102 protein-coding genes, 2 tRNA genes, 3 pseudogenes and 1 riboswitch (1 of these 108 running past the window's edge) are annotated in these 113,942 nt (G+C 64.6%); of the genes and pseudogenes, 48 read left to right on the forward strand and 59 right to left on the reverse strand.

Annotated elements, in window-relative coordinates; all coding sequences use genetic code 11:
* Positions 1 to 159 precede the first annotated feature (159 nt).
* The 5 genes from phnE (P0645_RS10220) to psrA all read right to left on the reverse strand — a co-directional run bounded on the left by phnE (P0645_RS10220) (position 160) and on the right by psrA (position 4,743).
* On the reverse strand, positions 160 to 1,005 hold the full coding sequence (gene phnE, locus P0645_RS10220; protein WP_284164479.1) for a phosphonate ABC transporter, permease protein PhnE: 846 nt from the start codon (positions 1,003 to 1,005) through the stop codon (positions 160 to 162).
* Between the two features lie 11 nt (positions 1,006 to 1,016).
* Positions 1,017 to 1,838, reverse strand: coding sequence for a phosphonate ABC transporter, permease protein PhnE (phnE, locus tag P0645_RS10225; RefSeq protein ID WP_284164480.1), 822 nt, complete (start codon positions 1,836 to 1,838; stop codon positions 1,017 to 1,019).
* Between the two features lies 1 nt (position 1,839).
* The gene (phnC, locus tag P0645_RS10230) at positions 1,840 to 2,592 is read right to left on the reverse strand and encodes a phosphonate ABC transporter ATP-binding protein (protein ID WP_284164481.1); all 753 of its coding nucleotides are present in this window, start codon (positions 2,590 to 2,592) and stop codon (positions 1,840 to 1,842) included.
* Between the two features lie 64 nt (positions 2,593 to 2,656).
* Entirely contained in the window at positions 2,657 to 3,553 is an 897-nt protein-coding gene (locus P0645_RS10235) for a phosphate/phosphite/phosphonate ABC transporter substrate-binding protein (protein WP_284164482.1), read from the reverse strand.
* Positions 3,554 to 3,633: 80 nt separating this feature from the next.
* Positions 3,634 to 4,743, reverse strand: a complete 1,110-nt coding sequence (gene psrA / locus P0645_RS10240; protein ID WP_284164483.1) for an iron-containing alcohol dehydrogenase PsrA — start codon at positions 4,741 to 4,743, stop codon at positions 3,634 to 3,636.
* Positions 4,744 to 4,849: 106 nt separating this feature from the next.
* Here psrA and P0645_RS10245 point away from each other — a divergent pair, with 106 nt between their 5' ends.
* Complete coding sequence (locus P0645_RS10245) at positions 4,850 to 5,728, forward strand: LysR substrate-binding domain-containing protein (RefSeq protein ID WP_284164484.1); 879 nt, start codon at positions 4,850 to 4,852, stop codon at positions 5,726 to 5,728.
* A gap of 121 nt (positions 5,729 to 5,849) precedes the next feature.
* On the opposite strand, the gene mtnA is transcribed toward P0645_RS10245, so the two are convergent.
* The 3 genes from mtnA to P0645_RS10260 are packed head-to-tail and all read right to left on the reverse strand — an operon-like array spanning position 5,850 to position 9,037.
* On the reverse strand, positions 5,850 to 6,866 hold the full coding sequence (gene mtnA / locus P0645_RS10250; RefSeq protein ID WP_284164485.1) for an S-methyl-5-thioribose-1-phosphate isomerase: 1,017 nt from the start codon (positions 6,864 to 6,866) through the stop codon (positions 5,850 to 5,852).
* 6 nt (positions 6,867 to 6,872) lie between these two features.
* Positions 6,873 to 8,198, reverse strand: coding sequence for an amidohydrolase family protein (locus tag P0645_RS10255; protein WP_284164486.1), 1,326 nt, complete (start codon positions 8,196 to 8,198; stop codon positions 6,873 to 6,875).
* Positions 8,195 to 9,037, reverse strand: coding sequence for a purine-nucleoside phosphorylase (locus tag P0645_RS10260; RefSeq protein ID WP_349775079.1), 843 nt, complete (start codon positions 9,035 to 9,037; stop codon positions 8,195 to 8,197). Before P0645_RS10260 ends, P0645_RS10255 begins: the two co-directional genes overlap by 4 nt.
* Before the next feature lie 103 nt (positions 9,038 to 9,140).
* On the opposite strand from P0645_RS10260, the gene P0645_RS10265 reads away from it, so the two are divergent.
* Complete coding sequence (locus P0645_RS10265; RefSeq protein WP_284164488.1) at positions 9,141 to 10,094, forward strand: sugar-binding transcriptional regulator; 954 nt, start codon at positions 9,141 to 9,143, stop codon at positions 10,092 to 10,094.
* 73 nt (positions 10,095 to 10,167) lie between these two features.
* Here the strand turns inward: P0645_RS10265 and P0645_RS10270 are convergent, their stop codons facing one another.
* The 7 genes and pseudogenes from P0645_RS10270 to P0645_RS10300 all read right to left on the reverse strand — a co-directional run bounded on the left by P0645_RS10270 (position 10,168) and on the right by P0645_RS10300 (position 18,303).
* The gene (locus P0645_RS10270) at positions 10,168 to 11,307 is read right to left on the reverse strand and encodes a RuBisCO large subunit C-terminal-like domain-containing protein (protein WP_284164489.1); all 1,140 of its coding nucleotides are present in this window, start codon (positions 11,305 to 11,307) and stop codon (positions 10,168 to 10,170) included.
* Positions 11,307 to 12,311: a transketolase family protein gene (locus P0645_RS10275; RefSeq protein ID WP_284164490.1), complete on the reverse strand. Its 1,005-nt coding sequence runs from the start codon at positions 12,309 to 12,311 to the stop codon at positions 11,307 to 11,309. The genes P0645_RS10270 and P0645_RS10275 overlap by 1 nt, the downstream gene beginning before the upstream one ends.
* A 12-nt stretch (positions 12,312 to 12,323) precedes the next feature.
* Positions 12,324 to 13,253 (reverse strand): transketolase, encoded by a 930-nt coding sequence (locus tag P0645_RS10280; protein WP_284164491.1) that lies wholly within the window; start codon positions 13,251 to 13,253, stop codon positions 12,324 to 12,326.
* 49 nt (positions 13,254 to 13,302) lie between these two features.
* Positions 13,303 to 13,551: pseudogene (locus tag P0645_RS10285) on the reverse strand (peptide ABC transporter ATP-binding protein); the annotation flags it as partial.
* Positions 13,552 to 13,968: 417 nt separating this feature from the next.
* Entirely contained in the window at positions 13,969 to 15,036 is a 1,068-nt protein-coding gene (locus P0645_RS10290; RefSeq protein ID WP_284164492.1) for an ABC transporter ATP-binding protein, read from the reverse strand.
* Positions 15,037 to 15,052: 16 nt separating this feature from the next.
* Entirely contained in the window at positions 15,053 to 17,209 is a 2,157-nt protein-coding gene (locus P0645_RS10295) for an ABC transporter permease (RefSeq protein ID WP_284164493.1), read from the reverse strand.
* 65 nt (positions 17,210 to 17,274) lie between these two features.
* Positions 17,275 to 18,303: an ABC transporter substrate-binding protein gene (locus tag P0645_RS10300; RefSeq protein WP_284164494.1), complete on the reverse strand. Its 1,029-nt coding sequence runs from the start codon at positions 18,301 to 18,303 to the stop codon at positions 17,275 to 17,277.
* A 249-nt stretch (positions 18,304 to 18,552) separates the two neighbouring features.
* On the opposite strand from P0645_RS10300, the gene P0645_RS10305 reads away from it, so the two are divergent.
* The 4 genes and pseudogenes from P0645_RS10305 to P0645_RS10320 form a co-directional block, all read left to right on the forward strand.
* Complete coding sequence (locus P0645_RS10305; RefSeq protein WP_284164495.1) at positions 18,553 to 19,278, forward strand: response regulator; 726 nt, start codon at positions 18,553 to 18,555, stop codon at positions 19,276 to 19,278.
* Positions 19,275 to 21,770 (forward strand): ATP-binding protein, encoded by a 2,496-nt coding sequence (locus P0645_RS10310; RefSeq protein ID WP_284164496.1) that lies wholly within the window; start codon positions 19,275 to 19,277, stop codon positions 21,768 to 21,770. Before P0645_RS10305 ends, P0645_RS10310 begins: the two co-directional genes overlap by 4 nt.
* Entirely contained in the window at positions 21,767 to 22,132 is a 366-nt protein-coding gene (locus P0645_RS10315) for a phosphomannose isomerase type II C-terminal cupin domain (protein ID WP_284164497.1), read from the forward strand. Before P0645_RS10310 ends, P0645_RS10315 begins: the two co-directional genes overlap by 4 nt.
* A gap of 49 nt (positions 22,133 to 22,181) precedes the next feature.
* Positions 22,182 to 22,611, forward strand: a pseudogene (locus P0645_RS10320) (transposase family protein); the annotation flags it as partial.
* Here P0645_RS10320 and P0645_RS10325 read toward each other — a convergent pair.
* The 3 genes from P0645_RS10325 to P0645_RS10335 form a co-directional block, all read right to left on the reverse strand.
* The gene (locus tag P0645_RS10325) at positions 22,606 to 24,192 is read right to left on the reverse strand and encodes a sulfotransferase (protein ID WP_284164498.1); all 1,587 of its coding nucleotides are present in this window, start codon (positions 24,190 to 24,192) and stop codon (positions 22,606 to 22,608) included. The pseudogene P0645_RS10320 and the gene P0645_RS10325 sit on opposite strands and share 6 nt — an antisense overlap.
* Positions 24,193 to 24,267: 75 nt before the next feature.
* Entirely contained in the window at positions 24,268 to 25,302 is a 1,035-nt protein-coding gene (locus P0645_RS10330; RefSeq protein ID WP_284164499.1) for a glycosyltransferase family protein, read from the reverse strand.
* The gene (locus P0645_RS10335; RefSeq protein WP_284164500.1) at positions 25,299 to 28,007 is read right to left on the reverse strand and encodes an FkbM family methyltransferase; all 2,709 of its coding nucleotides are present in this window, start codon (positions 28,005 to 28,007) and stop codon (positions 25,299 to 25,301) included. Before P0645_RS10335 ends, P0645_RS10330 begins: the two co-directional genes overlap by 4 nt.
* Positions 28,008 to 28,554: 547 nt before the next feature.
* On the opposite strand from P0645_RS10335, the gene P0645_RS10340 reads away from it, so the two are divergent.
* Positions 28,555 to 31,326, forward strand: a complete 2,772-nt coding sequence (locus P0645_RS10340; RefSeq protein WP_284164501.1) for a beta strand repeat-containing protein — start codon at positions 28,555 to 28,557, stop codon at positions 31,324 to 31,326.
* A 46-nt stretch (positions 31,327 to 31,372) separates the two neighbouring features.
* Here the strand turns inward: P0645_RS10340 and P0645_RS10345 are convergent, their stop codons facing one another.
* Positions 31,373 to 31,567 carry a hypothetical protein gene (locus tag P0645_RS10345; RefSeq protein WP_284164502.1) on the reverse strand — a complete coding sequence of 65 codons (195 nt, stop codon included), beginning with the start codon at positions 31,565 to 31,567 and terminating at the stop codon, positions 31,373 to 31,375.
* A 224-nt stretch (positions 31,568 to 31,791) separates the two neighbouring features.
* Here P0645_RS10345 and P0645_RS10350 point away from each other — a divergent pair, with 224 nt between their 5' ends.
* Positions 31,792 to 32,823, forward strand: coding sequence for an LLM class flavin-dependent oxidoreductase (locus P0645_RS10350; RefSeq protein WP_284164503.1), 1,032 nt, complete (start codon positions 31,792 to 31,794; stop codon positions 32,821 to 32,823).
* Positions 32,824 to 32,901: 78 nt separating this feature from the next.
* Entirely contained in the window at positions 32,902 to 34,014 is a 1,113-nt protein-coding gene (locus P0645_RS10355; RefSeq protein ID WP_284164504.1) for an alcohol dehydrogenase family protein, read from the forward strand.
* On the opposite strand, the gene zapE is transcribed toward P0645_RS10355, so the two are convergent.
* The 11 genes and pseudogenes from zapE to P0645_RS10410 form a co-directional block, all read right to left on the reverse strand.
* Positions 34,005 to 35,099 carry a cell division protein ZapE gene (gene zapE, locus P0645_RS10360; protein ID WP_284164505.1) on the reverse strand — a complete coding sequence of 365 codons (1,095 nt, stop codon included), beginning with the start codon at positions 35,097 to 35,099 and terminating at the stop codon, positions 34,005 to 34,007. The genes P0645_RS10355 and zapE overlap by 10 nt on opposite strands.
* Positions 35,100 to 35,470: 371 nt before the next feature.
* A complete protein-coding gene (locus tag P0645_RS10365) occupies positions 35,471 to 36,109 on the reverse strand; it encodes an imm11 family protein (RefSeq protein WP_284164506.1) in 639 nt (212 codons plus the stop codon).
* Positions 36,110 to 36,232: 123 nt separating this feature from the next.
* The gene (locus tag P0645_RS10370; RefSeq protein WP_284164507.1) at positions 36,233 to 36,493 is read right to left on the reverse strand and encodes a hypothetical protein; all 261 of its coding nucleotides are present in this window, start codon (positions 36,491 to 36,493) and stop codon (positions 36,233 to 36,235) included.
* Complete coding sequence (locus tag P0645_RS10375) at positions 36,483 to 36,920, reverse strand: hypothetical protein (protein ID WP_284164508.1); 438 nt, start codon at positions 36,918 to 36,920, stop codon at positions 36,483 to 36,485. Before P0645_RS10375 ends, P0645_RS10370 begins: the two co-directional genes overlap by 11 nt.
* A 2-nt stretch (positions 36,921 to 36,922) precedes the next feature.
* Entirely contained in the window at positions 36,923 to 37,525 is a 603-nt protein-coding gene (locus P0645_RS10380; RefSeq protein ID WP_284164509.1) for a hypothetical protein, read from the reverse strand.
* A 2-nt stretch (positions 37,526 to 37,527) separates the two neighbouring features.
* Positions 37,528 to 37,782, reverse strand: coding sequence for a hypothetical protein (locus tag P0645_RS10385; protein WP_284164510.1), 255 nt, complete (start codon positions 37,780 to 37,782; stop codon positions 37,528 to 37,530).
* A 118-nt stretch (positions 37,783 to 37,900) separates the two neighbouring features.
* Positions 37,901 to 38,251 carry a YbaB/EbfC family nucleoid-associated protein gene (locus P0645_RS10390; RefSeq protein ID WP_284164511.1) on the reverse strand — a complete coding sequence of 117 codons (351 nt, stop codon included), beginning with the start codon at positions 38,249 to 38,251 and terminating at the stop codon, positions 37,901 to 37,903.
* 8 nt (positions 38,252 to 38,259) lie between these two features.
* Entirely contained in the window at positions 38,260 to 40,002 is a 1,743-nt protein-coding gene (locus P0645_RS10395; RefSeq protein WP_284164512.1) for a DNA polymerase III subunit gamma/tau, read from the reverse strand.
* Between the two features lie 118 nt (positions 40,003 to 40,120).
* Positions 40,121 to 40,428 (reverse strand): annotated as a pseudogene (locus P0645_RS10400) (MerR family transcriptional regulator).
* A complete protein-coding gene (locus P0645_RS10405) occupies positions 40,425 to 42,893 on the reverse strand; it encodes a heavy metal translocating P-type ATPase (RefSeq protein WP_284164513.1) in 2,469 nt (822 codons plus the stop codon). The pseudogene P0645_RS10400 and the gene P0645_RS10405 overlap by 4 nt, the downstream one beginning before the upstream one ends.
* 111 nt (positions 42,894 to 43,004) lie before the next feature.
* Positions 43,005 to 43,092: transfer RNA gene (locus P0645_RS10410), tRNA-Ser, on the reverse strand.
* A gap of 311 nt (positions 43,093 to 43,403) precedes the next feature.
* On the opposite strand from P0645_RS10410, the gene P0645_RS10415 reads away from it, so the two are divergent.
* The 8 genes from P0645_RS10415 (at position 43,404) to P0645_RS10450 (ending at position 51,125) form a co-directional block, all read left to right on the forward strand.
* Positions 43,404 to 44,402, forward strand: coding sequence for an SPOR domain-containing protein (locus P0645_RS10415; protein ID WP_284164514.1), 999 nt, complete (start codon positions 43,404 to 43,406; stop codon positions 44,400 to 44,402).
* A 13-nt stretch (positions 44,403 to 44,415) separates the two neighbouring features.
* A complete protein-coding gene (locus P0645_RS10420; RefSeq protein ID WP_284164515.1) occupies positions 44,416 to 45,576 on the forward strand; it encodes a D-alanyl-D-alanine carboxypeptidase family protein in 1,161 nt (386 codons plus the stop codon).
* Between the two features lie 7 nt (positions 45,577 to 45,583).
* Positions 45,584 to 46,210 (forward strand): dTMP kinase, encoded by a 627-nt coding sequence (gene tmk / locus P0645_RS10425; RefSeq protein WP_284164516.1) that lies wholly within the window; start codon positions 45,584 to 45,586, stop codon positions 46,208 to 46,210.
* Complete coding sequence (locus tag P0645_RS10430; protein WP_284164517.1) at positions 46,203 to 47,333, forward strand: DNA polymerase III subunit delta'; 1,131 nt, start codon at positions 46,203 to 46,205, stop codon at positions 47,331 to 47,333. Before tmk ends, P0645_RS10430 begins: the two co-directional genes overlap by 8 nt.
* 6 nt (positions 47,334 to 47,339) lie before the next feature.
* Entirely contained in the window at positions 47,340 to 48,152 is an 813-nt protein-coding gene (locus P0645_RS10435) for a TatD family hydrolase (protein ID WP_284164518.1), read from the forward strand.
* Between the two features lies 1 nt (position 48,153).
* Positions 48,154 to 48,951 (forward strand): MBL fold metallo-hydrolase, encoded by a 798-nt coding sequence (locus tag P0645_RS10440; RefSeq protein WP_284164519.1) that lies wholly within the window; start codon positions 48,154 to 48,156, stop codon positions 48,949 to 48,951.
* The gene (locus P0645_RS10445; protein ID WP_284164520.1) at positions 48,951 to 49,889 is read left to right on the forward strand and encodes an AEC family transporter; all 939 of its coding nucleotides are present in this window, start codon (positions 48,951 to 48,953) and stop codon (positions 49,887 to 49,889) included. The genes P0645_RS10440 and P0645_RS10445 overlap by 1 nt, the downstream gene beginning before the upstream one ends.
* Positions 49,890 to 49,961: 72 nt before the next feature.
* Entirely contained in the window at positions 49,962 to 51,125 is a 1,164-nt protein-coding gene (locus tag P0645_RS10450; RefSeq protein ID WP_284164521.1) for an MFS transporter, read from the forward strand.
* Here the strand turns inward: P0645_RS10450 and P0645_RS10455 are convergent.
* Positions 51,116 to 52,279, reverse strand: a complete 1,164-nt coding sequence (locus P0645_RS10455) for an alpha-hydroxy acid oxidase (protein WP_284164522.1) — start codon at positions 52,277 to 52,279, stop codon at positions 51,116 to 51,118. The two genes, P0645_RS10450 and P0645_RS10455, sit on opposite strands and share 10 nt — an antisense overlap.
* Positions 52,280 to 52,484: 205 nt before the next feature.
* Positions 52,485 to 53,276 carry a tryptophan synthase subunit alpha gene (gene trpA, locus P0645_RS10460; protein ID WP_284164523.1) on the reverse strand — a complete coding sequence of 264 codons (792 nt, stop codon included), beginning with the start codon at positions 53,274 to 53,276 and terminating at the stop codon, positions 52,485 to 52,487.
* A gap of 289 nt (positions 53,277 to 53,565) precedes the next feature.
* Here trpA and rsgA point away from each other — a divergent pair, with 289 nt between their 5' ends.
* Together rsgA and ychF are read left to right on the forward strand one after the other, a co-directional pair.
* The gene (rsgA, locus tag P0645_RS10465; RefSeq protein ID WP_284164524.1) at positions 53,566 to 54,612 is read left to right on the forward strand and encodes a ribosome small subunit-dependent GTPase A; all 1,047 of its coding nucleotides are present in this window, start codon (positions 53,566 to 53,568) and stop codon (positions 54,610 to 54,612) included.
* Positions 54,613 to 54,698: 86 nt separating this feature from the next.
* Positions 54,699 to 55,796, forward strand: a complete 1,098-nt coding sequence (gene ychF / locus P0645_RS10470; RefSeq protein WP_284164525.1) for a redox-regulated ATPase YchF — start codon at positions 54,699 to 54,701, stop codon at positions 55,794 to 55,796.
* Between the two features lie 90 nt (positions 55,797 to 55,886).
* On the opposite strand, the gene P0645_RS10475 is transcribed toward ychF, so the two are convergent.
* From P0645_RS10475 to P0645_RS10495, 5 genes are all read right to left on the reverse strand, one after another.
* Positions 55,887 to 56,900, reverse strand: a complete 1,014-nt coding sequence (locus P0645_RS10475) for an oligopeptide/dipeptide ABC transporter ATP-binding protein (RefSeq protein ID WP_284164526.1) — start codon at positions 56,898 to 56,900, stop codon at positions 55,887 to 55,889.
* On the reverse strand, positions 56,897 to 57,865 hold the full coding sequence (locus P0645_RS10480; RefSeq protein ID WP_284164527.1) for an oligopeptide/dipeptide ABC transporter ATP-binding protein: 969 nt from the start codon (positions 57,863 to 57,865) through the stop codon (positions 56,897 to 56,899). Before P0645_RS10480 ends, P0645_RS10475 begins: the two co-directional genes overlap by 4 nt.
* A 1-nt stretch (position 57,866) precedes the next feature.
* A complete protein-coding gene (locus P0645_RS10485) occupies positions 57,867 to 58,772 on the reverse strand; it encodes an ABC transporter permease subunit (RefSeq protein ID WP_284164528.1) in 906 nt (301 codons plus the stop codon).
* A gap of 24 nt (positions 58,773 to 58,796) precedes the next feature.
* Entirely contained in the window at positions 58,797 to 59,720 is a 924-nt protein-coding gene (oppB, locus tag P0645_RS10490; RefSeq protein ID WP_284164529.1) for an oligopeptide ABC transporter permease OppB, read from the reverse strand.
* A gap of 80 nt (positions 59,721 to 59,800) precedes the next feature.
* Entirely contained in the window at positions 59,801 to 61,417 is a 1,617-nt protein-coding gene (locus P0645_RS10495; RefSeq protein ID WP_284164530.1) for a peptide ABC transporter substrate-binding protein, read from the reverse strand.
* Between the two features lie 326 nt (positions 61,418 to 61,743).
* Here P0645_RS10495 and P0645_RS10500 point away from each other — a divergent pair, with 326 nt between their 5' ends.
* A complete protein-coding gene (locus P0645_RS10500; protein WP_284164531.1) occupies positions 61,744 to 61,908 on the forward strand; it encodes a hypothetical protein in 165 nt (54 codons plus the stop codon).
* A 21-nt stretch (positions 61,909 to 61,929) separates the two neighbouring features.
* Here the strand turns inward: P0645_RS10500 and P0645_RS10505 are convergent, their stop codons facing one another.
* Both P0645_RS10505 and P0645_RS10510 read right to left on the reverse strand, forming a co-directional pair.
* Positions 61,930 to 62,739, reverse strand: coding sequence for a division plane positioning ATPase MipZ (locus P0645_RS10505; protein ID WP_284164532.1), 810 nt, complete (start codon positions 62,737 to 62,739; stop codon positions 61,930 to 61,932).
* A 118-nt stretch (positions 62,740 to 62,857) separates the two neighbouring features.
* The gene (locus tag P0645_RS10510; protein WP_284164533.1) at positions 62,858 to 63,430 is read right to left on the reverse strand and encodes a TlpA family protein disulfide reductase; all 573 of its coding nucleotides are present in this window, start codon (positions 63,428 to 63,430) and stop codon (positions 62,858 to 62,860) included.
* Between the two features lie 22 nt (positions 63,431 to 63,452).
* On the opposite strand from P0645_RS10510, the gene argH reads away from it, so the two are divergent.
* Genes argH through P0645_RS10525 form a run of 3 tightly spaced genes read left to right on the forward strand, consistent with a single transcriptional unit; the run spans position 63,453 to position 65,163 of the window.
* Complete coding sequence (argH, locus tag P0645_RS10515; RefSeq protein WP_284164534.1) at positions 63,453 to 64,856, forward strand: argininosuccinate lyase; 1,404 nt, start codon at positions 63,453 to 63,455, stop codon at positions 64,854 to 64,856.
* Positions 64,853 to 65,023: a hypothetical protein gene (locus P0645_RS10520; protein ID WP_267635021.1), complete on the forward strand. Its 171-nt coding sequence runs from the start codon at positions 64,853 to 64,855 to the stop codon at positions 65,021 to 65,023. The genes argH and P0645_RS10520 overlap by 4 nt, the downstream gene beginning before the upstream one ends.
* A complete protein-coding gene (locus tag P0645_RS10525) occupies positions 65,020 to 65,163 on the forward strand; it encodes a hypothetical protein (RefSeq protein WP_284164535.1) in 144 nt (47 codons plus the stop codon). Before P0645_RS10520 ends, P0645_RS10525 begins: the two co-directional genes overlap by 4 nt.
* 4 nt (positions 65,164 to 65,167) lie before the next feature.
* Here P0645_RS10525 and P0645_RS10530 read toward each other — a convergent pair whose 3' ends face one another.
* The 9 genes from P0645_RS10530 to P0645_RS10570 all read right to left on the reverse strand — a co-directional run bounded on the left by P0645_RS10530 (position 65,168) and on the right by P0645_RS10570 (position 76,860).
* Positions 65,168 to 66,334, reverse strand: coding sequence for a DNA recombination protein RmuC (locus P0645_RS10530; protein ID WP_284164536.1), 1,167 nt, complete (start codon positions 66,332 to 66,334; stop codon positions 65,168 to 65,170).
* A complete protein-coding gene (mutL, locus tag P0645_RS10535; RefSeq protein ID WP_284164537.1) occupies positions 66,331 to 68,184 on the reverse strand; it encodes a DNA mismatch repair endonuclease MutL in 1,854 nt (617 codons plus the stop codon). The genes P0645_RS10530 and mutL overlap by 4 nt, the downstream gene beginning before the upstream one ends.
* A gap of 63 nt (positions 68,185 to 68,247) precedes the next feature.
* Positions 68,248 to 69,558 carry a M16 family metallopeptidase gene (locus tag P0645_RS10540; RefSeq protein WP_284164538.1) on the reverse strand — a complete coding sequence of 437 codons (1,311 nt, stop codon included), beginning with the start codon at positions 69,556 to 69,558 and terminating at the stop codon, positions 68,248 to 68,250.
* Complete coding sequence (locus tag P0645_RS10545) at positions 69,555 to 70,910, reverse strand: M16 family metallopeptidase (RefSeq protein ID WP_284164539.1); 1,356 nt, start codon at positions 70,908 to 70,910, stop codon at positions 69,555 to 69,557. The genes P0645_RS10540 and P0645_RS10545 overlap by 4 nt, the downstream gene beginning before the upstream one ends.
* A gap of 101 nt (positions 70,911 to 71,011) precedes the next feature.
* A complete protein-coding gene (locus P0645_RS10550; RefSeq protein WP_284164540.1) occupies positions 71,012 to 71,557 on the reverse strand; it encodes a DUF3035 domain-containing protein in 546 nt (181 codons plus the stop codon).
* 51 nt (positions 71,558 to 71,608) lie between these two features.
* Positions 71,609 to 72,079: a signal peptidase II gene (gene lspA / locus P0645_RS10555; RefSeq protein WP_284164541.1), complete on the reverse strand. Its 471-nt coding sequence runs from the start codon at positions 72,077 to 72,079 to the stop codon at positions 71,609 to 71,611.
* A 3-nt stretch (positions 72,080 to 72,082) separates the two neighbouring features.
* Complete coding sequence (gene purH / locus P0645_RS10560) at positions 72,083 to 73,696, reverse strand: bifunctional phosphoribosylaminoimidazolecarboxamide formyltransferase/IMP cyclohydrolase (RefSeq protein ID WP_284164542.1); 1,614 nt, start codon at positions 73,694 to 73,696, stop codon at positions 72,083 to 72,085.
* Positions 73,693 to 75,411, reverse strand: coding sequence for a heparinase II/III family protein (locus P0645_RS10565; protein ID WP_284164821.1), 1,719 nt, complete (start codon positions 75,409 to 75,411; stop codon positions 73,693 to 73,695). Before P0645_RS10565 ends, purH begins: the two co-directional genes overlap by 4 nt.
* Positions 75,412 to 75,564: 153 nt before the next feature.
* Positions 75,565 to 76,860, reverse strand: coding sequence for an RsmB/NOP family class I SAM-dependent RNA methyltransferase (locus tag P0645_RS10570; RefSeq protein ID WP_284164543.1), 1,296 nt, complete (start codon positions 76,858 to 76,860; stop codon positions 75,565 to 75,567).
* Between the two features lie 71 nt (positions 76,861 to 76,931).
* On the opposite strand from P0645_RS10570, the gene P0645_RS10575 reads away from it, so the two are divergent.
* Complete coding sequence (locus P0645_RS10575) at positions 76,932 to 77,105, forward strand: DUF1674 domain-containing protein (protein WP_284164544.1); 174 nt, start codon at positions 76,932 to 76,934, stop codon at positions 77,103 to 77,105.
* A gap of 261 nt (positions 77,106 to 77,366) precedes the next feature.
* Here P0645_RS10575 and P0645_RS10580 read toward each other — a convergent pair whose 3' ends face one another.
* Genes P0645_RS10580 through P0645_RS10590 form a run of 3 tightly spaced genes read right to left on the reverse strand, consistent with a single transcriptional unit; the run spans position 77,367 to position 79,167 of the window.
* Positions 77,367 to 78,077 (reverse strand): DUF1287 domain-containing protein, encoded by a 711-nt coding sequence (locus P0645_RS10580; protein WP_284164545.1) that lies wholly within the window; start codon positions 78,075 to 78,077, stop codon positions 77,367 to 77,369.
* On the reverse strand, positions 78,074 to 78,772 hold the full coding sequence (locus P0645_RS10585) for a DUF1194 domain-containing protein (protein ID WP_284164822.1): 699 nt from the start codon (positions 78,770 to 78,772) through the stop codon (positions 78,074 to 78,076). The genes P0645_RS10580 and P0645_RS10585 overlap by 4 nt, the downstream gene beginning before the upstream one ends.
* A complete protein-coding gene (locus P0645_RS10590; protein ID WP_284164546.1) occupies positions 78,739 to 79,167 on the reverse strand; it encodes a VOC family protein in 429 nt (142 codons plus the stop codon). The genes P0645_RS10585 and P0645_RS10590 overlap by 34 nt, the downstream gene beginning before the upstream one ends.
* A 142-nt stretch (positions 79,168 to 79,309) precedes the next feature.
* Between P0645_RS10590 and thyX the strand changes: the two genes are divergently transcribed.
* Together thyX and P0645_RS10600 are read left to right on the forward strand one after the other, a co-directional pair.
* Complete coding sequence (gene thyX / locus P0645_RS10595; protein ID WP_284164547.1) at positions 79,310 to 80,215, forward strand: FAD-dependent thymidylate synthase; 906 nt, start codon at positions 79,310 to 79,312, stop codon at positions 80,213 to 80,215.
* 98 nt (positions 80,216 to 80,313) lie between these two features.
* A complete protein-coding gene (locus P0645_RS10600) occupies positions 80,314 to 81,006 on the forward strand; it encodes a hypothetical protein (protein ID WP_284164548.1) in 693 nt (230 codons plus the stop codon).
* Positions 81,007 to 81,260: 254 nt separating this feature from the next.
* On the opposite strand, the gene P0645_RS10605 is transcribed toward P0645_RS10600, so the two are convergent.
* A tRNA-Lys gene (locus P0645_RS10605) sits at positions 81,261 to 81,336 on the reverse strand.
* A gap of 95 nt (positions 81,337 to 81,431) precedes the next feature.
* On the opposite strand from P0645_RS10605, the gene dapF reads away from it, so the two are divergent.
* From dapF to P0645_RS10640, 7 genes are all read left to right on the forward strand, one after another.
* Entirely contained in the window at positions 81,432 to 82,271 is an 840-nt protein-coding gene (dapF, locus tag P0645_RS10610; RefSeq protein ID WP_284164549.1) for a diaminopimelate epimerase, read from the forward strand.
* The gene (mtaB, locus tag P0645_RS10615) at positions 82,268 to 83,536 is read left to right on the forward strand and encodes a tRNA (N(6)-L-threonylcarbamoyladenosine(37)-C(2))-methylthiotransferase MtaB (RefSeq protein WP_284164550.1); all 1,269 of its coding nucleotides are present in this window, start codon (positions 82,268 to 82,270) and stop codon (positions 83,534 to 83,536) included. The genes dapF and mtaB overlap by 4 nt, the downstream gene beginning before the upstream one ends.
* A 91-nt stretch (positions 83,537 to 83,627) precedes the next feature.
* Entirely contained in the window at positions 83,628 to 84,248 is a 621-nt protein-coding gene (locus tag P0645_RS10620) for an FMN-binding negative transcriptional regulator (protein WP_284164551.1), read from the forward strand.
* 22 nt (positions 84,249 to 84,270) lie between these two features.
* Positions 84,271 to 84,879, forward strand: a complete 609-nt coding sequence (locus P0645_RS10625; protein WP_284164552.1) for a glutathione S-transferase — start codon at positions 84,271 to 84,273, stop codon at positions 84,877 to 84,879.
* A gap of 191 nt (positions 84,880 to 85,070) precedes the next feature.
* Positions 85,071 to 85,634 carry a ubiquinol-cytochrome c reductase iron-sulfur subunit gene (gene petA / locus P0645_RS10630; RefSeq protein WP_267635551.1) on the forward strand — a complete coding sequence of 188 codons (564 nt, stop codon included), beginning with the start codon at positions 85,071 to 85,073 and terminating at the stop codon, positions 85,632 to 85,634.
* 11 nt (positions 85,635 to 85,645) lie between these two features.
* Entirely contained in the window at positions 85,646 to 86,968 is a 1,323-nt protein-coding gene (petB, locus tag P0645_RS10635) for a cytochrome b (RefSeq protein WP_284164553.1), read from the forward strand.
* Between the two features lie 18 nt (positions 86,969 to 86,986).
* The gene (locus P0645_RS10640; protein WP_284164554.1) at positions 86,987 to 87,898 is read left to right on the forward strand and encodes a cytochrome c1; all 912 of its coding nucleotides are present in this window, start codon (positions 86,987 to 86,989) and stop codon (positions 87,896 to 87,898) included.
* Positions 87,899 to 87,976: 78 nt separating this feature from the next.
* Here P0645_RS10640 and P0645_RS10645 read toward each other — a convergent pair whose 3' ends face one another.
* From P0645_RS10645 to thiB, 3 genes are read right to left on the reverse strand one after another with little or no spacing between them, the layout of a single operon-like run.
* On the reverse strand, positions 87,977 to 88,672 hold the full coding sequence (locus P0645_RS10645) for a thiamine ABC transporter ATP-binding protein (protein WP_284164555.1): 696 nt from the start codon (positions 88,670 to 88,672) through the stop codon (positions 87,977 to 87,979).
* On the reverse strand, positions 88,659 to 90,227 hold the full coding sequence (locus tag P0645_RS10650; protein ID WP_284164556.1) for an ABC transporter permease subunit: 1,569 nt from the start codon (positions 90,225 to 90,227) through the stop codon (positions 88,659 to 88,661). The genes P0645_RS10645 and P0645_RS10650 overlap by 14 nt, the downstream gene beginning before the upstream one ends.
* Entirely contained in the window at positions 90,203 to 91,204 is a 1,002-nt protein-coding gene (gene thiB / locus P0645_RS10655) for a thiamine ABC transporter substrate binding subunit (protein WP_284164557.1), read from the reverse strand. The genes P0645_RS10650 and thiB overlap by 25 nt, the downstream gene beginning before the upstream one ends.
* A gap of 42 nt (positions 91,205 to 91,246) precedes the next feature.
* A riboswitch (TPP riboswitch) is annotated at positions 91,247 to 91,355 on the reverse strand.
* Positions 91,356 to 91,466: 111 nt separating this feature from the next.
* On the opposite strand from thiB, the gene P0645_RS10660 reads away from it, so the two are divergent.
* The 15 genes from P0645_RS10660 to P0645_RS10730 all read left to right on the forward strand — a co-directional run bounded on the left by P0645_RS10660 (position 91,467) and on the right by P0645_RS10730 (position 109,262).
* Complete coding sequence (locus tag P0645_RS10660; RefSeq protein WP_284164558.1) at positions 91,467 to 91,919, forward strand: GNAT family N-acetyltransferase; 453 nt, start codon at positions 91,467 to 91,469, stop codon at positions 91,917 to 91,919.
* Between the two features lie 150 nt (positions 91,920 to 92,069).
* Complete coding sequence (gene aroC, locus P0645_RS10665) at positions 92,070 to 93,170, forward strand: chorismate synthase (RefSeq protein WP_284164559.1); 1,101 nt, start codon at positions 92,070 to 92,072, stop codon at positions 93,168 to 93,170.
* An 85-nt stretch (positions 93,171 to 93,255) separates the two neighbouring features.
* On the forward strand, positions 93,256 to 94,605 hold the full coding sequence (aroA, locus tag P0645_RS10670; RefSeq protein ID WP_284164560.1) for a 3-phosphoshikimate 1-carboxyvinyltransferase: 1,350 nt from the start codon (positions 93,256 to 93,258) through the stop codon (positions 94,603 to 94,605).
* Positions 94,602 to 95,120 (forward strand): hypothetical protein, encoded by a 519-nt coding sequence (locus P0645_RS10675; protein ID WP_284164561.1) that lies wholly within the window; start codon positions 94,602 to 94,604, stop codon positions 95,118 to 95,120. The genes aroA and P0645_RS10675 overlap by 4 nt, the downstream gene beginning before the upstream one ends.
* Positions 95,117 to 95,707, forward strand: coding sequence for a (d)CMP kinase (locus P0645_RS10680; RefSeq protein ID WP_284164562.1), 591 nt, complete (start codon positions 95,117 to 95,119; stop codon positions 95,705 to 95,707). The genes P0645_RS10675 and P0645_RS10680 overlap by 4 nt, the downstream gene beginning before the upstream one ends.
* Positions 95,708 to 96,131: 424 nt before the next feature.
* Positions 96,132 to 98,159, forward strand: coding sequence for a dynamin family protein (locus P0645_RS10685; RefSeq protein WP_284164563.1), 2,028 nt, complete (start codon positions 96,132 to 96,134; stop codon positions 98,157 to 98,159).
* 13 nt (positions 98,160 to 98,172) lie between these two features.
* A complete protein-coding gene (locus P0645_RS10690; RefSeq protein WP_284164564.1) occupies positions 98,173 to 99,756 on the forward strand; it encodes a dynamin family protein in 1,584 nt (527 codons plus the stop codon).
* A gap of 63 nt (positions 99,757 to 99,819) precedes the next feature.
* Positions 99,820 to 100,215 carry a hypothetical protein gene (locus tag P0645_RS10695; protein WP_284164565.1) on the forward strand — a complete coding sequence of 132 codons (396 nt, stop codon included), beginning with the start codon at positions 99,820 to 99,822 and terminating at the stop codon, positions 100,213 to 100,215.
* 28 nt (positions 100,216 to 100,243) lie between these two features.
* On the forward strand, positions 100,244 to 101,065 hold the full coding sequence (locus P0645_RS10700; protein WP_284164566.1) for a hypothetical protein: 822 nt from the start codon (positions 100,244 to 100,246) through the stop codon (positions 101,063 to 101,065).
* Entirely contained in the window at positions 101,062 to 102,390 is a 1,329-nt protein-coding gene (locus P0645_RS10705; RefSeq protein WP_284164567.1) for a dynamin family protein, read from the forward strand. The genes P0645_RS10700 and P0645_RS10705 overlap by 4 nt, the downstream gene beginning before the upstream one ends.
* Positions 102,391 to 102,748: 358 nt before the next feature.
* Positions 102,749 to 104,860 (forward strand): serine/threonine-protein kinase, encoded by a 2,112-nt coding sequence (locus P0645_RS10710; protein ID WP_284164568.1) that lies wholly within the window; start codon positions 102,749 to 102,751, stop codon positions 104,858 to 104,860.
* Positions 104,861 to 104,952: 92 nt separating this feature from the next.
* On the forward strand, positions 104,953 to 105,966 hold the full coding sequence (locus P0645_RS10715; protein WP_284164569.1) for an FHA domain-containing protein: 1,014 nt from the start codon (positions 104,953 to 104,955) through the stop codon (positions 105,964 to 105,966).
* A 16-nt stretch (positions 105,967 to 105,982) separates the two neighbouring features.
* Positions 105,983 to 106,750 (forward strand): PP2C family protein-serine/threonine phosphatase, encoded by a 768-nt coding sequence (locus P0645_RS10720; protein WP_284164823.1) that lies wholly within the window; start codon positions 105,983 to 105,985, stop codon positions 106,748 to 106,750.
* Between the two features lie 110 nt (positions 106,751 to 106,860).
* Positions 106,861 to 108,027: a transporter substrate-binding domain-containing protein gene (locus P0645_RS10725; protein WP_284164570.1), complete on the forward strand. Its 1,167-nt coding sequence runs from the start codon at positions 106,861 to 106,863 to the stop codon at positions 108,025 to 108,027.
* Between the two features lie 137 nt (positions 108,028 to 108,164).
* Positions 108,165 to 109,262 carry a transporter substrate-binding domain-containing protein gene (locus P0645_RS10730; RefSeq protein WP_284164571.1) on the forward strand — a complete coding sequence of 366 codons (1,098 nt, stop codon included), beginning with the start codon at positions 108,165 to 108,167 and terminating at the stop codon, positions 109,260 to 109,262.
* 136 nt (positions 109,263 to 109,398) lie between these two features.
* Here the strand turns inward: P0645_RS10730 and P0645_RS10735 are convergent, their stop codons facing one another.
* The 4 genes in view from P0645_RS10735 to P0645_RS10750 are tightly spaced (each overlapping or abutting the next) and all read right to left on the reverse strand, a layout consistent with a single transcriptional unit that may run on beyond the window.
* Entirely contained in the window at positions 109,399 to 110,622 is a 1,224-nt protein-coding gene (locus P0645_RS10735; protein ID WP_284164572.1) for a glycosyltransferase, read from the reverse strand.
* A complete protein-coding gene (locus tag P0645_RS10740) occupies positions 110,619 to 112,220 on the reverse strand; it encodes an ABC transporter ATP-binding protein (RefSeq protein WP_284164573.1) in 1,602 nt (533 codons plus the stop codon). Before P0645_RS10740 ends, P0645_RS10735 begins: the two co-directional genes overlap by 4 nt.
* Positions 112,217 to 113,320 carry an ABC transporter permease gene (locus P0645_RS10745; protein WP_284164824.1) on the reverse strand — a complete coding sequence of 368 codons (1,104 nt, stop codon included), beginning with the start codon at positions 113,318 to 113,320 and terminating at the stop codon, positions 112,217 to 112,219. The genes P0645_RS10740 and P0645_RS10745 overlap by 4 nt, the downstream gene beginning before the upstream one ends.
* Positions 113,320 to 113,942: the 3' portion of a microcin C ABC transporter permease YejB gene (locus P0645_RS10750; protein WP_284164574.1), read on the reverse strand. 460 nt of this gene lie beyond the right edge of the window; the window shows 623 of its 1,083 coding nt (coding positions 461–1,083); its start codon lies beyond the right edge, outside the window — the gene reads right to left on this strand; the stop codon is at positions 113,320 to 113,322. Before P0645_RS10750 ends, P0645_RS10745 begins: the two co-directional genes overlap by 1 nt.

Genomic DNA, 113,942 nt, shown 5'->3' on the forward strand with positions numbered 1-113,942 from the left:
GCACCCGTCCAGACAGATCGCCACGGCGGGGACCTTCGGCCAGGGATAGGCGCGGTCATTCGCCATAACAGGCCCGCGGTTCTGCATGTTCATTCTCAGTCCTTCCTTGTTCGGTCCGGCCGCTGCCGGAACCGCATGACAGTCAACCGGGATCGCCGGTCATTTCGCCCTGTTCACCCGCGCCCGGACCCAGCCCGAGAAGACCTCGGCGATCAGAACCATCGCGATGATCGACAGGATGATCGCGGAGACCTTGGTGTTTTCCAGCTGCTGGATGTTGCGCTTGAGATACCAGCCCATGCCGCCGCCGCCGAAGAAGCCCACGACCGTGGCCGCGCGGAAGGCGACGTCCCAGGTGTAGATCGCGATGCCGGTGAAGGCGACGCGAACCTGCGGCACCACCGCCCAGACAAACACCTGAAGATCACTGGCGCCGGCCGACCGCATCGCCTCGACCGGGCCCATGTCGACCGCCTCGATCTCGTCTGCAAAAAGCTTTCCGGCAAACCCGATGCAGAACATCGTCAGCGCGCTTACCCCGGCCAGCATACCGAACCCGAGGATGGAGACGAAGAGGATGGTCCAGATCGTCTCATGGATTGCACGGCTGGAGATGACGCCGAGACGCCCGAGCGGAAAAAGGATGCGGCGGCTTGGCGTGACGTTCCACGCAGAAAACCAGGCCAACGGAATGGCGCAGACGACGCCGATGAAACCGCCGAGGAACGACATCTGCAACGTGTCGAGGATCGCCCCCAGATAGCCCGCATTGGCGACATAGGCGATTTCAGGCGGGTAGTAACGGTCGGACACGACCCGCCACACCCCCGAGAAGGTGCCGAGAAGCCGCGAGAGATCGACATTCAGGAAGTGGAGCGAGTAGCCGAGGAAGACGAGGACGGCCAGAAGCGTGGCATGGCGTGTGGCGGCACCCGTCGCACCGTAGCGCGACCAGGTTTGCCCGCTATCGGGCGCCGGTCCGGGATTGGTTTCTGTCATGGTCATTCCCTTGCTCCTCAGATCACGGCCTTGCGCAGGAAGTGCGACAGGACCTCGCCGAGAACGATCAGCAGGAGGATGGCAAGGATCACCATCGTCACGCCGCCGTAGTTGAAGCTGTTCATCTGCCGGAAGAAGGTCAGGCCCAGCCCGCCCGCGCCCACCAGCCCCATCACGGCCGAACGGCGGATGTTGATGTCCCATTCGAAGATCACCGTGGCCAGCACCACGGGATAGATCTGCGGCAGGATGCCGTAATACATCACCTGGAAGTCGTTGCCGCCGACCGCGCGGATCGCCTCGACCGGCTTCTTGTCGATGTTCTCGATGGCCTCGGCCGTGATCTTGGAGATGAAGCCGACCGACCGCATCGCGATGGCAAGTATACCGGGCAGGGCGCCAAGGCCGACGGCGCTGACGAAGATCAGCGCCCAGATGATCTCATGGACCGAGCGGCTGAGCACCATCAAGAAGCGGCCGGCCGGATAGAAGAAAAAGCGGTTCGGCGTCACGTTCGCGGCGCCGAACCAGGCCACCGGGAGGGAGAAGAAGCAGCCGAGGACCGTACCGACGCAGGCGACCATGAAGGTCTCGATCGTCGGGATGACAAGCTCGGGCAGAAGGCTGAAATCGAGCGCGAGGAAGCGGCCAAGGGAACCGAGGACACCATTCGCGCCGCCGATCCGGCTCCAGTCTGTGTCCTGGATGATGGTGCCGTGAAAGCACCAGGCGAGGAAGGCGAACACCACCGCCCAGATCGCCGCCATCTTCAGGTGGCGCTGACGCACGAGCGCGCGCTGGCCTTCGACCCGGCCAATGTCGATGTCGAGGCTGGCCATGTCAGAGGACCTCCATCGCATAGATTTCCTCAAGGTCGCGGTCACGCAGGGTGCCCGTCTCGCCGTCGAATTTCTTGTAGCCGTCCTGAAGGCCGATGATCCGGTTGCAGGATTCCTTGGCAAGCTGGACATCGTGGATGTTGCACAGCGCGGGCACCCGCAATTCGCTTGCGATTTCGCGGATCAGCCCCATCACTTCGCGTGAGATCTTGGGGTCGAGCGCCGAGGTCGGTTCATCCAGAAGCAGGAGCTTCGGCTGCTGCATCAGCGCGCGGGCGATGCCGACACGCTGGCGCTGGCCGCCCGACAATTCATCGGCGCGCTTGTTCACATGGTCCGACAGGCCGACCCGGTCGAGAAGCGCCAGCGCGCGGCTGATGTCGGACTGCGGGAAGGCGCGGAAGAGGCTGCGGAGGTTACCGGTATAGCCGAGGCGGCCCGAGAGGACATTGTCCATCACCGACATGCGGTTGATCAGGTTGAATTCCTGAAAGATCATGCCGACGTTCCGGCGCAATTGCCGCAGCGCGGTTCCCTTCAGCGCCAGCACATCCTGACCGAAGAGCTCGATCGATCCGGAAGTCGGTTCCACAAGCCGGTTGATGCAGCGGATCAGCGTGGACTTGCCCGCGCCGCTCGGCCCGATGATCGCCATGAAGTCGCTGTCCTCGACATCGAAGCTGATGCCTTTGAGGATCTCGGGCTGGTTGTCCGCATAGCGGATGCGAAGATCGCGGACCTTCAGGACCGTCATGTTGCATTCCTCCCCTTGCCTGCCCCCGAACCCTCGGGGGCAGGTGTTGTCATCGGTCCGGTCGTTACTTCCCGTCCAGTTTGCGGATCACATCGTAATCGGCATCGGTCATGGCGACGAACTTCAATGCGTTCACGTTTTCCAGATACTGGCGGCCTTCCTCGGTCTGGTCGAGTGTCAGGAAGGCGCTCTTGATCTTCTCCTGAAGTTCGGGGCAGAGGCTCGTGGACAGCGCGAAGGGATCAAGCGGCACCAGCGGCGAGGTCCAGAGAACCTGGTAGTCCTCCACTTTCGCCAGCCCGCGGTCGATGACATTGTCCAGCCGGTGTGTCGCGACGAAGGCGCTATCCACCTGCTTTTCTATGACTGCCACGGCGGAAAGGTCATGGCCGCCGGTATAGACGACGCGGGAGAAGTATCCTTCCAGTTCCCCCCCGCCGATCTCGTCGACGAACAGCACGCGCGGCAGAAGGTTGCCCGAGGTGCTGGCCGGGTCGGTCAGGCCAACAACGGTTCCCTTGAGGTCGGGAATGCCGCCATAGCCGGTATCGGCGCGGGCGACCAGAACCGCCTGATAGCCGGGGCCTTCGACCTGGAAATGCCCCTTCTTCTTGGCATAGGTCGCAAAGACCTCGATCGTCGGCTCCTTTTCATGCGCGATGACGTAGGATTCCGGCCCGAACATGCCGATATCGACCCAGCCGCTCAGCATCGCCTCGATCACCGAGGCATAGGATGTGGGCAGGTAGAATTCGACATTCTTGCCGGTCGTCGCCTGAAGCTGATGGACAAGCGGCTGGTAGAGCGACAGTTCCTGCGTCGTCTCTTCGGTCGGGATCATCGAGAAGCGCAGCGCCTCGGGGTCCTTGCAGTCCTGCGCGGCGGCCGGGCCGGCGGCCGCGAGCGCGGCAACAAGGGCATAGCAGATGCCGGAACAGGTGGTCTTGAGTTTGTTGATCATCGTCTCCTCCACTGGTTTGCATTCGCGGATTCCGGCCGGTTGGCCTGCACCGTTCTCGTTATTGTCTGTGTGTTTCATGTTCATGTCGCCAGCGCGTCCTGCGTCGCCATGAAGCGGTCGAGCGTGCCGATGAAATTCCGCCCGCGTTCGCCCGCGAAAGCGTCGCGGATGATGCCGGGCCAGCGATGGGCCGGAATGCCGTGATCGTGAAAGCGGGTACCGACCCCGACCGCGTTCAGGAAGCGGTCCAGATCGTCTGCCCCCCGGCCGAGGTCCTCGCCGAAAATCTCTTTCAGCGCCTCTTCGCGGAAGCCGCCCAGCCCGATCACCGACCGCAGCACCGAGGGCAAGGTAAAGGAACAGGCGATGCCGTGCTGCACCCCCCAGCCCAGCGTGATCGGGTAGGAAATGTTGTGGGCGATCGCGGTCTTGGTGTTGGAAAATGCCATCCCGGCCATCAGCGAGGCTTCGGCCATCGACGCCCTGAGGTCGAGGTTCTGCAAGTCGCCCAGAAGGCTGGGCAGGTCGCGCAGGATCCGCTTGGCGGATGCGACGGCGAAGCGGGCCGAGATGGGATTGGCGTTCACGTTCCAGATGCTTTCCAGCGCGTGGGACAGCGTGTCGAGGCCGGTCGAAAGCGTCAGCCCGTAAGGCTTGCCCAGCATCAGCGCCGGATCGACGATGGCCGCTTCGGGATACAAATCTCTGTGCGCCAGCGAGAACTTCTTCCCCCGCGCCTCGTCCCAGACCGTGGCCCAGCACGTCACCTCGCTGCCGGTGCCGGCGGTTGTCGGCACCGCAATGATCGGCGTGTTGACGAAGGCATCGGCGCCCTGTCCGGTTTCCAGGTAGCGGGCGACGTTTGAAAAGCTGCCCCCTGCCGCGGCAAAGACCTTGGCGGAATCTATGACCGACCCGCCGCCAAGTGCCACGATCACGTCGGGCTGGGTTTCCAGCTCGGCGAAGCGTACGCATTGCGGCAGCAGATGCTTATAGTCAGGATTGGGTGCGACGTCGTCCACGATCAGCGCGGCGGGTCCGCTCCGTTCGGCAATGGACGCTGAAAGCTCGGCGAAGTAGGGCTCGGGATAGGTGACAATTGCGTAGCGGCGCCCCTTGATCTGATCGGCGAGGCTGTCCATGGCACCGGCACCGAAACGGACCTGCACCGGGTTGTTATAGGCCCACATTGGCTGCCCCCTGAAATCTGGTATCCGAAGTTCCTTGGAAGAACTCTGGTGTTTCTTGTGAAATTCAACAAATATATAGTTTGTATGTCATTGATCGGAATTATCTATGATTGGAACGCAGATCCGATCCTTCCACGCCGTCGCCCTGCACGGTGGCTACACGGCCGCGGCAAAGGCGGAGAACGTCAGCCAGCCCACGCTGTCGGCGCAGGTCAAGGACCTCGAGGAGCGATATGGCCTCGAACTCTTTCACCGTGTCGGGCGGGGGGTCAAACTGTCCCTCGCGGGGCAGGAGCTTTTCGCGCTGACCAGCAAGCTTCAGCACCAGATGGACGAAATCGACGCGCTGCTCAGCGCCTTTGTCGGGCTGCAGAAGGGAAGCCTGCGGATCGCGGCCGTCGGCCCCTTCCATGCCACCGACCTGATCGCCGCCTTCAAGACCCGCTATCCGATGGTCGACGTGTCGGTCGCCTTCGGCAACTCCCAGCTCAGCTTCGAACGCCTCATTGCCTATGAGGCGGATGTGGGACTGATCGCCGAGGTCAACGACGACCCGCGCGTCACCACTCTTCCCTATCGGCAACACGAGGTCGTGGTCTTCGTCAACGAAACCCACCCGTTCTACCATCGCGAAAGCATTTCGTTGACGGAGCTGGCAGGACAGCGCGTCATCCGGCGGGAAAAGGGGTCGACCACCCGCATGGCGGTCGAGAAGGTTCTGCTTGAACGCGGGATCGAGATCGATGTCGTGCTTGACATCGGCAGCCGCGAGGGCGTTTGGAAAGCAGTGGAGCAGGGGCTGGGTATGGGTTTCGTCGCGGATTTCGAATACATCCCGCATCCCAGGATGAAAGTGGTCCATATTGATGACGCCACGATCCGCACCAGGTATTTCATTGCCTTTCTGAGCGAGAGAAAGGATGCGCGCCTGATAAAGGCATTCTCAGAGATTTCGCTTGGCACCTTGCAGCAGGGCACGCGCTAGCCGCGTTTCGGGATCCGTTCCTTGCGACTTCCACTTCCTGACGTTTGCTCGCCATCTTGGCCTGAGAAGATGTGGAACTCGTATCGCCGACGCGATTGTCACAGCAAGTGGGTGTTTCGTCTTACCGCTTCAATAGCCTCGCGAGTCCGTCCGCGAACGGCGCCCGCACGATGCCCCGTTCGGTGATGATGCCGGTTATCAGACGCGCCGGGGTGACATCGAAGGCGGGGTTGAAGACCGGCGCATTTTCCGGAGCGCTCCGTGTGTTGCCAATCTCGACAACCTCCGCTGCGGACCGTTCCTCAATCTCGATATCGTCGCCGGTTTGCGTCGACAGGTCGATGGTTGAGGTGGGGGCCGCGACGTAGAAGGGCACGCCGTTATCCGCCGCGGCGAGGGCAAGGTTGTAAGTGCCGATCTTGTTCGCGGTATCGCCGTTGGCCGCCACCCGGTCGCACCCGACCACCACCATGTCCACCTTGCGGGTCCGCATCACATGCGCCGAGGCGCCATCGACGACGATCGCATGCGGCACGCCGTATTGCATCAGTTCGAAGGAAGAAAGTTTGGACCCTTGCAGCCTTGGCCTTGTCTCGTCGAGATAGGCGAAAGTCCTGCGCCCGCTCTCATGCGCGGTGCGGATGATGCCAAGCGCGGTGCCCAGGCCGACAGTGGCGAGCGAGCCGGTATTGCAATGGTGATAGAAGGTGACCTCGCCTTCGGGAACCACCGTCATCGCATGGCGCGAAATGGCGCGGTTGACCTCGATATCCTCCGCCTCGATGGCCCGCGCCTCGGCCAGAAGTCTGTCGGCCATATTGGGCGCGGTTGCGGCTGCGGCCCAGACAGTCTTCATCCGGTCGAGTGCCCAGAAGAGGTTCACAGCCGTCGGGCGGGAGGCGCGCAGGACCCTGTCCGACACGGCAAGATCGAGACCCTTCAGGGCCGCCGTCACCATGCCGAAAGCGGCGGCCACACCGATGGCGGGTGCGCCGCGAACGGTCATATCCTCGATCGCCGCGGCAATCTCTGCGGGTGTGGCATGGTCGAGATAACGGATCTCGGTCGGCAACGCCTTCTGGTCGATCAGGCGCAGGCAGGCATCATCGTCGATCCACTCGATGGCGCGAAAGCTCATGGTTTCTCAGGCTTTCTCTTTTATCTTCTCCGCAAACCGGCGGGTTTCAGCGATCTCAGCCGCGATATCGGTGCAAAGCCGGTGATTGCGCACGACCGGTCTGCCCCGCGCAATGACGTCACGCACGTCGTTTCGCCCCGCCGAGTAGGCCAGCGCCGAATAGGGGTCGAAGACCGGCACCATATGCGGGGCGTCAAGGCTGATCACCGCAATGTCGGCGCGTTTGCCAGTTTCCAGCGACCCGGTCTCGGACCCGAGCCGCAAGGCCCTCGCCCCGCCGCACGTGGCCATTTCGACGAGCCTTCGCGCAGGCAGCGCCGCCGGATTGCCGGTGGCGAGCGCCTGCAGGAAACCGGCAAGCCGCATCGCCTTCCAAAGATCGAGGTCATTGCCGCTCGATGCGCCGTCCGTGCCCAGCGACAGGGGAATGCCCGCGCGGATCATGTCGGCAACCCGCGCCGTGCCCGAGGCGAGCTTGGCGTTCGACAGGGGGTTGTGGCTGATGGCCGCGCCGGTCGCGGCGATCCGCGCGATCTCTGCATCGTCGAGATGCACGCCGTGCGCGATGAGCGGCGCGTGCTCCAGAAGGCCAGCCCGGTCGAAGACGCCGATCGGGCGGGCGCCATCGTGCTGGCTGGCCACCAGCGCCATTTCAGAGGGGCTTTCAGCGCCGTGGATATGGATGGGGCAGCCGTGACGGTCGGCCAGCGCCACCACTTCCGCCAGCTTGCCCGCATCGAGCGTGTAACAGGAATGCGGCATCGCCATAAGCTGGAGGTCGGGCGCGTCCCTATGACGGGCCAGGAAGTCGTCCGCCGCCTTTAGTCGCTTCGGCCAGGGCAGGCCGTCGATCCCGTCGAAGCCGATGAAGACCGGCCCGGTGGTCAGCGACAGGCCGATCCGCCTTGCCGCCGCAATTGTCGCGTCGGGGTGCCAGTACATGTCAGTGAAATGGGTGATGCCGCCAAGCGCCATCTCGGCCGCGCCGATCGTCGCGCCCAGCTCGACGGTTTCAGGCGTGATGAAAGCCGCCTCGGCAGCCCAGACCCGTTGCAGGAACCCGTCGAGGTCGCGGTCGTCGGCCAGCCCTCGGAACAGGGTCATCGCGGCGTGGCAATGGGTGTTGATCAGGCCGGGCATGACGATCGTGCCCTGCGCGTCGATCTCGGTCGCCGCCGATGCCCCGGCGGCTTCGACCGATGGTCCCACGGCGACGATCCGGCCATCGGTGACCGCGATGGCGCCGTCGGGATGGTCGGAGAATGTGGCGTCCATGGTCAGCACATGGCCGCCGCGAATGATCAGGTCGGCCTTTTCGGGAAATCCGGTCATGTCATGTCCTTCGGCAACGCCGGGATCAGCCGTTCCATCAACGAAAGAAGCCTGGGCTGGGCGATCTTTACCGCCTCCCAAACCTCGTCTTCGTTCGTGACATGCGCGTCCGACACGTCCGCAACCGCGATGTTCGTCACGGCCGAAAGCGCCAATACCCTCTGGCCCGCCTGCCGCGCGGCGATCACTTCGGGCACGGTCGACATGCCGACAAGGCCGCAGCCCATCGCCGCGAAGAACCGGATCAGTGCCGGGGGCTCGAAGCTCGGCCCGACATTGTGGGCATAGACCGCCCGCTTCAGCCCGGGTTCCAGCCGCTCGGCCAGCGCCAGAAGCTCCGGGTCATAGGCCTTGTTGAGCGAGGTGAAGCGCGGCCCCGGCGCGTCGTCCTGCGGACCCCGCGTCGGGTCCATCCCGGCGGCCATGGCCAGCGACAGGTGATCCTCGATCAGCACCAGTTCACCCACAGAATACCCGGCGCCGATGCCGCCCGCCGCATTGGTAAAGACCGCCGTCCGCGCCCCGAGCGCCGCCATCACCCGTGTCGGGAACACCACCTCGGCCGGGGAGTAGCCCTCATACATATGGACGCGGCCCTGCATGGCGACCACCGTGCGCCCGAAAAGCTGCCCCAGACACAGACGCCCCGCATGGCCCGGCGCGGTCGAGACCGGAAAGCCCGGGATATCGCCGTAAGGAATGCGCGGCCCCTCAATGCGGTCCGCAAGCGGACCGAGACCTGACCCAAGCACAAGCGCAATTTCAGGCCGGGCCGGGAAAACGCCTCGAATATGGTCGACTGCCCTGTCCAAAGCGTTCCGTTGCATCTTCGCCCGCATTTGTGACTAATGTTATTGTTAATAACAAATGTTGCATTTGATGCAAGCACATTGATGTTGTCCCGCATCGCCGACATAACGGAACAAACAGGCGAGGTTGTCCATGCGTGCACCCCAGGAACATGTCATCCATAAAGCGGCATGGTTCTATCATATCCAGGGCATGCGGCAGGAGGACATTGCCGAAGCGCTAGGGCTGTCCCGCGCGACCGTCATCAATTACCTCAAGCGCGCCCGCGATATCGGTGCGGTGACGATCCGCGTTCCGGCTGGTTTGTTCCGGGATGACGTGCTCGCACGGCGGCTGGAAGACGGGCTTGGCCTCAAGATGGTCTGGGTCGTCCCGGACGGAAGCGATGGGCCCGAGGTGAATTTTTCCCAGGCCGCCGGCATGGTCCTTCTCGACCTCGTCCAGCCCGACAGCCTGATGGGGCTGGCCTGGGGCGAAACCGTGTTCGCCATGGTCGATGCCCTGCCGATGACCGAAGTCCCCGGCCTGTCGATCGTCCAGATGTGCGGCAACCTCGGCACCTCGTTCCAGTACCGGCCCGACTATTGCACGCTTGAAATGGCGCGCCGCCTTTGGGCCTTTGGCGAGAACCTCTATGCGCCTCTGGTGCTGTCCTCGGAGGAGCTTGCAACCGCGATCAGGCAGGAAGATACGGTCAGGCATCAGCTGGAACGGCTTCGCGACTGCGATCTGGCCCTGTTTTCGGTCGGAAGCTGCGGACCCGAAAGCCACGTCGTGAAAAGCGGCGCGGTGTCGCCCGAAGAACTCTTGCTGCTGATGTCGCGAGGCGCCGTCGCGCAGGTCAATGCCCGCATGATCGGCGCTGACGGCGCTGAAATCGACTGTTCGTACAATCGTCGGCTCGTGGCGATGGAGCTGGACGATTTCCGCCGGATCGAGAAACGGCTTTGCCTTGTTTCGGCTAGAGACAAGGTGCCTGCACTGAAAGCGGCGATTGCCGGGGGTCATGTCAGCCATCTGGTCGTGACCACTTCGGTCGCGGCCGATCTCGGCCGCGACCTCATGGACCCTGATCAGGCGAGCTGATGGCCCGCAACCTTCGGCATGACTGCGGCGCAGATCGCGAAAACTGCGGTGCTGTCGGGCGGCATGGCGTTCTTCAGGCGCCGGTATCAAGGGCGGCGCGCATGTCGCGGATGGCGTCGCCGATCCTGTCGCCATAGCGCAGGAGCGAGCCGCCGAGGAGGTAGACGCAATCGGGCCCGTAAAGCCGCATCATGTCGGGCAAACGGTCCATGCTCATCCCGCCGCCGGGGCTGGGCAGGATCGGGCGGCCGGGGCCATTCCCGTCACGGCAATCCGCGACGATCCCGGCACATTCGGCTTCGGAAAAACCGAAGCGGCCTCCGTGATTGGGAAAGACGGAGATATCGGCCCCGGCGATCCGCATCATCGTGCCAAACATCATCCCGTGGCTGTAACCGGTATCGGGCGACAACACATAGGGACCAAGATGCGCCGGGTGGGCCATGATCGGCAGGCCGAAGCCTTCGTCCTGCGCAAGCCGGTTCATCGTGTCGAAGCCAAGGATGCCGGGGATGATCAGGACCCCGTCGGCGCCGGCCTCCTTGGCGAAGAACGCGTCCTCCCGCACCCGGTCGCCGTGGCCGAGAATGGAGGGAAAATAGAGCGCGCGCGTCGTGTCGCCCCTGGCCTGGCGCTCGGCATTGGCGCGCGCCACCGCGTCGGCGCAGGCCGGGATACGGTCGCGGAAAGGGGCGGCGGGCTGGTTGGCAAGGCCGTGATCCTCTTTCACGATATCCGCGCCTGCGCGCGCCGTTGCATGGCAGAGCCGGGCGAAATGCGCCGTGTCAGAGCCCTGCGGCTTGATCACCGGGCAGACGAAACCGCCCGACTGCCGCCCGGTCAGGGCCCGGATGCCCGACGCGCCGAACCGCGCACCGGGAAAGCGGCGCTCCATCTCCGCCCCCGGCTCGATCCCCACCACCTTGATGCCCTTCTGGATCGAGGAATTGCCGAAGATCACGTTGATATATTGTGTCAGCTCATTCCCGACCGCGTCAGACGAATAGCTGATCCGCGCAAGCCAGGTGGCGCCATCGGGCTCTGCCTCAAGCCCGGTCACACGTCCAAGGATCTCATCCTCGACATAGCCGGGGGAAACGACGTCGCGCGGGACCTCTACGGTCTGTTCAAGAGCGATGCCCTCCGCGCGCGCCCGGGCGTCTTCGCGGGAGCGGGCGAAGAGCCGGTAGGTGACTGTGAAGCGCGCTCCCATCAAAGCGCCTCGGCCTTGACGAGGGAATGGACATCCTCCACGCGGGCGGCGTCTAGATGCTCTTCGGCAATTCCGAAATCCTGCCCCACAAGCCCCTCGATCCCCCGCACCAGCGCCAAAGCGTCAAGGTCGTAGTAGCGCATCAGATAGGGGCGGGAACCGCCATGGGCGTAGGTGTCCTTCAGCCCCAGCCGGATCAGGCGCTTTCCCACCCCGGCATCGGCCATCGTCTCGGCGACCAGGCTGCCGATGCCGCCTTCGGTCACATGGTTTTCCAGTGTCACGACGCCGTGGCGGACCGACCCGATGTGATCGAGAAGCTGGGCCGCGTCGAACGGCTTGATCGTGTGCAGGTGCAGATGGCGGATCGAAAGACCCGCGCGCGACAGCGCCACACGGGCACGCAAGGCCTCTTCGGTGGTGATGCCGGACGTCACGACAAGGATGTCGCTGCCTTCCGACAGGACCCGCATCTCGCCCACCCGGATCGGCGTGTCGAACAGCCGCGGCACCGAGCCGCGCAGGATGCGGCACCAGACCGGGCCGTCGATGCTGTCGGCGGCCTCGCAGATGCTTTCGACCTCGGTCGCGTCGCCGGTTTCAAGGATCGACATATTGGGGATCGAGCGCATCACCGCGATATCCTCGATGGCCTGATGGGTCATGCCGCCGGGCGTCGTGATGCCGGGCAGAAAGCCCATCAGGCGCACCTTGCGGCGCGGATAGGCGACCGAGGCCATGAGCTGGTCATAGGGCCTGCGATACATGAAGACGCCAAACGTGTGAATGAAGGGCCTGAACCCCGCCAGCGCCAGCCCGCCCGCGAAACTCATCATGTTCTGCTCGGCCATGCCCATCGACAGGAACTGATCGGGGTGCCGGTCGCGAAACCCGTCCACCTCGCAGGACGAGGTCAGGTCAGCCGACAGGCAGAGGATATCGGGGTTGCCCGCCGCATAGGCTTCGAACGCGCGGGCGTAGGGCCGGTTTACCATTTCAACCATGCTCAGACCCTCTCAGTGCCGGTCGTCGATCGGATCGACGCCAAGCTCGGCGGCGATGGACAGGTTCATGCGGGCTCGTTCCTCCTCGGACTTGAACCGCACATAATGCAGGCGCGGGAACCGTTCCTGTAGGGCGCTCATCGCATGGAAGGGCGAGGTGCGGGCGAGGATGATCAGCGGGCGGCCTTCATGCGGTTCGCGTACCGCATCGCGCATCGCGGTCAGGTCGTGGCCGTCGATCTCGGCGCAGGCGGCACCGAAGCAGCGGAACTTGGCGGCGATATCGCCGACCTCCATCACCGAGGACATTGCGCCATCGCATTGCTGATCGTTGACGTCCATGATCGCGAGAAGATTGTCGATCCCGTGATGAACGGCGGCCTGAACCGCCTCCCAGGTCTGGCCTTCCTGCACCTCGCCGTCGGACATGAAAACCCAGGTCCGCCCCGGCTCGGCCCGGCGCTTGCGGCCCCAGGCCAGCCCCGCGCCGGTCGAAAGCCCGATGCCAAGCGTGCCGTTATGCACCTCCATGCCCGGGCTGTGTTCCGCCCCGATCATCTCGACCGACGAGCCGTCCTGATTGAACATCTCCAGCCCCTCGGGCGCCATACGGCCAACCTCGATCAGGGTCGCATAGGCGACCAGAGCATAATGGGCAGGGGCAATGAACAACCGGTCGAACTCCGGAGCCGCGGGGCCGTTATAGCCAGCCCCGGTGTGGTAATCGGAGTTGGACGCCGACGGCACACCGGCGAAGGGCCTGGGGATCATCGGCAAGGTCGGCGCACCAAGCTTCAGTTCCTCGTTATAGAGCCAGGCCAGCTGCTCGGCCGCCGAGCAGGCCTGTGAAAGATAACCGCCATTGTTGCGGATCGTATGTTCGAAGACCCGGCGCCGGATCCCCAGCGCCACGTCCTCGGTCGTTCGGGCGTTCGTCAGCAAACGATGTCCTCCCTGGTCATCTATCAGGATTGTCAAACTCTACCGGGGTTCAAGGAGCGCGGCGCAGGAATTGTTTGGTTCTGCCATGCGCGGGTGCCGAAAAGATCGCCTCTGGCGGACCCGCTTCGACGATCGTTCCCTTGTCGAGGAAGCAGATCTTGTCGGCCGCCTCCCGGGTAAAGCCCATTTCATGGGTGGCCATGACCATCGTCATGCCTGCGGACTTCAGCTCGCGCACCGCATCGAGCACCTCGCCCGCCAGTTCGGGTTCCAGCGCCAATGTGATTTCGTCAAACAGCCCTCACCTTGATCTTGATAACGCTCTCCCGCTTCGCGATCGCATTGACAAATGTTTTAGTAATTACCAAAAGTACATCAACTCCGGCGAGTCAAGCGTAATCTTGCCAAACAAGCACGGAAAGCGCGGCTGCCCATGCGACCGAACTCAGGTACCAGTACCCTTCTCAGCCATGTCGCAGAGCATGATGACCGTCACTTTTCGCACACGATGCCGATCTGTCAGACATCGACATTCGGCCTTGTCGATGCGGCGGATGCGGGCAACCTGCCGGCCTCGAAAACCCGCGACCGTTCTCGACCCCACTGTCACAGGCGCCTATCACGCGCGCGCGGCCTGGCCCGAGGGGAGGTTTCTCGATGCCTGCAGTTGTGCGAGGGCGCGAGTACGACCAATCCCTTCTGAGCCGATGGTCCGCTAGGCTGTTACAAGTCCCGCCTTCGCAGCCGGGACAACGACAAATACGCTGTCGCCCGTGCGAAACGGTTCGGCGTGTGGTGGCAGGACGGCGAAGACCTCTCCCAGCTCGCTCGCGAGCGTGTACTGGATCTGGTTTCCCAGATAGGCGGCATAGCTGACCTCTGCGGCAAAGCTGCCGGGTTCGGGCGTGCGTGAAATGCGCACCTGATGGGGCCGCAGAACCAGCGACGCCATTCCGATCGGCGCCGTCGCGGCTGGAAGCGTCACGATCTCTTCGCCCAATCGGATGATCGTTCCACCGTCGCTGTGCTCTGTCACCTCGCAGGGCAAGAGGTTCGCGTCGCCGATGAAGTCGGCGATGAACGCGCTTGCCGGGCGTTCGTAGAGGTCGCGCGGTGTGCCTTCCTGAGCGATCTCGGCATTCTTCATCACGATGATCCGGTCGGAGACCGCCATCGCCTCTTCCTGGTCATGGGTGACATAGACCGCCGTCAGGCCCAGCCGCTGCTGGATCTGGCGGATTTCCTCGCGCACATGGCGGCGGAGTTTCGCGTCGAGGTTCGACAGGGGTTCGTCCAGCAGCAGCACCTCGGGTTCCAGCACGATGGCGCGGGCGACGGCCACGCGCTGCTGCTGACCGCCAGAGAGTTCCGATGGCAGGCGTTTACCGAAACCGGCAAGGCCGACCATCTCCAGCCCCTCTTCGGCGCGGGCATGGGCCTCGGCCTTTGGCATCCGCTTGACGGTCAGGCCGTAGGCCACGTTTTCGATCACCGTCATATGGGGAAAGAGCGCATAGGACTGAAACACCATCGAGACCTTGCGATAGGTCGCCGACAGATGTGTCACATCATGCCCGCCGATCAGGATGCGGCCCTCGGTCGCGCTTTCCAGCCCCGCGATCAGCCTGAGCGTCGTGGTCTTGCCGCAGCCCGAAGGCCCGAGAAGGGTGACCAGAGTGCCGGGGGCAATGTCGAGGTTGAGCGGTTTCAGCGCCGTCACCTCGCCGAAGCGTTTCACCACGTCTTCGAAACGGACGGAGCCTTTTTGGGTCTTGTTCAGCATCTGGGGTCTCCGATGATCAGGCTTCGACACGATCCGCCCGGCGCAGGCGGCGTTTGCCGATGAGAAGTTGAAGGATGAGGATTGCGGCGAGCATCGTCAGGATCAGCACCGCCGAATAGGCGATGGCAAAGCCGAATTCGCCGTTTTCGACGCGGCCGACGATGAAGGATGTCGCCATGTTGTGCCGCGCCGAGACAAGGAAGATGACGGCCGAAACCGAGGTGATGGCGCGGACAAAACTGTAGGTCAGCGCGGCCAGGATCGCGGGGCCCAGAAGCGGCGCGATGACCCGGCGGGCGGTGGTGAAGCTGTTCGCGCCCAGCATGAGCGAGGCCTCGTCGAGGCTGCGATCCAGCTGCGACATGGCGGCGATGCCGCCCCGCACGCCGACCGGCATGTTGCGGAAGACGAAGACGAGGATGAGGATGACCGAGGTTCCCGTCAGCTCGATCGGCGGGAAGTTGAAGGCCATGACATAGGCGACGCCGATCACCGTGCCGGGGATCGCGAAAGAGAGCATGGTCGAGAACTCAAACGCCTCTTTGCCCGCGAATTTCTGGCGCACGAGAAGATAGGCCGTGGCAAGGCCGACGAATGCCGTCAGCGGGGCCGAAATGCCGGCGATGGTCAGCGTGGTGAAATAGCTGTCCCAGGCCGAGCCGGTAAAGCGGACGCCGTTGGCGAACGAGACCGAAAAGGCGCGGATGTAATGCTCCAGCGTGAAAGAATGGTCATAGCCCCAGAGCTTCACGAAGGACCCGAAGACGATCATCGAATAGATCGCGGCGGTGAAGGCGGCCCAGGGCAGCGCGGTCAGGTAGCAGGCCCAGCGGAGCGCCGGGTTGAGCGCGGCATGGCGCCCGGAATCCGCCTTGCCGGTGACGGTCGCGTAGGACTTCTTGCCGACCCAGCGGCGCTGGATCAGGAAGGCGCCAAGCGTCATGACCAGAAGTGCGATCGACAGGATGGCAGCTTTGGCAGGGTCGGCGACCGCGCCGACGATGGCAAAATAAATCTCGGTCGACAGCACGTTGAAATTGCCGCCCAGCACCAGCGGGTTGCCGAAATCGGCAAGGCTTTCGATGAAGCCAAGAAGGAAGGCATTGGCCAGCCCCGGCCGCATCAATGGCAGCGAGACATAGCGGAAGGTCTGCCAGCGGTCTGCGTCGAGCGTCTGGCTCGCCTCCTCCATCGAGGGGCTGACGCCTTCGACCACGCCGATCAGGACGAGAAAGGCGATGGGGGTGAAGGACAGCATCTGCGCGAGGTAGATGCCGCCGAAGCCGTAAAGCCAGCGGGTCTTTTCCCAGCCAAAGGCGTCGGCGAAGAATTCGGTGACCGTGCCCGCGCGACCGAAGAGAAGGATCAGGGCAAGGCCGATGACGAAGGGCGGCGTGATGATCGGGATGATGGTCAGGACCCGCAAGAGCGGCTTGGCCCGGAACCCGGTCCGGGTGAAGATCAGCGCGAAGGCAAGGCCGAGCGCGGTCGTCCCCGCCCCGGTCATCACAGCCAGGATCAGCGAATTGATGGCCGGGCCGCATTCGGCGCCGGTCAGGCAGCCAAGCCCCCAGAGGTCGGCAGAAAAGAAACGGCCGAAGAATTCCGAGATGCCATACCCCGCGCCGCCTTTCATCTCGAAGGCGCGGATCAGGACATGGGCGACGGGGTAGAATACGAAGGTCGCGACCAGTGCCACGATCAGGCCGATCAGGCCGGTCACGAACGCGTCGCCCCGCCCCCGGCCAAGGCCGGAAATACCGGTGGTCAGGATCATGAGGAGCCCGAGCGCGGTGACGAAAGCCCCGGCCCCCATGCCGGGCTGACCCTCGCCCGCGATCCAGCCGAACCGTGCAGCCGTACCGGGGATCAGGAGCGCCTCGGCAATCAAAAATCCGAGCCCCGCCGCCGCCGCGATGATGAGCCCGCGTGCCATGGCTGTCTGCCCATGCACAAGCGCAAGCACCAGCGCGGCGGCGGCGAAGGCCGGAAGCGGACCGGACAGCCACCATTTACCATGGAGAACGACCTGCAAAAGGGCGGGAGCAGCCCCCGTACCGGTCATTTCGTTCATCCAGCCGAGGCTGAAAACCCCGCCCGACACCATATACCAGGGCAGGAGCGCATAGCCCGCAAGCCCGATCAGGAGCCAGAGCCCCGCCGTCCGCTTCATCGTTCGCTATCCTTGATTGTCCCGCACCGGGAAAGGCGGGCCGCCGATGCGACCCGCTTCCGCGCTTACTCTTCGACCGCCCCGCCAGCGCCCTTCACCTCGGCTTCCCAGCGCGCCAGAAGCCGCTCGCGGGTGTCCGATGCGCCATAGGTGGCGAAATCGTAGTCGATCAGCTTGATCGAGGAGAGGTCGGGCGAATCCGGGTCAAGCGACGCGCCGGAATTCGAGGGGACATTGTAGACGCCGACCTGAAGACCGGCCTGCTGCGCCTCGGCAGTAAGGACGAAATCGACCCATTTCTTCGCGGCCTCGGGGTTCTTGGCCCCCTTGATCACGGAAACACCACCAACCTCGTAACCGGTCCCCTCGCAGGGGGCGACGATCTCCAGCGGGAAACCCGCCTTCCGCAGGTTCACCATGTCATGCATGAAACCGATGGAAATCGTGGTCTCGCCGCGCGCCGCCGCCTTGGACGGGGCTGAACCCGACTTGGTGTACTGGTTCACATTGGCCCCGATCTCGGCCAGAAGCTTGAAAGCCTCATCCTCGCCGAAAAGCTGGGTGAGGGTCGCGAGTTCGGTATAGGCCGTGCCCGATGAATTCGGATTGGCGACCTGAATCTCGCCCTTGTAGGCGGGATCGGCCAGATCCTTCCAGCAGGCCGGAGCCTTCAGGCCCTTTTCGGCGAGAATGTCGGCGTTATAGGCAATCCCCAGCGCCCCGGCATGGATGCCGATGGTCTTGCCGCCGGAGATCTCGGCGATGTTCACCGCCCAGGGCAAAAGCGCCGACGTGTCGGCACCCGACGCCTCGGTCAGATCCTCAGCCGCAGCGATCAGATGCGGATCGCCCGTGCCTCCCCACCAGACGTCGATCTTTGGATTGCCCGCCTCTGCACGCACCTGCGCCAGTGTTTCACCCGTCGATTTGCGGACCATGGCGACGTCGATACCGGTCGCCGCCTCGAAATTCGAGGCCATCAGATCGCACCAATCCTGTTCGTTCGAACAGACGACGTTCAGTTCATCGGCAAAGGCGGGGGCGGCCAGAACGGCCAGCACAGCCGCAAGGCTGATCGAAGAGAATTTGTTCACATGTTCCTCCCTTGGGTTCGCACCGCAAGTCTCCTCTGGACGGGTCTGCGGCCGGTGCGGTCATGATGCGAAACAGACGCTCCGGTAGGCGAGCAGGGCTTGGTAAACAGTGCTAACACGAGGCGGCGAAACGGTTAACAATGTTACAGGCTGCGCGTTTGCCACTTAACAAAGCAAACCAAAAACCGAAGGTAGGGTCGGCAAAACCGTGCCATAGTCCTGTAAAACCGGACAAGACCCGTAACGCCGATGGCCGAGACCGACAGCCAGACCCCTGTGATTGCCGTCATCGACGATGACGCCAACATGCGTGAAACCGTTGCGGCGCTTCTGACCGAGAACGGGTTCGAGGCGCACGCGTTCGAAGGGATCGCCGCCTTCGGGGCACATGGGGCGGATGGGCTGGACATGGCGCTGATCGACCTCAAGCTTAACGGCGAAAGCGGTCTGTCGCTGGCGATGGACCTGCGCGCGAGGGGAAATCTGCCGATCATCATGCTGACCGGGCGGGGCGACGAGATCGACAAGATCATCGGGTTGGAGGTCGGCGCGGACGATTATGTGATGAAGCCCTTCAACCCGCGCGAACTGATTGCCCGTATCCGCGCCGTACTTCGCCGCACTGGCCGCATGACGGCACCGAGGCCTGTTTCAGACGCCGCCATCCGTTTCGGAGATTTGCGCCTTGACCTGCAGAAACGCGAGCTCCTTGACGCTGAAGGCGATGAGATCGCGCTGACAAACGGCGAATACCGCCTTCTGGAATACTTCCTGCGCCATCCAGACCGGGTGATCCCGCGCACAGAGCTTCTGCAAGAGTTGGGCAGCGATCTGTCGAGCTATGTCGACCGCACGATCGACGTGCTGATCCTGAGGCTCAGGCGCAAGATCGAACCTGTTCCGTCAAAACCCGTCCATCTGCAGACGCGGCGCGGGCAGGGCTATCTTTTCGCCCTTGGTTCGGAGGAAGGATGAGGGCCGCGGCGCCTCGTTGGAGCGTGCGTGGCAGGCTCTGGACTGCGCTTGCTGCACTGGCGGCATCGACCCTGATCGTCGGCATTGTCGCGATGATCGCGCTGGCGCGGGCCGAGGCGCGGCTTGAGGCCCTGCACCGCGATACGCTGACCGAAGTCGCCAATGCGCTGGAGCTGTCGCGTCGTTCCGCGGGTCTGGCAGCCTCGGCCCCTTATCTTCTCAATCTCCCCTCGCTGATCCGTGTCCGGCAAGAGGCCGAGGCGATCAGCCGGACGATTGCGGAAATACGCAGTATGTCGGGCGGAAAAGGCGACGTATCGGGCGCGGTTGCCGCAATGGACATCGCTGTCGGGGATCTCGTGGCGGCGACCGGCCGGATGACCGAAGCGCGCGAACAGGGCCTCAGGCAGGTGGCTGCACTGTCGCTGCTGGAGCGCAGGGTGGCCCTTGCGACCGCCGATCCAGGAGCGCCGCTTGCGGTCCGGCGCGGCTGGCTGCAACTGCAAAGGCTTGCAAGTGCCGTCATCGGTGCGGGCCGGGCCGAAAGCCTGATCGCCGCCGGCGAGTTCCAGCGCGAATACCATCAGCAGATGGCCGCAGTGAAGCCGGATCTGCTTGATCCGGCCCAGCAAGACGCACTCAGTCTTGTCATCAGCCTCGTATCCGGCCCCGAGGGACTGTTCACGACAAGACGCCTCGAGCTTAGCGAGCGTCTCGCCGGGCAGAATGCGCTTTTCCGCATCCGTCGCGCAACTGAAGCGCTGAGCGAAACAAGTGCCGATGTCGTCGCGGCGGCAGAGGCAAAGCTGTCGCAGGAACGAAACGCCACGTCGTCGACAATTGCCGTGGCGCGTCTTGCCGTGATCGGCGCGGCCCTGACCAGCGTCGCGATTGCCGTGGTGGCGGCGCTTTTCGTTTCAGGCTACGTCACGGGCAATCTTGCCGCGATTTCAGATGCGATGATGCGGCTCGCCTCTGGGGACCGTACCAGCCGTCTGCCGCGCGGAGAGGGGTCCGGCGACGAAATCGGCAAGCTCTTCCACGCCTTCCGCACCTTCCGCGCCAATGCCCTGCGGCTCGACCGCTCCAACCGTCAGCTTGCCCGGAAGAATGCGCTTTTCGAACGGGTGTTCGGCAATATCAGCGACGGCGTCGCCATCATGGGCGAGGACGGCCGGTTGCTGGTCGCCAACCCGAGCCTGCCGCGCGTGCTGCGCATTGATCCCGCCATCCTTTCCCGGCGCCCGGTGATTGACGAACTGCGTGTGGCCTCGTCCCTCGAAGGGGCGGGCGATGGCGATTGGCAAAGCGCCGACGGATTCGTCGTCGAGGCGCGGCGCAACTCGCTTCCCGCTGGCGGATCGGTCTGGCTTTTCGCGGATGCGACCGAAAAGCGCCGGATCGATGAGCGCCTCGCCCAGATCCAGCGCATCGAGAGCCTTGGCAAGGTAACAGGCGAGGTGGCGCATGATTTCGGCAATATCCTGTCGACCATAGCCGGGTCGCTCCAGCTCTGGAAACCGGACCCGAGTGGCGAAGGCGATGCTGTTCGCAACCGGATCCGCGATGCCGTGGACATTGGCATCGCGCTGACCCAGCGGCTTCTGGTCTTCGCCCGCAAGCAGCATCTGGAGCCCGAGATCGTCGAGCTGAACGGTTTGATGGAAGGGCTGACAGATCTGATCGGCTTTGCCATGCGCGACGAGGTGACGCTGACGGTTCACCCGGCCAAGGCACCGCTTCACGTCCGCGTCGACCCCGGGCAGCTGGAAAGTGCCATCCTGAACCTCTGCCTGAATGCCAACCAGGCGATCCAAGGTCAGGGGCAGGTCTGCGTCAGCCTGAGCGAAACCGACAGCGCTTGCGCCCGGATCACTGTGCGGGATGACGGACCAGGCATGGCGCCCGAGGTTCTGCGCCATGCGATGGAGCCGTTCTACACGGCGCGTGCCGATGGCACCGGCACCGGGCTCGGCCTGTCGACGGTCTACGGTTTCATCCGCCAGTCGGACGGAGATATCCAGATCACCTCGGCGCCGGGCGAAGGCACCTCGGTCGCGCTCTATCTGCCGATCGTTGCGGGGGAGGCGCCCGTGCCGATGGTGGGGAGGAACCGGCTGTGTCTTGCCGTCGACGACGAACCTGCCGCACTGAAGGCAACAGCGCGCGCGATGACGTCGCTTGGCTGCCAGACCGAAATGGCGTCGAGCTACCGTCAAGCGCTCGACCTGCTCGAGGCTGGCGAAACACCGGACCTTCTTGTCACCGACCTCAATCTCGAGGCGGGACACTCCGGTTGGGAACTGGCCGAAACGTTCCTCAAGCGCTCGTCCAGTGCGCAGGCCATCGTCGTTTCCGGGCATGTGCCCCCGGATCATCCGCTGCTCCACCGGTTTGGTGCGCGGATCGCGATGGTACCCAAACCGGCGACCGCGGCTGCTCTGGCACCAATCGTTGCGACCCGCATACATGAACAGGAGACCCATGAATGACCGAGATAACCTACCGCGCCGGACAGGCCGAAATCCGCCCGTGGGGCCGCTGGCAGGTGGTGCAGACCGATCCCGGCTATGTCGTGAAGCGGATCGACGTCAATCCGGGCGCGCGCCTGTCGCTGCAGTATCACAACCACCGGTCCGAGCATTGGGTCGTGGTCGCAGGCCGTGGCAAGGTCACCATCGGCGGGGACACGATCCGGGTGGATCGCGGCAGCCACATCTACATTCCGAAAGAGATCAAACACAGAATCGCCAATGACGGCGACGCGCCACTGGTCTTCGTCGAAGTGCAATTCGGCACCGAACTCCGCGAGGACGATATCGTCCGGATCGATGACGATTTCGCGCGGAAGTAGCGGACAAACCCCGACCCACCGCACCACTGGTTCAAGCGCACCAGCGAAGGTGGGCCGCGCCCAACATCAGCCAGCGTCCGCAAAAGGGGAACTCCGCGCCAGGGGCGCAGACCCGCCCAGGAGACCAGAGATCGCGCCGCGACAGGCAGCAGACTGTCCTTGTATCGATCTGGTCATGGTCAACAGCCTGCCCGCGCCTTCCGTCCTGTTCGCCGACCGGGCCCATAAGGCTGACAACGGCCGCAACACCATGGCGACGCGCACTGTCGTGCCGGTCATCCGGATGCGAAAGACCAGCAGGCGGCGCGTGGCCGTCGATCGCGCCCTCTACCGGCCGCGGATCTTGGTCGGGCGCTGATGCAACAAGCTGAAGAATGCCCGCCGCGTCCCCGCCCCGCTACGACAAGACCGCCGAAAGCCCACTCGGCTGCATCAGTATGGCGTCGATCCGCCTCTGGCGCCGCCGGTCGTCATCATGACGTCGGGCCGGAACCGGTGGGAAGAACCTTCGACAAGGCTGGAAATGCCTTGTACTCGGTAAAGAATCGTTCGGCCATAATATGCAAGACGACGTCCGGCTTCTCCCGTTCTATTATGTCTTCGTAGACTTGCCCCTTGTGCCAAATAAAAACGCTTCGCGAAAAGTGCTCCGCCAAGAGCGGCACAATGAAATCCGATGTCGAATCACGGAAGATCACCGCTCTGGGCAAATTCGCGTTATCGTTCTCGAATACAAAAAGCGGCCTTTCGCCGAGATTGTTCTCATACTCCACATCACCGGCAACCCTCCGAGCGCTGCGTAGGTCATCCGGAAGCTCGTAACAAACTGTGTACTCGAAGGGCTTCCCGGGAGATATCGGCTTCCATGTCGTCTTAACGATGCGCGCCTGATCCTCAGGCATTTGGCTGGCAATATCCCCCTCATATCCGGCGAGTTTAGGCGTCAACTGCGACAAGCTTATCGGAGTCTTCTTCTTTCCGTCAGCCAGACTCGCATTCAGATGCTCGGCAATATGCAGATATGCCAAGAAAGCGCCGAGCCAGTTCGTGTGACTGTCGCCCTTGAAGTAAAGGAATCCAAGCGATTTAGCATCGCGAAATACATCCGCAAGGTAGCTGTAGCCCGGCACCCCTGCGTCCATGACTCTCTGTGCAGGTCGCCCTTCATCAATTTGCATTCCGCGGAAAATCTTTGGTAGGTATTCCGGATAAACAGCCGACTTCTCCGGTATCACGAACTTTAGGTACTGTCGGCCGCTCTGATTCAACGCTGTGCGCCGAGCTTTCAGTGTCTCGATCGCGCGCCCCAATTGCTCTTCAGTCCACTTTTTCTTGCCATACAAGTATTCCAAGAAATCAGAACTATCATTGACCAGAAAAACCCAGCCATACTCGCTCAACATCCCCTTGTGAGGCGCGCAGCATCTTTCGGCATAGGTGATGACATCGCCATCAGTCATGTCGAACATTGTGGATCTGGACGACCACAGGCGCAAATCATAGGATTTACTGGCATTCTCGCGCCCCAATTGAATGGTCTCCTCGAGGCCCAGGAACTTGGAGAGAATGAGTGAATTCTCTCGGCTGCTGTTGTCGATATTGATTTCAAGGAACCGCACCCCTTTGGCGGAAGCCAGTCGTCGAATTCTCTCGTTCAGTGAAACATGGATTTCTGACAGCCTCGGAATATCGAGCTTAAAGCCGAACTTTGTCATGAACTCCGTCATGCTGCGTTGCCAGACATTAAGACTTTCACGGCTTGAAAGTATAAAGAAGGCATCGGGGTAGGTTTCTATCAATTCCTTGTAATAGCTTCTCGTCGGGTAGTCGGAGAACGCATCATAATCAGACGTGTCAATGAAGTCCCTCAGACGCTGCCAGTTTTCAGCCATGCCGATCTCGATCGGTTGCTCGGCGCCCGGATTCTGACTTACGCCACTTTCTTTAAAGTAATAGTGGATGGACCGGTAGCCCGCCGCGAGAAGAAACTTATGTATGGACGTGGTCCCGGTTCTGGAGTCACCCAGCACGAAGACCTTTTTGGGCGTGTCATTGTTCATGAGATTCCCTTCACGAATTCATTCCACTCTTCTCGATGAGTCCTCCTCGAGGGAAGGCGTCTCCCACATACTTTTTCAGGCAAGGGTCATCAGATCGGTATGTTTGACGAGCCATCTCCGGAAGTCCGTCTCGTAAGGATTCGGGAAGGCCTCTTGTAGATCCAGCCTTTGCCTGAATAATTCGCGCGCTGCCTTGGGTATCGCCGTTCCATCCCTGAAGACGCCATAATACCACCAACCCGACGGAATCCTCGGGTCGGTGAAACGTTCTACCTCGCGCCGGTACCAGGCCCAGATCTCATAGACCTCAAAGTTGTCTTTCGCATAGCGTTCGGTCATCGTGTCGCCGATCGGGCCGAGCTTGGTAAAATGGTAGAATCGCAATGGCGCGCCATTGACCAGAATAGAACCGTCCAAGGGTATCGAAATCTTCCGATGACTGAGGTTCCAGCTGGCAACATTATAGCCCGGGTCTCGCAAGACTTTTACACTATCGAAATAGCACGGGATGAGATTGCACCATTTCTGATCAACAAATACGCCGATATCCAGTCGATCGACACACCAGGAATCCAGTCGCGCGGTCCACCACTCGGCAAAGGCCCTTGCTTCTCCATCGTTGCGCAAGGCCAGGAAGCCGAGGTTATACGTTCCATAGTGCAACGACGTGATCTCGTTGTCGCGGATCGCTATTTCCTCTGTTTCGGGTGTGGTCTGATGCGGGGTCAGTACAATAGACCAATCGTCCAGAAGATCTATTACCGGTTTCATCGAGCCAAAAACCGCAATGTCCGGATCGAAATAGACGACCTTTTCCGCGTCCGGTTGATCCATGATATGCATGATCGCCCGGCCCTTGACGGCAGTGCAAGCCTCCACGATGTCGTAACGGAAGAGCCAGGGTTCGACGGCCTCACCAAGCAATTGCTCGGCGGTAATGACCCTGTCGAATTCCTCGTTCGAGATATCGAAATTGAACCCCTCGGGTGGGTGGTCCGTGATGACGGCCCAGATAATCCAGTCAGGGTGCTGGCGGCGCAGGCTGCTGGCCAATACGCGGGCGCGGTTCAGGTAGCTGTAGGAAAAACTGGTGAAGGCGTGGACGGTCATGGAAGATACAAACCTGTGAGCGCGGGGATTGCCATTTCGCTGTAATGCACGTCCAGCACTTCGCTACGCCGCCGCTCTCGGGCCTGCAGGACCAGATCACGGCAGTCTGCCGAGTAGAGCCAAGAGGCCAGCGCCTCTTCGGATTCCAGGACCGCGCCCCTTCCGGTGGACTGTACCAATGCGGCGACATTGCCAGACTGCGACTGCGTAACAACGTAGGCCTGGCTCGCCAGCGCCTCGGCCGTGGTCAAGGAAAACGTCTCGGGCCAGCGGGCAAAATGCAGAACCAGGTCAATTCCCGCTGCTTCCAACGCGCGGGTCATCGCGTCCGGCTGTGCCGCAGAGACCTCGACATGGTGCTTTATGACATCCAAGTCAGCTGTATAGCTGCCAAAATAGTGGAACTCGAGAAGCTTGGATCGAGCGTGATCAGTCACCAGTCTTTCGAACTCATTCCAACCTTTATGCGCGACGGGCGCCCCAAGATAGGCAACCTTGATCGGTGCATCATCGGCCCCACCAAGCACAGGCAATGGCTTCGCGCGTTCGGTCGCTTCAAGGACCATATGCGGTTGTACGATCAAATCGTGCAGCCGGTATCCGCAGGTCCTGGTCCAAATGTCCGCCGCAACCTGCGAGGGTGCAAGCGCCGTGACTGCAATCCGGTCAAAGAAGTGCCGCAGACGCTCGGTATGCCTTGGGCGAGCCTGACCGAACACACATACGCCACACGCCGGAGATGCCAGATCTGGCCCGCCACAATAGCTAATGGCGTTGCGCATCAGAGTATAGCTTTGGCAGGCACTAAAGAAATCATGCAGCCAGTAGCAGCAGCGGTTGTCGCCGCTGGCCTCGATCAGCTGAGCAACCGCTTCAGGAGAGTGGCCCATCAGGTGATGGACCACAAAACGGAATTTCTGTCCCGTGGCAGCGCGGCTCTCGATCGCGGCGATCATGTCTGCGTAGCGCGCTGTTCCCAGCACTTCACCATTCAGAACCAAACGATATGTCGAGGTGTTGACCTCGGCTTCAGGGAGCAGTGCGTTGCAGGTGCGAACCGGGTGTATGTTAAGATAGTCCATTCCAGCGGGCGCTGCGCGACTGGCTTCGATCCGGATGCAGACCTGGGTGCCGCCCATGACATCCAGGTAATTGTCGTGAGACAAGCTCACGATCACTCGTTCACGGCCGCGCGCCAGAATATCGGCAATTGCATTATCCTTGAGCACAGTTTCATGGATATCGGGTGGCGGCGCCAAGACGGCCAGGCCAATGCTGGACGTAATCGTGCGGATCCTGGCAGCGCGATCGTTCTGCGTGAGTGACGTCGCCGACACAGGTATTGCATCGGCTCGCCCGAGCGCTGCATTAAAAATATGGCGCAACTGCGACAGGCTCTTCTGCGCCATGTCAGGCATATTAACGGATCGAAGCAGATTGCGGGTAGAGCGTCGATAGCGGCGACTGACGCGGAAGAACAAGGAGAACGGCAATTTCCGAACTTTCCGTGCGAGCTTGATCGCCGCGGCATGTTGTTCGCGCCATTGCTCGTATAGTCCGTGTAGCTCGTCCAGCTCTGTTCGTGCCATACCCAAACGCCGAGCGTAGTCGCTATTGACCGACTGAAACTCTGCTCTGCTGTCAGCAAGCTGCTGGGTCAAGGTCTTCGCCTCGGCTGCGCGTGCATCCAGTGCGGCCCTGCTGTCAGCAAGCTGCTGGGTCAAGGTCTTCGCCTCGTCTGCGCGGGCATCCAAAACGGTCCGGATTTCGGCCAGCTCCGCGTTGGCCCGCATCGCGTCAATCGGTGCCAGCGGCATCGGCAACCGACGTGCGGCGCTCTCCCGAGGCAGTCTCTCTCGGCTATATTGGGGCTGTTGCAGCATCAACAGCGCAAGATCGTCAACTGTTTCGATCAGGGGCAGCGCAAGGGCTTCAATCCTATCGCGGTACTTGTCAGCAGCTTCCGAAGGCAGGAACAGCAGGCCGCACTCCGTCCCGTCAAAGAAGATGTCCCGCGCCGATCCGTTGAAATTTGACGGGTTGAAGGCCGGGGAGTGGATCCCGCAACAGAAATAGCCGTGCCCCTGCATGAAGCGCAACAGATCGCTGCCGCCGTGAATCCCCAGCACTTCGCAGAAGACGACTGGCCTGTCCTCTGCCAGGATACGGGTTGCACCCTTCAGCGCCGCCAGTTCCGCACCTTCCAGATCAAGTTTGACAAACTGTACAGATTTGGGCCCTGCATCATCAAGCCGAACCAGAACCACCGGCCCTTCATGCGCCTCGGACTCCAAATGCGTGCCACCAGCATTTCCATCAGGAGCCTCGATCAGCCGCCCATACCCTGCCTGCTCGCCCAGGGCTTCGGACCGGATCTTGATATTGTGAATCGCGGCGGCCGCAACGTTCTTTTCCAGGACCGACCGGTTCGCGGGCGAAGGCTCGAAGCAGATCACTTCCCCGCGCACGCCAACTTTCTGCGAAAACGCCCGCGCATGCGTCCCGAAGCAGGCCCCGCCGTCTATCAGGATATCCCCGTCCGCGATGAACTGGCACAGCATATCCAGTTCGATCTGCGCCCATTCCCCGTATTCACGCAAAGAATTCGCGATAATGTCTGAATTGTCAGGGACATAGAACATCCCATACCGCGTATTGATTGCGGCAAGGGAAGGCTGCGCCTCGGTAGCGTTTCGTGTCGTCATGGAAGATCATCACCCGGTACAAACGTCTTCTGTGCAGACCTAGATCGGCGAGGCGCATCGGTCATCCTCAGCCCCGGTCGAACGCCTCAGTACGAGCACTGCTGCACAAGCGGCATAGCGACGGTCATCATCACGCGTGCCGAGATTCGGTTCCCCGTACAATTTCACCTTGCGCTAGTCAATCCGCCGATCTCTCGACGTTCACCACGAATTCCCGATTCGTTGCCAGATCGTGATGGATGCAGCGAGGCCGCCGGTGCAGAGGACGCGCCCGGACGTGAAGGGCCGCGGGTGGCTTCTTGCCCCTCGTGGTCCCTGCGGGCGAAGCGCATCGTCGGTCCCTGCGGCCCCCTCGCAGCTATCGCACACGACCACCGCCGGGGCCGGTCACGCCCTCAGGCATCGCGCGCGTCCGTTTTTCACCTGGCAACAAAAACAGCGCCCGGCACAGGTTGTTCACCGGGCGCGCCTTTTTCTTGCCGCAATTTGTTAAGCATTCGCCTAGAATGCCAAGATCGCACGACCCTCACCGCTGGAGAGCGCCCTTATGTCCGTCCCGACCTTTGGTTCCGAGTTTCTCGTCAATTCAATCACCGATTTCAACCAGAAGCAGTCTTCCGTTGCTGCGCTCGACAACGGCTTCTTCGTAGTTACTTACACGGATGACAGCGCCGCCGGCAGCGACGCGGATAACACCGGAATATACGGTCAGATCTTCAATGCGGCAGGGGCGCCCGTTGGTGCCACTTTCCTGATCAACGCGACGACGACCAACGATCAGTCCGATTCCAGCGTGATTGCCCTCAGTGGAGGACGGTTCGCAGTGGTCTGGGTCGACGGTAGCCAGCTGCCAGGCGCCGACGGCTATGACATCCGCGCGCGGGTTTTCAACGCGGACGGCAGTGTGGCGGTCGCCGAAATGGTGGTGAACTCCACGGCGACGAATCTACAGATTGCCCCCGCCATCGCCGAACTGACGGACGGCAGCTTCGTGATCAGCTGGACGGACAGCAGCCAGACCGGCAGCGACACCAGCGGCCAGGCCGTGCGCGCCCAGCATTTCACATCCGGGGGCGTCGCGACCGGCAGCGAGCTAACCGTCAATAGCACAACCGCCTCTGACCAGGCCGAAAGTTCGGTCACCGCACTCAGTGGCGGCCGGTTCCTCGTCGTCTGGACAGACAACAGTCAAACAGCCGGTGATACGGATAGCGGCGCGATCCGCGGGCAGGTCTTCAATTCCGACGGAAGCCCATCGGGCGCCGAGCTTCTGATTAACACGACCACGCTCGGCAACCAGTTCAATCCTTCTGTAGTTGCGCTGGGCGGCGGCTTTGTCGTGACCTGGACCGATGGCAGCGGCACGGGTACCGATACCAGCGGCTCCTCGATCCGTGGACGGGTCTACGATGATTCAGGCAATCCGACGGGAACGGACTTTGTCGTGAACACAACGACAAATTCAGGCCAGGACGAGAGCACCACCGCTGCGCTGCCGGATGGCGGGTTCGTGGTCTGCTGGCTGGACAACAGTTCCGCAACGAATGGAAGCGATATCCGGGCACAAGTCTTCGACGCGGACGGCACGCCGTCGGGCGCGGAGTTCCTGGTCAACACGACCACGACGGGCGACCAGTCCGCCCCGTCCATATCCGTCCTTGCCGATGGCAGGTTCATCGTCACTTGGACCGACGGAAGCACGACCGGCGCCGACACCAGCGGCCTTGCTATCCGCGCCCAGATCTTCGATCCCCGCACGGCTGCGGTCGCGGTTGCGGGCACCGCAATTGCCGATCACTACATTGGCACCGCCTTTGCGGACCAGCTGATGGGCAGTGACGGCAACGATCGGCTGATAGGCAACGACGGTAACGACTTTCTCAATGGCGGCAATGACAACGACAGCATTTTCGGAGGCAACGGAAACGACACGGTTTATGGCGGCGAGGGTTCGGACCTTCTTTATGGCAACAGCGGCAATGACACGCTGAGCGGCGACCTCGGCGCCGATACGATGGTCGGCGGCGATGGCAACGACAGCTACACCGTCGACAACACCGGCGACATCGTGATCGAGACCAATGCCGATGCCGCCACCGGCGGCATCGATATCGTGAACAGCTGGCGTGGAAACTACACGCTTGGCGCCAATATCGAGAATGGCCGCATTCTGGCGGCCGGGACCGCCTTCCTGACCGGCAACGGCCTTGCCAACACGCTGGTTGCGGGTGCGGGCGACAACATCCTCAACGGCGCCGCCGGCACCGACACGGTATCCTACTGGGCAGCGACAGGCGCGGTGACGGTGAACCTCGGCGTGACCGGCGCGCAGGCCACCGGCGGCTCCGGCCTCGACTGGCTGATCAGCATCGAGAACCTGACGGGATCGACCTTCAACGATCGGCTCAGCGGCAATGCGGCAGCCAACCGGCTCGACGGCGGTGCGGGCGATGACACGCTCATTGGCGGCGCAGGGAATGACACGCTGTTCGGTGGCGCGGGAGCCGATACCATGGCTGGCGGCGATGGCAACGACAGCTACACCGTCGACAACACCGGCGACATCGTGATCGAGGGCAATGCCGATGCCGCCACCGGCGGCATCGATATCGTGAACAGCTGGCGTGGAAACTACACGCTTGGCGCCAATATCGAGAATGGCCGCATTCTGGCGGCCGGGACCGCCTTCCTGACCGGCAACGGCCTTGCCAACACGCTGGTTGCGGGTGCGGGCGACAACATCCTCAACGGCGCCGCCGGCACCGACACGGTATCCTACTGGGCAGCGACAGGCGCGGTGACGGTGAACCTCGGCGTGACCGGCGCGCAGGCCACCGGCGGCTCCGGCCTCGACTGGCTGATCAGCATCGAGAACCTGACGGGATCGAACTTCAACGATTGGCTCAGCGGCAATGCGGCAGCCAACCGGCTCATCGGTGGTGCCGGAGATGACACGCTCATCGGCGGCGCCGGGAATGATGCCCTGATGGGCGGTCTCGGCAGCGATGCCTTTGTCTTTGATACTGCGATAGGCTCCGGAAATGTGGATACGATCACCGACTTCTCGGTTGTTGACGACACAATCTGGCTCGACAATGCAGTAATGGGGGGTCTGGGGTCTGCCGGTTCGATGGCTGCGGGACTGTTTGAGGCGAACACCGCGGGGGTCGCCGCAACTGCGGGCACACGGATCGTCTACGATATCGATGACGGTCGCCTCTTTTATGATGCCGATGGCAACGGCGCGGGCGCAGCTGTACAGATCGCGAAACTCGGCGCGTTCCTCGCACTCGACGCCAACGACTTTCTCATCATCTGACACATCGCAGGTCAAGCCGCGTAAGCAGCGCGCGCGTCCCCGCTGCTTACGCGGTGAACCCACGTTCGATGCGCACAAAATTCTCGACGCGGCTCGGGCCTTCCCGGCCGAGCGGGCGCTTGTGCAGCGCGCGGCTTGACGGGTGGACGCCGTCGGCATCGCCGGTCTTCTCGATGCGGTAGAAATGCTTCAGGCGCCCGCCGTCGCTTTGGGCGCGGTGATCGGCCAGGTGGCGGCTCATTCTCTCCTCCCGGGTGGCGAATGGTCGTGGGGTCAGCTTGCGCCCGAATCGCGCCTGCCACAAGATATTCTACCCTGGATGGTAACAGGGGCATGAAACCGCCGATCAGGATGGCAGGCCTTGCGATTCGCGCCTGTCTGCAGAACCGCTCCGTGCCTGTGCGTGCACGCCTACTTTCCGTTCCCGGTGCAACAGACTAGCTCTTGGCAGACAGGAGGGGTCCCATGAGCCAGACAATCGAACTCGCGCTTGATACGTTCGGCGACGTGACGCAAGGTCCGGACGGCAATCGCCTGCCGCAGGATCAGGTGATCCGCAATGTGGTCGAAGAGGCGGTGCTCGCCGATCAGGTCGGGGTCGATTACATCGGCCTTGGCGAACATCACCGCGACGATTTCGCGATTTCCGCGCCCGAGGTGATCCTTGGCGCCATCGCCGCCCGCACCTCGCGCATCCGCATGGGCACAGCGGTCACCGTCCTGTCTTCGGATGATCCGATCCGGGTGTTCCAGCGGTTCTCCACTCTGAATGCCCTGTCAGGCGGCCGGGCCGAAGTGATCCTCGGCCGTGGATCGTTCACCGAAAGCTTCCCGCTGTTCGGCTTCGACCTTCAGGATTACGAACTTCTCTTCGAGGAAAAGCTCGATCTTTTTGCCCGGCTGATCCGCGCACCCGCTGTCAGCTGGGAGGGCCGGACCCGACCCGCGTTGAAGAACCAGAAGATCTTTCCGCCGCTTGGGCCCAAACCTCTGAAGACCTGGATCGGCGTGGGCGGCAGCCCCGATTCCGTGATCCGCGCCGTGCGCCACGATCTGCCGATGATGCTGGCGATCATCGGCGGCAATCCGGCGCGGTTCCGCCCCTTCGTAGACCTCTACCATCAGGCCTACGGCCAGATCGGCAAGGCGCCGCAGCCTTTGGGCGTCCATTCGCCGGGCCATGTGGCCGAAAGCGATGAGCGCGCGCGCGAAGAGCTGTGGCCCGGCTACAAGGCGCTGCACGACCGGATCGGCCGCGAACGCGGCTGGCCACCGACGACGCGCGAGAATTTCGAACGCGAGGCTGATCACGGCTCGCTTTACGTCGGCACGCCCGAGACGGTCGCGAAGAAGATCGTGCAGACGGTGAAGGCGCTGGGCCTCGCGCGGTTCGAGATGAAATATTCCTCGGGCACGCTCGGGCACGAGAAGTTGCTGCGCTCGATCGAGCTTTACGGCACCCGCGTGGCGCCCTTGGTGCGGGACATGCTGGCTTGATGCATTTCCCGCCCTGACATGGCGTTGGCGCCATGCAATGCTGACACGCGCCGCCAGAATGTTTGAGGGGGGTCGTCGATGACAGACAGGTTCGAGCCCGACGGCGCCTCTGCAACGATGATGGCGGTGGTGACTGAGGCTCAGGGTGGCTTTGAACAGCTGCGGTATCGCAAGGTACGGCGCCCCCTGCCAAAGGACGGCGAGGTTCTGGTCCATGTCCTCGCCGCGGGTGTGAACAACACCGACATCAATACAAGGGTCGGCTGGTACGCGAGCACCGTCACGGCTTCGACCGGGGAAAGCCTCGAGCCAGCAGGCGACGGCCCCCCCGAGGCAGGCGGCTGGCAGGGCGCGACACCGTTTCCGATGATCCAAGGCACCGATTGCGCGGGACGCATCGCCGGGCTTGGTGCCGGGGTCGATCCGGGGCTGCTGGGCCGCCGGGTGCTGGTCAGACCCTGCATGAGGGTCAATGGTTTCCATGATCCGGCGACGCGCTGGCTGGCGGCGGACTTCGACGGCGCCTTCGCGCAGTTCGTGGCCGTTCCGGCTAGCGAGGCCTTCGTCGTGGACTGCGACTGGACCGATGCCGAGCTTGCGAGCCTTCCCTGTGCCTACGGCACAAGCGAGAACATGCTGCATCGCGCGCGTGTCGGCGCGGGCGAGGTGGTTCTGGTCACGGGCGCCTCGGGTGGTGTCGGCTCTGCCACGGTTCAGCTTGCGCGCCGGCGCGGGGCGAAGGTGATCGCCATCGCATCCCGGAGCAAACATGACGACCTGCGATCGATCGGCGCGGAGCGATTGCTCGACCGCGCCGACGATCCGGCAGAGGTGCTTGGCGCAGAAAGCGTCGATGTCGTCATCGACAATGTCGCAGGGCAGGGCTTTCCGACGTTGCTCAAGGCATTGCGGCGCGGTGGTCGATATGTCTCGTCCGGTGCGATTGCAGGCCCAATCGTATCGCTCGACATGCGCGATCTGTATCTGAAGGACCTGACGCTGATCGGCACGACGGCCTGGGATGAGCCCGTCTTTCCGAACCTGATTGGTTATATCGAACGCCGTGAGATCAGGCCGCTTGTGGCGGCGACCTACCCGCTTGCCGACATCGCAAAGGCGCAGAAGGACTTCCTGGAAAAGCGCCATGTCGGCAAGCTGGTTCTGATCCCGCCACCTGCCGGTCAGGCCTGACCCCAGTCCGCCGCCTGCATTTCCCTCAGGCGGCTCGCTGTGCGTTCGAACTCAAACGACCCCGCGCCCTCTACGTAAAGCCGCTCCGGCTCGTCGGCGGCCGAACAGATCAGCCGAACCTTGCCCTCGTAAAGCGCGTCTATCAGCGTAACAAAACGTTTGGCCTCGTTATAGTTCTCGGCCGACAGATGAGGAATTTCTTCGACGATCAGAACCCGCACCGCTTTGGCGATCGCCAGATAGTCTGCGGGGCCGAGAGGGCGGCTGCAAAGTTCCCAGAAGGAGGCGCGCGCCACCCCGGACCGGTGATCGGGCAGGCTGACGGGACGGTTGTTTACGGTGAGTGTCAGCGGCCCATCGCCCCCGCCGCCGGTCAGTTCGCGCCATATGCCATCGATCTCGGCCCGTGCTAGCGCATTTGCCGGTGTGAAATAGGTCCGCGCGCCTTCAAGGCGATGCTGGCGATAATCCGTCTCGCTCTCGATCTCGCGCACCTCCATCCGCGCCTTCAGCAGGTCGATGAACGGCAGGAACAGCGGCCGGTTCAGCCCGTCCTTGTAAAGGTCGTCCGGCACCCGGTTTGACGTGGTCACCACGCAGGTGCCGCGCTCGAACAGCATCTGGAAGAGCCGCCCCACGATCATCGCATCGGCAATGTCGGTGATCTGCATTTCGTCGAACGACAGAAGCCGCAGCTTCGACGAGATATCAACCGCCACGGGCCGGATCGCATCATCGACGCCGGTCTTGCGGGCGGCGTGTAGGGCGGCCTGCACCTCCTGCATGAAGGCATGGAAATGCACGCGCCGCTTGGCCTCGATCGCGGTCGCTTCGTGGAAAAGATCCATCAGCATCGACTTGCCGCGCCCGACACCGCCCCAGAGGTACAGCCCCTTCGGCGCCACCGGCGGCTTGCCGAAGAGACCGCCGAGGAAGCCCTTCTTCTTCTGCCCGTCCTCCTCCAGCGCTGCACGGATGCGCTCGAATTCGGGCAGAAGCGCGCGCTGGGCAGCGTCGGGGCGGATCGTGCCCTCAGCCACCTTGCGGTCGTAGATCTCTGTCAGGCTTTCGCGCGCGTCCGTCATGGATCGCTGATAGCAACCCGCGCCCCGCCTGTCACGCGGCCGGGCGTCGCCCGCTGGATCAGAACGGCAGCTCGAATTTTGGCGGCAAGCCGAGGCCTTCGGCCCGTCATATCGGGGGCGCTAACGGACCAGCACAGGCCCTCGTCCTCCTCGTCGTACTCCCGTGAGCCCTCGAGTTCGCCGCACTGGCATGGAACTGGCGACAGGGCGATATGGCCAACCGGGGCGGTCGGCGCAAGGTTCGCGACATGCTCGAACATCACCTTGGCGCGTTCGGGCTTTCCGGTCTCATCCAAGGTGCTGACGCTGATAGCCGGGAATGGATGGGCCTGGAAAAGCCATGTTTTCTCACATGCTTGGGATTGGTTTCGTTATTGCTTCTTCTGCCAGTCGAGAACCGGCCCGATATTTTCTTCCGGGATCCACGGATCGTCGGATTCCTGCTGTTCGGTCATGTAGAAGTTTCGGATGCGCTCGGCTTTCATCACCTTGGCTGCTTCGTTCGACATGATTAGGTTCGGGGCGGATAGGTTGTCGGTGATCCAAAAATGACGCCCAGCCATCTCAGGTCGGCTGAAAGTCAGCATATTGGGTCTAACATCGCAATGAAGGCCCGGCTTTCCGTTGAATCTCCTGACCCACTTCACCTTCTCCTGCTTCATATACTTCACCAGGATTGCGTCAAATTTCTCACATGCATTGAAGATGAACCAGCCGCCCTCGATCGGTTCTCCGTTCTTGCGCCGTAGCTTCAGCGGAAAGAACTGATGCTTGTTGGGTTCAAGGCGCTCGACAATCGCTTTGAACCGGGTGCTTACACCATTGAGACCAGGCAAAGGGAAAACGTCGGTCATTGCGCTTTTGTTCTCTTGAGAAGCGGATGTGGGCATCCGCGCGGGATCGATCCAAACACCTCCACTGAAGCCAAAGAACGGCATGGTTTTCGGCCGCTCATCAAACTCAAATTGCGGCTGAGTTTGGGAGTAGAGAAGCGAACATACATAGGGCATGGGTCTTTCCTTTGTGGTTCGGGCCGGAGCAGTCCAGGCCATGGATAAGGCGTATTCGCGCGCCGTGCCTGATCTCTATGCAGAGTGCGGCCAGCCCTGTCCACGGCACCGATCCGGCGTCCTTCAGGCAGTGCGGGTACCGCCCATCTTCTCCAGCATCTCACCCTCCACCAGCCCGCCGATCTGCGGATGCATGCGCAGTTGGAATTCCTTCACCACCTGCCGGAAATTGGCGATGACCCGGCCGGTCGTGGCGCGGTCCGGCGCGATGACATCGAGGAGCCAGTTGACCTGCCCTGGCTGCCAATCCTCGGGCTTCAGCCGCACCGGGACGGCGGAGGGCGATGGGTTTGCGACGCAGGGAAGCGGTGGGTCAACGCGCACGCGCCGCGCTGGCCCCGTTCGTCCATCCATCGCGAGATTGCGGCGAGGAGATGGTAGGGTGCGTGATTTCACGCACCGATGATCGTTGGCGTGGGGTGAGGTGCGTGCGAGCACGCACCCTACGCTTGCTGTAGGTGGCATGTCTTGGGTCCGACCCGCGACTATCGTGCAGTTGATCGCCGATGCCCGCTTCGCCAAGCGCATCCATCAGCCCAGGAACGGATTTGAACGCCTCGAGCGTCGTGGCGTTCCGAAACAGGGCATGCAAATTGCCCCGCATGTTGGGGTCAAATCCCGCATCGGACATCAGCTTTGGGTAAAGCTGCACAATCCTTTCGATGACAGCATGATGAACGTCGAACCCGAAAAGCTTTGCAGCGCTGTAGGATTCGGTGAATTCGGCGGAATCGACGGCATCATCGGTCATTTTCAGTCCACTAACTTGCAGCGTTTCAGTTTGAAGGCTTTGGTCAGCCCTGCCTTTTCCAAGGCATCATGCAGGCGCTGGCTGACGAAAAACATTGGTCGGATGCTCGGATCGGTCCAGAGGTCCGGCCCGGTCAGGGCATTGCGGTTCAGCGCGAGGTAATCGTCTTGCTCGCCAATTGGCTTCCGGTAGGAGCCGAGAAGGAACGTCAGAGGACCGCTTTTCTCGGGAACCAGAGCTTGCTTCCGTTCACTTAGCCCCAGGATATAGAAGGGTTCCGGATAGGCTTCGGGATCTTTCTCGGAGATCAGTTTTATCGGATAAAGCCCGGCGGAACCCAGGTCGAACTGGCGGAGAAACTGCGCCATCTTGCCGGTGACACAAAGATATTCATTAACATGGAAAAGCGGGGGGAATTTCTTGAATTCGGGCCATTCCTTGTCTAATACCGCGTACTGCGGCAGATTGGCGGGATCGATCGGTCGGCCGGCGATATGATCTTGCGTCACAACGCGCCCGATGGGATCACCCACGTTTGACCTTCTGAATGGCACGACCAGATCCGAGTTCAGCAGTGCATAGCTTGCCCATACTGTGTCTGTCATCGTCACGCTCCTTTGTGCTGGGACGCGCCCATCTTCTCCAGAAGCTCCGGCTCCACAAGCCCGCCGATCTGCGGATGCATCCTGAGGTCGCCCCCCTTCACCACCTGCCGGAAATTGGCGATCACCCGGCCGGTCGTGGCGCGGTCCGGCGCGATGACATCGAAGAGCCAGTTGATCGTGCCCGACTGCCAATCCTCGGGCTTCAGCCGCAGCGGGAAGGTCCCCGCCTTGATCTGGTCGCGGATCTTGGCGTCCACCTCCTCGCTGACCGAGGCCCGAGACGCGCAAAGCCCGCGATGTCGGTCAGCATGCCCGGCTCTTCCTTCGCGGGCCGGGTTCATCAGCGCCATCAGCAGCTGGCCGAAGCTTTACCTTTCAGAACGGCAGCTTGAAGTCAGGCGGCAGGCCGAGGCCCTCGGTCAGGCGCTTCATTTCCGCCTGGGCCCGCTCGCCCGCCTTCCTCTGGGCGTCCTTGATCGCGGCAAGGATCAGGTCCTCGACCACTTCCTTCTGGGTCGGATCGAAGATCGTGGGATTGATGTCGAGCGCCTTCAGTTCGCCCTTGGCCGAACAGGTCGCCGTCACCAGCCCCGCGCCCGCTTCGCCCACGACCATGATCCGGTCGAAGCTTTCCTGCAGTTCGCCGATCTTGCCCTGCATCTCCTGCGCGGCTTTCATCATCTTGGCCATGTCGCCAAGGCCACCGAGGCCCAGTCCCTTAAGCATGTTCTCTCCTACTCCTCGAACGGGTCCCATTCGTCCTCGACCTCGGGCAGCGCGGTCAGCGCAGCTTCGGTCCGCGTTTCCTCGGGCGTGCGGATCGCGGTGATCTTCGCGCCCGGGAAGGCGGCGAACACCGCCTGGACGACGGGGTTCTGCAAGGCTTCTTCCTCGGCGGCGAGATAGGCGGCGTTGCGCGTCTCTGCAATGGTGGGCTGGCCACCTTCGGCGACGACAGACACGCCCCAGCGCGTGCCGGTCCAGCTTTGCAGGCGTTGGGCGAGGGTCGCGGCGAGGTCGCGCGGCGCGTCGCGGGTGGGTTCGAACTCGATCCGCCCCGGCGCGTAATGGACGAGGCGCAGATGAGTTTCGACCTCCATCAGAAGCTTCACGTCGCGGTTGGCGCGGATCAGTTCGACCACGGCGGCGAAGGTCGCGTATCGCGCGAGTGCCATCTCCGGCGCGACAGCGAGCGCGGTGGCCGCACCCGAGGCGGTCGGCGCGGCAGTCGTCACCGCGCGCGGCGCGGCATGGGTCACCGTGCCGCCCGGTGCGGGGCCGCGCCCCGTGGGGGCGGGGGCTGCGGGGCCGGGGCCTTCTGACAGGCGGCGCATCAGTTGCTCGGGATCGGGCAGGTCGGCGACATGGGTCAGCCGGATCACCGCCATCTCGGCAGCCATCATCGCGTTCGGGGCCTGCGCCACCTCCTCGATCGCTTTCAGAAGCATCTGCCACATGCGCGTCAGCACCCGCATAGGCAGGGCGCCCGCCATGGCCAGACCGCGCGCCTTCTCGTCGGGCGGCACGGTCGGGTCGTCGGCGGCCTGGGGCGTGATCTTGATCACCGAAATCCAGTGGGTGACTTCGGCCAGATCGCGCAGGACGGCCATCGGATCGGCGCCATCGGCATATTGCGCCGAAAGCTCGGCGAGCGCCCCCGCCGCCTCGCCCTTCAGGATCATGTCGAAAAGGTCGAGCACGCGGCCCCGGTCGGCAAGGCCAAGCATCGCGCGGACCTGATCCGCCGTCGTTTCGCCCGCGCCATGGCTGATCGCCTGATCGAGAAGCGATGTTGCATCGCGCGCCGAGCCTTCGGCGGCGCGGGTAATGAGCGCGAGCGCCTCGTCGCTGATCGAGGCACCTTCGGCCCCGGCGATCTTCTGCAGAAGCGCGATCATCACCTCCGGCTCGATCCGGCGCAGGTCGAAGCGCTGGCAGCGGGAAAGGACGGTAACGGGAACCTTGCGGATCTCGGTCGTGGCGAAGATGAACTTCACATGGGCGGGCGGCTCTTCCAACGTCTTCAGCAGTGCATTGAAGGCATTCGTCGACAGCATGTGGACTTCGTCGATGATGTAGACCTTGTAGCGCGCCGAGGCCGCCCGGTAGTGCACGCTGTCGATGATCTCGCGAATGTCGCCCACACCGGTGCGCGAGGCCGCGTCCATTTCCATCACATCGACATGGCGGCCTTCCATGATCGCGCGGCAGTGCTCGCACTGGCCGCAGGGGTCGGTCGTCGGGCCGCCGGTGCCGTCCGGCCCGACGCAGTTCAGCCCCTTGGCGATGATCCGTGCCGTGGTGGTCTTTCCCGTCCCCCGGATGCCGGTCATGATGAAGGCCTGGGCGATCCGGTCGGCGGCGAAGGCATTCTTCAGCGTGCGGACCATCGCTTCCTGCCCGACGAGATCGGCGAAGGTCTCGGGCCGGTATTTGCGGGCGAGAACCTGATAGCGGGTCCCGGTGTCGTCGGTCATGCGTGCCTCGGAGGGTAGGGTCCGGCGCAGTCTAGAGAAGTGCTTGGGTGGCGTAAACCGGGCAGGCCGCTCTTCGCCGCTCACAGGGCTCATCGTTTTCACGCAGCGAAGAGGGCTGTCAGGCCCGATGAGCGGCCCGATGAGTGACCTGCCCGGGCGCGTGGGGCGGTTGGGCCAGATCGTCGAGGATCGGGCAGTCGGGGCGATCATCGCCCGCACAGCGGTGCGCCAGATCGGCAAGCGTCGCGCGCATCGCGCGAAGCCGAGCGCGCGCCCGGCCGAGGAAGGCACGCTTGTGCAGGTCGTCGTCTCGGTAGCTGCGATAGCCGTTCACGGCGCGCAGGGCTTCACCGGCCCGATCTCCTCGGAGAAGCGGATGGTCTTTGCCGGTAGGAACGACCGTTCCGCGACGTCGCCGATGTTCATCGCATGTCTTCCGACCCTTCGTCCATCGCAGGCGCGATGCGGCGCAGGCGCAGCGCGTTCGTTAGGACGAAGACCGAACTGAGCGCCATCGCCCCGGCCGCAAGGACCGGGGACAGAAGCAGGCCGAAGGCCGGATAGAGAGCCCCCGCCGCGACCGGGATCAGCGCGACATTGTAGCCGAAGGCCCAGAAGAGATTTTCACGGATATTGGCCATCGTGCGGCGCGAGACCTCGAAAGCGTTGACCACGCCCCGAAGGTCGCCCGACATCAAGACCACATCGGCGCTTTCGATGGCGACGTCGGTGCCGGTACCGATGGCGATGCCGACATCGGCATGGGCGAGCGCGGGGGCGTCGTTGATACCGTCGCCGACGAAGGCGATGCGACCTGCAGCCCTGAGCGCGTCCAGCGCCTCGACCTTGCCGCCCGGCAGCACGTCGGCGACCACCCGGTCGATGCCGACCTCGGCTGCAATCGCCTCGGCCGTCTCACGCTTGTCGCCGGTGATCATCGCCACTTGCAGGCCTCGCGCCCTCAGCGCGGCGATGGCGGCGCGGCTTGCCGGCTTGACCGGGTCGGCGACACCGATGACGGCTGCGATCCGCCCGCCGATGGCCGCGAAGAGCGCGGTGCGGCCGCGCCGGGCAAGGTCGGCCTGCGCTGAGGCGAGCCGACCGAGGGCGATCCCTTCGCGGACCATCAGCCGCTCGGCGCCCACAAGCACGCTCTGGCCCGCAACCATGGCCCGCACGCCATAGCCGGTGAAGGAAGCGAAGGCCTGCACTTCGAGCCTGGGCGTGTCCTCTGCCGCCGCCCCGCGCACGATGGCCAAGGCGATCGGGTGTTCGGACCGCGCCTCGACCGCCGCGACACGCGCCAGAACGTCGGCCCTGTCGAACCCGTCGGCAAGGATCACGTCGGTCAGTTCGGGTCGCCCGCGCGTCACAGTGCCGGTCTTGTCGAGGGCGATCGTCCCGACCCCGCTCAGCGCCTGCAGCGCGTCGCCTTTGCGGAACAGGACCCCCAGTTCCGCCGCGCGGCCGGTGCCGACCATGATCGAGGTCGGCGTGGCAAGGCCCATCGCGCACGGGCAGGCAATGATCAGGACCGAGACGCCCGCGACGAGCGCATAGGTTAGCGCCGGTTCGGGCCCGAGGAGCAGCCAGACAAGCACGGTCAGTGCCGCCAGCGACATCACCGCGGGCACGAACCACAAAGTGATCCGGTCGACGAGTCCCTGGATCGGCAGTTTCGCGCCCTGCGCCTCCTCGACCATGCGGATGATCTGCGCGAGCGTCGTGTCGGCGCCGACCCGTGTGGCGCGGAAGGTCAGGCTGCCCGCGCCATTCACCGTGCCGCCGGTGACGGCCGCACCCGGCGCCTTCACGACCGGCAGGGGTTCGCCGGTGATCATGCTTTCATCGACATGGCTTTCGCCTTCGGTCACCTCGCCATCGACCGCGATCCGCTCGCCGGGGCGGACGAGCACCAGATCGCCCGCTTTCAGCGCCTCGATCTCGACCTCGCGCGGCTGGCCGCCCGCAAACACGGTCGCCGTCTTGACCTGAAGCCCCAGAAGCTTGCGGATCGCCGCGCCGGTGCGGCCCTTGGCCCGCGCCTCCAGCCAGCGGCCGACGAGGATGAGGACGACGATCACTGCGGCCGCTTCATAATAGACGGCGCGCACGCCTTCGGGCAGCAGGGGGGCGGCGAAGGTCGCCACCAGCGAATAGAGATAGGCGGCACCCGTCCCGACCGCGACGAGGCTGTTCATGTCCGGAGCGCCCGTGAGAAGCGCGGGAATGCCCTTGAGGTAGAATTGCCGCCCCGGACCGGCCAGCACGGCGGTGGTCAGCGCGAACTGGACAAGCCAGCTCGCCTCGCGCCCGATGGTCGCCATGACCAGATGATGGAAGGCCGGGATCATATGGCCGCCCATCTCCATCACGAAGACCGGTACAGCCAGCATCGCGGCGATCAGCACCTTGAACCTCAGCCTGCGCGCCTCTTCCTCCTTGCGGGTCGCCCTGTCTTCGGCCGCATCAGCCTTCGCGAGATGCGCGGCATAACCCGCGCCCTCTGCGGCACGGATCAGGTCGGCGGGCTCGATCACGCGTTCCAGAAAGGTCACCTGTGCCGTTTCTGCCGCGAGGTTCACATGCGCCTCCGTCACGCCGGGGACGGCGGCAAGCGCCCGCTCCACCCGGCCGACGCAGGAGGCGCAGGTCATGCCTTCTACCGCCAGCGTCACCGTGGCCTTCCGCGCCGGATATCCCAGCGTCTCGAGCTTCGCGGCCGCGGTCGACAGGCTTGCCGGGCCATCTGCCCGGAACCGCGCCACCTCTGCTGCAAGATTGACCGACACGTCGGAGATGCCATCGACCGATTTGAGGCCGCGATCGACCCGCGCGACGCAGGAGGCGCAACTCATGCCTTCGACAGAAAGAGAGACAGGTCTGGTCAAATCGGCCTCCGATGGGCATCCGATTGGATGAATGAGGGTTCCCGTAGCGGGAAGGTCAAGTGTCCAGGCTGATCAATCTGCCGCTATGGCCTGTCCCGGCGGCGAAGATGGTGGCGGATGGGGTGGGATTCGAACCCACGGAACCTTTCGGTTCGCCGGTTTTCAAGACCGGTGCCTTAAACCGCTCGGCCACCCATCCGTCGATGCCGCGATGACCGCAGATATCGCGGATCAGGCAGGCGGAGGCAGACCTAGCCGCTTGACGCGCCGATCACAAGCCGCTCTGTGAGAGCATGCCGTCCTGCCATACGTCCCCGATGGCTGCGAAAAGCTGCCGGTCGCGTTTCGGTGAAGTCCCGATGGCTTTTCTTGCCTGGCGTGCTGCGATACAGTCACGCGCGAAGGCGCGGAAACAGGCGCGGGCAGATCGGGCAAAGGCAGGCGGGCAGCCCCAGTTGGGTGCGGACCGGCCATATGGGTCGCATGGGCAGGATGCGCGAAGGGGACAGGATGAGCGAACCGCAATTCAGTCGGCTTGGGCCGACCGTTCTATTGGTGCTGGCGATCGCCGGCTGTCAGTTCAAGGGCGGCAGCAAACCGACCGAGCCGGTGGTGGGCGATCTTGCGGGCGAGGATGGCGCGGTTGCGACCGAGGTACCGGGCAATGCCGCCGCCGGAACTGCCGCCGCTGGCGGCCAGCGCGATGTCGAGGCGCCCGAGATCTTCTCGAAGACCGACAAGGCACTTTGGGACGGGCGTCCCTCGCTTGGCGGTATCTGGGTCGCGCATGGCGATGTGAAGGACCCCGAGCGCGTGGTGATCCGCAATCCCGCGACCGGCAAGTCGGTGACCGGCGCGCTGTTCCGCCGCGAAGTGTCGAACCCTGGGCCGAGCCTGCAGCTGTCGTCGGACGCGGCCGAGGCGCTGGGCATTCTCGCCGGGCAGCCGACGACCCTGCAGGTTGTCGCGCTGAAGCGGGTCGAGGTCGCGCCGCCCCCGCCCCCGGCGGAGCCCGCGGCAAAGGTCGCTGGCACCAAGGCGCCGCCGAAGCCCGATGCGGCCCCAACCGCTCCGGCCGTGGCCCCTGCGGCGATCGACCAGAAAAAGCTCGACCCCGTGGCCAAGACAGCGGCAGAGGCGATTGACAAGGCGGTGAAGAAGGGGGCTGCCGCACCTGCCGCAGCGCCTGCTCCTGCACCTGCCGCAGCGCCTGCGACCGCTGCGCCCGGCACCGGCGCGCCTCTCTCGGCGATCCCGGCGCAGCCTTCCGGGGCGCTGTCGAAACCCTATCTGCAGATAGGCATCTTCAGCACCGAGGAGAATGCCAAGAAAGCTGCGGCCCAGATGCAGAAGGCGGGACTTGGCGCTGTGGTGAAGCCCGAGAAGAGCCAGGACAAGACGCTGTGGCGGGTGCTGATCGGGCCCGCTGCGACCCAGGCCGAACGCGACGCGATGGTCGCCAAGGTCAAGTCGCTTGGCTATCCCGACGCCTATGCCGTGTCGAAGTAAGGAAGGACAGATCATGCGCGGGACCACTCCATTCGGCTGGCTGATCGGGGCGGTCCTGCTTGTTGTCAGCGCAATTCCTGCGCTGGCATTCGAGACCCGTGCCCGCGCCGCCTGGATCTATGACCTGACGACCGGGACGGTTCTGCTGGAAAAGAACGCTCATACGCCGCTGCCGCCCGCCTCGATGTCGAAGCTGATGACGGTGAACATGCTGTTCGAGGCTTTGAAGGACGGGCGCGTGACGCTGGATGAGCGTTTCGCGGTCTCCTCGCACGCCAAGTCGATGGAAGGCTCGACCATGTTCCTGAACGAAAGGGACAAGCCGACGGTCGAGGAACTGATCCAGGGTATCGTGGTCCTGTCGGGCAACGATGCCTGCGTCGTGGTCGCCGAAGGCCTTGCCGGGACAGAGGCCGATTTTGCTGCCAAGATGAATGAACGCGCCAAGGCGCTCGGCCTGAACGACAGCCATTTCGTCAATGCCTCCGGCTGGCCCGATCCGAACCATCTGATGAGCATGAATGACCTCGGTCACCTTGCCGTGCGGCTGATCACCGAGTTTCCGGACTATTACCATTATTTCGCGCTGACCGAATTTCCCTATGACGGGCGGTCCCCCGACAACCGCTTCAACCGCAATCCGCTTCTGAAGATGGGGATCGGCGCCGACGGCCTGAAGACCGGCCACACGTCCGAGGCGGGCTATGGCCTCGTCGGATCCGCGGTGAAGGACGGGCGGCGGGTGGTATTCGTCATCTCGGGCCTTGCAAGCGAGAAGGAACGCGCAGAGGAGGCCCAGCGCGTCGTCGACTGGGCCTTTCGGGAATTCAAGCAAAAGACCATAGCGAAACAGGGCCAGAAGATCACTGATGCGCCGGTCTGGGTCGGTTCTGCCAAGACCGTGGGCCTTGTGGTCGAAAAGGATCTGACCCTGCTTCTGCCCTCGCTCGCCCAAGGCAATCTCAAGGGCGAGCTGCGTTATTCCGGGCCGATCCGGGCGCCCGTTGCGGCGGGAACGAAGCTTGCCGATCTGGTGATCGATATTCCCGGCCACAATCCGGTCACTGTGCCGCTGGTCGCGGAAAGCGACGTGGGCGCGGGCGGCTTCATGACCCGGCTCTCGACCGCGTTCGACATCATGGCCGGGCGGCTGATCGCGCAGATCGGCAGCTGATCCTCGCATGTTCATCACCTTCGAAGGGATCGACGGATCGGGCAAGAGCACGCAGGCGCGGCTTCTGGCCGAGACATTGCGCGGCGCGGGTCACGAGGTCGTCCTGACCCGCGAACCGGGCGGCAGCCCCGGCGCCGAGGAAATCCGCCGTCTGGTCCTTGAAGGCGATCCGGACCGCTGGTCGGCGGAGACCGAGATCCTTCTCTTCACCGCTGCCCGCCGCGACCATCTGGAACGCACGATTCAACCCGCTCTGGCGGCGGGAAAGGTCGTGATTTCCGACCGGTTCGCCGACAGCACGCGCATGTATCAGGGCCTGTCGCGCGGCGACCTGAGGCCCACTGTCGACCGGCTGCACCAGATGATGATCGGCCGCGAACCTGACCTGACCTTTCTGATCGACATTGATCCGGAGGTGGGCCTCTCCCGCGCCAAGGGGCGGAACGGCCATGAGGAGAGGTTCGAGGATATGGGCCTCGACATGCAGCGACGGATGCGGGCGGGCTTTCTGGCGCTCGCCGCCGAGTTCCGCCTGCGTTTCCATGTGATCGACGGCGCCCGCGCGCCCGACATTGTCGCAGTCGACATCGCGGCGATGGCGCTTTCGGCGCTCGCCAGGCCGGACCATGACTGAGGTCACGCTTCCCGAACCCGACCGGGTCGAAGGCGCACCGCACCCGCGCGAGACCGACCATCTATACGGCCAGGGCGCGGCGGAAGCGGCCTTTCTCGAAGCCTACGGGACCGGCCGCCTGCATCACGGCTGGCTACTGACCGGGCCGCGCGGTGTCGGCAAGGCGACGCTGGCCTGGCGGATCGCGCGGTTCCTTCTGGCCACGCCGCCAGATCAGGGCGGCGGCCTCTTCGGCGATCCCGCACCCGCTCCCGCGACCCTGGACATTCCTGCCGACCACCCAGTCGCGCGGCGGATGCGGGCGGGGGCGGAACCCGGCCTCTTCGTCCTCAGGCGCGGGCCAAACGACAAGGGCGACCGGCTGTCGGCTGAGATACGGGTAGATGAGGTCCGGAAGCTGAAGAGCTTCCTCCATCTCTCCTCTGCCGACGGCGGGCGCAGGGTGGTGATCGTCGATGCGGCGGACGAATTGAACGTGGCTGCCGCCAACGCGCTTTTGAAACTGCTTGAGGAGCCGCCGGAGGGGGCGACGCTCCTCCTTGTCGCCCACCAGCCCTCGCGGCTTCTGCCGACGATCCGCTCGCGTTGCCGCGAACTCAGGCTTGCGCCGCTCGCGCCCGAAGACCTCGCAGAGGCACTTGCGGCAGCGGGGGCGGAGGGGGATGCGGTGCGGCTTTCCGTCCTGTCGGCCGGTTCGGCGGGCGAGGCGGTCCGCCTCGTCAATCAGGGCGGGCTCGAAGCCTATGAGGAGATCGTCTCGCTTTTCGCGAGCCTGCCGCGCCTTGATCGCCCCGCAGCCCTGAAGCTTGCGGAAAGTGCCGCGCAGCGCGGCGGGGCGGACACGCGGCTCGATCTTCTCCTCGCGCTCATGGACCTCTTCCTTGCGCGTCTCGCCCGCGCGGGTGTTACCGGGCTCGCAGGCCCGGAAGCGGCAGCGGGCGAAGCCGCGCTGCTCGCGCGTCTCTCGCCCCACGCCGCCGCCGCCCGCGCCTGGGCCGATCTGCACCAGACGCTCGGCGCCCGCGCCCGCCACGGGCGCGCCGTCAACCTTGACCCTGCCGCCCTTCTCCTCGATATGTTCCTGCGGATAGACCAGACCGCAGGCGCGCTTGCCCTGAGGTGAGCGCAGATGACCAGCCAAGAAACTCCCCCCCTGATCACCGACAGCCATTGTCACCTGGATTTCCCCGATTTCGAGGGCGAAACGGCTGCAATCATCGCCCGCGCGCAAGCGGCAGGCGTGCACCGGATGGTGACGATCTGCACCCGGCAGCGCGGCCTTGATGCGGTCCGCGTCATCGCCGAGGCGCATGATCCGGTCTTCTTCGCCTTCGGCATCCATCCGATGAGCGTCGTTGAGGAACCGCCGATTACGGTAGAGGAATTGCTTGCCGTCGCCGCCCATCCCAAATGCGTGGGCATCGGCGAGACCGGCCTTGATTATCACTACACGGCCGACAGCGCCGCCCGGCAGCAGGCCAGCCTACGTATCCATATCGAGGCAGCGCGGCAGACCGGCCTGCCCTTGATCATCCATGCCCGCGCGGCCGACGAGGATATGGCGCGCATCCTGACCGAGGAATACCGTCAGGGCGCCTATGCTTGCGTCATGCATTGCTTTTCCTCGGGCGCGAGGTTGGCGAAGGCCGCGCTCGACCTCGGCTTCTATCTTTCCATGTCCGGCATCGCCGCCTTCCCGAAAAGTCAGGAGCTGCGCGACATATTCGCTGCCGCGCCGGTTGACCGTGTGCTTCTGGAAACCGACGCGCCCTACCTCGCCCCGCCGCCCCATCGCGGCAAAAGGAACGAACCGGCCTACACCGCCCATACGGCGAAAGTCGGGGCCGGTCTCTACGGCCTGTCGATCGAGGATTTCGCGGCTAGGACCGAGGCGAACTTCGAACGGCTCTTCACCAAGGCCGCGGCGCGGCGGGCGGCCTGAGATGGCGCGGCTCCGCTTCACCATCCTCGGCTGCGGATCGTCGGGCGGCGTGCCGCGCATCGGCGGGCTTTGGGGCGATTGCGACCCGGCAAACCCGAAGAACCGCCGGACCCGCTGTTCGCTGCTGGTCGAACGGATCACCGACGAAGGCCGCACGTCCGTCCTGATCGACACATCGCCCGACATGCGGGCGCAGCTTCTGGATGCGAACGTCTCGACGCTCGATGCGGTCGTCTATACCCACAGCCATGCCGATCATGTCCACGGCCTAGATGATATTCGCCAGCTCGTGATCCTCAGCCGCCGTCACATGCCGGTCTGGGCCGATCCGCCGACGCAGGAGGCACTCTTCAACCGCTTCGGCTATGCCTTCGTGCAACCCGAAGGTTCCTCCTATCCGCCGATCTGCGACATGCACACGATCAAGGGCCCGTTCGAGATCGCGGGCGCAGGCGGCGCGATCCGGCTTACACCCTTCCATGTCGAGCACGGCGATATCGAAGCGCTGGGTTTCCGGATCGGCGATCTGGCCTATCTGCCCGATGTCTCCGCCATTCCCGACGCGGCGCTGCCGCATCTGGAGGGGCTGAAGGTCTGGATCCTCGACGCGCTGCGCCGCAAGCCGCATCCGACGCATTTCCATTTCGAGAGGGCGCTCGACTGGATCGCGCGGATGAAGCCCAAGCGCGCAGTGCTGACCAACATGCACAACGATCTGGATCACGCGGCGGTCGAGGCCGAGACACCCGCCCATGTCGACGCCGCCCATGACGGCATGGTGATCGAGCTGGAGGCCTGATGCAGGCGCTGTTCGAGGTCATCCTGCCGGTCTTTCTGGTGATGGGGGCTGGCTATCTGGCCACGCGGCTGGGGCTTTTCGAGGATCGCGCCGTCGATGCGCTCATGCGGTTCGCCCAGAATTTCGCGGTGCCTTGCGTGCTCTTCAAGGGCGTGGCGCAACTCGACCTCTCAAGCGCCTATGACGCCGGGCTGATGATCTCTTTCTACGCGGGCGCTTTCACCAGCTTCACGCTTGGCGCGCTCGGCGCGCGTGCGCTTTTCGGGCGGCCGGGGCCGGATGCGGTGGCGATCGGTTTCGCCGGCCTCTTCTCCAATTCGCTGCTTCTGGGCCTGCCGATCACCGAACGCGCCTATGGAACGGCGGCATTGTCCGGCAACTACGCGATCATCTCGATCCATGCGCCGATGCTTTATGCTTTCGGGATCACGATGATGGAACTGACGCGCGCCCATGGCATTGGCCTGCCGGTCGGCCAGATCGCGCGGCAGATCTTCCGGGGGATCGTGACCAATCCTTTGGTCATCGGCATCGCGCTTGGCTTCGCGGTGAACGTCTCTGGCGATCCCTTGCCGGAACCGGTCTGGGCGGGGGTCGACATGCTGGCACGCGCGGGGCTTCCGGCGGCACTCTTTGGCTTGGGCGGGGTGATGGTGCGCTACCGGCCCGAGGGCGATCTCAGGCTGGTCGCGATGATCGCGAGCTGTTCCTTGCTCCTGCATCCGGGGCTGGCCTGGTTTCTGGGAACACGGGTCTATGGGCTCGATACGGCGGCGCTGCGGTCGGTCGTGGTGACGGCCTCGATGGCGCCGGGGATCAATGCCTATCTCTTCGCCAACATGTATGGCGTGGCCAAGCGGGTGGCAGCGACGGCGGTTCTGCTGTCCACCGCGCTGTCGATCCTGACGGTCTGGTTCTGGCTGCATGTCCTGCCCTGAGGCAGGATGTTTAAGGGCGCCCGTTGCCGCGCGGGTTTTTCCGGGATAGCGAAAGGCTGATCGGAGGTGCGCATGTCGATCCTTGAAGCAAGCAGTCTATCACGCGCCCCGATGGCGGGGCTTGCGGCGGTCGGCATTTTCTGGGGCGGCTTTGCCGCCTATGTGCCCGAGATCAAGGCGCAGGTCGGCGCAAGCGATGCGGCCTTCGGCGCGGCGCTGCTCGCGCCTGCCGCGGGCGGTATCCTTGCCATGTATTTCGCCCCCGCCCTTGTCGGCCGCTTTGGCCGCAGCCTTCTGCCCGCCGCCGCGATTCTCCTGGCTCTGGCCTACTTCTTTCCGCTTCTCGCCATGACCGTCCCCGCGCTTGGAGCCGCGCTCTTCTTCATGGGGGTCGCGGTCTCGCTCGTCGATATGAGCGCCAACATGCGGATATCGGACCTTGAGGAACAGAGCGGGCGGCATCTGATGAATGTCAATCACGCGGCCTTTTCCTTTGCCTTTGCGGCGGCGGCGCTGGCGGCAAGCCTGACGCGGCGAGAGGCGATGCCCGCAGCCGTCGCCTTCCCGATCTTTGCTGCCGCGATCCTCGCATTGGGCTGGGTGATGCGCGACAGGCGCGACTGGACGGTTTCGGTGTCCGAAGCCGATCAGGCGATGCATAGCGGCCTCGCACGGCCCGTGGCGCTTGCCGCCGCCGTGCTCTTCATCACCTTTGTCGCCGAGAATGCCTGTGACAGCTGGTCGGCGCTGCATATCGAGCGGACCCTGGGCGGCGCGTCGGGCAACGGCGGGTTCGGACCGATGATGCTGGGCCTGACCATGGGGATCGGGCGGCTTTCGGGGCAGGTCGCGGCGCAGAAGTTGGGCGAGGCCGGTCTGATCTTTGCCTCGACGCTGGTCGGTATCGTGGGCGCAACGCTTCTGGCACTCGCGCCCTCCGTCGCGCTGGCGCTCGCGGGCGTTGCACTTCTGGGTCTGGGCGTCGCGGTCGCGGTGCCCTCGGTCAATTCGCTTCTGGGCAAGCGCGTGCGCGCCGCCGACCGCGGCTGGGCGATCTCGCGCGCCTGGATGATCGGGTTTACGGGCTTCTTCGTCGGCCCGACACTCATGGGACAAGTGTCGGAACTCGCGGGCCTGCGCGCGGCGTTCCTTTTGATAGCGCTCCTTCTGGTCTTGGCCCTGCCCGCCGTCACGCTTCTGGGGCGAAGCCCCGTGCTCGCCCGCGCTCAGGCGTAACGATCTTCGAATCCTTTCGGGACCAGAAGGTTGTGACGACCAAGGCCCGCAGGTGATTTTTCGCCACAGAGCGCCATGGTGATGTCGAACTCCTTTTGCAGGATTTCGAGCGCCCTGGTGACGCCTGCTTCGCCCATCGCGCCGAGGCCGTAGATATAGGACCGGCCGATGAAACAGGCACGCGCGCCCATCGCGACGGCCTTCAGCACGTCCTGACCCGAACGCACACCGCTGTCGAGATAGATCTCTGTCCGGTCGCCCACCGCTTTCACGATCTCGGGCAACATGCGGATCGAGGAAAGCGCGCCGTCGAGCTGCCGCCCGCCATGGTTCGACACAAGGATCGCATCGGCGCCGAAATCCGCCGCGCGGCGGGCATCGTCGGGGTCGAGGATGCCCTTGAGGATCATCTTGCCGCCCCACATGTCGCGGATCTTGGCGATCTTGCCCCAGTCGAGCTGCGGGTCGAACTGTTCGTTCGTCCAGCTCATCAGCGAGCGGAGATCACCCACGCCTTTCGCATGGCCGACGATATTGCGGAACGTATGACGCCGCGTCATCGCCATGCCCGCCACCCAGCGGGGTTTGGTCGCGAGGTTGATCAGGTTCTTGAGCGTCAGGCGCGGCGGCGCTGTCAGGTCGTTCTTCAGGTCCTTGTGGCGCTGGCCGAGGATCTGCAGGTCGAGCGTGAGGACGAGCGCCGAACAGCCCGCGCGCCTGGCGCGTTCTATGGCGGCGGCGACGAACTCCTCGTCCTTCATCACATAGAGCTGGAACCAGAAGGGCGCTTTCGTATGGGCGGCAATATCCTCGATCGAGCAGATCGACATGGTCGAGAGCGTGAAGGGAACGCCAAACTTTTCAGCGGCGCGGGCCGCCTTGATCTCGCCATCCGCGCATTGCATCCCCGCCATGCCGACAGGCGCGAGTGCCAGCGGCATAGCGACCTTCTGCCCAAGCATCGTGGTTTCGCTCGTGCGGCCCAGCATGTCGACCGCGACTTTCTGCTTCAGCCGAATGTCGGCGAAGTCGGAGGTGTTTTCGCGGAAGGTCTGTTCGGTATAGCTGCCGCTCTCGCAGTAATCGAAGAACATCTTTGGCGCGCGGCGGCGGTGCAGCGTCTTCAGGTCGTCAATGCAGGTGATCACGGGCATGGGCGGCTCCGGAAAATTGGTAATTTTCGATTACCAATTTTAGCGATTTCGCGCAATGGCCTTTGGGTACGTCGGCATGCTCCCGAGCGGCCGTGATCCGGCGGAGCGCCCGTTCCGGGCGCAAGCCTGTCTCTCGCGGCTTTCGCGGGGCGCGAAAGCCACTCGGGCGGGTGATTGTGAAGGCGCTGCGACCGCTCTGCCCGGTTCAGGCGGAATGCGCGCCGTCGGCGAGGCCCTTCACGAAGGCGAGGATTTCCGGCACAGGGCGCTTTTCCTCGACCATCTTGACGATGGCCGAGCCGACCACGGCGCCGTCGGCGACGGAGGCGATCGCGCGTGCGGTTTCCGGCGTGCGGATGCCGAAGCCGACGATCACGGGCAGGTCGGTCGCGGCCTTGATGCGCGCGACCTCTGGCGCGACGTCGCCGGCCTGGGCGGCGGCCGCGCCGGTGATGCCGGTGATCGAGACATAATAGACGAAGCCCGAGGTGTTCTGCAGCACCTTGGGCAGGCGTTTGTCGTCGGTTGTGGGCGTCGCGAGACGGATGAAGTTCAGCCCGGCCTTCTGGGCGGGGATGCAAAGCTCCTCATCTTCCTCGGGCGGCAGGTCGACCACGATCAGCCCATCGACCCCGGCGGCCTTGGCATCCTTCAGAAAGGTTTCGACGCCGCGCGAATATATCGGATTATAGTAACCCATCATCACGATCGGCGTCTTGTCGTCGCCCTTGCGGAAGGCGGCGACCATGTCGAGCGTCTTCTGCAGCGTCTGGCCACCCTCGAGCGCGCGCTGGCCCGCAAGCTGGATCGTCGGTCCGTCCGCCATCGGGTCGGTGAAGGGCATGCCAAGCTCGATCACGTCGACCCCGGCCGCGGGCAGCCCCTTCATCAAGTCCAGCGATGTCGCAAGATCAGGATCGCCCGCCATGATATAGGCCACGAAAGCCTTGCGCCCTTCGGCCCCGAGGGCGGCGAACTTGGCTTCGATCCGGGTCATGCGGCAACTCCAACTGGCTTTCCGGGGTAGTGCAGAAAAGCTGGCGGAAAATCAATGGGGCTGGTTCCCCGGGGGCTGTCGCTGATGCCAAGCGGTGTTGCCGCACTGAGACGATTGGGTTAGCATCACAATAGATTGGAACCCGGCAGAGGAGGATGTCATGCAGGCCATTGTCATTCACCGCGCCGGGGCGCGGACCTGAGGCGTTCGCCTTGCCATTGCCCCGATGACCCGTCAGGCAGCCGCGCGCAACGTGCGGGGCCGTTTCAGCATCTTTCAGGGGCATCCCATGACGTCATCTACGACTCTGGCCGATCTTGGCTGGACCAACCAGCTGCTCGGCCAGCTCTCAATCACGGAGCTTGAGACCCGCCTTCCTGCGCGGGTGGCCGAAGTGCACCGCGACAGGCTTGTCGCATTTTCCACGAAGGGGCCGCTGGCGCTGACCTTGCCGCCCTCGTTGTCTTCGGGCGCAGTAGCGGTCGGTGACTGGCTGATCTGTGACGAAGGCCGCCGGGTGGTCGACCGCCTGCTCGACCGCACCACTTGTCTCGCCCGGCGCGCGGCAGGCGAGACCGCGCGCGAGCAGCTTATCGCCGCGAATGTCGACACGGCTTTCCTGACCACCTCCTGCAACGCGGACTTCAACGTCGCCCGGATCGAACGTTACCTTGCGCTGATCCTCGGCGGCGGGATCGAGCCGGTGATCCTGCTGACAAAGGCCGATCTTGACGATCCTGCGCCTTACCTGGACAGGCTCCGCCCTGTCACGAGGGATGTGCCCGCACTGGCCGTCGATGCCTTTTCGCCGGACCTGATCGAAAGGCTGGCACCGTGGTGCGGCCGGGGTCGTACCCTGTGCTTTCTGGGGTCGTCCGGTGTCGGCAAGTCGACGCTAGCCACAGCACTGACCGGCCGCACGCTCACAACCGCGGCCATTCGCGAGGACGACGCCAAGGGTCGCCATACGACGACCGCGCGTTCGCTGATGCCCGCTGCGGGCGGTTGCTGGCTGATCGACACGCCTGGCATGCGCGAACTTCGGCTTCAGGGCGTGGCCGAGGGGATCGACGCGACATTCGCCGACCTGAGCGAAATTGCCCGAGAATGCCGGTTCTCGGATTGCCGGCACGAGAGCGAACCAGGCTGCGCGATCCGTGCGGCGATCGACGCGGGCGAGATTGACCGCGCGCGCCTGCATCGATGGCAGAAGCTGCAGCGGGAAGACAACTGGAACAGCGCATCGGTGGCCGAGCTTCGCGCCCGGTCCCGGAGCTTCGGGCGGATGACACGTGACGTGATGAAGCACAAGCGCAACCGATGGGAGGAAAGCTGACGATAGCCGCAAGGATAACGCCGAAACGGCTTCCATCTTCGCGCATGCTGGAATAGATCGCTCCAGTCTTTCTACAGGAGCGCGCGATGGGTTTCAGGATGGGTATCGTCGGTCTGCCGAATGTCGGCAAGTCCACCCTTTTCAACGCCCTGACGCGCACGGCGGCGGCACAGGCGGCGAACTTTCCCTTCTGCACGATCGAACCCAATGTGGGCGAAGTGGCCGTGCCGGACCCGCGGCTCGACAAGCTGGCGGCGATTGCCGGATCAAAGCAGATCATCCCGACCCGCATCACCTTCGTTGATATCGCGGGGCTGGTGCGCGGCGCCTCGAAGGGCGAGGGGCTCGGCAACCAGTTCCTTGCGAACATCCGCGAGGTCGATGCGATTGCCCATGTGTTGCGTTGCTTCGAGGATGGCGACATCACCCATGTCGAAGGCCGGATCGACCCGGTCGCGGATGCCGAGACGATCGAGACCGAGCTGATGATCGCTGACATGGAGAGTATCGAGCGTCGGCTGGCGGGCATTGCCCGCAAGATCAAGGGCGGCGACAAGGAAGCGGTGGCGCAGGAGCGGCTGATGAAGGCGGCCCTTGCCGCGCTGGAAAACGGCCAGCCCGCGCGGACCGTGACGGTCAGCGAGGACGACCGGAAGCCCTGGGCGATGCTGCAGCTCCTGACCTCAAAGCCCGTTCTCTTCGTCTGCAATGTCGAGGAAGCCTCTGCCGCGACCGGTAACAGCCAGTCCGCGCGGGTGGCCGAGATGGCGGCGCGGCAGGGTGCGGGCCATGTGGTGATCTCGGCCAGGATCGAGGAAGAACTGGCGCAGATGCCCGCCGAGGATGCGGCGATGTTCCTTGAGGAGATGGGCCTCAACGAGGCGGGCCTCGACCGGCTGATCCGTGCGGGCTACGACCTTCTGGGGCTGCAGACCTATTTCACCGTGGGGCCGAAGGAAGCCCGTGCCTGGACGATCGAGAAGGGCACGCTGGCACCGCAGGCGGCGGGCGTGATCCACGGCGATTTCGAGCGTGGCTTCATCCGTGCCGAGACGATCGCCTATGACGACTATGTCGCCGGAAACGGCGAGGCCGGCGCGCGCGAGGCGGGCAAGTTCCGGGTCGAGGGCAAGGGCTACGAGGTGAAGGACGGCGACGTCTTGCATTTTCTCTTCAACGCCTGACCGCCGGGGGCGGAAAAATCTTCGGCAAGATTTTTCCGCTTGTCGCGCGTCGGGCCGAAAAATCTTCGCGAAGATTTTTCGGCCGTACCGTCACGCCTCTTCCATCGCTTTCCGGAATTCGGCGAGCGGGCCGGGGAAATGGCAGGCGACCTGATGGTCGCCCGGGTTCAGGCGCGGCGCGTCAGCGGCGCAGCGCGCCTCGGCCCGCGGGCAGCGGGTGCGGAAGACGCAGCCCGATGGCGGGCGCAGCGGCGAGGGCAGATCGCCTTCGAGCGGGATCATGCGCTTGGCCCGTTCCGCCGCCGGATCGGGGATCGGAACGGCGGAGAGGAGCGCCTGAGTATAGGGATGCTGCGGGGCGCTGTAGAGATCGCCGCTGGTCGCTACCTCCATCGTGCGGCCGAGATAGAGCACCATCACCCGGTCGGAGATATGTTTCACCACGCTCAGATCATGGGCGATGAAGATCATCGCAAGGCCAAGCTCGCGCTGCAGCTTCATCAGAAGGTTGATGACCTGGGCCTGGATCGAGACATCGAGGGCCGAGACCGGCTCGTCGCAGATCAGAAGCTTCGGCTCGACGATCAGCGCGCGGGCGATGCCGATCCGCTGGCACTGGCCGCCGGAAAACTCGTGTGGATAGCGGTTGATCTGATTGGGCAGGAGCCCGACCTTGTCCATCATCGCCTTCACCCGCAACTTCACCTCGTCCTTCGAGAGGCCCGGGTGGTGGGTGGTCAGAGGTTCGGCGATGATCTGCCCGACCGTCATGCGCGGATTGAGGCTCGCCAGCGGGTCCTGGAAGACCATCTGGATGTCGGAGCGGTATTTCAGCATCTCGCGCGATGAGAGCGAGAGGAGGTCCACGCCATCCTCCCACACCGCCCGGCCGGTGGCGGGCACCATCTGGATGATCGCCCGGGCGAGTGTCGACTTTCCGCAACCGCTTTCGCCCACGATGCCAAGCGTCTCGCCCGGCATCAGTTCGAAACTCACGCCACCCACCGCGTGCAGTTGGAGCGGCTTGGTCCAAGGCATGTCGCCTTCACGGCTGATCTGGAACGTAACGCGCAGGTCCTCGACCTTCAGGAGCGGTATCGTCATGCCAGTTCCTCCACAGGGCGGTTGCAGGCCCGGAAGCGGCCGGGGGCAAATTCGGTCAGGGGATCGAGCGCGACCGTGCAGCGGTCGATCTCGAACTCGCAGCGCGGCGCGAAGGGGCAACCCTTCGGCGCGCGCATCATGTTGGGCGGCGTGCCGGGGATCGAGGCCAGCTCCTCGCCCTCCTGATCGACGCGCGGAAGCGCGTGCAGAAGGCCGCGCGTATAGGGGTGGGAGGGCGCGGCAAAGACCGGATCGACCGGGCTTTTCTCCATCACCTGGCCGCCGTACATCACCATCACCTCGTCGCAGAAACCCGCCACCACGCCGAGGTCATGGGTGATGAGGATCGTGGCCATGCCGAAATCATGGCGCAGGTCGCCCAGAAGCTGCATGATCTGCGCCTGCACGGTCACGTCGAGCGCGGTCGTCGGCTCGTCGGCGATGAGAAGGTCGGGCTTGCACAGAAGCGCCATGGCGATCATCACCCGCTGCCGCATGCCGCCGGAAAACTCGTGCGGGTAAAGCCGGAAGCGGCCCGCCGCATCGGGGATCTTCACCGCGTCCAGCATGCGGACACATTCCTTCGCCGCCTGATCCTTGCTCATCCCCTTGTGATGAAGAAGAACCTCCATCATCTGGTCCGAGACCCGCATGTAGGAATTGAGCGAGGTCATGGGATCTTGAAAGATCATGCCGATCTTGTTGGCGCGGACCCGGTTGATCACTGAGGGCGGGGCATTCAGGATCTCCTGCCCGTCGAAGCTGACCGATCCGGTCGCACGGCCGTTCTTGGCCAACAGCCCCATCACGGCAAAGGCGAGCTGGCTCTTGCCCGATCCGCTTTCGCCAACGATGCCAAGTGCGCCGCCGCGTTCGAGCGACAAGGTGATGCCGTTCACGGCATTCACGACGCCGTCATTGGTGCGGAACTGGACGCGCAGGTCCTTGATGTCGAGTAGAGCCATGTCAGCGGTCCTTGGGATCGAGCGCGTCGCGCAGACCGTCGCCGACGAAGAAGAAGGCGAACTGGGTGAGGACAAAAAAGGCAAGGGGCGCATTCAAGGACCAGAGGTAACCATAGCGCATCGTACCCGCACCTTCTGCAATCAAGGCGCCAAGGCTAGTCACCGGCGGGGCAGGCCCAAGTCCTAGAAAGCTAATGAAACTTTCGGTCAGGATCATGTCTGGCACGAGCAACGTGGCATAGACAGCAACAATACCCAAAAGATTGGGGACGATATGGCGCAGGATGATCTTCCATGCCGGCACGCCCGCCGCCTGTGCGGCCTGGATGAATTCCTTGTTCTTGAGCGACAGGGTCTGGCCCCGCACAATCCGTGCCATGGAGAGCCACGACAGAAGCCCGATGCCGACAAAGAGCATGAACAGCGACCGACCGAACATCACCAGCAACAGGATCAGAACGAACATATAGGGTATTGCGAGGAGGATATCGACGATCCGCATCATGATCTGGTCGGTGCGGCCGCCGACATATCCAGCGGTGGCGCCGTACAAGGTTCCAACGATGACTGCGATAGCCGAGCCAACGATACCGACAAAGAGCGAAATGCGCGTTCCGAATGCCGTGCGGACGAACACGTCAAACCCGTCATTGTCGACGCCGAAATAGTGACCGCTCTCCCATGACGGCGCACCAAGTTCTGCCGCATGGCCCATGATCATGAAGTCGGCGGTGTCGTACGCATAAGGTGAAACGTGAGCAGCAGCCAATGCATAGAGCGTAATTACGATCAGCAGGATCAAGCCCCCAACCGCCGCCTTGTTCCGTATGAATCTGCTGCGAGCATCCGCCCAAAGCGAACGGCCTTTGACTTCATCTGCGGCCAGCCGTTCGGCCAGTGCGCTCATGTCGATTGAACTCAAAACCATGGCTCAGTACCTGATCTTGGGGTCGATCCAGGCGTAGAGGATATCGACCAGAAGGTTGAAGATGATGGTGAGGACACCGACGAGGAGCGTGATGCCCATCATGACCGCGTAGTCGCGGTTCAAGGCACTGTCGACGAAGGCCTTGCCGATGCCGCCGGTCGAGAAAAAGCTATCGACGACGACAGACCCGGTGATCATGGCCACGAAGGCCGGCCCGAGGTAGGAAATCACCGGGATCAGCGACGGTTTCAGCGCGTGGCGCAGGATGACCTTGTGTTCCGGCAGGCCCTTGGCGCGGGCGGTGCGGACATGGTTCGAGGTCAGGACCTCCAGCATCGAGGAGCGGGTGATCCGCGCGATCGAGGCCATGTAGCTGGTGGCAAGCGCGATCACCGGCAAGATGACGTGGCTGATCTCGCCACCCTCCCAGCCGCCGGCGGGCAGCCAGCCAAGCCAGAGCGCGAAGACAAGGACGAGGACCGGCGCCATCACGAAGTTCGGCAGCACCTGCGCGCCGATCGACAGGCCGACGGCAAAATAGTCGATCAGGCTGTTCTGGCGGACGGCGGCAACGACGCCAAGCGTCACGCCCGTGACAACGGCGACCACGAAGGCGATCGAGCCGTAGTAGAGCGTGACGGGGAAGCCCTGGGCGATGATCTCGTTCACATCGCGGTCCTTGTAGACGAAGGACGGGCCGAAATCGAAATGGGCAATGATGCCCCAGACATAGGAAACCATCTGCCGCCAGAGCGGCTGGTCAAGGCCGTATTTGGCGTTGAGGTTTGCCAGCACTTCCGGGGGCAGCTTCTTTTCATAGGTGAAGGGCCCGCCCGGGGCGGCGTGCATCAGAAGGAAGGACAGGACCATCAGGACGAGAAGCGTCGGGATGGCCACCACCAGACGTTTGATGATGTAGGAAAACATGAAAGACCCCCATGCGCGCGGGAAATGGCCGAAAGCGGCCCCCGAAATTCGGGGGCCGCCTCGGTCAGAAGATCAGATGATCACTGGGCGACGCGGTAGAGGTCTTTGGCGTACCAGGTCTGCTGCACGTTGTTCTGCGGCAGGCCCTTCAGGTCCGACTTGATCATGTCGACCTTGGCATAGTGGTAGATCGGGATGATCGCCATATCCTTGGCCAGGATTTCCTCGGCCTTCGTGTAATCCGGGCCGGGATCGGCCGCGGTCTTCGCGTTCTTCAGGAGCGCGTCATACTCGGCGTTGGCATATTTCGCGTCATTGTTGCCCGAATAGCTGGCCCAGAGGTCGAGGAAGGTCGAGGCCTCGTTATAGTCCGCGCACCAGGCGTAGCGGGCCATCTCGAAGTCGCCGGCATTCATCTTGTCGGTATGGACCTTCCATTCGAAGTTCTGCGGGGTCATCTCGACACCCAGCTTCTGCTTCCACATCTGCTGGACGGCGACCGCGATCTTCTGGTGGGCTTCCGAGGTGTTGTAGTTCAGCGTGATCTTCAGCGGGTTTTCCGGGCCGAAGCCGGCTTCCGCCAACAGCGCCTTTGCTTTTTCGTCGCGCTCGGCCTGGGTCCACTTCGAATAGTCGATTTCGGGCATGGTGAAGCCGTTCATCGCCCAGTGGGTCCAGCTGTAGGCGGACTTCTGGCCGCCCTGCAGGATGTTGTTCACCACGATATCGCGGTCCAGCGCATAGGACAGCGCCTCGCGCACGCGCACATCCTTCAGCGCCTCGTTGCCCTTACCTTCGGCGAGGTTGAAGATATAGGTGTAGGAACAGGAATAGGGGGTCGAGGTGGCCTCGTCCGGGAACTCTTCCTTCAGACGGGGATACTGACCTGCCGGAACGATGGTGCGGTCAAGCTCGCCCGCCTCATAGCGGGTCAGCGCCGCGTTCTCGTCGTTGATGGTCAGGCCGGTGACCGGCGACATGACAGTTTTCGCGGCATCCCAGTAGCTGTCGCTCTTCTCCATCACGATCTTTTCGCCGACGATATGGTCCTTCAGCGTGTAGGCACCGTTGCCGACATAGTTGCCGGGCTTGGTCCAGTCGGCGCCGAACTGTTCGACCACCTTCTGGTTGACCGGGAAGACCGACGTATGCGTCAGCATCTTGGGGAAGTAGGGCAGCGGCGCGAGGATCTTCACTTCCAGCGTGTGATCGTCGATCGCGGTGACGCCCAGTTCCTCGGGCTTCTTCTCGCCGGCGGTGATTTCGGCGCCATTCACCACCTGCATCAGTTCCATATACCAGGCATATTCCGACGCGGTCGCCGGATCGGCCAGGCGGCGCCAGGCATAGACGAAGTCACCCGCCGTCACCGGATCGCCGTTCGACCATTTCGCTTCGGGGCGCAGGTGGAACGTATAGGTGGTCTTGTCTTCCGACAAATCATGGCTCAGTGCGACGCCCGGCACCAGGTTGCCGTCGCCGTCTTCGTTATAGAGGCCCTCCATCAGCGAGCGGACCGCGTCGCTGTCCTCGACCGACGAGACGATCTGGGGGTCAAGCGACTTGATCGCGTCGAGCATCCAGTAATTGTAGGCTTGGTTCTCGGCCAGCGCGGTGCCCTCGGGCACGTTCGCGGCAACCGCCGGGATGGCAAGCGTGGCGCTGAGAATGGTGGAAAGTAGCAGCCTCTGTTTCATAGGGGCCTCCCTTGTTATCTGGTGGGTCGCGTGCCTGTCCCGCACTGCGAAAGTGCGAGGAGAGTAGTCGCCTCACGCGGTGTGACAAGCATATTTCGGTGCAGTCTGCCGCAAACCTTGCGTCAATATGACGGAGAGATCGGTCATATTGCGCCCGAGGTCGGATGTCCTGTTTGCGACGGTTCAGGGTGACCTAACGTCCACTCGCGGTTGATTCCCTGAAAACAATCCATTCCCGCATCGGGCGCAATCGGCCCGATCTCCGCCATTTTTGGGCCATTTCCGGCCGGTAGGACAGGTTCAGGGGCGCAGAAGGGCGGATTGAAATGAAAATTCTGGCTATGCTTTTGGCGCCATTCTCGCGCCGCAAGTCCGAAGAGGCTGACACATTTGAACTGCGCCTCCAGTCGCTTGAAAAGGCCGAACAGCGCCGCCGCCGTACGGCGAAGGCGCAGCCTGACCTCTTCCGCCGCGCCCGTATGGCCGCCTGACAAGATACTGCTGCCTGAGCGTCAGAAGTTGATCGTGACGCCGGGCAGCTCCAGTGCCTTCATCAGGTCGCGCACTTCCTGACGCGCCGCGACGTTCGAGATGTTCAGGCTCTCGACCCCCACATCGCGCAGATCGAGAAGCGTCAGGCCGCGCGGGAACAGCTCGCGGAAGATCACCCGTTCCGAAAATCCCGGTGCCACGCGGAATCCGATGCGCTTGGACAGTTGTTCCAGCGCCTCGCCCACCTTCTTCTTGTTGTGCATCTGTTGCGCGCCCAGACGGTTGCGCAGCACGATCCAGTCGATCGGCTTCAGCCCCGCCCGCGCGCGCAATTGCCGCGCCGACCAGACCATCTCCGAATAGATCGAGGGTCCGGTGACGCGGCTCGTATCCGGATCGACCCGTGCCAGAAGGTCAAAGTCGATGAAACTGTCGTTTAACGGCGTGATCAGCGTGTCGGCCAGCGAATGGGCAACCTGGCTCAGCCGCGTGTGGCTGCCGGGGCAGTCGATCACGATGAAATCGCAATCCCGCTCCAGCCCCGCCACCGCTCCGGACAGCCGCCGGTCGAAGGCATTCTCGCCCGGGGCGAGCGCCGCCTGATCCACCTCCGGCAGATCGCGGTAATCGGGCGTCGGCAGGCTCAGGCCTTCCTTGCGCAGATAGGCCAGCCGGTTCTCGACATAGCGCCCGAAACTGCGCTGGCGCAGGTCGAGGTCAAGCGCGCCGACCCGGTGGCCCATGCGGCAAAGCGCGGTCGCCACATGCATGCATGTGGTCGATTTCCCCGACCCGCCCTTTTCGTTTCCCACGACGATGATATGCGCCATGTTCGCCCTTCGCTTGTATCGGCCCCCTCAAGCCAACGCCCGCTCTCTAGGGCCAGACAGCCGCAAAGGAAAGGGTTTTGGCGCCTTTCCCGTAAGGAAATGGGTCTGGTTCGCGCGTTCAGGGGGCGATCAGGGCCTTGATCAGCGCCTGCGCCTCGGGGCCGTCCCAGACCGCGTCACCCATCAGGCGCGCAATTTCCCGGCCTTCGCGATCGACGATCAGGCTGACCGGCAGGCCGAGAACGCCCGAGGCGCGCGAGAAAGTCATGTCCGGATCGCGCAGGATCGGCAGGCGGGTGATGCCTTCCTCGGCAAAAAGCTTTTCGATGGCAGGCAACGGGTTGCGGCCGGTGGCGATGGTGACGACGGCGAACTCCGCGCCGCCAAGCGCTGCATCAAGCCGGTCGAGCGAGGCAAGCTCCGCCCGGCAGGGCGCGCACCAGGTCGCCCAGAAATTCACGAGGATGATCTTGCCGCGGTATTCCTCAAGGCTGCGCGGCGCGTCGGTTTCGTCGATCAGCGCGGCCTCGGGCAAGGGCAGCGGCGCCTCCACCGGAACCAGCCGCGCCATGCCGCCGGTCGCGAAGGGCTGAAGCGCCTCGGCGGGACGGTCCAGCGCCAGTTCCGCGCGGGCTCCGTTTGCACCGAGCGCGAGGGCCGTGTAGAGGACGAACCGGACGAGAAACCGCATGATACCTCCGAAAGGGCCGGCCATGACCGACCAGAAAACCTCGAACGCCGCGAATGCGATGTGGGGCGGGCGTTTCGCCGCCGGGCCGGACGCGATCATGGAGGCGATCAATGCCTCGATCTCGTTCGACCGGCGGCTTTACGCACAGGACATCGCCGGCAGCCGCGCCCATGCCGCGATGCTCGCGGCGCAGGGTATAATCACTGATAAGGACGCCGAGGCGATCGGGGAAGGGCTGCTCACGGTCTTGTCAGAGATCGAGGCGGGAAAGTTCGAATTCAGGACCGCGCTCGAGGACATTCACATGAATGTCGAGGCGCGGCTGAAAGAGGTGATCGGCGAACCGGCCGGGCGGCTGCACACGGCGCGGTCGCGCAATGATCAGGTGGCGACCGATTTCCGCCTCTGGGTGCGCGATCAGTGCGATCAGGCGGACGAGGCGCTCGGCGCGCTCTTGCGGGCGCTTCTCGCGCAGGCAGAGGCAGGCGCCGACTGGGTCATGCCGGGCTTCACCCATCTGCAGACCGCACAGCCGGTAACCTGGGGCCATCACATGATGGCCTATGTCGAGATGTTCGGCCGTGATCGCGGCCGCTTCCGCGATGCGCGGGCGCGGATGAACGAATGCCCGCTGGGTGCGGCGGCGCTGGCGGGCACCGGCTTCCCGATCGACCGGCACATGACGGCCAGGGCGCTCGGCTTCGACCGGCCGATGGCCAATTCGCTCGACGCCGTCTCCGACCGCGACTTTGCGCTGGAATTCCTGTCGGCGGCGTCGATCTGCGCCGTGCATCTGTCGCGCTTCGCCGAAGAGCTGGTGATCTGGTCCTCGGCCCAATTCCGGTTCGTCACGCTGTCCGACCGCTTCTCGACCGGCTCGTCGATCATGCCGCAGAAGAAGAACCCCGATGCAGCCGAACTGATCCGGGCGAAGATCGGGCGCATCCTCGGCTCCACCATTGCGCTCTTCACCGTGATGAAGGGCCTGCCGCTTGCCTATTCGAAGGACATGCAGGAGGACAAGGAACAGGTCTTCGACGCAGCCGACACGCTGATGCTGGCGCTGGCCGCGATGACCGGGATGGTGGGCGACATGGCCGCCAACCGCGACAATCTGGAGCGTGCCGCCGCGTCGGGTTTTTCGACCGCGACCGACCTCGCCGACTGGCTCGTCCGCGAGGCGGGCCTGCCGTTCCGCGAGGCGCATCATGTCACGGGGTCGCTCGTGGCACTGGCTGAAAAGAAAGGTTGCGACCTGCCTGACCTGAGCCTTGCCGAGATGAATTCCGTCCATGGGGGCATCACGCAGGAAATCTATTCGGTGCTCGGCGTCCATAATTCCGTGGCCTCTCGCCAAAGCTACGGCGGCACCGCGCCTTCGCAGGTCCGCGCCCAGATTGCCCGCTGGAAGGATCAGATCGGATGATCTGTTTCAGGTTGAGCGCGCTTCTGCCGATCGCCTGTCTGGCGGCTCTCGCCGCCTGTTCGCAGCCGCGCGCCCATGCCAATGTCCGCCTCACGCCGGACGGGGTGAAGGTCGCCCCGTCGGTCAGGACCAACCTTCTGGGCGTCGGAGTGACGATCTCGCAATGACCAAGAAAATAGCTTCCAGCCTCCTCATCCTCGGCCTTCTCGCCGCCTGCGGCGCGGACGGGCGACCGACGCCCCCCGCGCAAAAGCCGGGCGTCACCATCACCGGCACCGCCAAGGCCGGGATCGTCGGCGGGTCCTGACCGGTCAGCCCTTCACCAAAGGCACGACCCGCGGCGCCTCGGGTGCCGCGATCTCCTCGAAATCGAAATTGTCGAGCCTGCGGGCACGCTTTCCGGCCTTGTCGGCGGAAATCTTGATTTCCTCGATATCCTTCGCCGCCTGACCGAAATGCCGGTCGAGGTTCTGGACCCGGTCGCCCAGCCGTTCGACGTCCGTGTGCAGCAGCGCCAGCTCCTTGCGGATCGCGCCCGCCTGTTCGCGCATCCGCGCATCCTTCAGGATCGCCCGCATCGTGTTCAGCGTCGCCATGCAGGTGGTGGGCGAAACGATCCAGACTTTTGCCGCGAACCCTTCGCGCACCAGTTCGGGGAAATTGGCGTGAAGCTCCGCATAGACCGCCTCTGACGGCAGGAACATCAGCGCGCCGTCGGCGGTTTCGCCCTCGATCAGATAGCGCTCGGCGATGGCCTTGATATGGTTGCGCACCGCGATCCGCATCATGCGTTGCGCCTCGATCAGTTCGGCATTGTTGCCTGCCCGCCGCAGCGCCTCGTAGGCCTCGAGCGGGAACTTCGAATCGATGACGATCGGCCCCGGCGGATTGGGCAGATGGATCAGGCAGTCGGCGCGGCGGCCGTTCGAGAGTGTCGCCTGGAAGGAGTAGGCATCCGACGGCAGCGCCTTGGTGACGATATCGTTCAGCTGGATTTCCCCGAAGGCGCCGCGCGTCTGCTTGTTCGACAATATATCCTGCAGCGACAGCACGTTGCCCGACAGTTTCTCGATATTGGCCTGGGCCTTGTCGATGGTTTCCAGCCGCTGCTGCAACTCACCCAAGGATCGAGCTGTCCGGGTGGCGGTGCCATGTAAGGTTTCGGTCATGCCTCGCGACACATCCGCCAGCCGCGCCTCCATCAATTGCAGTAGCTTCGCCTGCGCGGCGGCCGAGGCCTCGGAGACATGGGTGAGGCCCCCTGCAAGCTGATGCTGGCCGTCGGACAGCGCCTGCACCCTCTGCCCAAGCGTGCCCATGTGATGAAGCAGCGGCTCGGAGAGGCGAGAGGCGCGGGCGGCGGAGCGGAGCGTGAGGAAAAGGAGGGTGAAAAGCGCGAGGAGGAGCGCCGCTCCGACGAGCGCCGCGATCACTTTCGGATCGTCGAAAGAATAGGTCTGGCCGAAGATGGTGATCATGTCCGCCCGAAAAGCCGTTCGATATCGGAAAGCTTCAGTTCCACATAGGTCGGCCGCCCGTGATTGCACTGGCCGGAAAGCGGTGTCGCCTCCATCTCGCGCAGAAGGGCGTTCATCTCCGCCGGCCCCATCTGGCGGCCGGAGCGGATTGAACCATGGCAGGCCATGCGGCTGAGGATCGCGTCGATGCGGGCGCCGAGCGTCCGGCTTTCGCCCGCGTCTGACAGTTCGTCGAGGATGTCGCGCAGCAGAGCCTCGGCCCCGACCGGCCCGAGAATGGCCGGTGTGGCGCGCACCGCAACGGCGTTGCCGCCGAACGGCTCGACGACAAGCCCGAGGCTTTCGAGCGCTGGCGCCTCCTCCATCAGAAGGGCGGCGTCACCCGTCGACAGTTCGACGATCTCGGGGATCAGCAACGCCTGTGCCGCCACGCCGCGCTCGGCCTTCTGGGCCTTCAGCCGCTCGTAGACCAGCCGCTCATGCGCGGCATGCTGATCGACGATCACGATGCCCACCTCGGTCTGGGCGATGATGTAATTCTCGTGTACCTGCGCCCGCGCGGCGCCCAGGGGGCGCGACAGCGGCGCCTCATCGTCCGCCTTCGGCGGCTCTTCGGCCGGTTCGAACCGGGCGGAGGTTTCGGCGAAGCCGGGGGCGAGGGGCGCCTGAAAGGCGAGACTGCGGTCGAGCGTCGCAGCCTTCGGGCGCTCGCTTTGCCAAAGGCGCGGTGCCATGGGTTCCGGCCGCATGACGCCGAGCGTCAGGCCCGCAACCGTCGAGGAGGCGCGGTGCCCGCCTTCGGCCAGCGCATGGCGCAGCGCCGAGACGATCAGCCCGCGCGCGATTCCCGGCTCGCGGAACCGGACCTCGGCCTTCGCCGGATGGACATTCACATCGACGCGCGTCGGATCGAGCGTCAGGAACAGGCAGGCGGCAGGATGGCGGTCGCGGGCGAGAACGTCCTGATAGGCGGCGCGGAGCGCGCCGATCAGCAGCTTGTCCCGCACCGGGCGGCCGTTCACAAAGAGATATTGCTCGACGGCCGCGCCGCGCGAATAGGTCGGAAGCGCCGCATAGCCGGTCAGGTGGATGCCTTCGCGCTCGGCCTCGATCCGCAGCGCATTCTCGGCGAAATCGGCACCGATGAGTGCGCGGAGCCGTAGGCGCAGCGCATCGAAGAGGTCGCCCTGCTCGGCATCGGCGCGGAAGATGAGCCTGCCCTCGCCACTGCCGGAAATATCCCGCAAAGTGAAGGCCACCGCCGGTTCGGCCATGGCGAGGCGCCGGACGACATCGCCGATCGCCTGCGCCTCTGCCCGGTCGCTGCGCAGGAACTTCAGCCGCGCGGGCGTTGCGAAGAAAAGGTCGCGCAGTTCGACCACCGTGCCGCGCGCCAGCGCCGCCGGCCGCACCGGCATCTCGCGGCCGCCATTGACCGCGATTTCCGCCGCCTCGTGCCCCGCCGCGCGTGAGGTCACCTTAAGCCGCCCGACCGCGCCGAGCGACGGCAATGCCTCGCCCCGGAAGCCGAACGTGTGGATGTTCAGAAGGTCCGACCCGTCGATCTTCGATGTCGCGTGCCGCGCGAGCGCAAGCGGCAGGTCCGCCGCCGTCATCCCGCAGCCGTCGTCCGTCACCCGGATCAGGGTCTTGCCGCCATCGGCATAGGCCACGTCCACACGGCCAGCGCCCGCGTCGAGCGCATTCTCAACCAGTTCCTTCACGGCAGAGGCCGGGCGTTCCACCACCTCGCCCGCCGCGATCCGGTTGACCGCAGCTTCGTCAAGCTGGCGGATCACCGGCCGATCTGACGACCGGGAATCGTGCATGTTGGGGTCATGGGCATTCATGCCCCAAGCTTTAGCATGGGCCGGGAGATTCGGCCACGGTTCGTTCCGTCGCCCCGCCGGGGCTCAGTTGGTGCTCTCCAGCCCGACAGGGTGGCCGACAATGGTGAAAGTCAGCTGATCGGGCTTCATCCGTTCCCGCGCCACGCGGTTCACATCGTCAAGCGTCACCGCCTCGATCTTTTCGTTACGGTGCGCGGGATAGTCGATCGGGAATCCGTCCATCTGCATGCCCACGAGAATGCGCGCGATATTGTCATTGCCATCGAAGCGCAGGGGGTAGGAACCGGTCATGTAGGTCTTCGCCGCCTCCAGTTCCGCCTCGGTGATACCGTTCATGGCCACATCGGCCCAGACCTCGCGGATCACCTTCACCGCCTCAGCCGCCTTCTCGTTCGACGAGGCGAGCGAGCCCTGCCAGCTGTCGGCAAGGTCCATGTTCACCAGATCGGTCGAAACGCCATAGGTCAGCCCGCGCTTTTCGCGCACCTCGGTCATCAGCCGCGCGGTGAACCCGCCACCGCCGAGAATCTGGTTCAGCACATAGGCGGGGTAATAGTCCGGATGCGTCCAAGGCACGCCGGGCTGGCCGAACAGGATCACCGATTGCGGCGTGTCGAACGGCACGACCGTAACGCCGCCTGGGAAAGCCGGTGTGACAGGGCCGGGCAGCGGCGCGCCCGTCGCGGGAAGATCGCCGAGAAGTCCGTCGAGAAGCGCGCCGAGTTCTGCCGCCGTGATGTCACCGACGGCCGAGACATAGAGCCGGTCACGCGCCATGGTCGCGGCCTTCGCCGCCAGAAGGTCTTCGCGGGTCAGGGCGGCGGCGCTTTCGGCGGTGCCGAGGTCGGACGAACCATAGGGATGGTCGCCGTACAGCGCCGCATCCATCCTGTCGCGCGCGATGTCCTCGGGCGAGGCGGCCCGAGACTGGATGATCGACTGGATCTGGCCCTTCACGCGGTCGATCGCCTCTTGATCGAAACGCGGGTCTATGAGCGCGCTTTTCAAAAGCGCAACCACATCGTCGCGGTTCTCGGTCAGCATCTGCACCGAGACGGTGACAGCGTCGGCATTGGCATCGAACCCGATCCGCGCCGCCAGCTCCTCGCGCCGTTCGGCGAAACCCTTGGAATCGAGCCCGTCCGCCCCTTCCTCCAGAAGCGCGGCCATCAGCATCACCGCCCCGCGCTTGTCCGGCGCGTCCAGCGAGGTGCCACCCCGGAATCGCAGTTCCAGCGCGGTGAAGGGAATGCCATGTTCCTCGACCAGCCAGGCCTTGATCCCGCCGGGTGAGGTGACCTCCGCGATCTTCACCTCCGCCGCAGCGGGCAGGGCGACGGCGCAGAGAAAAGCTGCGAACAGGAAACGGATCATGGCAGCTTCTCCTCGGCGCCGGTACGCATCGCCCAGCCGGTCACCGCATGGCGGCGGTCCAGCACCTTGCGGGCCACAGTGATCACATCCTCGGCCGTGACATTCTGCAGGACGTCGGGCCAGGCCTCGACATCCGCGATGGTCAGGCCGGAGGTCAGCGCCGACCCGTAATCTTCGGCCAGGTCGCCCACATTGTCGCGCCGGTAGATCAGTTCGGCCTTCATCTGGGTCTTCAGCCGGGCAAATTGCGCCGCGTCGACGCCGGTCTGCAACAGGTCCGCCAGCACCTTGTCCATCGCTTCCTCGACGGTGGCAAGGCTCACGCCCGGCGCGGGCACCGCATAGAGGCCGAAGGTCGTATCGTCGAGCGAGGTCGCGTCATAGCCCGCGCCGGTGGCGACCGCGATCTTCTGGTCGAAGGTCAGCGCCCGCGACAGAAGCGAAGTCTGGGCATTGCCGCCAAGAAGAGCGGCGAGGAAAACCAGCGCCGCCGCCTCGTCCTGCGCGCCGGGATCGCGCTCGGGGGCAAGATAGCGGCGGGTGACATAGGGCTGCGCAATATTGGGGTCGCTGAAGCTCAGTCGCCGCTCGGCAAGCTGCGGCGGTTCGGCCGGGCGGGCGCGTTCGGGGATACCGGCGCTGGGCGCGAGGGGGGCATAGTATTTTTCCGCCAGCGCCTTGACCTCTGCCGGATCGACATCGCCCGCAACGATCAGGATCGCGTTGTTCGGCGCGTAATAGAGCCCGTACCAGTCCAGCGCATCCTGCCGCGACAGCGCCGCCATCTCGGCCCGCCAGCCGATGTTCGGCGTGCCGTAGGGATGGTTGAGATACTGAGCCGCATCCATCTGTTCGGAAAAAAGCGCCTCGGGCGAGGAATCGATCCGTTGTGCGCGCTCCTCCAGGATCACTTCCCGCTCGGTCGCCACATCCTCTTCGGTCAGCGTCAGGTTGCGCATCCGGTCGGCTTCCATCCGCATGACCAGTTCCAGCCGGTCGGCGGCAAGGCGCTGGAAATAGGCGGTCTGGTCGGAAGAGGTGAAGGCATTGTCATAGCCGCCCTGCGCCTCGACGATCTGAGAGAACTGGCCATCGGGAACCGCGTCGGTGCCCTTGAACATGAGATGTTCGAGGAAATGCGCGATTCCGGATTTGCCGCGCTTCTCGTCGGCCGATCCGGCCCGGTACCAGACCATGTGGGTGACGACCGGCGCGCGGTGATCCTCGATCACGACCGCCTGCATCCCATTGTCGAGCGTGAAGGTCGTGACCTCGTCGGCGGTGGCGGCGGTTGCAAGGGCGGCGGGCGCGGCCAGAAGGCCTAGGGCCAGGCCGCAGCTCAGTCGCAGCATGAGGGATCCTCCTGAGTTCCTGCCGTCCGTTCTAAGGGCGAAAGCGGCAAGCTCAAGTCAGGAAATCGTGTCGCCTGTGCACGTTGGCGTTATTCCGCGATCTATTCTGCGTTGCCGACCTCGGCGGGCGGGGCGCCCACGGTCTGCACGCCGCGCGACCGCCAGTAGGCGAGTGCGGCATATTGATCGAGAGACATCGGCTCGTAGGCGCGGAAATAGACGGTCACGTTGAAGATCCGTTCCAGTAGCCGCCCGTCATGGCTCTTGCGCCAGTCAAGGTCTTCGGCGGCGAGCGTCTGGCGGATATTGCCGTCACGCCCGAAGCGCGAGGCGTAGGAGATGAGGCCCAGATTGCCCGCGCCGACCTTCTCGCCCGGCGTCACCGCGTCGGGATTGCCGCCGAGGGCCGCGACCGCGTCGGCCTCGGGCGTGGGATCGGTGATGTTGGTACCGCCCGGCGTCGGCTCCGGCAGGCTTGCCAGGTCTTCCGGCAAGGTCAGGGGCTTCGTCGGCAGAATCGCGAATTCGTCGGGGCTACGCGACTTGTTGCGGAAAGTGATCAGGTCGGGCGTCTTGTCGCGGCCGCAGGCCGACAGCAGGGTCGCAGCCATAAGAGCGCCGCAAACGATGCCTTGTTTCACCCGCATGACCTTCTCCGTCTCAGTACGCGCCTGTCTTAGCCTATCCGATCCCGCCCGTCACGGGGTCTTGTCCTGACGGGAAAAAGCAACGAGTCCGATCGCGCCGAGGAAGATCGCGACATCGGCAAGGTTGAAGGAAAACGGATTGTCGAAACCCGGAAACCCCATGTTGAGAAAGTCGACGACCGCACCATAGGCCAGCCGGTCGATCACATTGCCCATCGCCCCGCCGATGAGAAGCCCGCCCGCGACTTGCACCTTCGCATTGGCCGGCTCGCGCCGCACCCAGCGCCAGACCCAGGCCGATATGGCCAGGGCAAGAAGAATCAGCAGCCAGCGGCCAAGGTCGTGCGACTGGGCGAACAGGCCGAAATTGATCCCTTCGTTCCAGGCCATGCGGAAGTTGAGGAAGGGCGGCAGGACCGGGATTTCGAAGCGGCGTTCCAGGTCGAGCAGATGCAGCATCGAGAGTTTCGAGCCCTGATCGACCGCGAGCGCCGCGAAAAGCGAGGTGAGGAGAAGTCGCATCGCTCAGTGCCGGAAATGCCGCATGCCGGTGAAGACCATGGCGAGGCCGCGTTCGTCGGCCGCAGCGATCACATCGGCATCGCGCATCGATCCGCCGGGCTGAATGATCGCGGTCGCGCCTGCCTCGGCGGCGGCGATCAGACCATCGGCGAAGGGGAAGAAGGCGTCCGAGGCGACGACCGCGCCTTGCGTCAGGGGCGCGGGCAGACCCAAAGCCTCGGCCATGTCCTGGGATTTCCGCGCGGCGATGCGGGTCGAATCGATCCGGCTCATCTGGCCTGCGCCCACACCCACGGTCGCGCCGTCCTTCACATAGACAATGGCGTTCGACTTCACATGCTTGGCGACCTTCCAGGCAAACAGAAGGTCCGCCATTTCCTGCGCCGAGGGCGCGCGTTTGGTCACGACTTTCAGCGCCTCTGGCTCCAGCCAGCCATTGTCGCGGTCCTGCACAAGAAAGCCGCCCGCGACCTGCTTGACCATCAGCCCCGCCGCCGCCGGATCGGCGAGCGCGTCGGTGGTCAGAAGGCGCAGGTTCTTCTTGGCCGCGAATACCTCGCGTGCGGCCTCGTCGGCGCCCGGGGCGATCACGACCTCGGTGAAGATCTGGCAGATTTCCTCGGCCGTCGCGCGGTCCAAGGGCCGGTTCAGCGCCACGATGCCGCCGAAGGCCGACGTGCGGTCGCAGTCATAGGCGCGCCGGTAGGCCTCGATCAGCGAAGCACCTTGGGCCACGCCGCAGGGGTTGGCATGTTTGATGATCGCGCAGGCCGCGCCCTTGGCCGGGTCGAATTCGCTGACCAGTTCATAGGCCGCGTCGGTGTCGTTGATATTGTTGTAGGACAGTTCTTTGCCTTGCCACTGTTTCGCGGTGGCAACGCCGGGACGGTTCGACCCGTCTGTGTAGAAAGCCGCGCCCTGATGGGGGTTCTCGCCATAGCGCAGGCTTTGGGCGAGCGTTCCGGCAAAGGCGCGGGCGGGGGGCGTGGCCTCGCCAACCGCACCGGCCATCCAGTTGGACACGGCAGCGTCATAGGTGGCGGTACGGGCAAAGGCCCGCTGTGCGAGCGACTTGCGGAAGGCAAGCCGCGTCTGGCCCTCGTTCGCCTCCAATTCAGCGAGGAGCGGCGCATAATCCTCGACGCTGGTCACAACGGACACGAACGCATGGTTCTTCGCCGCCGCCCGGATCATCGCCGGGCCGCCGATGTCGATATTCTCGACGCAGGTGGCATAATCGGCGCCGCCCGCAACGGTTTCCTGGAACGGGTAAAGGTTCACCACCAGAAGGTCGATCGGCAGGATGCCATGTTCGGCCATCGCATCGGTATGGTCGGGATTGTCGCGCAGGCCCAGAAGCCCGCCATGCACCATCGGATGCAATGTCTTGACCCGGCCGTCCATCATCTCGGGGAAACCGGTCAGATCCGAGACGTCACGGACCGGAAGGCCCGCCTGCCTGAGAAGATGCGCCGACCCGCCGGTCGACAGAAGCTCCACCCCGCGCGCATGAAGCGCCCGTGCAAGATCGACGAGGCCTGCCTTGTCAAAGACCGACAGGAGGGCGCGTTTCAGCGGGGCAAGGTCGGGGGCTTCGGTCGAGGGGGCTTTGATCACGGCTCAGGTCCCAAAGTCAGGCGCAGACGGTCGTCCGGCTCGGTGTCACGGATGGCCGCGGGCGTATCCTGAGCCTTCGCCAAGGTCCAGCCCAACTGGCAGGCATAATCGAGAACCGTGCCGGAAAGGACGATCTGTTTCGTTGCCCGCGGCTTCAGCCGGCCGACTTCCAGATAGACCGAAGGTTCCAGTCTGAGTTCGCCCACCCCGTCATGGCGGAAGATCCAGATCTCGCCCGACTTCAGCGCCATCGACACGGCGGTGCCGCCAAGGTCGAGCGTCGCATCCACATCGGGGTGGATATGGAAGCGCAGGTCGAAATCGATGCCCTGATAGCGGGTGCGTTCCATGACCTGATCGAAGCGCCGCCGGTCCGGCCCGGTCATTGCACCAAGCGTATCCTCTCCCCTCAGCGCGCGCCCGTCGAGTGATAGCTGCAACTCGCGCAGATGCGTCATGCCATGGGTCGGCGCATAGCCATTGTGCCCGGCCAGAACCCGCATGCCGTCCAGCGTCTGTTCGGCCTGCGCCCAGACCTGTTCGGGCACTTCGTCCAGTTCCGCCCGTGCGCCCGGCCCGTCCTTCTCGACCCCAAGGCGCGAGGAGGAGAAGCCTTTCAGACAAAGGGTGGAATGCGACGGGGTCGCCCGCCCGGCGCGGCGCCATTCGGCACCGAAGGTGGCGCCCGATCCGCAACTGACGACCAGAGGGCGGCGCCCGGAGCAAAGTTCGAAGGCAAGGGTCGATGCGTGCGCGTTGGTGGAGCTGCGGCCCTTCGCGGGCGCGGCGCCGTCAAGGATCAGCGTCGTCCGCCCGCCGGTCAGCCGCACGAACCCCATCGCCATGCCATGCGCGGTGTGGGAGGGCACATGGGCCTCGGCCAGCGCCTGATCCAGAAGGCCCGGCGCGCCGCGCCCGCCGCCATGAAACCGCGCGAGCCCGCCATCGGCATGGCGCAAGGCGCGCAGGGTCGGCGCGATCCGGTCCAACGCGGCGCGATGTCCGTCCGGCACCTTGCGGCCCGCCTCGGTCAGGGCGCGCGCCGCCCAGGAGAGAAGCGTGAAGACCTCCAGCAGTTCTTCGGGGTTGCGGGTCGGGATGCCGCCTTCGGCGTCGATCTCGCGCGCGCATTCGCGGGCCAGCGCGTCAGAGGCGGTGGCGACATGGCGTTCCATCCCGGTCAGCGACAGGCCCGCATAGATGAGCCCGGTCAGCGCCTCGAACCGGGGCAGGCCGGGGCTTGCCACCTTCCAGCGGCGGGCAAGAAAGATCGTCTGCTGGCCGAGGCTGCGGAAATAGGCGCGGGTTTCAAGCTTTTCCCGGCCATTCAACAGAAGGATCGCATGGTTGATCCAGCGGATGAGCCGCCGCCCGGTGAGGTCCGGCGTCCAGCCGGGGCCGGAGCCGCGCCCGTAACGCGCGATCCAGCCGAAGGTCCAGTCCTGCGCCCGTTGGCGCGCGACCGCATCGCCCACCGCCGCCAGATCGTCGAGCCAGGCGAAGCCGTGCAATTCGTCCTCGAACCGGTGATCGGGGATGGCGATATCCCAGATCGCCTTGTCGCGGCTTTCGATCAGGAAACCGGCGAAGAGGAAGTTGCCCGCCGACAATTGCTTGCCCTTGGCATAGGACCCGATCGAGCGCGGCTCCGGCTGGCTGACGAAGCCGGTCGCCGGGCGGGCAAGCGTCGAGAGCCGCGCCGACAGGCGGTGCATCGCCCTCATATAGCTTCCGGGCCTTGCGCCTTTGGTCACGTCCGTCGCCTGCCGCTCGTTTCGTCTGGTCCGGGGGGACGATTCCGTCCCCCGGTTGCGCCGCACCTTAGTTTGCGCGGCGCCCCCTGTCACCTTCGCAAGGCGCTCCGACAGTCATGACCGGCGGAGCAACGCAAGATAGAACCCGTCGATCCCGCCCCGCTCGGGCCAGTAGTCTGGGCGAAGCCTGAGCCCGCCCTCGGTACTTTCCCACGCTGCCTCGATCCCCGGCAGCCTTGTCGCCGCCCGGTCGATGGTGAGGCCGGGATGGCGGGCAAGGGCGGCGTTGATCTGTTTCTCCCCTTCTTCTGGCAGGAGTGAGCAGGTTGCGAACAGGAGCCGTCCGCCCGGGGCAAGCCAGCCCAGTGCGCGATCAAGAAGGGCGGCCTGCAGGGCGAAGATCTCCTTCAGGCCGGCGCTGTCTTTCACGAAGGGCAGGTCGGGATGGCGCCGGATCGTGCCGGTCGCCGAACAGGGCGCGTCGAGGAGGATCGCATCGAACGGCGCCTCGGGCTGCCATTCCAGCGCATCCGCGACGACCGTCCGGGCCGACAGGCCGCAGCGCGCAAGATTTTCCTCAAGCCGCGCCATCCGCGCGGCTGAAAGATCAAGCGCGGTGACCTCCGCCCCGGTCGCCGCCATCTGCATCGTCTTGCCGCCGGGCGCCGCGCAAAGGTCGAGCACATGTTCCCCCGCTCGCGTGCCAAGCGCCCGCGCCGGCAGGGCGGCGGCCGCATCCTGCACCCACCAGTCGCCTGAGGCGAAACCGGGCAGGTCCGACACCTGCACCGGCCCTGTGATCCTGACCGACCCGGTCGGCAGCGCGACACCGCCGACCCGCGCGGCCAGCGCCGCGGCATCGCCGTCCTTCGGCGTCAGGTCGAGCGGCGCGCCCCTGGCATGCGCCGCCTCCATCGCTTGCGTGGCCGCCTTGCCCCAGGCCGACATCAGCCGTCCGCGCAGCCAGCCGGGCAGTTCCTGCGCGGGCTTCGGTGCCAGGCTCTCCGGTGGCAGCGCCGCGACCTTGCGCAGGACCGCATTCACCAGACCCGTGAAACCCTCGGCTTTCCGCCCCGCTGTCCGGGTCAAGGCGACCGCCTCGTTCACCACCCCATGGGCGGCGGCACCTTCAGCGAGGAGTTCACAGGCGGCCAGCCGCAGGATCGCGCGTACTTCCGCAGGCGGGGGCTTGCGGACGAACGTCTTCAGAATCGCGTCGACCGGCCCGAGGTTGCGCAGCGTCGCCAGCGCCAGCCGCTGGGCCCGGGCCCGGCCCGGCCCGTCAAGGGGATCGAGCGCACCCGAGGCAATCTGATCGCTGAGCGCAAGCCGCCCCTCGGTCACGCCAAGCATCAGCCCGACCGCTGCCGCCCTCGCGCTGCACTCCTCATCCCTCGTGTTCTTGACCACGCGCGACCTTTCCCAGACAGATGCTTCGGCCTATATCAGCCCCGACATCCCCACAAGCCGGGAGAGCGGCGATGAGTGACCGAGACGACCTGCCTCCTGCCGCCGCCCGCGCGCTGGCCGAGGCCGAGGCGCGCCGCAGGGCAACCGTCAAGCCCGCCCCGCCCCCCGAACTCGGCGGCCGCGACGGGCCGGAACCGGTCCGTTTCGGCGACTGGGAAAAGAAGGGGATAGCGGTCGATTTCTGACCGGAATTGGCAAGCGGTCCGCGGGTCGGCACGTATGGCCGCTTCGCCCCGGTTGCGAGGATCGCCCGACCTACGGCAGGGGCCCTATGGCCACTGAGGCTGTCAATCACGACGATGGTGTGCGGACGCAGTTCGGCGACCGGCGCCTTCTCGACAAGCAAGCGGCAGCACTCGCCCTTGACCGGCGCGTCGATGAGCCATGGCACTGTCAGAGGTCATGCTGTCCGCCACCGTCTCGCCTCCTGCAAGCCTCGCTCCGATCTAGCGGGCGCCAAGACCAAGACTTGCGAGCGCCTTGTCGGTCAGCCGGTAATGGCCCGCGATCTCGAACCGGAAGAGAATGTCGTCGATCCGCGTGCCGGCGCCGATATTATGCACGATCATCGGCGTGCCGTCCGGCGCTGGAGAGCGGCTGACAACGCCGATGTGCGGTCGGTTTCCAGGCAGGCGCCAGCTGACGATATCGCCGGGCTGGTAGCTGGCCGGATCGCTGGACAGGGGCAGTGCCGCGCCGACGCGGGTGAAGATCGTCTCGAGGTTGGGCACGCGGCGGTGGTCGATGTTCGGATCGGGCCGGGTAAGACCCCAGAGCGCGGGGTAGGCCGCGAAGGCGCGCTTCATGTCGCGATTGACGGCAAGCTGCAGGTCGAGGCCGAGGCCCTCGCGCAGCGCCCGGATCACCACATCGCTGCAGACGCCGGTTTCCGCAGGCACATCGCCGCCCGGAAAGGCGATGGCGACATAGGCCGGATCGTAGCCCAAGGTCACACCGATCTGCCGTTCGGCGGCAGCAAGGATCGCCCCGGCGATCGGTGAGGGCACCGGCAGGTCGGTCGCGGCGGGCGCGGGCGGGTGCGGCGCGGCGATGCGCGCGATGACCGCTTGGCCCGCGACCTTCGCCCGCCACGGGTCGCGCAGAGCCGCCAAGACAGCCAGCGCGACGGCGAGCAGGATCAGTACCCGTCCGGTCATCCGCCCCGCTCCGTTCCCGGAAGACTGCCCAGAAGGCGCACCGACAGTTCCTTTTCCAGTTTCCGGCGGATCGCGCGCGGAAAATCGCTTTGCGCTGGCGAGGCCACGACGAAGGCGCCGGGGCCGCTGATCACCTCGCGTTCGTAATAGTCGAATATCCCGCGCTCATGGTCGCCGATGGCGAGGCCGTTCACGGTGATGCCGTCGAAGTCGACCGTCGCATAGGTGCGCGCCGGGGAGGGGCCGTCATTGTTCTGGCCGTCGCCGGAAATATCGAGCGTCCGGGTCGCGCAAGGTTCCGCTTCCGCCAGCACACCGCGCCCGAAGGTCAGCGCGCGGCCAAGCGCGGTCGCCTGACGTTCCGGCCCGCGTTCATGCGCCAGTAGGGTCGCGACGATCCGGTCAAGGTCGTCTGGCCCCATGACCCGCGTCCAGGGCACGATCACCCGCTGGTCCTTCTGGCCGCTCCATTCATAAAGCGCGAAGGTGACATGGTCGGGCGGGGCGAGGAAGGCATCGCGGATCTCGGGCGCCTGAAGTGCGGCGATCAGGCCGTCGCGCTGGATTTCGTAGTCGCGCGCATCGACCGAGCGCGACACGTCAAAGCCCAAGGCCAGTGCCAGCCGGCACTCCGCCGCCGCCGGACCGGCCAGAAGTAGGGCTACCAGTGCCCCGTATTGCCCATGCTTGCCCAGGGTTCCGCCGGCGCCTTGGCCGCCCCCTTCTGCAGAAGCTCCACCGAGACATTGTCGGGCGAGCGGACGAAGGCCATGCGCCCGTCGCGGGGCGGCCGGTTGATCGTGACGCCACTGGCCATCAGATGGGCGCAGGTCGCGTAGATATCGTCGACCTCATAGGCAAGATGGCCGAAATGGCGGCCGTCGGATGGCAGGCCGTCGTCGCCGTCCCAGTTGAAGGTCAGCTCGACCGGGCACTCCGCCTGCCCCGGCGGCGCCATGAAGACCAGCGTGAAGCGCCCGCCCTCGTTCTCATACCGCCGCGTCTCCTCCAGCCCGAGAAGCCGGTAAAAGGCCATCGAGCGGTCCAGGTCCAGAACCCGCACCATCGTATGCAGATAGCGTATCGCCATGCCACTCCTCCGCTGATCTGCCGCCAGCCTAACCCAGCGCCCGGAAATTCCCAATCCCATCGTCGACCACGACAGATTGCGGACTACCCCCGCCCGCTTGCGCAGATATAGTGGTCAGCGATTCGAAACGCAGGAGGCCCCGATGACTCTCACCCCAGACCAGATGGCCGAGATCGCCGAGGCCCGCGCCCAGACCCGCCCGACCCTGCGGGCCACGTCCGAGGGGATGGAGAAACACCTCTACGTCCCGCACGAGGTGCTGGATCACGGGCTGGTCCGCGTCATCGACTATATGGGCGATGATGCCGCCATCACCCAGGCCGCCCGCGTCAGCTATGGCCGCGGCACCAAGGCGGTGCAGAATGACGAGGGGCTGATCCGCTACCTGATGCGCCACTGGCACTCGACCCCGTTCGAGATGTGCGAAGTGAAGTTCCACGTCAAACTCCCCGTCTTCGTCGCCCGCCAGTGGATCCGCCACCGCACCGCGAACGTGAACGAATATTCCGCGCGCTATTCGATCCTCGACCGCGAATTCTACATCCCCGCGCCGGAAAACCTTGCCGCGCAATCGACGGTCAACAACCAGGGCCGGGGCGAGATGCTGGAGGGCGAGGAGGCGGCGCGCGTCCTCGACATCCTGCGCGAGGATGCGATGCGGTCCTACGACCATTACGAGGCGATGCTGAGCCAGGACGGCCAGAAGGGCCTCGCGCGCGAACTGGCCCGGATGAACCTGCCCGCCAACGTCTATACCCAATGGTACTGGAAGGTCGACCTGCACAACCTCTTCCACTTCCTCAGGCTCCGCGCCGACGCCCACGCCCAGTACGAAATCCGCGTCTATGCCGAGGTGATGTGCCGGATCGTCAGGGACTGGGTGCCCTTGGCCTATGGCGCGTTCGAGGATTATCGGCTGGGCGGTGCGACGCTGTCGGGCAAGGCGATCGAGGTGTTGAAACGTCGCCTTAAGGGTGAGAAGGTGACGCAAGAGGCCTCCGGCATGAGCAAGGGCGAGTGGCGGGAGTTTGTGGAGATTTGGGGGTGATGAGTGAATGAACCCGTGGAGCGATGCGCCCGTAAGCGCCCGAGCGATTTGACATGCAGGAACGCTCCCTTCCAAATGGAGCCTAGTGGAGACATATGATGCGAAAATTCTCGACGCATTGCGCGACGATTATTTTGGCTCTGGCATTTCTCCCTGCAAAGTTAAGCGCGGAGGACGCTGCCCTTGCTAGGTTAATCCACGACTTCAATGGCGGCAACGAGTTGAAAACTTACCCGTTGAAAGCTTCCGAAAAGCCCGGTGAAGCTGAAATTTTGGCACAGAAAGTTTATGGCTCACTCTTGTCTGATATAAAAACTCCTGCGACTGTCTTTTTCTGTGTTTGGCGCGAGGTGCCGCGCACTATTGAAGAGTTAAAGGTCGATAGTGTTGCGCCAGAAGAGATATTCGTTTCTTGTAGATTTGGTCCGAGAAACGTTCAGAATCCTGGAAAGCTTGGTGAATTGGGAACCTTGATCTACTCAGATGATTCGGCTGTTCTACAGGCCATTTGGAAATTTGAGGAAGGAGAGTTTAGATTGACTCGCTTTGATGTCGAAATTGAAAGTGGTTCGAAGCACTATCCCGCTCGAAGTATTCGACCAGAACTTTCTCAAATTACAGTATTTGAGAATGAGATGCGTTTCCCGTCTAACAACAGCGACTCTTTTGAGTTTAATATTAGCGCAGAACTTCCGTATAGAAATAGCTTTGACAATCCCAAGGAAGATACAATTGTGTCGATTACTCTGTCTGGGGTGGCCGAGCCAACGCCAAAATGGCTCAATTACTAGCAAGCAGTAGGCCGGGGTTCACCCCGGCATCACCGCGACCCATCGCACACCGCCTGTCCGCATCGTCCGACGCGCCCTTGCCGCATATGTTCGGATTGGCGGGGTGAACCCCGCCCTACGGGATCACGCGGCCTCCTCCCTCGTGCCGGGGTGAACCCCGGCCTACAACGACAAATCCGCGCCGCCGCCACGGCCCTTGACCCCGGGCACGCACCGACATCCGCGCCATTCTCTCGTCTTTTCAGGAGGATCAGTGGTGAGCCCGACAGGATTCGAACCTGTGACCCACTGATTAAAAGTCAGTTGCTCTACCAACTGAGCTACGGGCCCAACACGGGCGCTTCTTTAGGGAGGGGGCGGGGGGTGGTCAAGGGCAAAAGCAGGAGCACTGGCAGAATCTTCCGCCCGCGCGTATATCGCGGGGCATGAAGGATAATGCTGCGCCAGAGGCCCTGCGCTTCGTCAAGATGCACGGGGCGGGGAATGACTTCGTGATCATCGATTCACGGGGGCGGGCGCCTGTGACCACGGCGGCGCTGGCGCGCGCGCTTGGCGACCGCAACCGGGGCGTGGGCTTCGACCAGCTGGCCGAGATCCGGGCGGGCGAGGGCGCGGATTTCACGCTGGATTTCTGGAATGCCGATGGCAGCCGCGCCGAGGCCTGCGGCAATGCCTCGCGCTGCGTGGCCGACCGGATGATGGCCGAAAGCGGCAAGGCCGAGACCAGCTTTCACACCGCGCGCGGGCTGCTCGCCGCCCGGCGGCGGGCGGACGGCATGGTCGAGGTGAACATGGGCACGCCGCAACTGGGCTGGGAAGATATCCCGCTGGCCCGCGCTGTCGATCCGCTGCACCTGCCCTTGCCGGGCCTGCCGGTCGCGGTCGGCATGGGCAATCCGCATTGCGTGTTCTTCGTGCCGGATGCGGCTGCCACCGACCCGGCGAAGGACGGTCCGCGCTATGAGAAAGACGCGCTCTACCCGCAGGGCACGAATGTCGAGTTCGCCACGCTGACCGGCCCCGACCGGCTGCGCATGCGGGTCTGGGAACGCGGGGCGGGCGTGACGCTTGCATGTGGCTCGGGCGCCTGCGCGACGGCGGTTGCCGCGCATCTGAAGGGGATGACGGGCCGCAAGGTCACGCTCGACCTCGACGGCGGGGTCCTGGAGATCGACTGGCGCGAAGATGGCGTCTGGATGGCGGGGCCGACGGCGCTGGTGTTCGAAGGGGTCCTGTCTGCTGATTTCGTGAAGCGCGCGGGATGAGCGCGCCGCCGGTCTTTTCGACGCTCGGCTGCAGGCTGAATGCCTACGAGACCGAAGCGATGAAGGAACTTGCGGCGGCGGCGGGCGTCGAGGGCGCGGTCGTGGTGAACACCTGCGCGGTGACGGCCGAGGCGGTGAGGAAAGCCAAGCAGGAAATCCGCCGTCTGGCGCGGGACAATCCCGGTGCGCCGGTGATCGTGACGGGGTGCGCGGCGCAGACGGAACCCGAGACCTTCGCGGCGATGCCCGAGGTCACGCGGGTGATCGGCAACCATGAAAAGATGCAGGCTGAAACCTGGGTCGGTCTTGGGGCCGGGCTAAAGGCGCCCGACCTGATCGGTGTGACCGAGAAAGTGATGGTCGACGATATCATGTCGGTCAGGGAAACCGCCGGTCACCTGATCGACGGGTTCGGGAGGCACCGGGCCTATGTGCAGGTCCAGAACGGCTGCGACCATCGCTGCACCTTCTGCATCATCCCCTACGGGCGGGGCAATTCCCGCTCGGTCCCGGCGGGGGTCGTCGTCGAACAGATCAGGCGGCTTGTGGACAAGGGGTTCCTTGAGGTGGTGCTGACCGGCGTCGATCTGACCAGCTGGGGCGCCGATCTGCCGGGGGCGCCGCGCCTCGGCGATCTGGTGATGCGCATCCTGCGGCTGGTGCCGGACCTTCCCCGCCTGCGCATCTCGTCAATCGACTCCATCGAGGCTGACGACAACCTGATGCTGGCGATCGCGACCGAGCCGCGCCTGATGCCGCACCTGCATCTGTCGCTGCAGGCGGGCGACGACATGATCCTGAAACGGATGAAGCGCCGCCATCTGCGCGACGATGCGATCCGGTTTTGCGAGGAGGCCCGGCGGCTCCGCCCCGACATCATCTTCGGCGCCGACATCATCGCGGGCTTTCCGACCGAGACCGAGGCGATGTTCGAGAACTCGCTGAAGCTTGTTGGAGACTGTGACCTGACCTTCCTGCATGTCTTCCCCTTCAGTCCGCGTAAGGGCACGCCTGCCGCGCGGATGCCGCAGGTCAGGGGGCCGGAGATTCGCGACCGCGCCGCGCGGCTCAGGGCGGCGGGCGAGGTAGCGCTGGCCCGCCATCTGGCGGCCGAAGTCGGGCGGATGCACCGCGTCCTGATGGAAGGCGCGCGCATCGGCCGCACCGAGCAGTTCACCGAGGTCAGCTTCGGAAGCGATCAGCCCGAAGGCCGGATCGTTGAAGTGCGCGTCACCGGTCATGACGATGCGCGGCTGACCGCCTGACCGGCCGGAAACCTGACGATTGTCACCGGGACAATTCAACGGGTGACAGGGCGCAGGCGATACCGCAGACCTTCGCTTGACGGAGGTCTCCATGCATCCCAATCCGATCTATCGCGGCACACCCGAAACCGAGGCGCTGGCCTTTGCCGCTGAACGCGGCTTTGGCACATTGATGTTGAACGGGGCAGATGGCCCGCTGGCCGCGCATATTCCTTTCGTCCTGTCGGAGGACGGACAGTCGGCCGAACTGCATCTGGTGCGCTCGAACCCGGTCGCCAGGGTGCTTGCCGCGCCGGGGCCGGCGCTGCTCGCGGTAATGGGACCGGACAGCTATGTCTCGTCCGATTGGTACGGGCTGCAGGATCAGGTGCCGACCTGGAATTACATCGGCGTGCATCTGCGTGGAACGCTGGAACTGCTGCCGCTGGAGGCGCTGCGCGGCCATCTCGACCGGCTGTCGGCGCATTTCGAGCGGCTGCTCTTGCCGAAGAAGCCCTGGACGACGGACAAGATGCCGGACGAGGTACTTGACCGGCTGATGCGGATGATCGTGCCCTGCCGCCTGACGATTGCCGATGTGCAAAGCACCTGGAAGCTTGGCCAGAACAAGCCTGCCGAGGCGCGCCATCGTGCGGCCGACCAGATGGCGGCGGCGGGCATCGGGCAGGAGGCGGCGGCGCTGGCCAAGCTGATGCGAGACGTGCAAAGCTGAGGCGCGTTGAGAGGAGATGAGGATGCAGCTTTACCATTCACCAACCACACCCTTCGGCCGCAAGGTCATGCTGCTGCTCCTCGAAACCGGACAGGCGGGCGACGTCACGGTTGTGCCTGCGGCGGGCACGCCTGTCGCGCCGGGGTCACTGCCGGTGGACCGCAATCCCCTGGGCAAGATCCCCGCGCTGATCCTCGACGACGGCAGCGCGATCTATGACAGCCGGGTGATCTGCCGCTATCTCGACGATCGCGCGGGTGGCAGGCTTTATCCCAAGGCGCCGCTTCTGTGGCGGACGCTGACCTTGGAGGCTACAGCGGACGGGATCCTCGATGCGGCGATCCTCATGGTCTACGAGGCGCGCATCCGGCCGGAGGAAAAGCGCTTTGCCGACTGGGTGGAGGCGCAATGGGCCAAGGTCGCGCGCGCGCTCGACGCGGTGGAATCGGGCTGGATCGACCATCTGAACGGCCCTCTCGACATGGGGCAGCTGGCGCTTGCCGCGGCGCTCTCCTACCTCGACTTCCGCCATGGGGAACGTGACTGGCGCGCGGGGCGCCCGCAGCTCGCGGCCTGGGAGCGGCAGATCGCCACGCGGCCGAGCCTGAAAGAGACGGTTCCGCAGGGCTGAGCGCTACCCGGCGAGCGGTTCCTGCGGGGGTGGCGCAGGCACGACACGCTTGGCCAAAGAAGGCCCGCCCGTGCCAGATTGTCCGCTGGACGGGCCGGGATTTGGCCGCTAATAACCGCCCCTGAAGGCTGCGGGAAACCGTGGCCAATCGTCGTATGGTCGCGCAAGCGGCCAAGGAAGGGAGAATATCCGTGTCTCACGCAGAAGACCACGCAGGCACCCGGAGGGATTTCCTCTATTATGCCACCGCCGGAACCGGGGTTGTCGCGGCGGGCGCCGCCACCTGGACGCTCGTCGACCAGATGAACCCCTCGGCGGATGTCCGGGCGCTTGCCTCGATCTTCGTCGACATCAGCGGCGTCCAGCCGGGCACCCAGCTGACGGTCAAATGGCGCGGCAAGCCGGTCTTCATCCGCCGCCGCACGCAGGAAGAGATCGACGCGGCCCGCGCCGTGGCGCTGACCGACCTGATCGACACGGCCTCCGAGAATGAAAACCTTTCGGCCGAGGCTGACGCGTCCGACGCCAACCGTTCGCTTGACGAGAATGGCGAGTGGCTGGTGATGATGGGTGTCTGCACCCATCTCGGCTGCGTGCCGCTGGGCGATGGCGCGGGCGAGTTCGGCGGCTGGTTCTGCCCCTGCCACGGCTCGCACTACGACACTGCCGGCCGCATCCGCAAAGGCCCCGCGCCCCGCAACCTGCCGGTTCCGGTGGCGAAATTCGAAAACGAAACCACGATCAAGCTGGGCTGAGGGGCAGAAAGATGGCTGGTATTCCGCACGACCATTACGAACCGAAGTCCGGTTTCGAGAAGTGGCTTCATTCCCGCCTGCCGGTGGTGAGCCTCGTCTATGACACGCTGATGATCCCGACGCCGAAGAACCTGAACTGGTGGTGGATCTGGGGCATCGTCCTGGCCTTCTGCCTTGTCCTGCAGATCGTCACGGGCATCGTTCTTGTCATGCACTACACGCCGCATGTCGACATGGCCTTCGCCTCGGTCGAACATATCATGCGCGATGTGAACGGCGGCTGGCTGCTGCGCTATCTGCATGCGAACGGCGCGTCGCTCTTCTTCTTCGCGGTCTATATCCATATCTTCCGTGGCCTCTTTTACGGCAGCTACAAGGCGCCGCGCGAAGTGACCTGGATCGTCGGCATGCTGATCTATCTGGCGATGATGGCCACGGCCTTCATGGGATACGTGCTGCCCTGGGGCCAGATGTCCTTCTGGGGTGCCACGGTGATCACCGGCCTCTTCGGTGCCATCCCCGGCATCGGCCCGACCATCCAGGAATGGCTGCTGGGCGGACCCGCGGTCGATAATGCCACGCTGAACCGCTTCTTCTCGCTCCACTATCTTCTGCCCTTCGTGATCGCGGCGCTGGTCGCCGTCCACATCTGGGCCTTCCACACCACGGGCAACAACAACCCGACCGGCGTGGAAGTCCGCCGCGGCTCGAAAGCCGAAGCCGAGAAGGACACGCTGCCCTTCTGGCCCTATTTCGTGATCAAGGACCTCTTCGCGCTGGCCGTCATTCTGGTGGTCTTCTTCGCGGTGGTGGGTTTCATGCCCAACTACCTCGGCCACCCCGACAACTATATCGAGGCGAACCCGCTGGCGACGCCTGCGCATATCGTGCCGGAATGGTACTTCCTGCCCTTCTACGCGATCCTGCGTGCCTTCACCTCGGATGTCTGGATCGTCATGCTGACGAACTGGGTGACCTTCGGCATCGTCGACGCCAAGTTCTTCGGCGTGCTCGCGATGTTCGGCGCGATCGCGGTGATGGCGCTGGTGCCGTGGCTTGACACGTCGTCGGTGCGCTCGGGCCAGTACCGGCCGATGTTCAAATGGTGGTACCGCCTTCTCCTCATCGACTTCGTCGTCCTGATGTGGTGCGGCGCCATGCCGGCAGAGCCGCCCTATTCGACGATCTCGCTGATCGCGTCGGCCTACTGGTTTGCCTATTTCCTCGTGATCCTGCCGATCCTCGGCGTGATCGAGAAGCCGCTGGCGCAGCCCGCGACGATCGAGGATGATTTCAACGCCCACTACGGCGCCAAGACCCACGCGGCCGAGTGACGGAAAGGACTGATTGAGATGCTGAAGAAACTCGCAATCACCGCCGTTTCCGCCCTCACGCTTCTGGCCGGTCAGGCCATGGCGGCGGGTGGCGAAGGTGGCCATATCGAAGATCACGCCTTCTCGTTCGAAGGGCCGTTCGGCACTTTCGACGAACACCAGCTGCAGCGCGGCCTGCAGGTCTATACCGAGGTCTGCTCGGCCTGCCATGGCCTGCGCTATGTGCCGATCCGCTCGCTTTCCGACGAGGGCGGGCCGCATCTGCCGGAAGATCAGGTCCGCGCCTATGCCAAACAGTTCACCGTCGTCGACAAGGAGACGGGTGAAGAGCGTGAAGGCAAGGAAACCGACAACTTCCCGCACAATACCGGGGCGGGCGCGCCGGACCTCAGCCTGATGGCCAAGGCTCGTCCGGGATTCCATGGGCCCTATGGCCTGGGGATCAACCAGTTCATGCGCGGGATCGGCGGGCCGGAATATATCCATTCGCTGATAACCGGCTATCATGAAGCGCCCGCATGCGCTCCGGCGGATTTCCCGGGTAACTACAATGCGGTTTTTGCCAATGGTGGTTACCCCGATTCCTGCAAGGAGTATGAGGAGACAGTGGTCGAGAAAGTGAATGCGGATGGCTCGGTGACGAAAGTGACCGAAAAGAAAGAGGTTGGACGCTTGGCGCCCGGCAGCTGGATCGCCATGCCCGCGCCCTTGAGCGAAGGTCAGGTGACCTATGCCGACGGTACAGAAGCGACGGTCGAGCAGATGTCCGAGGATGTGACCGCCTTCCTGATGTGGGCGGCCGAGCCGAAGATGATGGAGCGCAAGCAGGCGGGCTTCCTCGCCGTCCTGTTCCTCGGCCTTCTCTCGGTGCTGCTCTACCTCACCAACAAGCGGCTCTGGGCGCCTCACAAGGGCAAGAAGATCGCCTGAGAAAGGGCGGGGGCTCTGCCCCCGCACCCCCGAGGTATTTGAGCCAAGATGAAAGGGCGTCCGGTTAGGGCGCCCTTTTCACGTTCCGAGATAGGAGGCGAGGGCGGCGGGCGGCGCGGCGAAAAGGGTTGCCGTGTCTTCGGGCGGATTGGTGCGGCCCTCGGCGACGAGGATGGTCTGCCCGGCGATCCGGCGCGCGTCGGCTGGGTCGTGGCTGACCATCAGGACGGTCGTTCCGGTCTCGCCCGCGATCTCGGCCACGAGGTCGAGCATCTCGGCCTTCAGCGCCGGGCCCAAGGCGGCGAAGGGCTCGTCGAGGAGGAGGAGCGGCCGGGCGCGCAGGAGCGCGCGGGCGAGTGCGGCGCGGCTTTGCTGGCCGCCCGACAAAGTGCCGGGCTTGCGGTCGCCGAGACCTGAAAGTCCGACACGGTCGAGCGCCTGTGCGACTTTGGTCCTTTCGCCGCCGGAAAGCCGCAGGTCTGCGCGGAGGCCCAGCCCGAGATTGTCGGCGATGGTGAGATGGGGAAAGAGATTCTGGTCCTGAAAGAGGATCGAGACGGGCCGCGCACCGGGGGCAAGCGGCGCGAGGTCCTGGCCCTCCCACAGGATGCGGCCCGAGGCGGGCGGGAAGAACCCGGCGATTGCCGAGAGGAGCGTCGATTTTCCGGCGCCGGAGGGGCCGATGATGGCAGTGATGCCGCCCGGGGAGAGGGAGAAATCGGCTTCCAGGCGAAAGCCCTCCTGCGCGAGTGCGAGTTGCTCAAAGGTCAGCATCACGGTCCCCCAGACGGTCGAAGAGGCGGAAGAGCCCGAAGGCGATGAGCACCAGCAGGATCGCCGCACCCGCCGCCTGATCGGTGCGGTAGGCGCCCGCAAGCGCATAGACCTGCATCGGGAGCGTCGCCTGCCCGGGATCGGCGAAAAGCGCCACGACGCCGAGATCGCCCGCCGAGAGGGCCGCCGCCAGACCGCTTGCGAAAGCGAGCGGCCGGCGCAGGCGCGGCAGGGCAACGAGCCGGATCCAGTCGAGCCCCGTGACGCCGAGGCTCGCCGACAGCCGGTCATAATCGGTGCGGAGCGCCGCAAGGCCCGGCAGAATGACCCGCAGGCAGAAGGGCATGGCCATCACCGCATTGACGAGCGTCACCACCGGCAGGGCAAGCGCGATTGGATCGGTGAACGTTCGCAGGATGAGGAACAGGCCAGTGCCGATGACAAGCGGCGAGGCGGTCATCGCCAGCATCACCACCGCATCCAACAGCCGCGCGGGGCGGGCGGACAGACTGGTGATCAGGAGCCCGGTCGCAAGCGCGAGCGACACCGCAATGAGGGCTGCGGCAAGAGCGATGATCACGGTCCGGCCAGCAGCTATCCAGACACTGCCCGGCAGCTCGGCGATCCATGGCAGACCCGAGGCCAAGACCGCGATCATCGGTGTGGCGATGAAGAGGCCGGTTGCCGCCAGAAGCGTCACATCGAAAATCTGCAGGCGGCGCCCGGTCCGGTCCCAGCGGTCCGCAACCCGGCCAAGTCCGGCGCCGAAGGCGGCGGGCCGCGCGACCGCGAGGCTCAGACCCGCCGCCGCGAGCGAGAGCGCCATCTGCAGGCTGGCAAGCGCCGCCGCATGGCCAAGGTCGAACTCCAGCCGGAAAGCCTGATAGATCGCGAGTTCCAGTGTCGTGGCGCGCGGGCCGCCGCCCATCACGAGGATCACGGTGAAGCTTGTCAGGCAGACGAGGAAGATCGCGAGTGTCACACCCGGCAGGACGGCGCGCAGCATCGGCCGTTCGACATGGCGCCAGACCTCGCGCGGGCCGAAATCAAGCGCGGTGGCAAGGCGGAAGCGCTCGGCGGGCACCGAAGCCCAGCCGTTCAGGAGGAGCCTGACCGCGAAGGGCAGGTTGAGGAAGACATGGGCAAGGAGGATGCCGTCGAGCCCGTAGAGGCTGACCTTCGGCAGACCGAGCAGGGCGAGGCCCGCATTCAGCCAGCCTGCGCGCCCGAAGATCGTCAGAAGCCCCATCACGGCGACGATGACCGGCAGGATGAAGGGCGCGCCAAGTGCCACGATGACCAGATGGCGCCCGGGGAAGCGCCGCCGTGCGAGCGCGCGGGCGACCGGCACGGCGAGGCCTGCGGAGAGAAGGGCCGAGAGGACCGCCTGCATCACCGTGAAGCGCGCCGCCGCCCAATCGGCCGTGGTTACACCCGACAAGGCCCCGGCGCGCGCAAGGACGGCGCCGAAGGCACCGAGGACCAGAGCCATGACGAGGCCGAGCGCGAAAGCGCCCGGCCAGCGCGGCACTATTTCGAAAGCGCCGCGCGCCATTCCTCGGTCGCCGCCTCCCGCATCTTTGCCGCCTCGTCGGCGGGAAGAAGAAGGGCCTTTTCAGGCGTCACCAGCCCGGCGAATTCGGCCGGCAGGCCGCCCTCGAGCGCCACGGCCGGATACATCCAGTTGGTTTCCGGGATGATGCTCTGGAAGGCCGGGCTCGTCATGAAGCGCAGGAAATCGTCGGCGAGCGCGGGCTGATCTGTGCCTGCGACCTTGGCCGCCACCTCGATCTGCAGATAGTGCCCCTCGTCAAACGCCGCCGCTGCCTTTGTATCGTCTTTTTCGGCGAAGATATGGTAGGCGGGCGAGGTGGTGTAGGACAGGACCATGTCGGCCTCGCCCGACAGGAAGAGGCCGTAAGCCTCGGACCAGCCCGGGGTGACGGTGACGATATTGTCGGCGAGCGCAGCCCAGATCTCGCCCGCGTGGTCGCCGTAAGCCGCCTTGACCCACATCAGGAGGCCGAGCCCGGGCGACGAGGAACGCGGGTCCTGGATCGCGATTTTCAGGTCGGAGGCGGCGAGCGCCTCGAAAGTCGCGGGCGGTGTGGTGAGTTTGGTCTTGTCGTAGACGAAGGCGAAATAGCCCCAGTCGAACGGCACGAAGACCGGATTATCCCAGGCGACCGGCAGGTCGAGCACGGTGCCGGTCAGGCCGTGGGCCGCGAAGAGCCCGCTCGCCTCGGCCTGGGCGGTCAGGTTGGTGTCAAGGCCGAGGACGACATCGGCCCTGGTGTCCTTGCCTTCCAGAAGCACGCGCGACAGAAGCGCGCCAGCGTCGCCCGGCGCCACATATTGCAGGTCGCAGCCGCATTCGGCCTCGAACGCCTTTTCGACCGCCGGGCCGGGCCCCCATTCAGAGGCGAAACTGTCATAGGTATAGACGGTGAGCACGGGTTTCGCCTCTGCCGCAGCATGCTGGGCGAAAAGATATCCCGCGATCATCAGGGCTGCGATTCCGGTAACTTTCATCTCACATCCTCCAATGGTCAGGCGGGCGGAGATGGGGGGCGACCAGAGCGATCCTACCTTCCCTCCGCCGGTCTTAACCGGTTCAGGTTCAACGGGTCCGCTTCACGCATCTCAGCCCCGCCTGTCCGGCGGGGCACCCCGAGGTAAGGCGCACCATAGCGACTGGCCGCGCGATCGCAACCGGAATATGCGGCGGCCGCGTTTGCGGGTTGACCACAGGTCGGTCCGTGCGCCAGTATTTGATCAAATGAGTGAGGTGCATATGTCGTTCCACGTCCAGATCGCCACGGCGGCGGATGCGCAGCTGGTCGGCGATCTTGTCGCGCGGCTGATCGAGGAGCTTTCAGCCGGAGAGCCCGTCGACCGGAAGGCAATGACGGCGACCGCGCTGTCGTTACTGGCCGCAAATTCCGTCATTGGGCTTGTCGCGATGGAGGGTGGCGCGGCGCTGGGGCTCCTGATGCTGAACGAATGCGCGGCGATCTACGCGGGCGGGCGGTTCGGAGAGATCACCGAGCTTTATGTCACGCCCGATCACCGGTCGTCCGGCATTGCGGCGCGCCTGGTGGCGGCGGCGGCCGATCTGGGGCGCGACCGGGGCTGGAAGCGGATCGAGGTCGGCGCGCCGGATGAGCGTGAATGGGCACGCACCAAGGCTTTTTACGAACGCGAGGGCTTTACCGAGGTCGGGCCGAGGCTGAAGCGCATGCTCTAGCCCTCGCGCGAGGAGTGACGAAGTCATCGACGAGCCGCTCGACAAGCAAGGGCTCCTCGGGCGCCTACGGCTTCTCGTCGTACGGGCCTTTCGCTGCTTGAGTGAGGGGCCATGCTCCTTTATGCCGCTTCCCAGGGACAGGAGAAGCTCATGAGCCTCAACACCTTCGGTCATCTCTTCCGCGTCACCACCTGGGGCGAAAGCCACGGGCCCGCGCTTGGCGCGACGGTGGACGGCTGCCCGCCGGGGATGGAGATCGCCGAGCCGATGATCCAGCACTGGCTCGACCGCCGCAAGCCGGGACAGAACAAGTACACGACCCAGCGGCGCGAGCCAGATGAGGTGAAAATCCTTTCAGGCGTCTATGAAGGCCGCACCACCGGCACGCCGATCCAGCTGATGATCGAGAACACCGACCAGCGGTCGAAGGATTACGGCGAGATCGCCCGAAGCTTCCGCCCCGGCCATGCCGACATCACCTACTGGCAGAAATACGGCATCCGCGACCCGCGCGGCGGCGGCCGGTCCTCGGCGCGCGAAACCGCGGCGCGGGTGGCGGCGGGCGGCGTGGCGCGCGAGGCGCTGAAGCGCCTCGCGCCAGGGATCGAGGTGCAGGGCTACATGGTGCAGATGGGGCGCCTGAAGGCCGACCGCGACCGGTTCGATTTGGCCGAGGTCGAACAGAACCCGTTCTGGTGCCCCGATGCCAGCGCCGCGGCGATCTGGGCCGCGCATCTTGATGAGCTGCGCAAGGATGGCAATTCGGTCGGCGCTGTCATCGAAGTGGTGGCGCGCAACGTGCCGCCCGGCCTCGGCGCGCCGATCTACGGCAAGCTCGATGCAGACCTTGCGTCCGCGATGATGTCGATCAATGCGGTGAAGGGGGTCGAGATCGGCGCAGGCATGGCGGCGGCTGAACTGACCGGCGTCGAGAATGCCGACGAGATACGGATGGGGGCAGAGGGCCATGCCTTCCAGTCGAACCATGCGGGCGGCATCCTTGGCGGTATCTCGACCGGGCAGGATGTGGTCTGCCGCTTCGCCGTCAAGCCCACCTCCTCGATCCTTACGCCGCGCCGGACGGTGACGCGCGGCGGCGAGGAAACCGACCTGATCACCAAGGGCCGCCACGACCCCTGCGTCGGCATCCGTGCCGTGCCGGTGGGCGAGGCGATGATGGCCTGCGTGATCCTCGACCATATCCTTCTCGACCGCGCACAGACCGGCGGCGAACGCGGCAGGATCGGCTAGAAGCACCGGCAATTGCGCCCGCACGGGCATGGACCCCGGCTGTGACCTGCGCTATCAGCGCCGGGGTCTTGAGAGGGAGAATTTCATGTCCGGCCACGGCACCGCCATTCCGATGACCGCCCGCAAGTCCGGGCCGCTCAAGGGCCGGGCGGAAGTGCCGGGCGACAAGTCGATTTCGCACCGCTCGCTCATCCTCGGCGCGATGGCGGTGGGCGAGACGAACATCACAGGACTGCTGGAAGGGCAGGATGTGCTGGATACCGCTGCGGCCATGCGCGCCTTCGGGGCCGAGGTCACGCAGCATGGCCCCGGCGACTGGTCGGTCTGGGGCGTGGGCGTCGGCGGCTTCCGAGAACCCGAACAGGTGATCGACTGCGGCAATTCCGGCACGGGCGTCAGGCTGATCATGGGTTGCATGGCGACCTCGCCGATCACGGCGACCTTCACGGGCGACGCATCGCTCAGGAAGCGCCCGATGGGGCGCGTCACCGATCCTTTGGCGCTGTTCGGGGCGCGGGCCTACGGGCGGCAGGGCGGGCGGCTGCCGATGACGATCATCGGCGCGAAGGACCCGATGCCGGTGACCTACACCGTGCCGATGCCGTCGGCGCAGGTGAAATCGGCGGTGCTGCTTGCGGGTCTGAATGCCCCCGGCCAGACCGTGGTAATCGAAAAGGAACCGACGCGCGATCATTCCGAACGGATGCTGCGCGGCTTCGGCGCCGACCTGACGGTCGAGGACGGGCCCGAGGGCAGGATCATCACCCTGACGGGCCAGCCGGAACTGAAGCCCCAGACCGTCGCCGTGCCGCGCGATCCATCGTCGGCGGCCTTCCCGGTCTGCGCGGCGCTGATTGTCGAGGGCTCCGACATCCTCGTTCCCGGCGTCAGCCAGAACCCCACGCGCAACGGGCTTTACACCACGCTTGTCGAAATGGGCGCGGACATCGAGTTCCAGAACCCGCGCGAGGAGGGCGGCGAGCCGGTCGCCGACCTGCGCGTCCGGTTCTCTGCGCTGAAGGGCATCGAGGTGCCTGAAGAGCGCGCGGCGAGCATGATCGACGAATATCCCGTCCTGTCGGTCGTCGCGGCCTGCGCCGAGGGCACGACGGTGATGCGCGGCGTCAAGGAACTGCGCGTCAAGGAAAGCGACCGGATCGACGCGATGGCGCGCGGGCTTGAGGCCTGCGGCGTGAGGATCGAGGAGGACGAGGATACGCTGATCGTCCACGGGATGGGGCCGGGCGGCGTGCCGGGTGGCGCGACCGCAAAGACCCACATCGACCACCGGATCGCCATGTCCTTCCTGGTGCTGGGGCTCGCCTCGCAAAGGCCGGTCTCCGTCGATGACGGCTCGCCCATCGCGACCTCCTTCCCGGTTTTCGAAGGGCTGATGGCGGGGCTCGGCGCCCGGATCGAGCGGGCGAACAAGTGACGGGGCAGCGGGCCGCCTTCTGGCTTCTGGCCGGGGCGACGCTCGCGGTCTATCTGACGATGCTTCTCTGGTCGCTGCCGCGCCTTGACATGGGGGCGGCGGGGCGTGCCTTCGACCTGAGGCCGTTCGGATACACATCCGATGAGGCGCACGCCTATCTTGCCGCGCTCGGCGAGGCGGGGCGCGCCTTCTACCGCGGTGTGCAACAGCGCCTCGACCTTGTCTTCCCCGCGCTTCTGTCGCTGACGCTGGTTTTCGCGTTCCGCACGCTGGCCCCGACCCGTGCAGCGCGTTGGTTCGCCGCGCTCGCCCTTTTGGCGGCGACTTGCGACTATCTGGAAAATCACGCTGTCCGGGCGATGCTTGTCGGGCCGCCCGAGGCCGTGACCGATACGATGGTCGCCTGGGCAAGCGGCTGGACGATGATCAAATCGGCCTTCGGGGCAATGGCGCTGACGGCCGCTCTTGTCCTGACGGTCACGCGCCTCAGCGGACGGATCGGAGGGCGGGCATGATCTTCACCGTGGCCATCGACGGCCCGGCGGCGGCGGGCAAGGGCACGATCGGGCGGGCCATCGCGCGGGAGTTCGGCTTTGCCCATCTCGATACCGGGCTCCTTTATCGCGCGGTCGGCGTGAAGGGCGGCGATCCCGTTGTGGCCGCGCGGTCGCTGAGCGAGGCGGATCTGGCGCGCGGCGACCTCAGGACGCTGGCTGCCGGTCAGGCGGCGAGCCGCGTGGCGGTCCTGCCCGAGGTCCGCGCGGCGCTTGTCGCCTATCAGCGCACCTTCGCGCGGCGCGAGGGCGGCGCGGTCGTGGACGGGCGCGACATCGGCACGGTGATCTGCCCCGAGGCGGAGGTGAAGCTTTTCGTCACCGCCAGCGCCGAAGTTCGCGCCCATCGCCGCTGGCTGGAGGTCGGAGGCGACGAGGCCAAGGTGCTGGCCGAAGTGCGCGAGCGCGACGAGCGCGACCGGAACCGCGCGGCCTCGCCCATGGTGGCGGCCATCGACGCCGTGACATTCGACACATCCGACATGACCATCGCAGACGCGGTCGAGCGGGCCTGCGCCCTCGTCCGGGGCCGCATGGAAGACATGTGAGCGCTAACCCGGCGCCCATGAGAATCGGTCAGGCGCCCGCCCCGGCGGCGCAGCGCCAAGCAAGGGCGAAATGTTTTCCCCGGAGACCGCAGGGAAGCAAATTTCGGCGACCCTTCGCCTGAATCTCCTTGTTTTCCGGGGTGCGCGCATTGGCGGTTCTATGGTCGCCACCTTGGTGACCCGATCTCGCCACAATCCTGTGCTTTCAAATCGTTAACTGTCTGCCTGATCGGGTGGTGACCGGCGCCGAATACGCAACAGTTGGCGAGACTGCTCGCAAGAGGCCCAGGCGCGGAACCCGCGCCGCGGGTCAGGCAGCGGGCGGTGCGCGGACGGCGCCGGTTCCGATCGGGTGCGATGTTGGGTCGATCGCCGGGGCCTTGGCCCGTGCGGCGTCGGGTAGGAAGAAGGGGCATACGCTCAGATGGTGAAGAACGCACGTTTTCTGTCTGCGGGGAATGCGGCTGTCGCGGGCCAGATGGGGGCCCTCTCCGATCTCTCGAAAAAGCTTGGCGAACTGGCCGAGGTCAGCGACCGGCGCACCGCGTCACGTGTGACCTCGCTGCAGGCGCGACTTGATGAATTTGCAGCGAAGGTCACCTTCGTCGGCCAGGTGAAGGCGGGGAAATCCGCGCTGACCAACGTCCTGTCGGGCCAGCCGGGCCTTCTGCCTTCGGACGTCAACCCCTGGACCTCGGTCGTCACCACGCTGATGATCAACAACCGAAATCCGTCCGACCCCAATGGCGAAGCGGATGTGAAGGCGCGCTTCACCTTCTTCGACCAGGACGAATGGGACAAGCTGGTGGTCGGCGGCGGGCGGCTGGGCGAGCTGGCCGAACGCGCCGGGTCGACCGACGAAATGGCCACGATCCAGAAACAGGTCGAGGCGATGCGCGCGGCGACCGAAAAGCGCCTCGGCAAGCACTTCCAGTTCCTGCTCGGGCAGAGCCATTCCTACGGTTATGTCGATACCGAACTGGTGGAGCGTTATGTCTGCCTGGGCGATGCGCCCGAGATTCAGGATGCGAACGCCAAGACCGGCCGCTTTGCCGACGTGACCAAATCGGCCGAAATCTACCTCGACGTGCCGGCTTACGGGATGCCGCTTCAGCTGTGCGACACGCCCGGCGTGAACGACACGTTCCTGATGCGCGAACAGATCACCATCCGCGCTCTGCGCGGATCGGAGCTGTGCGTCGTCGTCCTCTCGGCCCATCAGGCGCTGACGACCTCGGACATGGCGCTGCTGCGCATCATCTCGAACCTCGACAAGCGGCAGATCATCATTTTCGTCAACCGGATCGACGAATTGCAGAACCCGGCCGAGCAGGTGCCGGAGATCCGCGAGGGCATCGTCCGCACGCTGACACAGGCCCGGATCGACGGCGATGTCGCCCTGGTCTTCGGCAGCGCGAAATGGGGCGAGGCGGCATTGACCGGAACGGTCGAGGACCTGCCCGAGGACAGCCTCAAGGCACTGGAAAGCTTCGTCGAGGCGAACGATGATCTGATCCGCGACACCGATGACGAGACAACCTGGAACGCATCTGGCCTGCCCGCGCTTCTGCAGGCCATCGGCGAGCGGGTGAGCGAGGGCAGCGCCCAGCGCCTGCACCAGAAGATCAGCCGCAGCGTCCGCAACCTGACGCATGAGGCCCGCGCGACGCTGGTCGCGAGCCGCACGCGGGCTGCGGAACCGAGCGCCGTGCCGACTTTCGAGGGCTCCGACCCCAAGGCGGCGATCGACGATATCGCCCAGCGTTTCGGGCAGGAGATCGACAGGCTGATCAAGGACCTGTCCGACGATCTGCACGACCGTCTCGACAAGGCGCAGGCGGGCTTCATCAAGCGCGCGACGGATTCGCTGATCCAGCATCTGCAGGAAAACGGCGAGCAGGGTACCTGGAGCTACGATCCGGCGGGCCTGCGCGTTCTGCAGCGGGCGGCCTACACGAATTTTGCCCGCTCGGTCCGGTCGAAGGTGACCAAGGTCTTCGACGAGGCCGCGAAGAATACCGAAGCCGTCTATCAGGCGGTGATCGGCGAGGGGCTCGACGATTTCCAGATCGCGGCGCCGCTGCCGCCCGATGTGCCGCCGCCGGTCGGCCTTGGCCGGACCATCGCGCTTGACCTGCATTCCAACTGGTGGCGCAGCTGGTGGAAGAAGCGCCGCGGCATCGAAAGCTTTGCCAGCGATTACGTGCATCTGATCAAGGCGGAAGCCCAGTCGATGACCGAAGAACTGGAATCGGGTCAGGCCCAGCAGGTGCTGGAAAAGATCCGCATGACCTACACCTCCTTCGCCAGCGAGCAGCAGGAAAACATCATGCGGCTGATGCAGGGCGAGAGCCCGGCCGCGACTTCGCCGCAGGCTGTGGCGACAACACCGGACGACCGGTTGAACCGCCTGGGCGAGATCCTGCGCGATCTCGGCGCAGAGGCGGCGTGAAGAAGAGGCAGACATGAACGAGACAACTCTCATCCGTCCGACAGAAGAGGCGCGACCGGCGCCGACACGTCTGCCGGGACCGCCGCGCCTTGGCCTGATGGGAGAGTTCAGCGCAGGCAAGACGACGCTCATCAATTTCCTTCTGGGCGACGAGGTCCTGCCGACGCGTGTCACCGCCACGCAGATGCCGCCTGTCTGGCTGAGCTACGGGCCCCGCGCGGCACATTATGTCACCACCGACGGCGAGCGCCGGGACATCGCGTTCGACGAAATCGGCGCGGTCGAGGTCGAGGGCGTGCGCTATGTCAAGATCACCTGCGAGGCCGAGATCCTGCATGATTTCGACTTGATCGACACGCCCGGCATTTCCGACCCGAACATCCCGGACGCCTACCGTCAGGCGGTCGTCGATTTTGTCGACGGAGTTATCTGGTGCACCCATGCGCCGCAGGCCTGGCGCGAGAGCGAACGGTCTGCCTGGGTGGCGATGCCGGATCGGCTGTTCGCGTCCAGCATCCTGCTGGCCACGCGATCCGACAAGCTTGCCGACAAGGACCGGGCCCGGGTCGAGGCGCGGCTGCGCCACGAGGCGGGCGGCCTGTTCGGCGAGATCATCATGTTCTCGACCCTGGACGCGATCCGTGCCTGCGAGATGGAAGGCGGAGAGGCCCTGTTCGCCGCCAGCGGCGCCGAGCGGCTGGTTGCCGCGCTGCATGAGGTCGCAAACGGCATTGCTGGCTCTCCAGCTTCCGCGCCCGAGCCTGAACCGGCTTCGGCCGTGATAGTGCCCCTGCCGCCCGCATCGGTCCGCCCCGCTCGCGTCAGCCGTGCCACAGGCGGCGAACGTCAGCGGCTGAGCCCCGAGGCGGCCGGTGCGATGGAGCACGAGATGCGCGGCCCGTCGGTGGAGCCCACGCCGATCCGCCGCGCACCGGAACCTGCCGCAGTCGCGCCCGAGCCCGATGCGGCGGAAAGTGCGGCGCCTGAGGTGTCGACCGACGATGCCGGGATCGAAGCTACGGCTGCGCCCGAGAGGGATACCGATGACGCGAGCACCGACATCGCGGAAGCCAGCGGCGCGGAGGAGGCATACGACGAACACTTCTCGGCTGATCCCGATATCGCGGCACAGGTAGAGGCAGAGGAGCGTGCGCTCGCCGAGGCGATCGAGCTGGACATGCCTGCGGAGGTCGAGGAGATCGTGCCCGCGCCCGAGCCCACGCCGGAAACCGTTGCCGATGAGGTGGAGGAAGGCGAGGACGTTCTCGACCTCAGCGCCTTCCGGATCGAGGACGAGGCCGCCCTGCCTGCGGCCGAGGAGGCCGACGCGGCCAGCGACGTCGATGTGGGGGCTTTCTCGGCACTTCTGGCCGATATCGGCCGGTCGGTCGAGGCGCATGAGGCGTCTGTCGCGCCGCAGCCGGTCGTGGCGCCGCTAAGCGCGCGCGCGATCTGGGAAGAGATCGCGGGCCGCGACGATGTGGTCACCACGACCGACCTGATCATCGCGATCGGCGATCTGCTGGAGCGGCTGGAACGCGAGGGCCGGATTGCCGCGCCGCAAGGCGCGATGGATTTCGGCCGCGGCGAGGGGTAAGGTCGGGACCGGCGCCGCCCGCAACGGGCGACCGCGCGGACCCATTCAGTCGCCGGGGGGCAGATGTCACTGAAACAAGCGCTCGACCAGGGCCTCGCGGCCGTGCCCGGCTGCCGGACCATCTGCTATGTCGACATGGCCTCGGGCCTTGTGCTCGGCTCCGCCAGCCAGACCCGCGTGCGTCAGGAACAGTTCGACCGGCTGGCGAGTGCCGCGAATGCGCTCTTGCAGCTCCCGGTCCTGACGCAGCTCCGTGCCCGCCTCGGCGGTGCGGGGGGTGCGGACGGCGGCGGGCTTGATCAGCTTGCGATCGCGCGGCCAGACGAGCTGATCGTGCTGGCGCGCTCCCCGGCTTACCCCGAGCATGCTTTGTGCTATGTCTGCGGCAGCGACGCGGACCCGGCCGAGGTTGACCGCGGGGTCGCGGAACACAAGAATAAGCTCGCCGACCTGATCTGAGAGCGGGCAAGGCGAGAAGCGGGGCGACGTGGCACTTCCGGACGACATCATGACCCTTCTGGCGCGGATCGAACCGATCGCCACTGACGGGGCGCAGCGCAGCCTGCCTGATACAGGTCGCGTGGCCCGGCTGCATGTTCTGGTCGAGATGATCGCTGACACGGTGTTGCCCCGGAATCTGGTCTTCTCGGCCGCGCAGGACATGAGCTGCACCCTCACCGTCGCCAGCGGCAGGCTGATGCGCATGTCGGTCACCACGCCGGACGGCCATCAGGTGCTGAGCGCCGCGGCAGGATCGACGCGCGACGACCAGCTCGCGGTCCTGTGCGAGGCGCTTGCCGGCCTGGCCGAGGTCGAGGGGCCGCTCGGGCTTGACCGTCATCCGTTGGCCGAAGAGGTCGCGGCAGACGATGTCGGCCATGGCGCGGGAGAGATCCGCGAGTTGATGGAGACGGTCAACTGGTTTGCCGACGAGACCGAGCCGCGCCACCCGGCCTATCAGGGGGCTGGGGCGGCCTTTTTTGCCGAAGCGCATCCGTTCACGCTGGCGCAGACCCTGATGTCGCCGGATGGCACCCGCATTGATGCGACGGGCGCCGAGGAATATCAGCTTTCGCCGGAGGAAGGCGAGGCGCTGGCGTCAGCCCTTGCCGCACTGCCCGACGATGTGCGCACGCTGCTCGGACCTCGGGCGGCAATCGCGCTGCCGGGCGTGGCGCTAGGGGGTCGCGGCCTTGTTATCGCGACCAGTCCCGACGATCTGGCGGTGAATGTCAGCGAGGGCGAAGACCTTCACGAGCTTGTCCGCCGCTGGTTGTCGGCCGAAAAAGCCAGGGGGGCGGGAAAATGAGCGCCTTTCCCTCGGCAGAGGCCGAACTTCGCGAGGTCAACCGTTTCCTTGAGATGTTCGCGGCGCTTGATCCAGCACCAAGCGCTCTGTTCGACCAGGCGCTCGACCATGCGCATGCCTACAAGACCCGGCTGGAAACGCCGGTCCGGATCGCCTTCACCGGCAAGAGCCTTGCGGGCAAGTCGAGCCTGATCAACCTCTTGATCGGCGAAAAGGTCCTGCCGACCGGCAAGGCCTCGGTCGGGCCGGTGACGGTGATGGTGCGCCATTCCTTGACCGAACGGACGATCGCCAGCTGGTGGGATCGGCCGAGCGTCGAGCTGCCCGGGCGCGCGCTCGCCGAGGCGGCGAAACTTGGCCCCGATATCATCACGCTCGATATCACCTGCGAGCCACTCGAAGGTCTGTCGCTGATCGATATCGTCAGTTTCGACGATGCCGAGACAAGCAAGCGCGCGGTCTTCTCGCTGATGCGGCTCGCGGATGTGATGCTCTGGTGCAGCCGGGCCGACAATCCGATGATCAAGGCCGACAGCGACAGCTGGCGGATGATCCCCGGACGGCTGATCCGCAACAGCATGCTGATCCTGACCCATGCCGAGGATGTCGACGAGGCGGGCATCGCCGCAGCGAAGGACAAGCTGACACCCGAGCGGCTGAGGAGCTTCCGTGACGTGATTCCGGTTTCGACCAAGGTGGCGATGCTGGCGCTTTCCGATCCGGGGCCCAGTTTCGAGGAACTCTGGTCGGTCAGCGGTGCCCAGCAGCTGGTGGAATCGGTCATCGCAGCGGCAGTCGAGCTGCGCGAGGCCGAGATCGAGAAGATCCGGCGTGGTCTTGCACAGTTCATCCAGCCGGCGCAGGCCGAGCTTGACACGCTGGCTCCGACCTCTGCCGCTGCCCCGGCGCCTGCCGACGACCCGGTCGCGGCGCCTGCGCAAGTACCGGTAGCGCCGGCGCCGACGCCGACCGGCGCTGTCACGCGGCCCGCGGATGCGCAGCTTCTCGACAAGCTGCGGCACGATTGGTTTGCACGAGCCAAATCGCTTCTGGATCGGGCGCGCGAGGGTGACTATGCCGATCCTGCGGACTTCGTGATGGCCGCGCAGGAAGAGGTGGACGGTTTCCGTGACCGGCTGTCCGAGGCCGAGGGCCATATGGCCGAATCGGATGAGCTGATCGCGGAATTCGAGAAGGCGAATGACATACTGATCCTTCTGCAGTTCGAAAGCGCCGACAGCGCGGCGCTTGATGCCGCGCGGATCGTCGTTCAGCTGAGCGAGGGCGTCGATCGCCTGCGCCCCGCTGGGCAGCGCGCCGCCTGACAACATAACTGTCTGGAAAAGCTCGCCTTTCGACGTCGCAACCTTAGGTGCGGGGCATCCGGCCCATTTCTATCTTACGCATGTACGATTTTTACCGCCTGTCAATCGTCATCAGGCGATTCATCCCGTCCGGGAAACAAAGACCCCGAAATGCCCCGATTCTTGCGGAACCTTTATAATTCCTCCTCCCTGCCCCATTTTCGCCGCCATCCATAACGATTCCCTTTCCTTGTAATTGGTTCGTACGTGTGGACGATGGTGGTGGGTAGTCGCTCGTGGTGCGCGCAGTGATGCGCTGAACCGGTCCCCTCATCTTCCGTTGCTCGGACGAGACCGCTCCTGCGGGAAGGGGAAGTAGATGGGACAGCAAAAGGTTGTGGAGCCGATGGCCGATGACGTGATGACCGTCATGGACGAGCTTCAGCCCGGGACGAAGCTCCTGAAAGGCCAGTACACGATTTCGCGCTTCCTCAATAACGGGGGCTTCGGGATCACCTATCTGGCGAAAGACAGCCTCAACCGCGATGTCGTGATCAAGGAATGCTTCCCGAACGCCTTCTGCCGCCGGTCGAAGACGGTCGTCGCCGCCCGCTCGCGCGCCCATCAGGCCGAACTGCGTTCGGTCGTGCAGCTTTTCGTCCGCGAGGCGCACAGCCTGGCGAAGATGGTCCATCCCAATATCGTCGCCGTCCATCAGGTCTTCGAGGACAATGGCACCGCCTATATGGCAATCGACTATATCGAGGGCCGCGACCTCCTGGAGGTGATCGAGGACAAGAGCACCACGCTCTCGCCCGCCGAGATCGTGAACATCACCGAAAAGATGCTGTCGGCGGTGGGTTTCATCCACGACAGCGACATGCTGCACCGCGATATCTCGCCCGACAATATCCTGATCAACAAGAAGGGCGAGCCGATCCTGATCGACTTCGGCGCCGCGCGCGAGCAGGCCTCGCGCAAGAGCCGGGCACTGACCGCGCTGCGCGTGGTCAAGGATGGCTATTCGCCGCAGGAATTCTACATCGCCGGGTCCGAGCAGGGGCCGTGGAGCGACCTTTATGCGCTGGGAGCCACGCTTTATCATGCGATCTCCGGCGAGGCGCCGATCAATGGCCAGGCCCGTCTGGCCGCATTGGCCGAAAACCGGCCCGACCCCTATCGGCCGCTCGCCGGCCGCGTCGCGGGCTATCCGGCGGGCTTCCTCGAAGCGATCGACCGGGTGATGAACACGATCCCGAAGAACCGGCTGCAGTCCGCGCAGGACTGGCTGGCGATGTTCAAGGACGGCGTGATGCCGGTTCCGGTCAATGACGATGCGCTGCAGGAGGCGGTCGCTCACATGATCGCGGAAACCGCGCAGATCGCCGAGGAACCGGTCGCCGAGGCGGCGCCCGCCGCGCCGGTCCCGAGCGTGAAGCCGAAGGTGGAGTTCTCTCCGCTGCCGGAAGTGGATGCGCCGGTGGCCGCCAGGGGCGGCCGCAAGCTGGGCGTGCCGGTGATCGGGGCGGTTGCCGCCGTCGTGGTGGTCGCGGGTCTCGCCATCACCTTCTCGGGCGGGTCGTCGGACACTGCAACGACCGAACCCGCCGCTGCTGCGGCGCCGACCGAAACGGCTGCGGCGCCTGCCGCAGCGACGGCCGAAGCCGCCCCGGCCGCGACGACCGGCACCGAAACGGCGCAAGCGGCACCCGCCGACGCGGCGCCCGCCGCACCCGAAGCGACCGAGACCCCGGCCGAAGAACCGGCAGCCGCCGCACCCGAGGCCGCGCCGGAAACCGCCCCTCAGACCGAGACGGCAGAGGCCGCTGCAACGGTCGCCGAAACGCCTGCCGAAACGCCGGCCGCGCCCGTCACCGGGCCGGTCGCGGAAAGCCAGATCGCTTTCGCGGCCTGGGACGTTCGCATGCCCTTCTCCGAGAACATGCGCACGGTCGACGGCAAGCGCGTGGCGGTCGTCTCGCGGATCGACCCGGCGGCAGACCTCAATGTCGTGGGAAGCTGGCTGAAGCCCGGCGTCACCCTCTACGGGATCAATGACGCTGCCTTCGAGAACGGCGTCACGACCGCTGGCATGGTGCTGAACAACCTTCATGTCGATCCCGACGGCTATTCGCGCGTCGGCGTCACCTACAAGACAGCCTCGGGCGAAGAGCAGAGCGGCCTTCTCGCGGTGCCGACCGTGCGGATCGTCAGCCTCGCGAACGGGATGAATGTCTCTGCGGCCTTTGCCGACGGCAAATGGCAGACGACCGTCCAGACGGTTCCCGCGGGCGGCCTTGGGTCTGTGAAGCCGGGAGACATTCTCTTCCGCGACAAGACCACGGGCATCGCCCTCGACGGGCCGGAAACGATCGAGGCGGTCATGGCCGAACTGGTCAAGCAGAAGATCGCGGTGACGGAGTTTTCGGTGGTTCGCGACAGCGGAGTGGAAACCGCCGAGGTTCCGCTGGCGCTCGAGGCCGCTCAGTAATCGCACGGTAGCCCGCTTGTCGGGCGGGCGACCGGCACTTTTCACGAAAATGAACGACGGCCCCGCGCCGCGCGTAAAAAGAGGGTGATGACATGGCCAAACCAGACAGCTCAGCATCATACTGGTTCGACAAGGATGATGATCCGGCCGCAACGGCCGCGGAGCCCGCCCGCAGACGGTCGCTCTCGCCGCTCAACCTGTTTGCCCGCAAGCTCCGGGCCCGCGAAGAGCAGCACGGCATCGAAGAGGTCGAAGCGCCGCTCGATGCGCCGCTCGATGCGCCGGCAGAGGTCGAGGGGCCAGCTCCTGAAACGGCTGCCCTCGCGGCGACCGCCGAGGCTGCGCCGGTCGCCGATGCCGTGGCTGCGGTGGAAGCGCGCGTGACGCCGTCCGACGACCTGATCCCCGAGGCGATGACCGCAGCCGCGATCCTCGCCGCCGTGCGTGCACCAGAGCCTGAAGCCGCGCCTGCGCCGACCATTGCCGAGGCGCCCGCCGAGGTGCAGCCCGTCGTCGCGGCTCCTTCGCAGCCGGAAACGATGCGCGTTCAGGAGGCCGCACAGGAGCCTGCCGCCGAGATTGCTGCCGAGATTGCCACAGATATTGCTACCGAGACCGCCCCGGAACCCGCGCCGGCCCGCCGGTCAAGCCGCGTGAAGACAACCTTCCTTGGCTTTGAGCATTCCGATGGCCGCGTCGTTGACGTCTTTGCCCGCGACGATGCCGCCACCCCCGCAGCCGCAGCGCCGCAGATCGACCGGGTCATGTATCCGGTGGGCTGGCTCGCGATCGTCGAAGGTCCCGGCCGCGGCAATTCGATCGCGCTGCAGGCCGGCGTCTCGCAGATCGGTCGCGGCGACGACCAGGCCATCCAGCTGAACTACGGCGACATGGCGATCTCGCGTTCCAATCACGCCGCGATTGCCTTCGACCACGAGGACCGCCGCTTCTACCTTGGCCATGGCGGCAAGACCAATATCGTGCGGCTGAACGGCAAGCCCGTCCTGTCGACCGAGGCGCTGGAAAGCGGCGACAAGATCCGTATCGGCGAGACGACCCTGAGGTTCGTGGCGCTCTGCGGCCCCGATTTCCACTGGACGACCTGAGGCGGGGCCCTTGCAGATGATGTATGACGTTGCAGCCGCCGCCAGCAAAGGTCGGCGTGACTATCAGGAAGATGCCGTCGCGATCGATTTTCCCGAACGCGAGGGCCGGGGTTTCATCGTCCTGGCCGACGGCATGGGCGGCCATCAGGCGGGCGATATCGCCAGCCGCCTGGTCGTCTCGGAAATCGCCGAATTCCTCAAGGACAAGCTTTATGAGGAGGAGGTGAACGAGGGCGGCATTCCCGAGATCCTCAAGGAAGCAACGCTCGCCGCCAACGCGTCGATCGCATCCTATGTGAAGCGCAATCGCAATGTCGCGGGGATGGGCACAACGCTCGTGGTCCCGGTTCTTGCGAACGGCCATCTTTACTGGGTGTCGGTCGGCGACTCGCCGCTTTACGTCTTCGACGGCGAGGAGCTGCGCCAGGTGAACGAGGATCACTCGCTCGGGCCGCAGATCGACCTGATGGTCAAGTCGGGCATGCTCGACCCCGAAAAGGGCCGCAATCACCCCGACCGCAACTGCCTGACGTCGGTCCTGATGGGTTCGGCGATCGCCAAGATCGACTGCAACAAGCCGCCGCTCGCGCTGCGCAAGGGCCATATCGTGATCGTGTCGAGCGACGGCCTGCAGTTCCTGACCGACGAGGAAATTCACAAGATCGTCCGTGAACATCAGAACGCCCGCAGCAGCGACCTCGTGGATGCGCTGATGACGGCGGTCGAAAAGCTCGACGATCCCGATCAGGACAATGTGTCGTTCGCGGTAATCAAAGTCACCTGATGGCAGCCGCCCAGGACCCCACCAGCAAGAACGCCGAAATGACCGCTTTGAGCCCCAATGCTGCCCTGTACGGGTGTGACGAGCAGGTCTCGGATCAGGAGAAGAAGACGATGAGACTCATCACCCGCGCTGCCCCCGCCGCCTGTCTGGCGATGCTTCTGGGATCGGGCGCAGCACTGGCGCAACAGGCCTGCGAGACCTATGAGGTCAAGCGTGGCGACAACCTGCGCAACATTGCGCGCGCCGCCTATGGCGACCCGGACCTCTATCGCAAGATCTATGATGCCAACGTCGATGTGATCGGCGCCAAGGCAGACCTGATCGAGGTTGGCGCGAAGCTGAAGCTGCCCTGCGCCGACGGCGCCGAGGCTGCCGCAGCGGAACCCGCCACGACCGAGGAAGCCGTGGCTGAGGCGGTCGATGCGCCTGCCACCGAAACCGCTCCCGAGCCGGAAGCCGTAGCCGAGGCGGCCCCCGCCGCGCCGGAAAGCGAACCGACCGCGCCTGCGCCGCAACCTTCGGTCAAGCCGCTCGCTCTTGTGACCGGCAACGACTATGCGCCCTTCACCGACGAGACGCTGCCGGGTGGCGGCATGTTCACCCAGCTTGTCGAAATGGCGATGTTCCGTGCCGACCCCGGCCGGGCCTATACGCTGACCTTCGTCAATGACTGGCAGGCCCACCTCGACGCGCTGTTGCCGAGCCATGCCTACGACCTGACCTTCCCCTGGTCTCGCCCGAACTGCGAGGCCCCGGAAACCCTGTCGGCGGGCGATCTGGGCCGCTGCCAGAATTTCGAATTCTCGCAGCCTTTCTATGAGGTCGTCGACGGCTTCTTCTCCCGTGCCGACAGCGAGATTGCGGCCGCCACCACCTATGCCGAATATATGGGCAAGCGCATCTGCCGCCCCGAAGGCTACTCGACCGGCGTGCTCGACGGTGCGGGCCTGACGATGGACGTCGTCCAGGTCGTCCGCCCGGTGAAGGTCGCGGACTGCTTCGGCATGCTGATGAAGGGCGAGGTCGATCTCGTGGCGCTCGACACGACCGTCGCGGCCGATGAAATCGCCGAACTCGGCCTGACTGACCAGGTCAGCGAAAATCCGCAGCTCTCCTCGGTGAAGACGCTGCATGTGATCGCCCATAAATCGAACCCCGAAGCGGTCGCGGCGCTCGGCCTGCTCAACCAGGGCATCCTTGAGATGTACGAATCCGGCGAGTGGTACGACGTCGTCTCCACCGCGCTGAAGAACGAACAGAAACTTGGCCAGAACTGAGAGCGATGGCCCGCACTCTTGAAATATGTACTCCGAACAGCCCCCGCGTAACCAGTTCGCTCTGCCCAGAGCACCTCGTAGCTGACCCAACCTTTTTCCAGGACTGTCCTGGACCAAGACTGCAAAGGACCATGACAATGACCAAACTGTCTGCAGCCTCCAAACGCCTCCTGGCAACGGCCGTCGTCACGATCGCCTTGCCGATCGGGGCATATGCACAGGAAGCCTGCTCCAAATACACGGTGAAGGCGGGCGACAGCCTCGGCTCCATCGCGCTTGCCGCCTACGGCAGCTTTGACTACCAGATCATCTTCAACGCCAACCGCGAAGCCCTTGCCGGCAACCCCAACAACCTGACCGAGGGTCTCGAACTGGCGCTTCCCTGCGAGGACGGCCGTCTGTCGGCAGACCAGGACCTCGCCGCCAGCCTGCAGGAAAAAGAGCAGGCAGCCACGGCGACGAAGAAGAAATCAAACGGCTACCAGCCGCCGCTGAAGTTCGTGACCGGCAATGGCTGGGCGCCCTTCACCTCGAAGGATCTCGATGGCGGCGGCATCCTGACCCGTATCGCCACCACCGCGCTGCAGCGCGGCGGCAACGACCGCGACTACAAGGTGGCCTGGGTCGACGACTGGCAATCGCACCTGGACGTGCTGCTGCCGAGCGGCGCCTTCGACATTTCGATCGCATGGGAACAGCCGGACTGCTCCAAGCTCGACATCCTGTCGGAAGAAAGCGTGAAGCGCTGCACCGACTTCGACTTCTCGCTGCCGATCTATGAAGTGGCGCAGAGCTTCTTCGCTCTCAATGAAAACAAATATGCCAATGTGCAGAGCTACGCCGAGTATGAAGGCGCCAAGATCTGCCGCCCGGCGGCCTGGGGTTCGGCCGATCTCGAGGTTCAGGGCCTGGTGGTTCCCTTCGTCGAGATGGTCCGCCCGAAAGATCCGATGGATTGTGCCAAGATGCTCCTGGACGGCGAGGTCGATGTCTATACGCTCGAGCTTGAAACCGCGACGGCGAACTTCGAGGAACTGGGCGCGACCGACAAGGTCACCCTCAACCCCTACAACGCACATTTCACGTCCTACCAGCTCGTCACCTCGAAGACCAACCCGCGTGGTCGCGTCTATCTGTCGATGCTGAACAAGGGCATCGCCGAGATGCGTGACTCGGGGGAATGGTACGACATCGTTGCCACCGGTCTGGCCGAATACAACAAGCTCGGCCAGTAACGGGCGATGCTGTGAGATGGGAAGGGCGGCACGATGTGCCGCCCTTTTGCATTTGTGCGCGCCTCTTCGGCAATTCCGTTTCGAGTCAGGGGTGAGTCGCGAGGATTGCACCGAGGGCTCGACGAGGCTGCGGTCACTAAAGGACCGCGGCAATCTCCTCGACGAACCGGATTAGGCGCGGCAGGCAGACCCTTTGCAGATCGTAGCGCTCGATTGCGGTCGCGCGCGCAGCCGCGCGCAGCGGGTCGTCAAGCGAAGGATGGGCGAGCGCCTGCGTCAACGCCGCCGACCAGCCCTCCACATCGAAGAAATCGACCAGTCGGCCGTTCACTCCATCCCGGATGACCTCCTCGACCGGCCCGGTGCGGGAGCCGATGACCAGGGCACCCGCGCTCATCGCCTCGATCATCGACCAGGACAGGACGAACGGATAGGTCAGATAGGCATGAACCCGTGTCACCTGCATCAATGACAGAAAGGCCGGGCGGGCGATCTTTCCCGTGAAATGCACACGCGTGAGGTCGAGCCGGTCCTTCACCTCGTCAAGGAAGATCTGCTTCCAGGTGCCGCTTTGCGGGGCGCGACCATAGCTTTGCCCCTCGCCGCCGACGATCACCACCTGCGCGTTCGGCCGCGCCGCCATCACCGCAGGCAGCGCCCGCATGAAGATATGATAGCCCCGGTAGGGTTCGAGATTGCGGTTGAGGAAGGTCAGAACCTCGTCCCCGGCGCGGAGCACGGGCTTGCCTTCGCCCAGCGACAGTTCCGCCGCCGGATCGGGCCGCACCTCGTCTGTATCCACGCCATCATGGATCACCGTGATCTTCTCGCGCAGAAGGGGCGGAAAGCTCGACGCCTGCCATGCGGTCGGCGACTGCGCCGCATCGGCGTCGATCATGCTTTGCAGGATATGCGCCGCCCGCGCTGTCGTCGCCATCCGTGCCTTCAGGTCGGTCTGCTGGAACTCCGGGTCGAAATCGCTATCCAGCCCACGCGAGCGATAGACGAGTTCGGCATAATTGATGATCTTGGCCTCGGGCCAGATCTCGCGCAGGAACAGCATCTCGCCCCAGCCGTTATGGCCGAAGATCACGTCCGGCACGAACCCGGTCCGTTCGCGCAGTTGAGCGCAGGCGCCGCCCACCATCTCGCCGCAGGCCACCATGTCGGCAAAGGTCGCGCCGATGCCCTTGAGGCGGTTCTTCACCGGGCTCTTGTAGTAGAGCGTGCGGACCTGGGTCGGGTTTGTCTTGTGGGCGACATCGGCGAGTGCCAGCACCTCATGCCCGCGCGCCGCCAAGGCCGGCGCCAGATGCCTGAACTGACCGGGGAAGTTCTGGTGGACGAAGAGGATCCTCATTCCGCGGCTTTCCGGTCGGCGAAGGCGGCGGCGAGCAGGGTCTGCGTATAGGGATGTTGCGGCGCGCCGAATATTTCCGCGCCCGTGCCGCTTTCCACGATATCGCCCCGGTGCATGACCGCGATCCGGTGCGAAAGTGCCCTGACGACGCGCAGGTCATGGCTGATGAACAGATAGGCAAGCCCGTGCCGCTTCTGCAGGTCGCGCAGAAGCTCAACGATCTGCACCTGCACGGTCATGTCGAGCGCACTGGTAGGTTCGTCCAGAACCACCACCTTCGGTCTCAGGATCATTGCGCGGGCGATGGCGATCCGCTGGCGCTGGCCGCCGGAAAATTCATGCGGATAGCGACCCATCATCGCCGGGTCGAGCCCGACCTCCTCCATGATTTCGGCCACCATCTCGCGCCGGTCGCGGCCGGGGTCCACGCCATGCACGCCAAGGCCCTCGGCGATGATCTCTTCGGCCGTCATGCGGGGCGAGAGGCTGCCGTAGGGGTCCTGAAAGACGATCTGCATGTCGCGCCTGAGGCGCCTGAGGTCCCGCGCCCGCCACTGGCTGATATCCTGACCCATGTAGATCACCGGCCCGTCCGCCTGGATCAGCCGCATGATGCCGAGCGCGAGGGTGGTCTTGCCCGAACCGCTTTCGCCGACGATGCCCAAGGTTTCACCTGCGCGCACGCTGACCGAGGCGGAGTTGACCGCCTTCACATGGCCGACGACACGCTTGAGAAGGCCCTGCTCGATCGGGAACCATATGCGCAGATTTTCCGTGCGGATCACCACGGGCGCGTCGGCCGCGACAGGATCGGGCGTGCCGTGGGGTTCTGCGGCCAGCAGCTTCTGCGTATAGGGATGCTGCGGATTGCCGAAAATCTCGGCCACCGGCCCCTGTTCGACGATCTCGCCGAACTGCATCACCGCCACCCGGTCGGCGATGCGCCGCACGATGCCGAGGTCGTGGCTGATGAAGATCATCGACAGGCCTTCGCGTGCCTTGAGGTCCGCGAGCAGGTCGAGAATCTGCGCCTGGATCGTCACGTCGAGCGCGGTGGTGGGTTCATCCGCGATCAGAAGGTCCGGCCCGTTCGCCAGCGCCATGGCGATCATCACGCGCTGGCGCTGGCCGCCTGACAGCTGGTGGGGATAGGCGCCGAGCCGACTGGCCGGATCGGCGATGCCGACCTTTTCAAGAAGCTCCACGATCCGCGCCCGCGCGCCCGTTCCGGTGACGCCCTGATGCAGCGCGAGGCTCTCGCCCAGCTGCTTTTCGATCGTGTGGAGTGGATTGAGCGAGGTCATCGGCTCCTGGAAGATGAAGCTGATGTCATTGCCCCGGACCCTACGCAGCGCGGCCTCTGGCGCGCCGATCAGCTCCGTGCCCTGCCAGACGGCGCTGCCACTGATCTCGGCATGCCCGCCGGTCAGCCCCACGACCGACAGCGCGCTGACCGACTTGCCCGAGCCGCTCTCGCCGACGATGGCCAGCGTCTCGCCCTTCGCGACCTCGAAGCTCACGCCCTTCACGGCGGGGATGACCCGGCCATCCTGACGGAAACTGACATGCAGCCCCTCGACCTTCAGAAGTGCCGTCATCGGAAGGTCTTTCTGGGATCGAAGGCATCACGCACGCCTTCGAAGATGAAGACGAGAAGCGACAGCATGATCGCGAAGGTAAAGAAGGCGGCGAAGCCCAGATGCGGCGCCTGCAGGTTCTGCTTGGCCTGCTGGGTCAGTTCGCCCAGCGACGGCAGGTTCGAGGGCAGGCCGAAGCCCAGAAGATCAAGCGCCGCAAGGCTTCCGATGGCGCCGGTGACCATGAAGGGCAGGAAAGTCAGCGTCGCCACCATCGCATTCGGCAGCACATGGCGGAACATGATCACCCGGTCGGGCACGCCAAGCGCCCGGGCGGCGCGGACATATTCGAAGTTCCGCGCGCGCAGGAATTCCGCGCGGACCACGCCGACAAGACCGGTCCAGCCGAAAAGGATCGAAAGCCCGACCAGAAGCCAGAAGGAACGTCCGAGGATCGCGAAGAGGATGATGATGACATAAAGCGTGGGTGTCCCGCTCCATATCTCGATGATGCGCTGGAAGATCAGGTCGGTCCTGCCGCCGAAATAGCCCTGAACGGCGCCTGCCGCGATGCCGAGCACGGCGCCCCCGGTGGTCACGATCAGCGCATAGAAGACCGACAGACGGAAGCCGTAGATGATGCGCGCCAGCACGTCGCGGGCGGTGTCGTCGGTGCCAAGCCAGTGAATGCTGTCGGGCGGCGATGGCGCGCGGCCGACATTGTCGACGGTGGTGTAGCTGAAGGGTATCGGCGGCCAGAGGATGTAACCCTTCTCGACCGCCTGACCCGCGACATCGCCATCGGCGGCATCGGCGATGACGCCTTCGGGATCGTCCCAGCACTCCTGCAGCCCGCCGGACAGGATCAGGCACTGGACCTCCTCATCCTTGTAGACGGCTTCGGTCCTGAAATCGCCGCCGAAGGCGGTTTCGGGATAGAAGCGGTAGACCGGCAGGAACCAGTCGCCCTTGTAGCGCACGAGGATCGGCTTTTCGTTCGCGATCACCTCGGCAAAGAGCGACAGGCCGAAGAGGACAAGGAATATCCAGAACGACCAGAGCGCCCGGCGGTTGGCCTTGAAATTGCGCAGGCGGCGCTGGTTGAGAGGGGAAAGACGGATCATCCGGCGCGGCTTTCGAAATCGATGCGCGGATCGACCACCACATACATGAGGTCACTGATGATGCCCACCACGAGGCCGAGAAGCCCGAAGGCGTAGAGCGTGCCGAAAACCACCGGATAGTCGCGCTGCACCGCCGCCTCGAATCCCATGCGGCCGAGCCCGTCGAGCGAGAAAAGCACCTCGATCAGAAGCCCCCCGCCGAAGAGGACCGAGATGATCAGCGCCGGAAAGCCCGCGATCACCAGAAGCATGGCGTTGCGGAAGACATGGCCGTATAGCACGCGACCCTCGCTCAGGCCCTTCGCCCGCGCGGTCATCACATATTGCTTGTTGATCTCGTCGAGGAAGCTGTTCTTGGTCAGAAGCGTCAGCGTGGCGAAGCCAGAGATGGTCATGGCGATGGTGGGCAGGGTGATGTGCCAGAAATAATCGCCGATCTTCGCCAGAAGGCTCAGCTCCTCCCAATTGTCGGAGGTGAGGCCCCTGAGCGGGAAGATCTTCCAGTAGCTGCCACCCGCAAAAAGGACGATCAGCATCACCGCGAACAGGAAGCCCGGAATCGCATAGCCGACGATGATCGCGCCCGAGGTCCAGGTGTCGAACGGCGTGCCATCCTTTA

Source organism: Frigidibacter sp. SD6-1 (assembly GCF_030143255.1).
Lineage (GTDB): Bacteria > Pseudomonadota > Alphaproteobacteria > Rhodobacterales > Rhodobacteraceae > TMP-24.

Bases quoted from the DNA above. Each gene is read 5' to 3' on its own strand.
- mtaB (WP_284164550.1), top strand. From the start codon at position 82,268: ATGAGCGCGCCGCCGGTCTTTTCGACGCTCGGCTGCAGGCTGAATGCC.
- phnE (WP_284164479.1), bottom strand. From the start codon at position 1,005: ATGACCATGACAGAAACCAATCCCGGACCGGCGCCCGATAGCGGGCAA.
- P0645_RS10390 (WP_284164511.1), bottom strand. From the start codon at position 38,251: ATGCTTAAGGGACTGGGCCTCGGTGGCCTTGGCGACATGGCCAAGATG.
- P0645_RS10305 (WP_284164495.1), top strand. From the start codon at position 18,553: ATGGCCGAGACCGACAGCCAGACCCCTGTGATTGCCGTCATCGACGAT.
- trpA (WP_284164523.1), bottom strand. From the start codon at position 53,276: ATGACCCGGATCGAAGCCAAGTTCGCCGCCCTCGGGGCCGAAGGGCGC.
- mutL (WP_284164537.1), bottom strand. From the start codon at position 68,184: ATGAATGCCCATGACCCCAACATGCACGATTCCCGGTCGTCAGATCGG.
- P0645_RS10520 (WP_267635021.1), top strand. From the start codon at position 64,853: ATGATCTGTTTCAGGTTGAGCGCGCTTCTGCCGATCGCCTGTCTGGCG.
- phnE (WP_284164480.1), bottom strand. From the start codon at position 1,838: ATGGCCAGCCTCGACATCGACATTGGCCGGGTCGAAGGCCAGCGCGCG.
- P0645_RS10710 (WP_284164568.1), top strand. From the start codon at position 102,749: ATGGGACAGCAAAAGGTTGTGGAGCCGATGGCCGATGACGTGATGACC.
- P0645_RS10600 (WP_284164548.1), top strand. From the start codon at position 80,314: ATGCGAAAATTCTCGACGCATTGCGCGACGATTATTTTGGCTCTGGCA.
- P0645_RS10325 (WP_284164498.1), bottom strand. From the start codon at position 24,192: ATGAACAATGACACGCCCAAAAAGGTCTTCGTGCTGGGTGACTCCAGA.
- P0645_RS10340 (WP_284164501.1), top strand. From the start codon at position 28,555: ATGTCCGTCCCGACCTTTGGTTCCGAGTTTCTCGTCAATTCAATCACC.
- P0645_RS10310 (WP_284164496.1), top strand. From the start codon at position 19,275: ATGAGGGCCGCGGCGCCTCGTTGGAGCGTGCGTGGCAGGCTCTGGACT.
- P0645_RS10440 (WP_284164519.1), top strand. From the start codon at position 48,154: ATGGCGCGGCTCCGCTTCACCATCCTCGGCTGCGGATCGTCGGGCGGC.
- P0645_RS10590 (WP_284164546.1), bottom strand. From the start codon at position 79,167: ATGGCGATACGCTATCTGCATACGATGGTGCGGGTTCTGGACCTGGAC.
- dapF (WP_284164549.1), top strand. From the start codon at position 81,432: ATGAAGGATAATGCTGCGCCAGAGGCCCTGCGCTTCGTCAAGATGCAC.
- P0645_RS10290 (WP_284164492.1), bottom strand. From the start codon at position 15,036: ATGCTGAACAAGACCCAAAAAGGCTCCGTCCGTTTCGAAGACGTGGTG.
- P0645_RS10315 (WP_284164497.1), top strand. From the start codon at position 21,767: ATGACCGAGATAACCTACCGCGCCGGACAGGCCGAAATCCGCCCGTGG.
- P0645_RS10245 (WP_284164484.1), top strand. From the start codon at position 4,850: ATGATTGGAACGCAGATCCGATCCTTCCACGCCGTCGCCCTGCACGGT.
- P0645_RS10265 (WP_284164488.1), top strand. From the start codon at position 9,141: ATGCGTGCACCCCAGGAACATGTCATCCATAAAGCGGCATGGTTCTAT.
- P0645_RS10715 (WP_284164569.1), top strand. From the start codon at position 104,953: ATGGCCAAACCAGACAGCTCAGCATCATACTGGTTCGACAAGGATGAT.
- P0645_RS10740 (WP_284164573.1), bottom strand. From the start codon at position 112,220: ATGACGGCACTTCTGAAGGTCGAGGGGCTGCATGTCAGTTTCCGTCAG.
- P0645_RS10335 (WP_284164500.1), bottom strand. From the start codon at position 28,007: ATGACGACACGAAACGCTACCGAGGCGCAGCCTTCCCTTGCCGCAATC.
- P0645_RS10650 (WP_284164556.1), bottom strand. From the start codon at position 90,227: ATGGCGCGCGGCGCTTTCGAAATAGTGCCGCGCTGGCCGGGCGCTTTC.
- P0645_RS10500 (WP_284164531.1), top strand. From the start codon at position 61,744: ATGAAAATTCTGGCTATGCTTTTGGCGCCATTCTCGCGCCGCAAGTCC.
- P0645_RS10415 (WP_284164514.1), top strand. From the start codon at position 43,404: ATGAGCGAACCGCAATTCAGTCGGCTTGGGCCGACCGTTCTATTGGTG.
- P0645_RS10725 (WP_284164570.1), top strand. From the start codon at position 106,861: ATGAGACTCATCACCCGCGCTGCCCCCGCCGCCTGTCTGGCGATGCTT.
- aroC (WP_284164559.1), top strand. From the start codon at position 92,070: ATGAGCCTCAACACCTTCGGTCATCTCTTCCGCGTCACCACCTGGGGC.
- thiB (WP_284164557.1), bottom strand. From the start codon at position 91,204: ATGAAAGTTACCGGAATCGCAGCCCTGATGATCGCGGGATATCTTTTC.
- P0645_RS10660 (WP_284164558.1), top strand. From the start codon at position 91,467: ATGTCGTTCCACGTCCAGATCGCCACGGCGGCGGATGCGCAGCTGGTC.
- lspA (WP_284164541.1), bottom strand. From the start codon at position 72,079: ATGCGACTTCTCCTCACCTCGCTTTTCGCGGCGCTCGCGGTCGATCAG.
- P0645_RS10510 (WP_284164533.1), bottom strand. From the start codon at position 63,430: ATGCGGTTTCTCGTCCGGTTCGTCCTCTACACGGCCCTCGCGCTCGGT.
- P0645_RS10565 (WP_284164821.1), bottom strand. From the start codon at position 75,411: ATGCACCGCCTGTCGGCGCGGCTCTCGACGCTTGCCCGCCCGGCGACC.
- P0645_RS10540 (WP_284164538.1), bottom strand. From the start codon at position 69,558: ATGATCCGTTTCCTGTTCGCAGCTTTTCTCTGCGCCGTCGCCCTGCCC.
- P0645_RS10275 (WP_284164490.1), bottom strand. From the start codon at position 12,311: ATGGTTGAAATGGTAAACCGGCCCTACGCCCGCGCGTTCGAAGCCTAT.
- P0645_RS10365 (WP_284164506.1), bottom strand. From the start codon at position 36,109: ATGCCCTATGTATGTTCGCTTCTCTACTCCCAAACTCAGCCGCAATTT.
- P0645_RS10345 (WP_284164502.1), bottom strand. From the start codon at position 31,567: ATGAGCCGCCACCTGGCCGATCACCGCGCCCAAAGCGACGGCGGGCGC.
- P0645_RS10735 (WP_284164572.1), bottom strand. From the start codon at position 110,622: ATGAGGATCCTCTTCGTCCACCAGAACTTCCCCGGTCAGTTCAGGCAT.
- P0645_RS10625 (WP_284164552.1), top strand. From the start codon at position 84,271: ATGCAGCTTTACCATTCACCAACCACACCCTTCGGCCGCAAGGTCATG.
- P0645_RS10435 (WP_284164518.1), top strand. From the start codon at position 47,340: ATGACCAGCCAAGAAACTCCCCCCCTGATCACCGACAGCCATTGTCAC.
- P0645_RS10445 (WP_284164520.1), top strand. From the start codon at position 48,951: ATGCAGGCGCTGTTCGAGGTCATCCTGCCGGTCTTTCTGGTGATGGGG.
- P0645_RS10295 (WP_284164493.1), bottom strand. From the start codon at position 17,209: ATGAAGCGGACGGCGGGGCTCTGGCTCCTGATCGGGCTTGCGGGCTAT.
- mtnA (WP_284164485.1), bottom strand. From the start codon at position 6,866: ATGAGCTTTCGCGCCATCGAGTGGATCGACGATGATGCCTGCCTGCGC.
- P0645_RS10355 (WP_284164504.1), top strand. From the start codon at position 32,902: ATGACAGACAGGTTCGAGCCCGACGGCGCCTCTGCAACGATGATGGCG.
- zapE (WP_284164505.1), bottom strand. From the start codon at position 35,099: ATGACGGACGCGCGCGAAAGCCTGACAGAGATCTACGACCGCAAGGTG.
- P0645_RS10640 (WP_284164554.1), top strand. From the start codon at position 86,987: ATGCTGAAGAAACTCGCAATCACCGCCGTTTCCGCCCTCACGCTTCTG.
- P0645_RS10575 (WP_284164544.1), top strand. From the start codon at position 76,932: ATGAGTGACCGAGACGACCTGCCTCCTGCCGCCGCCCGCGCGCTGGCC.
- P0645_RS10420 (WP_284164515.1), top strand. From the start codon at position 44,416: ATGCGCGGGACCACTCCATTCGGCTGGCTGATCGGGGCGGTCCTGCTT.
- P0645_RS10455 (WP_284164522.1), bottom strand. From the start codon at position 52,279: ATGCCCGTGATCACCTGCATTGACGACCTGAAGACGCTGCACCGCCGC.
- P0645_RS10235 (WP_284164482.1), bottom strand. From the start codon at position 3,553: ATGATCAACAAACTCAAGACCACCTGTTCCGGCATCTGCTATGCCCTT.
- P0645_RS10720 (WP_284164823.1), top strand. From the start codon at position 105,983: ATGATGTATGACGTTGCAGCCGCCGCCAGCAAAGGTCGGCGTGACTAT.
- P0645_RS10270 (WP_284164489.1), bottom strand. From the start codon at position 11,307: ATGGGAGCGCGCTTCACAGTCACCTACCGGCTCTTCGCCCGCTCCCGC.
- thyX (WP_284164547.1), top strand. From the start codon at position 79,310: ATGACTCTCACCCCAGACCAGATGGCCGAGATCGCCGAGGCCCGCGCC.
- P0645_RS10690 (WP_284164564.1), top strand. From the start codon at position 98,173: ATGAACGAGACAACTCTCATCCGTCCGACAGAAGAGGCGCGACCGGCG.
- P0645_RS10495 (WP_284164530.1), bottom strand. From the start codon at position 61,417: ATGAAACAGAGGCTGCTACTTTCCACCATTCTCAGCGCCACGCTTGCC.
- rsgA (WP_284164524.1), top strand. From the start codon at position 53,566: ATGACGTCATCTACGACTCTGGCCGATCTTGGCTGGACCAACCAGCTG.
- tmk (WP_284164516.1), top strand. From the start codon at position 45,584: ATGTTCATCACCTTCGAAGGGATCGACGGATCGGGCAAGAGCACGCAG.
- P0645_RS10705 (WP_284164567.1), top strand. From the start codon at position 101,062: ATGAGCGCCTTTCCCTCGGCAGAGGCCGAACTTCGCGAGGTCAACCGT.
- P0645_RS10580 (WP_284164545.1), bottom strand. From the start codon at position 78,077: ATGACCGGACGGGTACTGATCCTGCTCGCCGTCGCGCTGGCTGTCTTG.
- P0645_RS10480 (WP_284164527.1), bottom strand. From the start codon at position 57,865: ATGGCTCTACTCGACATCAAGGACCTGCGCGTCCAGTTCCGCACCAAT.
- P0645_RS10475 (WP_284164526.1), bottom strand. From the start codon at position 56,900: ATGACGATACCGCTCCTGAAGGTCGAGGACCTGCGCGTTACGTTCCAG.
- P0645_RS10260 (WP_349775079.1), bottom strand. From the start codon at position 9,037: ATGCGGGCGAAGATGCAACGGAACGCTTTGGACAGGGCAGTCGACCAT.
- argH (WP_284164534.1), top strand. From the start codon at position 63,453: ATGACCGACCAGAAAACCTCGAACGCCGCGAATGCGATGTGGGGCGGG.
- P0645_RS10485 (WP_284164528.1), bottom strand. From the start codon at position 58,772: ATGAGCGCACTGGCCGAACGGCTGGCCGCAGATGAAGTCAAAGGCCGT.
- P0645_RS10380 (WP_284164509.1), bottom strand. From the start codon at position 37,525: ATGACAGACACAGTATGGGCAAGCTATGCACTGCTGAACTCGGATCTG.
- P0645_RS10680 (WP_284164562.1), top strand. From the start codon at position 95,117: ATGATCTTCACCGTGGCCATCGACGGCCCGGCGGCGGCGGGCAAGGGC.
- P0645_RS10330 (WP_284164499.1), bottom strand. From the start codon at position 25,302: ATGACCGTCCACGCCTTCACCAGTTTTTCCTACAGCTACCTGAACCGC.
- P0645_RS10545 (WP_284164539.1), bottom strand. From the start codon at position 70,910: ATGCTGCGACTGAGCTGCGGCCTGGCCCTAGGCCTTCTGGCCGCGCCC.
- P0645_RS10730 (WP_284164571.1), top strand. From the start codon at position 108,165: ATGACCAAACTGTCTGCAGCCTCCAAACGCCTCCTGGCAACGGCCGTC.
- petB (WP_284164553.1), top strand. From the start codon at position 85,646: ATGGCTGGTATTCCGCACGACCATTACGAACCGAAGTCCGGTTTCGAG.
- P0645_RS10375 (WP_284164508.1), bottom strand. From the start codon at position 36,920: ATGACCGATGATGCCGTCGATTCCGCCGAATTCACCGAATCCTACAGC.
- P0645_RS10350 (WP_284164503.1), top strand. From the start codon at position 31,792: ATGAGCCAGACAATCGAACTCGCGCTTGATACGTTCGGCGACGTGACG.
- P0645_RS10530 (WP_284164536.1), bottom strand. From the start codon at position 66,334: ATGATCACCATCTTCGGCCAGACCTATTCTTTCGACGATCCGAAAGTG.
- P0645_RS10505 (WP_284164532.1), bottom strand. From the start codon at position 62,739: ATGGCGCATATCATCGTCGTGGGAAACGAAAAGGGCGGGTCGGGGAAA.
- P0645_RS10430 (WP_284164517.1), top strand. From the start codon at position 46,203: ATGACTGAGGTCACGCTTCCCGAACCCGACCGGGTCGAAGGCGCACCG.
- oppB (WP_284164529.1), bottom strand. From the start codon at position 59,720: ATGTTTTCCTACATCATCAAACGTCTGGTGGTGGCCATCCCGACGCTT.
- P0645_RS10395 (WP_284164512.1), bottom strand. From the start codon at position 40,002: ATGACCGACGACACCGGGACCCGCTATCAGGTTCTCGCCCGCAAATAC.
- phnC (WP_284164481.1), bottom strand. From the start codon at position 2,592: ATGACGGTCCTGAAGGTCCGCGATCTTCGCATCCGCTATGCGGACAAC.
- P0645_RS10550 (WP_284164540.1), bottom strand. From the start codon at position 71,557: ATGCGGGTGAAACAAGGCATCGTTTGCGGCGCTCTTATGGCTGCGACC.
- P0645_RS10685 (WP_284164563.1), top strand. From the start codon at position 96,132: ATGGTGAAGAACGCACGTTTTCTGTCTGCGGGGAATGCGGCTGTCGCG.
- aroA (WP_284164560.1), top strand. From the start codon at position 93,256: ATGTCCGGCCACGGCACCGCCATTCCGATGACCGCCCGCAAGTCCGGG.
- P0645_RS10525 (WP_284164535.1), top strand. From the start codon at position 65,020: ATGACCAAGAAAATAGCTTCCAGCCTCCTCATCCTCGGCCTTCTCGCC.
- P0645_RS10255 (WP_284164486.1), bottom strand. From the start codon at position 8,198: ATGACCGGATTTCCCGAAAAGGCCGACCTGATCATTCGCGGCGGCCAT.
- P0645_RS10620 (WP_284164551.1), top strand. From the start codon at position 83,628: ATGCATCCCAATCCGATCTATCGCGGCACACCCGAAACCGAGGCGCTG.
- ychF (WP_284164525.1), top strand. From the start codon at position 54,699: ATGGGTTTCAGGATGGGTATCGTCGGTCTGCCGAATGTCGGCAAGTCC.
- psrA (WP_284164483.1), bottom strand. From the start codon at position 4,743: ATGTGGGCCTATAACAACCCGGTGCAGGTCCGTTTCGGTGCCGGTGCC.
- P0645_RS10645 (WP_284164555.1), bottom strand. From the start codon at position 88,672: ATGCTGACCTTTGAGCAACTCGCACTCGCGCAGGAGGGCTTTCGCCTG.
- P0645_RS10450 (WP_284164521.1), top strand. From the start codon at position 49,962: ATGTCGATCCTTGAAGCAAGCAGTCTATCACGCGCCCCGATGGCGGGG.
- P0645_RS10695 (WP_284164565.1), top strand. From the start codon at position 99,820: ATGTCACTGAAACAAGCGCTCGACCAGGGCCTCGCGGCCGTGCCCGGC.